Source organism: Arthrobacter terrae (genome assembly GCF_015708085.1).
GTDB classification, from domain to species: domain Bacteria; phylum Actinomycetota; class Actinomycetes; order Actinomycetales; family Micrococcaceae; genus Arthrobacter_M; species Arthrobacter_M terrae.
Window position 1 is genome coordinate 115166 of sequence record NZ_JADNYM010000001.1, and the last position, 115343, is coordinate 230508.

General features: G+C 64.1%; 95 protein-coding genes and 3 pseudogenes (2 of these 98 running past the window's edge). 60 read left to right on the top strand and 38 right to left on the bottom strand.

Going from position 1 to position 115343, the window contains the following annotated elements; translation table 11 throughout:
- From IV500_RS00510 to IV500_RS00620, 23 genes are all read left to right on the top strand, one after another.
- Positions 1 to 77, top strand: the end of a protein-coding gene (locus tag IV500_RS00510; RefSeq protein WP_196394869.1) for a phage tail sheath family protein. 1879 nt of this gene lie to the left of the window's left edge; 77 of the gene's 1956 nt are visible here — the last part of the coding sequence; its start codon lies off the left edge, out of view; its stop codon occupies positions 75 to 77.
- A 13-nt stretch (positions 78 to 90) separates the two neighbouring features.
- On the top strand, positions 91 to 546 hold the full coding sequence (locus IV500_RS00515) for a phage tail protein (protein WP_196394870.1): 456 nt from the start codon (positions 91 to 93) through the stop codon (positions 544 to 546).
- Positions 543 to 2561 (top strand): phage tail sheath C-terminal domain-containing protein, encoded by a 2019-nt coding sequence (locus tag IV500_RS00520; protein WP_196394871.1) that lies wholly within the window; start codon positions 543 to 545, stop codon positions 2559 to 2561. Before IV500_RS00515 ends, IV500_RS00520 begins: the two co-directional genes overlap by 4 nt.
- Positions 2554 to 3039 carry a phage tail protein gene (locus tag IV500_RS00525; RefSeq protein WP_196394872.1) on the top strand — a complete coding sequence of 162 codons (486 nt, stop codon included), beginning with the start codon at positions 2554 to 2556 and terminating at the stop codon, positions 3037 to 3039. Before IV500_RS00520 ends, IV500_RS00525 begins: the two co-directional genes overlap by 8 nt.
- Positions 3036 to 4610: a CIS tube protein gene (locus IV500_RS21830; protein WP_196394873.1), complete on the top strand. Its 1575-nt coding sequence runs from the start codon at positions 3036 to 3038 to the stop codon at positions 4608 to 4610. Before IV500_RS00525 ends, IV500_RS21830 begins: the two co-directional genes overlap by 4 nt.
- Before the next feature lie 26 nt (positions 4611 to 4636).
- Positions 4637 to 4813 carry a hypothetical protein gene (locus IV500_RS00535; RefSeq protein WP_196394874.1) on the top strand — a complete coding sequence of 59 codons (177 nt, stop codon included), beginning with the start codon at positions 4637 to 4639 and terminating at the stop codon, positions 4811 to 4813.
- On the top strand, positions 4806 to 5891 hold the full coding sequence (locus IV500_RS00540) for a phage late control D family protein (protein ID WP_196394875.1): 1086 nt from the start codon (positions 4806 to 4808) through the stop codon (positions 5889 to 5891). The genes IV500_RS00535 and IV500_RS00540 overlap by 8 nt, the downstream gene beginning before the upstream one ends.
- Complete coding sequence (locus IV500_RS00545) at positions 5891 to 6559, top strand: phage baseplate assembly protein V (protein ID WP_230854291.1); 669 nt, start codon at positions 5891 to 5893, stop codon at positions 6557 to 6559. Before IV500_RS00540 ends, IV500_RS00545 begins: the two co-directional genes overlap by 1 nt.
- On the top strand, positions 6556 to 8163 hold the full coding sequence (locus IV500_RS00550; RefSeq protein WP_196394876.1) for a hypothetical protein: 1608 nt from the start codon (positions 6556 to 6558) through the stop codon (positions 8161 to 8163). The genes IV500_RS00545 and IV500_RS00550 overlap by 4 nt, the downstream gene beginning before the upstream one ends.
- A gap of 10 nt (positions 8164 to 8173) precedes the next feature.
- Complete coding sequence (locus tag IV500_RS00555; RefSeq protein WP_196394877.1) at positions 8174 to 11620, top strand: eCIS core domain-containing protein; 3447 nt, start codon at positions 8174 to 8176, stop codon at positions 11618 to 11620.
- A gap of 126 nt (positions 11621 to 11746) precedes the next feature.
- On the top strand, positions 11747 to 14026 hold the full coding sequence (locus IV500_RS00560; RefSeq protein WP_196394878.1) for an eCIS core domain-containing protein: 2280 nt from the start codon (positions 11747 to 11749) through the stop codon (positions 14024 to 14026).
- Entirely contained in the window at positions 14023 to 14391 is a 369-nt protein-coding gene (locus IV500_RS00565; protein WP_196394879.1) for a hypothetical protein, read from the top strand. Before IV500_RS00560 ends, IV500_RS00565 begins: the two co-directional genes overlap by 4 nt.
- A gap of 71 nt (positions 14392 to 14462) precedes the next feature.
- The gene (locus tag IV500_RS00570) at positions 14463 to 14873 is read left to right on the top strand and encodes a GPW/gp25 family protein (protein ID WP_196394880.1); all 411 of its coding nucleotides are present in this window, start codon (positions 14463 to 14465) and stop codon (positions 14871 to 14873) included.
- Positions 14874 to 14880: 7 nt separating this feature from the next.
- Positions 14881 to 17082 (top strand): putative baseplate assembly protein, encoded by a 2202-nt coding sequence (locus tag IV500_RS00575; protein ID WP_196394881.1) that lies wholly within the window; start codon positions 14881 to 14883, stop codon positions 17080 to 17082.
- Entirely contained in the window at positions 17082 to 19379 is a 2298-nt protein-coding gene (locus tag IV500_RS00580; protein ID WP_196394882.1) for a phage tail protein I, read from the top strand. Before IV500_RS00575 ends, IV500_RS00580 begins: the two co-directional genes overlap by 1 nt.
- Entirely contained in the window at positions 19376 to 21505 is a 2130-nt protein-coding gene (locus IV500_RS00585; RefSeq protein WP_196394883.1) for a hypothetical protein, read from the top strand. Before IV500_RS00580 ends, IV500_RS00585 begins: the two co-directional genes overlap by 4 nt.
- Positions 21498 to 23624 (top strand): ATP-binding protein, encoded by a 2127-nt coding sequence (locus IV500_RS00590; protein ID WP_196394884.1) that lies wholly within the window; start codon positions 21498 to 21500, stop codon positions 23622 to 23624. The genes IV500_RS00585 and IV500_RS00590 overlap by 8 nt, the downstream gene beginning before the upstream one ends.
- The gene (locus tag IV500_RS00595; RefSeq protein ID WP_196394885.1) at positions 23617 to 24957 is read left to right on the top strand and encodes a hypothetical protein; all 1341 of its coding nucleotides are present in this window, start codon (positions 23617 to 23619) and stop codon (positions 24955 to 24957) included. Before IV500_RS00590 ends, IV500_RS00595 begins: the two co-directional genes overlap by 8 nt.
- Positions 24954 to 26666 carry a hypothetical protein gene (locus IV500_RS00600; protein ID WP_196394886.1) on the top strand — a complete coding sequence of 571 codons (1713 nt, stop codon included), beginning with the start codon at positions 24954 to 24956 and terminating at the stop codon, positions 26664 to 26666. The genes IV500_RS00595 and IV500_RS00600 overlap by 4 nt, the downstream gene beginning before the upstream one ends.
- A gap of 2 nt (positions 26667 to 26668) precedes the next feature.
- On the top strand, positions 26669 to 26923 hold the full coding sequence (locus IV500_RS00605) for a hypothetical protein (RefSeq protein ID WP_196394887.1): 255 nt from the start codon (positions 26669 to 26671) through the stop codon (positions 26921 to 26923).
- Positions 26924 to 27010: 87 nt separating this feature from the next.
- Entirely contained in the window at positions 27011 to 27508 is a 498-nt protein-coding gene (locus tag IV500_RS00610) for a Gmad2 immunoglobulin-like domain-containing protein (protein WP_196394888.1), read from the top strand.
- 50 nt (positions 27509 to 27558) lie between these two features.
- On the top strand, positions 27559 to 28638 hold the full coding sequence (locus tag IV500_RS00615) for a M4 family metallopeptidase (RefSeq protein ID WP_196394889.1): 1080 nt from the start codon (positions 27559 to 27561) through the stop codon (positions 28636 to 28638).
- Positions 28635 to 28946, top strand: a complete 312-nt coding sequence (locus IV500_RS00620; RefSeq protein WP_196394890.1) for a protealysin inhibitor emfourin — start codon at positions 28635 to 28637, stop codon at positions 28944 to 28946. Before IV500_RS00615 ends, IV500_RS00620 begins: the two co-directional genes overlap by 4 nt.
- A 123-nt stretch (positions 28947 to 29069) precedes the next feature.
- On the opposite strand, the gene IV500_RS00625 is transcribed toward IV500_RS00620, so the two are convergent.
- A complete protein-coding gene (locus IV500_RS00625) occupies positions 29070 to 29321 on the bottom strand; it encodes a hypothetical protein (RefSeq protein WP_196395016.1) in 252 nt (83 codons plus the stop codon).
- Positions 29322 to 29468: 147 nt separating this feature from the next.
- On the opposite strand from IV500_RS00625, the gene IV500_RS22055 reads away from it, so the two are divergent.
- Positions 29469 to 32378, top strand: coding sequence for a helix-turn-helix transcriptional regulator (locus IV500_RS22055; RefSeq protein ID WP_196394891.1), 2910 nt, complete (start codon positions 29469 to 29471; stop codon positions 32376 to 32378).
- Between the two features lie 268 nt (positions 32379 to 32646).
- On the opposite strand, the pseudogene IV500_RS00635 reads toward IV500_RS22055, so the two are convergent.
- Positions 32647 to 33749: pseudogene (locus IV500_RS00635) on the bottom strand (transposase); the annotation flags it as partial.
- Positions 33750 to 34354: 605 nt separating this feature from the next.
- Between IV500_RS00635 and IV500_RS00640 the strand changes: the two are divergent.
- The 7 genes from IV500_RS00640 to IV500_RS00670 all read left to right on the top strand — a co-directional run bounded on the left by IV500_RS00640 (position 34355) and on the right by IV500_RS00670 (position 40801).
- A complete protein-coding gene (locus tag IV500_RS00640; protein WP_230854292.1) occupies positions 34355 to 34822 on the top strand; it encodes a hypothetical protein in 468 nt (155 codons plus the stop codon).
- Complete coding sequence (locus IV500_RS00645; RefSeq protein ID WP_196394892.1) at positions 34819 to 35481, top strand: gluconate 2-dehydrogenase subunit 3 family protein; 663 nt, start codon at positions 34819 to 34821, stop codon at positions 35479 to 35481. The genes IV500_RS00640 and IV500_RS00645 overlap by 4 nt, the downstream gene beginning before the upstream one ends.
- Positions 35478 to 37154 (top strand): GMC family oxidoreductase, encoded by a 1677-nt coding sequence (locus IV500_RS00650; protein WP_196394893.1) that lies wholly within the window; start codon positions 35478 to 35480, stop codon positions 37152 to 37154. Before IV500_RS00645 ends, IV500_RS00650 begins: the two co-directional genes overlap by 4 nt.
- 55 nt (positions 37155 to 37209) lie before the next feature.
- Entirely contained in the window at positions 37210 to 38313 is a 1104-nt protein-coding gene (locus tag IV500_RS00655) for an enolase C-terminal domain-like protein (RefSeq protein WP_196394894.1), read from the top strand.
- A 28-nt stretch (positions 38314 to 38341) separates the two neighbouring features.
- Positions 38342 to 39259, top strand: coding sequence for an aldose 1-epimerase family protein (locus IV500_RS00660; RefSeq protein ID WP_196394895.1), 918 nt, complete (start codon positions 38342 to 38344; stop codon positions 39257 to 39259).
- Between the two features lie 160 nt (positions 39260 to 39419).
- Entirely contained in the window at positions 39420 to 40430 is a 1011-nt protein-coding gene (locus IV500_RS00665; protein ID WP_196394896.1) for an SDR family oxidoreductase, read from the top strand.
- Complete coding sequence (locus IV500_RS00670) at positions 40427 to 40801, top strand: hypothetical protein (RefSeq protein WP_196394897.1); 375 nt, start codon at positions 40427 to 40429, stop codon at positions 40799 to 40801. The genes IV500_RS00665 and IV500_RS00670 overlap by 4 nt, the downstream gene beginning before the upstream one ends.
- Positions 40802 to 40938: 137 nt before the next feature.
- Here IV500_RS00670 and IV500_RS00675 read toward each other — a convergent pair whose 3' ends face one another.
- The 3 genes from IV500_RS00675 to IV500_RS00685 all read right to left on the bottom strand — a co-directional run bounded on the left by IV500_RS00675 (position 40939) and on the right by IV500_RS00685 (position 46218).
- Positions 40939 to 42708, bottom strand: a complete 1770-nt coding sequence (locus tag IV500_RS00675; protein WP_196394898.1) for a glycoside hydrolase family 15 protein — start codon at positions 42706 to 42708, stop codon at positions 40939 to 40941.
- A gap of 64 nt (positions 42709 to 42772) precedes the next feature.
- Positions 42773 to 44263 carry a molybdopterin-dependent oxidoreductase gene (locus IV500_RS00680; protein ID WP_196394899.1) on the bottom strand — a complete coding sequence of 497 codons (1491 nt, stop codon included), beginning with the start codon at positions 44261 to 44263 and terminating at the stop codon, positions 42773 to 42775.
- Positions 44264 to 44364: 101 nt separating this feature from the next.
- Positions 44365 to 46218 carry a thiamine pyrophosphate-requiring protein gene (locus IV500_RS00685; RefSeq protein ID WP_196394900.1) on the bottom strand — a complete coding sequence of 618 codons (1854 nt, stop codon included), beginning with the start codon at positions 46216 to 46218 and terminating at the stop codon, positions 44365 to 44367.
- A 359-nt stretch (positions 46219 to 46577) separates the two neighbouring features.
- On the opposite strand from IV500_RS00685, the gene IV500_RS00690 reads away from it, so the two are divergent.
- Positions 46578 to 47576, top strand: a complete 999-nt coding sequence (locus tag IV500_RS00690) for a malate dehydrogenase (protein WP_196394901.1) — start codon at positions 46578 to 46580, stop codon at positions 47574 to 47576.
- Positions 47577 to 47729: 153 nt separating this feature from the next.
- Here the strand turns inward: IV500_RS00690 and IV500_RS00695 are convergent, their stop codons facing one another.
- From IV500_RS00695 to IV500_RS00715, 5 genes are all read right to left on the bottom strand, one after another.
- Entirely contained in the window at positions 47730 to 48620 is an 891-nt protein-coding gene (locus IV500_RS00695; RefSeq protein WP_196394902.1) for a glycine betaine ABC transporter substrate-binding protein, read from the bottom strand.
- A gap of 223 nt (positions 48621 to 48843) precedes the next feature.
- Positions 48844 to 49914, bottom strand: coding sequence for an ABC transporter permease (locus IV500_RS00700; protein ID WP_376770173.1), 1071 nt, complete (start codon positions 49912 to 49914; stop codon positions 48844 to 48846).
- Entirely contained in the window at positions 49911 to 51218 is a 1308-nt protein-coding gene (locus IV500_RS00705) for a quaternary amine ABC transporter ATP-binding protein (RefSeq protein ID WP_196394903.1), read from the bottom strand. The genes IV500_RS00700 and IV500_RS00705 overlap by 4 nt, the downstream gene beginning before the upstream one ends.
- 529 nt (positions 51219 to 51747) lie before the next feature.
- Positions 51748 to 53751, bottom strand: a complete 2004-nt coding sequence (locus IV500_RS00710) for a vWA domain-containing protein (protein ID WP_196395005.1) — start codon at positions 53749 to 53751, stop codon at positions 51748 to 51750.
- 50 nt (positions 53752 to 53801) lie between these two features.
- Positions 53802 to 55190, bottom strand: a complete 1389-nt coding sequence (locus IV500_RS00715) for an ATP-binding protein (protein ID WP_196394904.1) — start codon at positions 55188 to 55190, stop codon at positions 53802 to 53804.
- A gap of 132 nt (positions 55191 to 55322) precedes the next feature.
- On the opposite strand from IV500_RS00715, the gene IV500_RS00720 reads away from it, so the two are divergent.
- Complete coding sequence (locus IV500_RS00720; protein ID WP_196394905.1) at positions 55323 to 56039, top strand: Rv2135c family putative phosphatase; 717 nt, start codon at positions 55323 to 55325, stop codon at positions 56037 to 56039.
- Entirely contained in the window at positions 56021 to 56722 is a 702-nt protein-coding gene (locus IV500_RS00725) for an Rv2133c family protein (protein WP_196394906.1), read from the top strand. Before IV500_RS00720 ends, IV500_RS00725 begins: the two co-directional genes overlap by 19 nt.
- An 81-nt stretch (positions 56723 to 56803) precedes the next feature.
- Here IV500_RS00725 and IV500_RS00730 read toward each other — a convergent pair whose 3' ends face one another.
- Positions 56804 to 57490 (bottom strand): hypothetical protein, encoded by a 687-nt coding sequence (locus IV500_RS00730; protein WP_196394907.1) that lies wholly within the window; start codon positions 57488 to 57490, stop codon positions 56804 to 56806.
- 317 nt (positions 57491 to 57807) lie between these two features.
- On the opposite strand from IV500_RS00730, the gene IV500_RS21840 reads away from it, so the two are divergent.
- Complete coding sequence (locus tag IV500_RS21840; protein ID WP_281063945.1) at positions 57808 to 57936, top strand: hypothetical protein; 129 nt, start codon at positions 57808 to 57810, stop codon at positions 57934 to 57936.
- Positions 57937 to 57986: 50 nt separating this feature from the next.
- Positions 57987 to 58373 (top strand): RidA family protein, encoded by a 387-nt coding sequence (locus IV500_RS00735; protein WP_196394908.1) that lies wholly within the window; start codon positions 57987 to 57989, stop codon positions 58371 to 58373.
- A gap of 86 nt (positions 58374 to 58459) precedes the next feature.
- Here IV500_RS00735 and IV500_RS00740 read toward each other — a convergent pair whose 3' ends face one another.
- Together IV500_RS00740 and IV500_RS00745 are read right to left on the bottom strand one after the other, a co-directional pair.
- On the bottom strand, positions 58460 to 59041 hold the full coding sequence (locus IV500_RS00740) for a HutD/Ves family protein (protein ID WP_196394909.1): 582 nt from the start codon (positions 59039 to 59041) through the stop codon (positions 58460 to 58462).
- A 20-nt stretch (positions 59042 to 59061) separates the two neighbouring features.
- On the bottom strand, positions 59062 to 60324 hold the full coding sequence (locus IV500_RS00745) for a M20 metallopeptidase family protein (RefSeq protein ID WP_196394910.1): 1263 nt from the start codon (positions 60322 to 60324) through the stop codon (positions 59062 to 59064).
- 323 nt (positions 60325 to 60647) lie between these two features.
- On the opposite strand from IV500_RS00745, the gene IV500_RS00750 reads away from it, so the two are divergent.
- The 5 genes from IV500_RS00750 to IV500_RS00770 are packed head-to-tail and all read left to right on the top strand — an operon-like array spanning position 60648 to position 67894.
- Positions 60648 to 62288 (top strand): HAL/PAL/TAL family ammonia-lyase, encoded by a 1641-nt coding sequence (locus IV500_RS00750; RefSeq protein ID WP_312875771.1) that lies wholly within the window; start codon positions 60648 to 60650, stop codon positions 62286 to 62288.
- A 13-nt stretch (positions 62289 to 62301) separates the two neighbouring features.
- Positions 62302 to 64077 carry a urocanate hydratase gene (hutU, locus tag IV500_RS00755; RefSeq protein ID WP_196394911.1) on the top strand — a complete coding sequence of 592 codons (1776 nt, stop codon included), beginning with the start codon at positions 62302 to 62304 and terminating at the stop codon, positions 64075 to 64077.
- 1 nt (position 64078) lies between these two features.
- Positions 64079 to 65308: an imidazolonepropionase gene (hutI, locus tag IV500_RS00760; protein WP_196394912.1), complete on the top strand. Its 1230-nt coding sequence runs from the start codon at positions 64079 to 64081 to the stop codon at positions 65306 to 65308.
- A complete protein-coding gene (locus IV500_RS00765; protein ID WP_230854293.1) occupies positions 65301 to 66641 on the top strand; it encodes a formimidoylglutamate deiminase in 1341 nt (446 codons plus the stop codon). Before hutI ends, IV500_RS00765 begins: the two co-directional genes overlap by 8 nt.
- A gap of 35 nt (positions 66642 to 66676) precedes the next feature.
- Positions 66677 to 67894, top strand: coding sequence for an allantoate amidohydrolase (locus IV500_RS00770; protein ID WP_196394914.1), 1218 nt, complete (start codon positions 66677 to 66679; stop codon positions 67892 to 67894).
- A gap of 43 nt (positions 67895 to 67937) precedes the next feature.
- Here IV500_RS00770 and IV500_RS00775 read toward each other — a convergent pair whose 3' ends face one another.
- Genes IV500_RS00775 through IV500_RS00800 form a run of 6 tightly spaced genes read right to left on the bottom strand, consistent with a single transcriptional unit; the run spans position 67938 to position 72513 of the window.
- The gene (locus IV500_RS00775; RefSeq protein ID WP_196394915.1) at positions 67938 to 69038 is read right to left on the bottom strand and encodes a histidinol-phosphate transaminase; all 1101 of its coding nucleotides are present in this window, start codon (positions 69036 to 69038) and stop codon (positions 67938 to 67940) included.
- On the bottom strand, positions 69035 to 69442 hold the full coding sequence (locus tag IV500_RS00780; RefSeq protein ID WP_196394916.1) for an FAD-binding oxidoreductase: 408 nt from the start codon (positions 69440 to 69442) through the stop codon (positions 69035 to 69037). Before IV500_RS00780 ends, IV500_RS00775 begins: the two co-directional genes overlap by 4 nt.
- Entirely contained in the window at positions 69439 to 69843 is a 405-nt protein-coding gene (locus IV500_RS00785; RefSeq protein ID WP_196394917.1) for a hypothetical protein, read from the bottom strand. Before IV500_RS00785 ends, IV500_RS00780 begins: the two co-directional genes overlap by 4 nt.
- Positions 69843 to 70607 carry an amino acid ABC transporter ATP-binding protein gene (locus tag IV500_RS00790; protein WP_281063946.1) on the bottom strand — a complete coding sequence of 255 codons (765 nt, stop codon included), beginning with the start codon at positions 70605 to 70607 and terminating at the stop codon, positions 69843 to 69845. The genes IV500_RS00785 and IV500_RS00790 overlap by 1 nt, the downstream gene beginning before the upstream one ends.
- Complete coding sequence (locus tag IV500_RS00795) at positions 70604 to 71614, bottom strand: amino acid ABC transporter permease (protein ID WP_196394918.1); 1011 nt, start codon at positions 71612 to 71614, stop codon at positions 70604 to 70606. The genes IV500_RS00790 and IV500_RS00795 overlap by 4 nt, the downstream gene beginning before the upstream one ends.
- Positions 71611 to 72513: an ABC transporter substrate-binding protein gene (locus IV500_RS00800; RefSeq protein ID WP_196394919.1), complete on the bottom strand. Its 903-nt coding sequence runs from the start codon at positions 72511 to 72513 to the stop codon at positions 71611 to 71613. Before IV500_RS00800 ends, IV500_RS00795 begins: the two co-directional genes overlap by 4 nt.
- A 320-nt stretch (positions 72514 to 72833) precedes the next feature.
- Between IV500_RS00800 and IV500_RS00805 the strand changes: the two genes are divergently transcribed.
- On the top strand, positions 72834 to 73604 hold the full coding sequence (locus IV500_RS00805; protein ID WP_196394920.1) for an IclR family transcriptional regulator: 771 nt from the start codon (positions 72834 to 72836) through the stop codon (positions 73602 to 73604).
- On the opposite strand, the gene IV500_RS00810 is transcribed toward IV500_RS00805, so the two are convergent.
- The 4 genes from IV500_RS00810 to IV500_RS00825 form a co-directional block, all read right to left on the bottom strand.
- Entirely contained in the window at positions 73599 to 75146 is a 1548-nt protein-coding gene (locus tag IV500_RS00810; protein WP_312875772.1) for a family 20 glycosylhydrolase, read from the bottom strand. The genes IV500_RS00805 and IV500_RS00810 overlap by 6 nt on opposite strands.
- 119 nt (positions 75147 to 75265) lie before the next feature.
- A complete protein-coding gene (locus tag IV500_RS00815; RefSeq protein WP_196394922.1) occupies positions 75266 to 75544 on the bottom strand; it encodes a hypothetical protein in 279 nt (92 codons plus the stop codon).
- Positions 75514 to 75951, bottom strand: coding sequence for a hypothetical protein (locus IV500_RS00820; protein ID WP_196394923.1), 438 nt, complete (start codon positions 75949 to 75951; stop codon positions 75514 to 75516). The genes IV500_RS00815 and IV500_RS00820 overlap by 31 nt, the downstream gene beginning before the upstream one ends.
- Positions 75952 to 75954: 3 nt before the next feature.
- Positions 75955 to 77139 carry an endo-beta-N-acetylglucosaminidase gene (locus IV500_RS00825; RefSeq protein ID WP_312875773.1) on the bottom strand — a complete coding sequence of 395 codons (1185 nt, stop codon included), beginning with the start codon at positions 77137 to 77139 and terminating at the stop codon, positions 75955 to 75957.
- 18 nt (positions 77140 to 77157) lie between these two features.
- Between IV500_RS00825 and IV500_RS00830 the strand changes: the two are divergent.
- The 10 genes and pseudogenes from IV500_RS00830 to IV500_RS00870 all read left to right on the top strand — a co-directional run.
- Positions 77158 to 78155 (top strand): annotated as a pseudogene (locus IV500_RS00830) (glycoside hydrolase family 38 N-terminal domain-containing protein); the annotation flags it as partial.
- 240 nt (positions 78156 to 78395) lie between these two features.
- Positions 78396 to 79445 (top strand): annotated as a pseudogene (locus IV500_RS00835) (glycoside hydrolase family 38 C-terminal domain-containing protein); the annotation flags it as partial.
- Positions 79442 to 80719: a glycoside hydrolase 5 family protein gene (locus tag IV500_RS00840; protein WP_196394925.1), complete on the top strand. Its 1278-nt coding sequence runs from the start codon at positions 79442 to 79444 to the stop codon at positions 80717 to 80719. The pseudogene IV500_RS00835 and the gene IV500_RS00840, both read left to right, overlap by 4 nt.
- Positions 80719 to 82485, top strand: a complete 1767-nt coding sequence (locus IV500_RS00845) for a beta-N-acetylhexosaminidase (RefSeq protein WP_196394926.1) — start codon at positions 80719 to 80721, stop codon at positions 82483 to 82485. The genes IV500_RS00840 and IV500_RS00845 overlap by 1 nt, the downstream gene beginning before the upstream one ends.
- 14 nt (positions 82486 to 82499) lie before the next feature.
- Positions 82500 to 83666 carry an acetylornithine deacetylase gene (gene argE, locus IV500_RS00850; RefSeq protein WP_312875774.1) on the top strand — a complete coding sequence of 389 codons (1167 nt, stop codon included), beginning with the start codon at positions 82500 to 82502 and terminating at the stop codon, positions 83664 to 83666.
- Positions 83663 to 84985, top strand: coding sequence for an MFS transporter (locus IV500_RS00855; RefSeq protein WP_196394928.1), 1323 nt, complete (start codon positions 83663 to 83665; stop codon positions 84983 to 84985). Before argE ends, IV500_RS00855 begins: the two co-directional genes overlap by 4 nt.
- Positions 84986 to 85105: 120 nt before the next feature.
- Positions 85106 to 86500: an OFA family MFS transporter gene (locus IV500_RS00860; RefSeq protein WP_196394929.1), complete on the top strand. Its 1395-nt coding sequence runs from the start codon at positions 85106 to 85108 to the stop codon at positions 86498 to 86500.
- A gap of 1 nt (position 86501) precedes the next feature.
- The gene (locus tag IV500_RS22425; protein WP_446680225.1) at positions 86502 to 86603 is read left to right on the top strand and encodes an MFS transporter small subunit; all 102 of its coding nucleotides are present in this window, start codon (positions 86502 to 86504) and stop codon (positions 86601 to 86603) included.
- A gap of 250 nt (positions 86604 to 86853) precedes the next feature.
- Positions 86854 to 87954, top strand: coding sequence for a DUF2332 domain-containing protein (locus IV500_RS00865; protein ID WP_196394930.1), 1101 nt, complete (start codon positions 86854 to 86856; stop codon positions 87952 to 87954).
- Between the two features lie 379 nt (positions 87955 to 88333).
- The gene (locus IV500_RS00870; protein WP_196394931.1) at positions 88334 to 88609 is read left to right on the top strand and encodes a helix-turn-helix domain-containing protein; all 276 of its coding nucleotides are present in this window, start codon (positions 88334 to 88336) and stop codon (positions 88607 to 88609) included.
- Between the two features lie 9 nt (positions 88610 to 88618).
- Here the strand turns inward: IV500_RS00870 and IV500_RS21215 are convergent, their stop codons facing one another.
- From IV500_RS21215 to IV500_RS00910, 9 genes are all read right to left on the bottom strand, one after another.
- Positions 88619 to 88822 (bottom strand): alpha/beta fold hydrolase, encoded by a 204-nt coding sequence (locus IV500_RS21215; RefSeq protein WP_230854295.1) that lies wholly within the window; start codon positions 88820 to 88822, stop codon positions 88619 to 88621.
- A gap of 81 nt (positions 88823 to 88903) precedes the next feature.
- Positions 88904 to 89200, bottom strand: coding sequence for a lipase family protein (locus IV500_RS21220; RefSeq protein WP_230854296.1), 297 nt, complete (start codon positions 89198 to 89200; stop codon positions 88904 to 88906).
- A gap of 407 nt (positions 89201 to 89607) precedes the next feature.
- Complete coding sequence (locus IV500_RS00880) at positions 89608 to 90243, bottom strand: DedA family protein (RefSeq protein WP_196394932.1); 636 nt, start codon at positions 90241 to 90243, stop codon at positions 89608 to 89610.
- A gap of 232 nt (positions 90244 to 90475) precedes the next feature.
- Positions 90476 to 91162, bottom strand: a complete 687-nt coding sequence (locus tag IV500_RS00885; RefSeq protein ID WP_196395008.1) for a response regulator transcription factor — start codon at positions 91160 to 91162, stop codon at positions 90476 to 90478.
- 164 nt (positions 91163 to 91326) lie between these two features.
- The gene (locus tag IV500_RS00890) at positions 91327 to 92010 is read right to left on the bottom strand and encodes a maleylpyruvate isomerase family mycothiol-dependent enzyme (RefSeq protein WP_196394933.1); all 684 of its coding nucleotides are present in this window, start codon (positions 92008 to 92010) and stop codon (positions 91327 to 91329) included.
- 250 nt (positions 92011 to 92260) lie between these two features.
- Positions 92261 to 93505 carry a redoxin domain-containing protein gene (locus tag IV500_RS00895; RefSeq protein WP_196394934.1) on the bottom strand — a complete coding sequence of 415 codons (1245 nt, stop codon included), beginning with the start codon at positions 93503 to 93505 and terminating at the stop codon, positions 92261 to 92263.
- A complete protein-coding gene (locus tag IV500_RS00900; protein ID WP_196394935.1) occupies positions 93502 to 94428 on the bottom strand; it encodes a cytochrome c biogenesis CcdA family protein in 927 nt (308 codons plus the stop codon). The genes IV500_RS00895 and IV500_RS00900 overlap by 4 nt, the downstream gene beginning before the upstream one ends.
- A 1-nt stretch (position 94429) precedes the next feature.
- Complete coding sequence (locus IV500_RS00905) at positions 94430 to 95464, bottom strand: cytochrome c oxidase assembly protein (RefSeq protein ID WP_230854297.1); 1035 nt, start codon at positions 95462 to 95464, stop codon at positions 94430 to 94432.
- A 2-nt stretch (positions 95465 to 95466) separates the two neighbouring features.
- Positions 95467 to 95976, bottom strand: a complete 510-nt coding sequence (locus tag IV500_RS00910; protein ID WP_196394936.1) for a MarR family transcriptional regulator — start codon at positions 95974 to 95976, stop codon at positions 95467 to 95469.
- A 59-nt stretch (positions 95977 to 96035) separates the two neighbouring features.
- Between IV500_RS00910 and IV500_RS00915 the strand changes: the two genes are divergently transcribed.
- Positions 96036 to 98036: a chloride channel protein gene (locus tag IV500_RS00915; protein WP_312875775.1), complete on the top strand. Its 2001-nt coding sequence runs from the start codon at positions 96036 to 96038 to the stop codon at positions 98034 to 98036.
- Positions 98037 to 98196: 160 nt separating this feature from the next.
- Here IV500_RS00915 and IV500_RS00920 read toward each other — a convergent pair whose 3' ends face one another.
- Positions 98197 to 100644, bottom strand: coding sequence for a choice-of-anchor L domain-containing protein (locus tag IV500_RS00920; protein ID WP_196394937.1), 2448 nt, complete (start codon positions 100642 to 100644; stop codon positions 98197 to 98199).
- A gap of 485 nt (positions 100645 to 101129) precedes the next feature.
- Between IV500_RS00920 and IV500_RS00925 the strand changes: the two genes are divergently transcribed.
- The 4 genes from IV500_RS00925 to IV500_RS00940 all read left to right on the top strand — a co-directional run bounded on the left by IV500_RS00925 (position 101130) and on the right by IV500_RS00940 (position 106611).
- Complete coding sequence (locus IV500_RS00925) at positions 101130 to 102116, top strand: acyl-CoA thioesterase (RefSeq protein WP_196394938.1); 987 nt, start codon at positions 101130 to 101132, stop codon at positions 102114 to 102116.
- A 124-nt stretch (positions 102117 to 102240) separates the two neighbouring features.
- Positions 102241 to 104967: a winged helix-turn-helix domain-containing protein gene (locus IV500_RS00930; RefSeq protein WP_196394939.1), complete on the top strand. Its 2727-nt coding sequence runs from the start codon at positions 102241 to 102243 to the stop codon at positions 104965 to 104967.
- A 124-nt stretch (positions 104968 to 105091) separates the two neighbouring features.
- Positions 105092 to 105778, top strand: coding sequence for a hypothetical protein (locus IV500_RS00935; RefSeq protein WP_196394940.1), 687 nt, complete (start codon positions 105092 to 105094; stop codon positions 105776 to 105778).
- Positions 105775 to 106611, top strand: a complete 837-nt coding sequence (locus IV500_RS00940; RefSeq protein WP_312875776.1) for a DUF2306 domain-containing protein — start codon at positions 105775 to 105777, stop codon at positions 106609 to 106611. The genes IV500_RS00935 and IV500_RS00940 overlap by 4 nt, the downstream gene beginning before the upstream one ends.
- A gap of 356 nt (positions 106612 to 106967) precedes the next feature.
- On the opposite strand, the gene IV500_RS21845 is transcribed toward IV500_RS00940, so the two are convergent.
- Positions 106968 to 107420 (bottom strand): PhzF family protein, encoded by a 453-nt coding sequence (locus IV500_RS21845; RefSeq protein WP_312875777.1) that lies wholly within the window; start codon positions 107418 to 107420, stop codon positions 106968 to 106970.
- Positions 107405 to 107719 (bottom strand): PhzF family phenazine biosynthesis protein, encoded by a 315-nt coding sequence (locus IV500_RS22220; RefSeq protein ID WP_376770174.1) that lies wholly within the window; start codon positions 107717 to 107719, stop codon positions 107405 to 107407. Before IV500_RS22220 ends, IV500_RS21845 begins: the two co-directional genes overlap by 16 nt.
- A 180-nt stretch (positions 107720 to 107899) precedes the next feature.
- Between IV500_RS22220 and IV500_RS00950 the strand changes: the two genes are divergently transcribed.
- Together IV500_RS00950 and IV500_RS00955 are read left to right on the top strand one after the other, a co-directional pair.
- Positions 107900 to 109066 carry a low temperature requirement protein A gene (locus IV500_RS00950; RefSeq protein ID WP_196394941.1) on the top strand — a complete coding sequence of 389 codons (1167 nt, stop codon included), beginning with the start codon at positions 107900 to 107902 and terminating at the stop codon, positions 109064 to 109066.
- Positions 109067 to 109356: 290 nt separating this feature from the next.
- Positions 109357 to 109971 carry an SOUL family heme-binding protein gene (locus IV500_RS00955; protein WP_196394942.1) on the top strand — a complete coding sequence of 205 codons (615 nt, stop codon included), beginning with the start codon at positions 109357 to 109359 and terminating at the stop codon, positions 109969 to 109971.
- Between the two features lie 28 nt (positions 109972 to 109999).
- Here the strand turns inward: IV500_RS00955 and IV500_RS00960 are convergent, their stop codons facing one another.
- The 3 genes from IV500_RS00960 to IV500_RS00970 form a co-directional block, all read right to left on the bottom strand.
- Positions 110000 to 110689 (bottom strand): SDR family NAD(P)-dependent oxidoreductase, encoded by a 690-nt coding sequence (locus tag IV500_RS00960; RefSeq protein WP_196394943.1) that lies wholly within the window; start codon positions 110687 to 110689, stop codon positions 110000 to 110002.
- A 61-nt stretch (positions 110690 to 110750) separates the two neighbouring features.
- Positions 110751 to 112055: a nucleotide disphospho-sugar-binding domain-containing protein gene (locus tag IV500_RS00965; protein ID WP_196394944.1), complete on the bottom strand. Its 1305-nt coding sequence runs from the start codon at positions 112053 to 112055 to the stop codon at positions 110751 to 110753.
- The gene (locus tag IV500_RS00970; RefSeq protein ID WP_196394945.1) at positions 112052 to 114262 is read right to left on the bottom strand and encodes a glycosyltransferase; all 2211 of its coding nucleotides are present in this window, start codon (positions 114260 to 114262) and stop codon (positions 112052 to 112054) included. The genes IV500_RS00965 and IV500_RS00970 overlap by 4 nt, the downstream gene beginning before the upstream one ends.
- Before the next feature lie 296 nt (positions 114263 to 114558).
- Between IV500_RS00970 and IV500_RS00975 the strand changes: the two genes are divergently transcribed.
- Positions 114559 to 115343, top strand: partial view of an MFS transporter gene (locus IV500_RS00975; RefSeq protein ID WP_230854323.1) — the 5' portion only. 604 nt of this gene lie beyond the right edge of the window; 785 of the gene's 1389 nt are visible here — the first part of the coding sequence; the start codon lies at positions 114559 to 114561; its stop codon lies beyond the right edge, outside the window.

A 115343-nucleotide genomic window follows, 5' to 3' on the forward strand; every position in this document is an offset into this window, starting at 1 on the left:
GAGTGGCACCGACCTATCCCGCAGAATTCGTGATCTTCCGTATCGGTCAATGGACCGCTGATGCCCAGCAGGCGTGAGGTGAAATGAATCATGGTAATTCGAAATAATCCGTATGGGGCGTTCAACTTCATGGTCAAGCTCGGTGATGCCGGCGGCGAAGAGTTGATTGTTGGCGGCTTCTCCGATGTGACCGGGCTCGGCAACGAAATCAAATACTCCGAATACCGCAACGGCAATGATGCGGACAACCACGTCCGCAAGGTGCCCAACGTCAACAGCGTCGACGATGTGACTCTCAAGCGCGGAGTGATCGGCGACCTGCGCCTGTTCAGCTGGCTCCAGGCCACCAGCAGAGGTGAAATCCAGCATCGGACCGTCACCATCACGCTGCTGGACGAGCGCCGTACCGCAGTCTGCAGCTGGATCCTGCGCGACGCCCAACCGAAGAAATGGGTGGGTCCCAGCCTGACCGGCAAGGGAGGCGGTGAGGTAGCCATGGAAGAGCTGCATCTGGTCGCCGAAAGCATTGACTACCAGTCCACATGACCACCGGCCTGCAGTTGGGCCACCCGGGCATTTACCCGTTGGGCAGCCGCGAAGCACGGCAGGAGCCGGGCTTCGAACCCGTGCGCCTGGATGAAACCGGTTTCGTTGGAGTCGCCCTCCGGGGGCCCGTCGACACGCCCGTCCTGGTGGCGAGCTGGTCCGACTATGTCCGAAACTTCGGCGCATTCGAAAGGGAGGCACAGACGCCGGACCGGTTGCTGCCCTATGCCGTGCAGGCCTTCTTCGCCCAGGGCGGGGAGCGCGCGTGGGTGCTGCGCGTCGCTCCCGCGCCGGATTGGACCGGCGATGACGCCGAAGCGGCCACCGCATCCTTTAGCATCGGCCTCGGGACCCCCAACTCCAGCGGATCGCTGCCAGAGAGCCCCGGGCTGGCGGCCGCCAGCGAAGGAACATGGGGCACCGGGTTGCGGATCCGCCTCGGTTTCGAGGTGTTGCAGTCCTTTGACGCGACCCTGGACGACGACGGCGGGATCAGGCTCCCAGCCGGGGCTGTCCTGGCGCCGTGGTCCCTGCTGCGGCTGCGGCCACTCGATCCGCCGGGGCTCCCCAGCTTAGGCTGGGTGGCGGGCGAGCGCCGGACGGACCCGCACGCGGGCGGACGGTCCGCCGTCCTGGCGGCACCCCTGACGGCACCTGCCGGCGGGTCCCTTCGGGTGGACGTGGTCACCGCCGTGCTGGAGGCCGCCGCAACCGGCGCCGGGCAAAGCGAACGACTCACCGGGTTGGGCCTGGGACCGGACCATCGGCGGTTTTTGCCGGAGGTTCTTGCCAGCGACTCGCTGCTCCTGCGGGCCACCGGTAACTGGGGCTGGAACGACGCCCTACCGAATCTGCAGCTGGACGACATCCCGGTGCTGCCGGTTCACCCCGGCGAGGACCGCAGCTCGGGGATCGATTTCCGCAGCTTCTACGATGACGGGCCGGCGGACCAGGATTCCCTCGATGAGGCCGTTCACCGGGGCGTGGATGCCATGGGTCGCGAATCGCGAATCGGACTGCTGTGCGCGCCTGACCTGTATTGGCGCGCGGCTCCACCCGCCCCCGAGGTGCCCGTGCCCGTCCCGGTCCAGCACGCCGCCTCCTGTTCCTGCGGACGCGAGGACCCCTGCGGTGGCCGGGATACGGCGCAACAGGACCCCGACTACGCCCCCACGGACGACGTGCAGCCGGGGCTTGACGCCCGCGACCCGGGGGACCTGGCCGAGATCATCCGGCGACAACTGCGCCTGGTACAAGTGGCGGAGCTGCGGCACCGCTTTGTCGCGTTGCTGGACGAACCGGCGGGGCTGTCGCTACGGCAGATCCACGACTGGCGCACCGGGTTCGACAGCAGCTACGCCGCCGCCTACTTTCCCTGGCTTGGCGTCCCCCGGGTAGGACCAGGACGGCCCGCCCTGGTCCAGGTGCCGCCGTCGTCCTTCGCCGCGGGCATCATCGCCGCACGCGAGCGCCAGCTCGGTCTCTCCTGGGGACCGGCCAACGCCCTGGCGGCCGGCGCCGTGCTCAGCGCCGACGTCGTCACTGATGCCACGCACGACGCGCTCCATCTGCAGGGAATCAACGTCTACCGCCAGGAACGGGACGGCATCCGGCTCAGCGCCGCCCGAACCCTGTCCACCGATCCTGAATACGTCCAGCTCAGCGTCCGCCGGCTGATGACCATGCTTGTGCTGACCTTGGAACGCCAGGCGCAGTGGCTGGTCTTCGAACCCAACACCCCCCAGCTACGGGCCACGCTGACCCGGATGCTGACCGCATTCCTGCAAGACCAGCATCGGCGCGGGGCCTTTGCCGGCGGCACGGAGGCGGAGTCATTCTTTGTGCAGTGCGACGACGGCCTCAACCCGCCGCAATCTCAGGGCCTGGGGCGGCTGGTCGCGGAAATTGGCGTAGCCCCCGCATTCCCACTGGAATATCTGTTGCTGCGGATTTCGCAGGATGTGGACGGTGCAGTGCTCGTGGCCGGGCCGGAGCAGGAGGGCGGCCATGCCTGAGCTGCTACAGACCTTTAGGTTCCACGTAACCCTCACTCCCAGCGCCCCGGGTACAAAGGTTCCGGCCATCTGCGTGGACGGCGGTTTCGCCGAATGCAGCGGGCTGGTGCTGGAGGCGGACGTGCGCGAATTTCTGGAAGGCGGCCGGAACGACGGCGTGGTCCGCCGGGTCGGGCGCGTCAAGCTTTCGCCGCTGGTCCTCAAGCGGGGCATGCTCGCCGGCGGCAGCGGGGAGGTCAACAACGAGTTCTGGCACTGGCTGACGTCCATGGTCAGTGGTGCCCTGCCGGTGGCCCGCTATGACGGTGAAATCAGGGTCGATGACGCCACGGGGCTGCGGCCGTTGGCGCGGTGGATCTTCGAGCGAGGCCTGCCGCTGAAAGTTGCGGGCCCGACGCTAAACGCCAAGACCGGCGAGATAGCCGTCGAAGAGCTCCACATTGCGCACGAGGGTTTGCGGTTGGGGCTGATCCCATGAGCGCCACTTTGGCCAAAGCCATTTTGGTCCGGCTTGAGAAGACCGAGGGGAAGGGCCCGAACGCTCACTCCACGGTGAGACCGGAGAAAGGAGCATCTTCCTTCGCGGTGCAGTTCAATCCCACCTCGTTGAAGATTTCGCGGCAGAACAATGTTGACAAGGGCGGATCAACTACCCGCACGCAGGCCCGGCAGAACCCCTCCACGCAGTCCGCGATCCTGACGTTCGACCTGGAATATGACACCTCCGAGGGTGACAAGTCCGGTAACGCGGTGGATGTACGCACCAAAACGCTCCAAATCCGGCAATTCGTGGAACCAAATCCGAATACTCCCAAGGAGCCTCCCCCACCCATCCGTTTCGTTTGGGGTACCTTTCATTTCAGCGGCATTGTCAATTCACTCACCGAGGATCTGGACTATTTTTCGCCCGAGGGCCGTCCCCTGCGGGCCAAGATCTCCGTCTCCATCACGGAGCAGGATCCCCGCTGGGAGGCCAGCTTCATCGGTCCGGCAGTCCTGGATGCCAAGGCGGCCACACCCCCGGGCGGCGCCGGTGCCGCCACCGGTCCGGGCGCACCGCCGGCTCCCAATCCCACCAGCGCCGCCGTCGCCCAGGGCGGCGAAAGCCTGCAGCAACTGCTCGCCCGGCAGGGTGCGGACCCGGCCACCTGGCGGGCGGCCATGGAAGGGCTGGACAGTCCGCTGTCATTGGCGGCCGGCGCCCAGGTCCAGCTCAGCGCCGGGCTGTCAGCCGGTGCGGGCATCGGCATGTCCGTTGGATTTGCCGCCGGGGTCCAGCTGGGCGGCACGGCATCGTTAGGTGCGGCGCTGGGCTTGAGCGCAAGAGCGGAGATAGGCGCCGGATTTGGTGTCGGAGCCGGATTCAGCGCCGGTGTCAGCCCCTCGGTGGGATTCGGGGCAGGGGCAGGGGCCAGTGCCGGAGTGGGGTTCAGCGCCGGCGCAGGATCCGGGGCGGGGACGGGAATCGCTGCGGCCGGGCAGACGGCAGCGGGATTTGCCCTTGCCGCCGGTGGCGGCGTCGCCGCATCCTTGAACAGCGTCCTGTCCGCCCGGGCCGCACTGCAGGTCGCATCGGCCAGGGCGGCATTCGACGTCCCTACTGGCACCGCTGCCGCCGGGGCGTTGTCTTCGAGCCCTACGGGCGGTTCCGTTTCGGCCGGAATTTCCACCGCTGTGGGTGGTTCCGCTTCGGTGGGTGGTTCCGCTTCGGTGGGTGGTTCCGCTTCGGTGGGTGGTTCCGCTTCGGTGGGCGGTTCCGCACCGTACGGCGTGCAACCCGTCGATCCCAGGACACAGACCTACGGAATGTCCATCCCGCTGCGAGCACGTGCACGCACGCTCACCCCCACCCCCGCCAGCAGCGGCACGGTGGTTGCCGCCGCGGCAGGCGGGTCGGCCGCCGTCGTCCAAGCCCGCGCCAGCGAGCGCGATCTGGCGTCCGGCAGCACGGCCGGCGCCGCTCCATGGTCGCAGCTGCCCGGGATCTCGGCGGAGCGGTCGTTCGCCGACGGTCAGCAACGCGGCCGTGACGCTGGCCGGGCACCATGAAGTGGAAACCCGGGAGGTGAGCACGAATGGGCGTACATATCGGCGAAGTGCATACGGACGTCGCCGCAGCATCCGGCTCCGGTACCCACGCGGCGGCAGCCCCGCATGCGTCCCCGGCTGCGGGGCAGGAGCGCTGGGACGAGATCCGGCGCACCGCTGAGGTGCTGGGCTGGCGCACGGCGTCCGAGGGCTTCGATGACTGAACCGCTGCTGGGCATCGTCTCCCCCGTGTTTACCGTCAACGGTGAACTGGCGGGAAGCCTCGCCCGCGACTGCGTCAGGCTGGAGGTTGCAGAAGGCTGCGAAGGGCTGCGCACCCTGCAGGCCCATTTCATCGCCGTCGGCCCCGGGGCTACCGGTCCGCCGTCGAAAATGCTGTATCTGGACGGCCAGAGTGTGGATTTCGGAAAATCCATCGAGGTCAGCCTCGGACCGTCGACCGCGCAGCGCACCGTGTTCGACGGCACCATCTCCGGCCTCGAGGCAGTCTATCCGGACAGCGAGCCGCCACGGGTGGTGGTGTACGCGGAGGATGCACTGATGCGGCTGCGCATGACCCGACGAATGCGCACTTATAGGAACGTCACGGACGCAGACATCGCCGAACAAATCGCCACCGAGCACGGGCTGCAGACCGATATCGCCGCCGAAGGACCGCGCTACGACGTGGTCCAGCAGGTCAACCAGAGCGATCTGGCGTTCCTGCGTGAACGGGGCCGCCTGTTGCAGGCTGAAGTCTGGTGCACGGGGCGGAAGCTGCATTTCACCCTCCGGACACGGCGCCAGGGCACGGCGCTGACGCTGGTGCAAGGCAACGAACTCCTTTCCGTCAGGCTGCGCGCGGATCTGGCCCACCAACGCAGCGAGGTGGTGGTGACCGGATACGACGCCTCCACCCGCGCCGTCATCAACGAAAGCGCCGGCGTCGACGTCGTCGAAGGCGAAGCCGCCCGCGGCCTGACCGGACCACGGGTCCTGGAGAAAGCCCTCGGCGCCAGCGTCTCCCTGCGGGTCCGCGAGACGGCCTTGAACGCCGACGAGGCCAGAGCCTGGGCTAAGGCTGAGATGCTGCGCCGCGGTCGCAGTTTTGTCACCGCCGTCGGCACCACCCGGGGATCTCCGGACATGGTGGTGGGCAGCAATCTGTCGCTGCAATCCGTAGGTCCGCCCTTTGACGGGACGGGCTACTACGTGACTTGGGTACATCACATCTTCGAGCACGAGCACGGACTAAGGACCCGGTTCGAGGCCGAACGCGCAACAGTAAACGAGGCCTCCTGATGACGCTACCCAATCCGGTGGACGGCTCCGCGCCCGGCTACTTCGGTGTCTACCCCGCTCTGGTGACGGACATCGTGGATAAGGAAAAACTTGGACGCATCGAGATCAGGTTTCCCACCCTCGGTACGGAGGGCGACCGCGACGTCAGGGCTTGGGCCACGCTTTGCACGCCCTATGCGGACAAGGACCAAGGGCTGGCCATTCTGCCGGAAGTGGGCAGCGAGGTGGTGGCCGCCTTCGAGGCCGGCAACTGGCGCCGGCCCTATATAGTCGGGTCCGCGTGGAATGGCCAGGCCGCGTTGCCACACGCCCCAGAGGCGGCGAACAACATCCGGATGTTACGTTCCCGGGGGGACAGCCGGCTTGAGTTCGACGACACAGCAGGTGCGCTGAAAGTGAGCATCACCATGAGGGCCGGGCACCGGGTGGTCCTGAACGATGCGACCCAGGAGGTCACCATCCAGCACGCGAACGGTTGCGTGCTGCGGATGACGGCGGCGGGGTCGATCGAGATCAAGGCCAATAGCTCGGTGGAAATCACCGCTCCGGCGGTTGATGTGACGACGCCCACCGCAACATTCAGCCAAAACATTGTCTGCCAGAACCTGCTCGCCCAGGTTTGCGTGGTTTCGCCGATGTACACAGTGGGAGTAGGCAACTTGTTATGAGCGGCCATGACGGTTTCGTGTTGCGCGCCCCCTGGTATGTCCGCGAGCGCCAGCCAGCTTTCGGTCTGCGTGACCGGCGGGCGCTCCGGCCACAGATCCAGATGTACAACAATGCGCAATTCGTGAAGAACACGCTGATGCGTGACCCGCGTGACTCACTCAAGGCGAGCCAGGACGACTTCTGGAGCTACCCGGTCCCCAATACTCCATCCCTCTCCGCGAAGGGACGCGAACGGCTGGCGACCAGCCGGCTGCTGCACACCAAGCTGCGCAAGCTCTATCAGCCCACGCACGAGCGGTTCTACGCCGTCGTCGTCGAGGTGTTCTGTGATGCCCCCGGCTTGCCGCGCGCCGGCTCGCACACCGACATTGAGGTCCGGATGGTGATGCGCCGCCAGCACACCTCCGTGACCGGCCAGCGCAAGCCGGTGCGTCGGCTGGCGCGCAACCTGCTGGTGGAGATGGCGAAGTCCGAAGATATCAGCTTCGATGCCGATCAGGAGCCCGACGCCGACATCCGCGACGTATGGTGGGCCGACGCCGCGTGGCACCGTCGCTTTGCGGAAGACAACGCCGACCTGCTGGCTGAGGTCGGCGGCCACACGGATGCGCAGGCCTGGATGGTCGACGGCGCCGGCAGCGGTCAGTGGCGGACTTTGGGCACCCCGCCCGGACCGGACCGGTCGCCGGACGCCGAGGAAGACTTCCCGCTGTGGCGGCTGCCCCCGCGCGAGGAAGACTGTGCACAAGCCCGAACCCGCTCCCTCTGGTTCGGCATCATCCCCACGTTCTCGGGAGCCCATTGGGTGGACGGGGACAAGAAGGTTCAGCCCAAGCTGGACGACCATGGAATCTACGAGCTGCAGTGCTTCGTCCGGCAGCCCGCGCCGCGCGGCCAGGAAGGCTGCCCGCCAAAAATATGGTGGGGCGAGCCCAGCGAGCCGTTCCGGCTGGCCGCGCCCTTTGACCCCGATGGAACCAAGAACCACGTCGTCTCCATCACCCTCCCCGATCTGCGCAGGCTCGCGGCCCACGCCGGGCAACCACAAGGACCGGGAGGGGCGCGCATGATTACTCCGCCGCAGTCCCAGTTCGTGTTCAATCCTTTCAACGGCATCCCGAAGTCCGGAACCGGGAAGATCGGCGGCGGCGGCGGGATCTGCACCTTCGCCTTTGAACTGTTCTTCATGGTTGCTTTCTTCCTCTTCCTGATGTTCCTGCCGATCGTAATTTTTGCCTTCCAGCTGTGGTGGCTGCTCGCCCTGCGGTTCTGCATCCCGCCCTCGATCTCCTTCTCTGTGATGGCGGCCTTCTTCGCCCAGGGCAAGCTGCTCGCCGCAGCTGAAGCGGACGCAGAATTCTCGATGAAGTTCGACGCCGCCTTCGGCACCGAGAGTAAGGTGCTCGCTGACACCGACAGGTCGCCGGGCTGGGCGAAGCAGCTCGATGACGTCAAGGCCCCCCTCAGCGGGGTCAAAGTCTTCAGCAACGATGCGGCACTGACTGGTGCCATGGTCGCCGCCAACGATCCGGCCGATGCCGTCAAGCCGGCACCGCCGCCGGTCGAGACAAAACCGGCCGACCCGCTGTGCGCCTCACCGTGAAGGCAACGCCATGACAAGCTTCGCCGTCAGCGGACCGCAGGACGCTAAGGAGCGGGAAGCGGGGAAGGCGGCCGATCGGTTGATGCATTCATCCCTCGGAGCGGACTCGACGGCGGCCGCACCGCAGAATTCTGAGGTTGACGCTGCCGCCGCGCGATCCCCAACGACGCTTGGGAACTTTCAGCTGTCCGCCGGCCAGTCGCTGGACCGTCGCACGCGCGACCTTATGGAACCGAAGTTCGGCGCGGATTTCCTCGGAGTTCAGGTCCACACCGAAGGGAACGCGATCGGCGCAGCCAATGCGCTGGGAGCAAAGGCCTTCACTGTTGGATCAGACATCGGGTTCGCGGCCGGCCGCTACCGCCCGGACTCCCCCACGGGCCAACGCCTGCTGGCCCACGAACTGGCGCACGTCGTCCAGAATGCCGGGGCAGGCTCCTCCTCCACCGTATACCGGGATCCGGTTGACCCCGACGCTCCCTTCGCCGGCGGTTTTGGCGGCGGACAATTCGGCGGCGGCGGCGCGGGCAGATCGTTCGGCGGCGGCTCGTCGGGGGGCGGGGGTGCGAGCGGATCGTTTGCCCCGCCGGCGCCCACCCCCGTGTCACAGCCCGGACCGGAGGTCATCGAGCTGAAGGGCAAACCGCTGCTGGCCCCGTCGCCCGCGCTGGCGCAGGCAATCAAGGACAAAGCGGGCGACACGCTCCTGGTCCATGTCCGCTTTGGTGAGCTTGCCGAAGGCTTCCTCCCCATCGTGTGGAGCGATACCGGCTTCATGACCCCGCCCCCGGCGAAGAATTTCCCGGCCTGGGGCATTCCCATGACCCATCCGGCGTTTCCCGTCGCCGGACTGGCAAAACCAACCCTGTGGATCGAGGTCCGCGACTCGGTGGTCGGCGGTGCAATGGGCTGGATCACCGCCGCCGCATGGGCTAACGATCCGTCCCAATTCAGGTCCCATGTGCCGTTGGAAATGCTCTTTGGCGGATTGTCCGCATTCACGAACCTGAAGATCGACGGGCCGATTACTGACGTCCTGTGGAACGGCCGATTCAGCTACGAGGCGCCGCATCTCACCTTCGACTCGGGACCGTTTTCGGGGAGCGGCCGGATCCGGGTCAGCGATGAAAATTACGACTTCGACGCCACCATCGATGTACCGCTGACAGGGCTGCCCAAGGGAGCGACCGTTCCGGTCAAGCGTCCTAACGGCCTGGAGAACCTGATATTTGGCAGCAAGACGTGGCGCTACGAGCGCACGCTGGGCGGAAAGAGCGGCTCGAAAATCTCCGGAGAACTGACCGCCACGCTGGGCAACGGATCGTTCGACGTTCGCGGTACCGCCGGCTACAGCCGCTCGAACCCGCGGATCCGCGGGACGGTAACTATCGTCGTCGGCAGCCTTGAGACGGCCCGGCAGGCGGTCACCGACCGGCTCGGACCTGATGCTCCGGCCAGCATTGAACCGGCGGCGCCGGGAGAGGGCATCGCCATCGCGGGTTTCGGCCAACTGGACTTCGAGCTTTCCGAGTGGATGACCGGAAACGCCGAGGTGATCGTGCACCCGGAGGGCTGGGTCACCGCCCGGGGGGAAATCCTGCCCACGAAGATTATCCCGCTCTTCCGGAAGCAGGCGAAGGAGCGCGAAGTCCCGGGGGCCGGCGGGTCCCTCACCGAGGTCGTCGCTGGCCTACCGCTGATTGGAGACGTTCGGATCGAAGCCGAGGCCCAGCTCTATTCGTACGGTTGGTTCGGCCCCGGAACATTGCACGACATCCGCGTTACCGGGCTGATCTCCAACCATCCCGCCATCGTGAACCGTTTCGAACTGGCCGGAACCATTAGTTCACCGGCGGCCGCCGGACTTCGGCTCGAAGCAAACATCGGCCTGTCCGCGTATGCCGTTCACCTGAAGAAGGTCGCCGAGGCGAAACTCACCGGGCAGGGCACGCTGGAGCTGCAAATGTACGCGGAGGCCGCAGCGGCTGCGGGACGCCGCGCCTCCACGGCTCCTCCGGGTGAGGCAGAGTACTACCTCCGGGGGAGTCTGGCCGCCGCCGCGGCACTCATTCTCGATCTGCAGCTCAAGCTTCGCGGTGATGTCCTCGGCTTCTGGCGGCCCAACATCCACCTCATCGACCAGACCTACACGCTGGGACAGGCCGGCGCAAAGCTGAACTTTGAGTACGTTTTCGGGAAGAACAAAGACAGTAGCATCGAGGTCAGCTTCGACAAGGTCAGCTTCGACGCCGGCACTTTCGCCGCCGCCGTCGTTCGCGGCGAAACGGTGACCCAGAAGGGCTACGAAGGCAAGACGCCGGTTGCCGCCGACACCACGAGCGAGGTGGTCAACCCGGACGCGCCGCCGCCCCCTGGCCCGGTGGCCTCCGGTGCGCACACTTCCGCCCAGTTGGAAGAACCCTTCAGCATGTACTGGGCGTCGCATACGCTGCGGTTGTCGCTGCTGGAACCACCGGATCTTCAGATGGAGAGCACCGGACCTGAGCGGCTGTTGAACAGGATTTCACGTGCGCGGAAGAATGTCCGCAAGGATGCCGCCCTTTCCGTGTTGGAGCGGGACACGCGGCTGTCGGATCTGGACAAGATCGCCGCCCAGGCCCGGCAGGTGTTGGACGCGGCCGAGAAGGTCGAGAAGGGATCCAGGTATCTGACCCCCTCCGTGCCCGGGTTCCACAATCTGGCGCAGCTCATTGCGGACTACGGCACCCGCTATCGGACGACCGACCTTGCCGTCGGGCTCGCGGCGGTCAGCGTGGATCCGACGAATCCCAAGACGGTGCTGAACAAGTTCCCGAAACTTGCCGACGACGCCCTCATCGCCGCACGAGTCGGGCGGATCCTGGACATGGGTGTCTCCGCGACGGTGCTGCGCAGAATCGTGGACAACCACCCGCCGAGCGCCGAGGGAGACGTCGTCGACCTGCTGGAATACATCGAGACCATGATCCTTGCCCGGGCCGTCAACTGGGGGGCGGTGCTGACAGACCTGAAGATCGGCGGCAGGAAACTTCAGGGGGCCACCTGGGTGCTGCGCTATATTGCGACCTACGGCGACTGGTCGGACGTGTCCTTTGAAGCCAAAGACGAGGATGCTGGGCAGCCCGACAACCGCCGGTGGGACACCCTGATGTCCGGGACGCTCTATGAATTCAAGGACTGGTACGTCTGGAAGTCGATATCCTCGCGGACGTTCCTCAAACAGATCCTGCAGGACTACCTCAACAACGGGGTGGGCGAGACGATGCCGCTCAAGTGGGTCTTCAGTGACTCTCCGCTGACCCGTAAGTCGATCATTGCCAACATGGAGGCGGCCCTCGACGGGGTTAAGGCGGATCTGCTGGCGGGGAAGCCGCCCCGGGTTCCGGGTTACTACTCGCCGGCCATGTGCGACACGATCAAGAGCCGGCTCAATTCCGTGGTGGTTAAAGTCAACTAGCCTCCGGCCGTTGGTGGTGCTCGAGAGTCCCTGGCCGCCGCCTACCACTTGATCGCCCAACCGCCGGCGAGGGCGCTGGAGTGCTCCGAAGACAGTACGGTGACGGGCCCGCGTTAGGCTCTGGCCATGCTGGCGTATCAGGATGCGGAACAAAAGTCAGAGGGCCGTCCTCTGGATACTGCGACAAAAGAACACTACGAACGTGGTCTGAACTCGGATTTGAGCGGCGTTCGGCTCCATACTGACGGCCCGGCCCAGCTGTCCGCGGCCGGCCTTGGCGCACAGGCTTTCACCTCGGGACTACACATCATCTTTGGTGCTGGGCGCTTTGATCCGGCATCGTTGGCGGGGCGACACCTTCTGGGTCATGAGCTTGCCCATGTTGTACAGCAGCAGGGGGGTTCTGCCGGCAGCACAGCGACGACAGCAGATGCCGAGGCCGAAGCCGAGCGTGCCGCATCAGTGGCCGCGGCGGGATCACCGACCAGTGTTCACGCAGACCGAGCCGGCCGACTGCGTGGATTCGGCGGCGATATCCGCACCATGTCGATCACGCCTCAGTTTGCCCGCAGCCTCACAGATGCGGCGTTGGCAGAACAGCTCCAGATCCTCGGCGCCCATCTGGCCGTGCTGCCCGCTGGCGCCGCTGAATTTGAAGCGGCACGCTCAAATCAGAGCATCCTGCAGGAAGAACAGGTCCACCGCTTAGTGAGCGGCCAGACCATCTTCGGGGTGGGAAGTACTGTCCAACATAGACACCTCCGATTTCAGCAAGGCGTTCTGTTGTCGGCACGCCACCGGCTTCTGCAAAACATCGAAAACCTGGCCCAATGGCGTTCACTTATCGTCGACCGACTGCCCGCGGAAGCGCTGCAAACCCAGGTGCTTGCCCAATCGGCGTCAGATCTTCATGCAACGGCTACCACCACCGGCGGCCTGACCGCGTTCTCAAACTGGAGCGCGGACCCCAATCCATACCGCCGCAATGTCTGGGAGCACCAAGTCCGCGGCCAATGGCGGGCATGCACGGGCTGCCACGAGCTTGTCCGAGCTGATCAAATGGCGGGCGACGAGTCCCATACAGGTCCGGCATGGCTGACACCGGCTGATCGATTGTCAGATGCCGCCGGGCTGAACTCGAGCCCGATCGGCATGTACAGCGGCATAACCGGGGAGAGTTCTGCCCGGACCTTGGCTGCCATCGCGGCCATCCGACCTATCGTGGCACCTCTGGGGGACCAAGGTTACAGGATCATTCCGGACGATGTATTTAGTCTGCGGAGCGGTCTGACACCAGGTCAACTCAAGGAGACCATTCTGGCCAAGTTGGATCATCGGCGCTGGTCATACGCGGAATTAATTCGACGGATCGCCAACGGTGATATCAGTTACCTGCAGCTTGGCCCAGTGTTGCAGGATCTCCTCCCCAGCACCGATGCCGAGGTCCAGCAGGCAGTCAAAGATGACATCGCGTCAGAGCATCGATGGTCCATCCTGAAGATCGCAGGAACAATTATCCTGGCTCTCCTGTCAATTCTCTTTCCACCGCTGGTTTTGGCGCTCGCCGCAATTCAGTTCACACAGGGTTACAACACCTTCAAGACAGGGTCAGCCTACAATCTCGGCATAGGCGCCAACAGTGTTTTCACCCGTGACCAGCAGGATAGCGGCACCGCCATGATGGCGTCGGGCGTGTTCAACATGACCATGGCCGCCGTCACGGTCGCAGGCGCGGCACCGGGCCTGCTCGATACCGCTGCGACGCGCGCCATTACCACCTCCGATCTGGCAGTTGCCGCGCGGCTGGGGCAACGCGCACTGCAAGGTCCGATACCCGAGGCCGAGCTTTTACTCCTCCAGCAGCCGGGCCTGGTCGGACGGGTGGCGCTACGCTGGGCAGACATGAGGCAATTCCAAGTCCTATATCGGGGACAAACCGCGGCGACAGCGGAGATTCTCAGCCCGGTGGCACGCTCCGGTGGAGTCGCCGCCTCCCGGTCCATGTATGACGCCATGAAGGCACAGGGCATGAGCGATCTGGAAATAGCGGGGCTGACGGCCAAATGGAATAACCAGCCGGTCCCGTCGTTCAGCGCGCCGCCAGGCATGGCAGGCCAGCCCTTAGGCGGGGTCGGTATTCCAACCACCCGCCTGCCGAACATCGCTGCTGACTTTGCCCAGCCAACCGGCGTCATCTATGTCCTGCGGATTCCCAAGGGCCTCGCCATTCCGGTCGGAAAGGCCGGCTGGGGGGCCCAGTCGGCCCTCGAGCAGGAATGGGTGATATTCCATCAGTTACCAAATGGAATGGTCGTCCGCCAACTTCCAGGCAATGTTGCGCCTCCACTGCAGTTCGACTATCCGGCAGCGGGTCCGTCTCTGGCAGTCCCTCCGGCAACGCCATGACATCCCCGGCGGAGGAATGGCGGCGGATTATTCGTTCCGGAATGCCCAACGCCCCGCGCGACGACGACGAACTGCACCGATATCTTCTAGCCGCATACACGCGATCGCAGGGTATTGAACGGTTCGTGATGGCCGTTGCGCGGCTGACATTCGGCGATCTGGATGTGGCAGAGGACGTCTTGACCTACCTGCCCGAGCCCGGCCATCCCGCCCGGGTTCTGGCCCGGTCGCTGGACGCTCTGCTGCCGACGGAAGCCACCGTGCTGGAAAATCCTGCGGCTGCCCGCCGGTGGCTCGCCAAGCATCGGGATACGCTGCGCTGGAACCCCGCGTCGGGGCGGTTCGAGTCCTCATACTCTGACTGATCCCTACGCCGGCGAATTCATCTAAAGGCATCCGCAACGCCGTCGTGACGCCTGCGCCGCAGCATAGACCCATGACGAACGGAGCAACTGCGGACATCGCGGACCAGTGGACCGGAGTGGGACTGCGCTTCCCGCTGCGCCCGGCCGTGGTGACGGGAGGCCTCGAGTACCTCGGTGGCATGGAACTGATCCGGGCGTCCATTGCCACCATTTTGGACACGCAACCCGGCGAGCGCATTATGGTCCCCTCCTTCGGCTGCGGGCTGCTGCGCTACCTGATGGAACCGAACACGCTGAGCACACGCACCTCGATGGAACAGGACATTATCTCCTCGCTCTCGCTGTGGGAGCCGCGGGTCCGGCTGGTGAACGTCGCGGTGACGCCCGGGGAGGATCCTTCCCTGGTATGGATAGAAATCTCCTACGTGCGTCTGGCCGATCTCCGGCCGGACAACCTGGTTTACCCGTTCTATTTGAAGTAGCGATCCGATGGCACTGATCAGCCCGATTCTGGACAACCGCTCCTACGAGCAACTGCGCGATGAGCTGATCCGCCGCATCCCGGTCTATGCGCCGGAGTGGACCAACCACAATGAGAGCGATCCGGGTATCGCGCTCGTGGAACTCTTCGCCTACCTCGGCGAGTCACTGCTGTACCGGTTCAACCAGATTCCCGACGCCGCCCGGATCGAGTTTCTGCGCATGCTGGGGGTCAGGCCCCGCCCGGCGCAATCGGCGCTGACGCTGCTGGCGGTATCAACCGAGCGCGCGGAGGGTGTCCAGATCCTGCAGGGTTCCGAGGCCGCTGCCGGGGCGGTGTCCTTCCAGACGCAGGACGAGGTGTACGCGTGGCCGCTGGACCTGGTGGCCGCGGGCAAGACGCCGGAGGATCCGGCGGACACAAAAACCGGTCATGACAGCAGCGAGGACGCGCTGGCACGGGCTAAGGCAAAGAAGGCGACGGCGCAGTTCTACCGCACCACAGTGGTTTCGGCGGATCCCTTGGCGGCGGACGCCGTCTCGGTGGATGTCAGCGCGCAGGCGGACCGGTCGCTGTGGATCGCGCTGCTGCGCAAGGACACCACGGACGTGGAGAAACTCGCCGGCCGGACGCTGTTCATCGGGGTCGCCTTCGATGAAACCATTGCGGAGCCGGTGCAGCTGGAGGCACTGAAAGCCGACGGCGCCGCGGCCTTCCGCTCGGACGGGCTCACCTCCAGCCCTCCCCCGATGCTCTGGCGGCTCTGGAACGGTCCGCCCAAGACGCCCGCGGGCAGCAAGGGCGGCGCAGGTGGCAAGGGGGGCAATGGCAGCCCGGGCGGAGCGGAAACGCCGGCCTTCCAGGAGCTTCAGGTCCTCGGTGATACCACCAAAGGCCTGGTGAGCAGCGGCGTTGTGAAGCTGGCACTGCCCGCCGGCCTGCCGACCGTCACTGCGCCGTCGTCGGGCGGTCAGGACAGCCCGCCGCCGCTGGAGGACACCAAACTCGCCCAGAACGTGATCGCGTGGATCCAGGTCTGCCGTCCGGAGAACGCCGACGCCAATGATTCCATTCATCGGGTCCGCTGGGTGGGCATCAACGCTGTTCAGGCCATCGCGTCGCGGACCGCTGCGGCGGAACTGCTGGGCAACGGGACAGGCGACGGCGACCAGCAGCTGCCGCTGAACCATCACCCGGTGGTGCCCGGCAGCATGGTGCTGGAGGTGGAGGAGCCCGCCGGCTGGACGTCCTGGCTGGAGGTGGAGAACTTCTCCGGCAGCGGTGCCGGAGACAGGCACTACCTGGTGGACTATGACCACGGCTCGGTATCCTTCGGGCGGGCCCGGGTGCCACAGATCGGTGAGCGCATCCGGGTGCTTGCCTACCAGTACGGCGGCGGGTCGGCCGGCAATGTCGCGGCAGGGGCCGTGTCCGCGCTGCCGGGCACGGCCGGGGTGAAGGTGGCCAATCCGCTGCCGGCCGCGGGCGGCGCCGACGGCGTGCGCATCGACGAGGCGATGGATGCGATCCCCGCAGAGGTGCACCGCCACGACCGCGCGGTGATCGGCGCTGACTTCCGGGACCTTGCGCTGCAGGTGTCCGGCGTGCAGCGGGCCGAAACGCTGCCGCTGCTGCACCCGGACAATCCGACCGTACCTGCGGCGGGTGTGGTGAGCGTGATGGTCTTCCCGGAGTTTGACCTGAGGAACCCGGCGGCCCCGATGCCGGATCTTGGCCTGCTGCGCCGGGTGGCCCGCTATCTGGACGCCCGTCGCCTGGTCACCACGGAGCTTTACGTGATTCCGCCGGAGTACGTGCGGATCAGCGTTTCCGTTGGCGTCCAGGTCCGCGCCGGTTACCAGGTGGACGCCGTCCGCCGCTGGGTGGAGCTGATCCTGCGCCAATACCTCGCACCGCTTCCCCCCTACGGGCCCGACGGCGGCGGCTGGCCGCTGGGCCGGACCATCCGCCGGGCGGAGCTTGAGGCTATCGCAGTCCAGGTGGAAGGCGTCGAATACCTGGAGGATCTGCTGCTGGCCTCCCCGGACGCACCGCGGACGGAGCAGCCGCGCATCGATCTGTTGCCGTGGCAGCTGCCGGAGCTGGCGGCCATCACGGTCGTGTCCGGCACACCGCTGCCGGTGGGCACCGAGTACGCTCCCGCCCCGGCACCGAAAGTCCCGGTGCCTCTACCCCCGGAGGTGTGCTGATGTACGGGGACCGTTCGCTTAGTCTGCTGGTCCAGCCGGACCAGTGGGCCCGCTGCGCCCACTCCCATACCGCGCTGCTGCCCGGCGGCGGCGTCGTTCTGGACTGGGCGGAGGACGCCGCGGAACCGGCCACGGATTATTGCCCGGCCACGGCATGCCGGCAAGCCGCAACAGAGCACGCCGAATCCGGCGGCTGCGGATCAGCGCACACCGAACCACCGCACACCGAACCGGCCGGACTCGCCTTTGACCGCTGGTGCCGGGCCTACCGCTCCCGGCCGGCCGAGGGAAGAGTCGACGTCTACGATGCGGACAGCGCATCGGAGAACACACCGGCTGCTTCCCCCTGCGCCGGCGTGCTGGGCCACCCCGCCGGTCTGGCCGTGGACCGGGCGCAGCGTCTGTATGTGGTGGAACCGGCCACCCGCTCGGTGCTGGTGGTGGATCTTTGGGCCCAGCGGCTGCTGCGGCGGGTGCCGATGGGACGCCGCCGGCCGGTGGATGCTGCGCCGGACTGCGGCCGGGTTGCGGTGCTGCTGCACCATCCGGATTCCCTGGTCTTCCTTGAGGGCCGTCGCTCCCCCCGCCCCGGCCCGGCGCTGATTAATCCGGGCTGCCGCACCGGTCTGGTCCCGGACAGGCTGGCCGCCGGCCTGCTGGTGCTGTGGCGCGGCGGCGGCCACGGCGTCATCGCGTCCCCGGACGGCACGGTACAGCTGGAGGTGGACGGCGCCACCGCCATCGCCAGCACTGCGCAGGGACTGCTGGTGGTCGCCCGGGCGCCCGGTCTGTCGTTCCGGCGGTTCCAGCACGACGACGACGGCTGGCTGGAGCTCGAGCCTGCGTCCGCGCCGGCTTTTGACGGCGGTGCCGTGGCCGTCTCGCCGGCGGGTCGCATCGTCTTTACCACCCCGGCGGGCTTCGCCACCACCGCGGGTTCCGCGGCCCGGCACGAACCGGATGGCACGGTGGTGACCTACCGGCTGGACAGCGGCCGTTACCGCACCCGGTGGGGCCGGGTATTTTTGGATGCCTGCATGCCGGCCGGGACCAACACGACCCTGCGCTTCCTGACCAGCGACGACGAGGATGTACTCGATCCACTGGAAGCATCCGCACCGGGCCGCGGCGCCCGCACCGTCCCGCACCCGGAGCTGACTCCGCCGCTGCCATCGCAGAGCCTGCTGGCCGCGGTGGAGCGGAACAGCACTCTTTTCCGGCGGCCGACGGGACGCGAACAGCCGTGGCAGCAGATCTCCCCGGAGGACGGTTTCGAAACCTATGAATCCCAGGTCAATGCGGCACCGGGCAGGTATTTGTGGCTGGAAATGCACCTGGCCGGCACCGTGCAGACCAGCCCGCGGATCCGTGCCGTCCGGATCGAACGGCCCGGTCACCAACTGCTGAGCAGTCTGCCCCGTGCCTGGTCCCGGGACGACGGGGACACGGACTTCATGCACCGTTTCCTGGCACCGCTGGAGGGGACCCTGTATGAGCTGGACTGGCGGGCGGCCGAGCGGGCCATCCTGCTGGACCCGCACACCACTCCCCAGGAGGCACTGCCTTGGCTGGCCGGCTTTGCCGGACTCGTCCTGGACCGCCGCTGGCCCGAACCTGCCCGCCGCTCCCTGATTGCCGAGGCCTACCGCCTATTTGCCCGGCGTGGCACCCGCGCCGCCCTGATCCGGATCCTCGAACTCTATCTGGGCAGGGCCCCGGTGATCATCGAGGCGTGGCAGCTGCGCGGTCTCGGTGGCATGGTGCTGGGGAATCCACCGGCCGGCCCGCCCGCGCCCGCGGTCGGCGGAAACGCCCGGGCCACCGGCATGCTGGGCCGCTTCTCAATCGGCGGGTCCGCTCCCGCGGCATCCACTATGTCCGCTACGTCCGCTGGGTCCGGGACCCCAACCGTCCCCGCCCTGGACAACTCCTCCACCGGCAGCGTGCCGCCTTCGTCGCGCCGTGCCAACGTACAGGATTCCTTCCAGCTCGCCGCGCACCGCTTCACACTGCTGATCCCCGGCGAACTTACCCCGGAGCAGCGCCAGGTAGTGCATGGAATCGCCGAAGTGCACCGCCCCGCCCACACGATGTATGAGCTCTGCGAACTCGGAGCCGGCATGCGGGTGGGGCAGCGGCTGCACGTGAGCCTGACCTCGTTCGTCGGTCCGGACGCCCGTTGGGCGCCCGCTGTGCTGGGCCGGTTCCGCGTTGGCGGCGACGGCGTCGTCGGTACGCACGCCACGGGTTCCCGGCTGGGCGAGACCTCGAGAGCGGGGCAGGTGAGGGTCGGATGACCGAGCTGTTCATCGGCACGCTGAGTGCTACCGCCGCGGCAGGGAACTACGACGACGACGGCTCCGTTGCGGGCGCCGGGAACCTGCCGTCGCGGATGCAGGACATGCTGGCCCATCTTGGGGACCGTCGGCTCGAGGAGATAATGGGGACGGCGGACTTTCCCGACGGTGAATGGTGCCTGCGCCGTTTGGACCTCCGTGTGGGGCTGGATCCAGCGCGGCCAGGACCGGTGCTGGAAACCCAATGGGCGCAGGCCGTGGTGCAGGAACTGAGCCAGCGGATCGGCTCTGGCTCCGACGACGTGCTGCACTTCCCGCGGATCACCGACGCGTTCAATGATCTGGCGGCGTCACTGGCCGCCGGACGGACGGACCATGCCTGGGCTTGGCGGCAGCTCGGGCTGCTGCTGCCCGAGGACCCGGATCCGGCCGGCGCGCCGGGACCGGCGCTGCTGGCCGTGCTGCGGCGCCGGCCGGAACAGGCCCTGTCCGCCATAGTTACGACGGTAGAGACGAACGGTGCCGCACCGCTGCACCGTCTGCTTGCCGGACGAGGCTGGTTTGATCTGGCGGTCATCGTCGCAGCAGCGGCTGGAGCGCCATGGCCAGCCGCCGCGATTGAATCATTGCTCTTCACCGCGACAGGCACCACGGGTAATGGCACCGCGGGAAGGGACACTCCGGGAACTTCAGGCGCCGGCGGGGCCGGCCGCCGTGGTCCTAACGCGGCCCGAGGTACCGAGGTACCGCGCCCCGATCACAGTAGAGGTGCGGCCGGGACAACGTCCGGTTCCGGCCATCCGGTCCCGTTTCCGGTACCCCGATCCGAGCAAGTAGCGGACGCACAGACGGTGGACGCACAGAGCGCTGAGGCGCGGCAGGCCGGCTCACAACTTGAGGAGGCTCAGAGGGCTACCGCAGGGCTGGCGGAGGCACAGGCGCTTGGTCTCGCCCGGTGCTCGCGGTTGGCGGGGGCCATGCTCCGAAGCGGGCTCCGGCCGGACATCCCGACCGCCGCGGCGTGGGCGCTGCTTGCCGCGGCCGAGGCGGACCCCGGATTGCTGCGCCGACCGGACGCAGCTGAAATCCTCCGGTCGCTGGCATCGCGCTTCCTGGCCCCCGCCACTGCTGGCCAGGGTCTCGGCGGCACCTCCCGTGCCGGGCCCGCGGCCGGACCCATCGGCGCGGCCTCTGGAACGGGGCAATACGCCGTCAGCCGCACCGACACCGGGGGTGCCGGCCACAGGGGTGCCGATGTCAGGGCGGCTGAACCCGGGAGCACCGAATCCCCGGGCACGGGTGCCTACGATCTGCGGACGTCCGCCCGCGGCAACACCCCGCTGTCCGATAAGCCCGGGCGCGACGTTCCCGGCGCGGAAGCCGACCTTCGCGGCAGCGCAGCCGACGCCGGTTCGGCCGGCATCAACGGCACTGCCGGCATCAACGGCACGACCGACGGGACAGCAGCCGAGGGCCCAGCAGCCGCCGGTGCGGGTCAGGCCGCGACAGACGAGGACCGCACGGATTCCCCGGCTGAAGCCAGCAGTCCGACGCTCTGGGCGGGGCTGCCGTTTCTGCTCGCCACCGCCGGCGATGCCGGCTTCCCGGACCTGCTGCTTGCCGATTCGGCCCTGGCAGCGCGGCCCCTGCGATGGATCATCCACCGGCTTGGACAGCTGCTGGTCCCGGCGGCGCCGGAGGACCCGGCGGTCATGGCGCTCGCCGGGCTGACGCCCACCGCTGAAGCGCCCGATGGTGACCGGCACGCAACGGCAGAGGCGGCCTCCGCCGCGAGCGTCATGACCTTGGAGCAACACGACTCGATGCGCCATACCTCGGACAGCCACGGCGAGGAGCAGCAGGCCTTGGAGCAGCAGGCCTTGGAGTACTATGCCGCGCGCTGGGCGGAGGCCACCGCAGGCAGGCTTGGGCGTGCGCACCATGACCCCTTCGACGTCATCGCAGAGATCGCGTTTCGCCGCGGCGAGGTCCTGGCGCAGACCGGCTGGATCGAAATGCATCTGAGTCTGCGCGATGTCGACGTGGATGTGCGCCGCGCCGGCCTGGACATCGACCCGGGCTGGATCCCGTGGCTGGGAGTGGTGGTGCGCTTTGTCTATGAGTGAGCTGATTTCGCCGACGGAAACCGCGGCAACGGAAACCGCGGCAACGGAATCCGTACGGGCGTCCAGGGCATCACGGCATGCAGGCCCGGAGGCTGCCGCGGCCCCTTGGACGGTTATCAGCGCGGATCTGACATCGCGCACCGCCCGGATCGCACGCGATGTCGCTGCCGTGCTGGAGCTGCATGGCAGTGCCGGCTCGGGCGCTGCCGAGGCGGCGGACTTCTTCCGTAGTTGGGCCGACAGCACCTCGACGCAGCTGGACCTGGTGGATGCACCGCTTGATGCTCTCGCCGCACGGTTCGCTCTGACGCCGCCGGAGCTCGACCTGCTGCTGCTGGCGGGCCTGCCGGAGGAGCACGAGGGAATTGCAGCGACCTTCCGCGGCCTGCATCCGCAGGGCGAACCCCGTCCCACCGCCGGGCTCGCGGCACTCATCCTGACCAACACCTTACTGTCGGCCGGGGCCGCGGTTCCCGGTGATGCTGCTTGCGATATTGCTGCTCCCGATCATGCAGGCGCTGGTTCCGCTGCTGCGGTGGACGCACGGCCGGCGCTGCGCCGGCTGCTCAGCAGCGGGGAAGCGGTCCGCCATGGGCTGCTCCGGCTGGCCGGAAACGGCACCCTTTTCGAACGGTCGCTCATTGCCGCGGACAGTCTATGGGAGGCCCTGCACGGTCACGACGCGTGGCCCGATGGGCTCCCGCGTGTGGAAACTGGCACCGTCCCGCCCGGATTGGGCTGCTGGCTGACCGGCCCCGGTGTCCGCCGCGCGGTCGCCGCCCTGCAGTCGGACGCCGGCTGCAGCATCCTGGTAACCGGTGCGCATGAAAGCATCATGCTCAGCCGCGCTCTCGCCGTCGCCGATGCTGCCGGCAGATCGATTGTCGCCGGCAGGGTCACGGCCGGGGATACTGCAGGCATTGCACTGCTGGCCGCGCACGCGGCCCTGCGCGGCGCGGTACCGCTGCTGGTTCTCGCCGCCGTCGGGCAATCGGAGCCGGATCTGCTGGCTGTGGGGGACGTTCCCGGGCCGGTGCTGATCTGTTCCGCCAGCACCTCCGTTCGTGCCGCCGGCGGCCGCCCGATGCTGGCGCTCGATGCCGGCCCGGTAGGTGCCCGGGACCAGCAGTCCGCGTGGGCCGCCGCCCTGCCGCACCTGTCCGGGCAGTCCGCAGGCATCGCCGCCCGGCATCCGCTGGACCCGGCCCTGATCGCCGAACTCGCCGTCGACGTCCTCGCCCAGGGCAGCCAACCGGAGCTGGCGGAGATCACCGCCCTGATCCGCGCGCGGGCCGGCCTCACGCTGCCCCCGGGAGTGCAGCTGCTCAGCCCGACGGTGCCGTGGAACCATCTGGTGCTGCCACCAGAAGGGGCCTGGCAGCTGCGCGATGCGGTGTCGCGGCTGGATTACCAGTCGGTGGTGCTCGAGGACTGGGAATTGCGGGGCCGGGCACATGCCACCGGCGGAACCCGGATGCTGTTCACGGGGCCGCCGGGCACCGGCAAGTCCCTCGCCGCCCACGCCGTCGCTACCGCGGCCGCCACCGATCTGCTGCTCGTAGACGTTTCCCGGCTGGTGTCCAAATGGCTCGGCGAAACCGAGAAGCATCTCGCCGCGGCCTTTGACGCAGCCGAACGCACCCAGGCCGTCCTGCTGCTGGATGAGGCGGACGCGCTCTTTGGCACCCGGACCGAAATCTCCGACGCCAACGACCGCTACGCCAATCTGGAGACCGCCTACCTGCTCCAGCGGCTGGACAGTTTCGACGGTCTGGTCATCCTCACCACCAACCTGCGCTCGAACATCGACGCCGCCTTCATCCGCCGGATGGACTTTGTGGTGGAATTCCCGGTCCCGGATGCGGACGGCCGGGCGGAGCTGTGGTCACGGCATCTGCCCCTCGCCGCGGTCGCAGGGGACATAGACCTGGCGGCGCTTGCCCGGCTCTATCCGGTGCCCGGCGGCTGGATCCGCAACGCGGCAATTGCCGCCGCGTACGTGGCGGCCGCCGGGGAAGATTTGATCAGCCAGGCGCATCTGGTGGCTGCCATGAAGCGGGAATATGCGAAGGCCGCGCTTCGCTTTCCCGGCGAACCTCCGAGGAGACGAAATGACTAAGACAGAGTCCATAGCGACCGACGGCCCCGCCTGCGGCTGTGCTTCCTGCGCGGCGGCGGACGTGCCGGCCAATCCCTTCGTCGCCCTGCGGGTCGCGTACGGCATGCTGCTGGGCGAGGACGATTTCGATGCCCTGATGGCCAATCCGCGCGGCAAGCTGATGCTGCACCAGGCTTGGCTGCATGGCGCCGGAGTGGTGCACGGCCTCGACGTCCGCCGGGATGGAACCCGGAATCTGAAGGTCCTTCCCGGTCTTGCGGTGGACGGCGCCGGCCGCGAGCTGTACCAGGACTGCACGGTTACCCTGGACGTACGTCAGCTGCTCGACGCTGCCGGTTTGAAAGACTCCGCGGATTGCTCGACGGAAACCGTTGATGCCTATCTGGTCGCTGCCTTTTCCGCCTGTCCCTCGGCCGCCGTTCCGGTTCTGGCGGACCCGTGTGATGTCACGCGTAAACACGACGAGTTCTCCCGGATCCGGGAACAGGTCACGTACAGTCTGCGCACCAAGCCCGGTCCCGCGGCGGTGTACGGGTACCATCGGGTCCGGGTGCTGCTGGGTCTGGAACCGGTGCTGAACGACGACGGCGCCGGGCGTGAAGCGCTCGCCGCCCGTAAGCGGGCCGCCGGTGTAGCACCGGAGCAGCGCGCCGGGGCACTGCTGGCCGAGTTCCGGCAGCTGGCGGCCAGGGATGAGATCGAGCTGGAGCCAGCGCAACAAGCCGGGGACTGCTATCCCACCCTCTTCCCCGCGGAGGTGGACGAGGCAGGCGTGGTGCTGGCCGCCGTCATCGTCAGCATCCGCGACGCCGACGGCGCGGCAGAGGTCACCGTGGAAGTGCCGGACACCTCGGTACGGAACGTGTTGCTGCCCGCCGGCGTCATCCAGGAACTGGTGTGCGGGCTGGCTCCGGGATTGATCGGCACCGCCGTGACCCTCGACGGCGGCGGCCCGCGCGTCACCGGTGAGGCCGAGCTGAGCGAGCAGGGGCGCCGCCTGAGCTTCGCCGTCACCGCCGATGTTCTTCCGGCGTCCCTGCGCCGGGCCATCGTGATCACCTCCTTGTCCGAACGCGGCTGGGTCGAGGAAGATATCGACACCGTCCGATATGAGCCGAATGAACACCGCGTCATCATTGAACTCGCAGACCGGCCCATCAACGACCTGGTCCGTCTGATCGTCCGCGGCACGGGCCCGACACCCGTCTATGGCGAGGATCCCCGAGTGCCGCTGGCCGGCAGGGTGGGCGGACCGCCCGGCACGGCGGAGAGCGGCCATGACGCCGTACTGACCTTTTCCAATCCTCTTCTCGACAGGAGGGCCGGCTCATGACTGGCATGATTGAGGAGCCCGGCAGCACACCCGGTCCCACCGTACCCGGGGACGTTACCCGGCTGAATCCCAAGGACGGCCTGTTCCTGCGTGGTGAGCACCTCGACGCCATCCAAAGCTACGCCCGCGAGCTGGCTCAGATGATTGGAACCGGCGCGGGCAGCGGCGTCGTCTACGGGTACACCGTCAGCCTGGACGGAGAGAATCTACGGGTTGAACCGGGGTTGGCAATCGACCCGCAGGGCCGGCCGCTGCGCTCAAACGCCGAGGCAGTGCTGCAATTGAAGGACCCCCCTGCCTTGGACAGCAGCGGCAACGGCTTCCTGGTAGTGGAGGTGGGACCGGCCGAGTGGCCCTCCGGGCACGAGAAGGTCTACGGCGAGGTCTGCGGTGACGGCTGTTCCGGTTCCGGCTCCGCGATCCAGCCATGGATTGGCGAGGGCATCACCGTTGAACTGGTGGCGCGCAGCCTTGAAGGGCTCAGCACGGCAAGCTCGGTTCTGCGGCGCAACCGGCTGGCCTCCTTATATTTCGATCAGGAGCGCAGAAACGGCCACCCGTGGCTGCAGCCGGACGGTGGTCAGCCGGTTATCCCGGTCACCGGCTGGAACTGGAATGCCGGAACGCCGGCGGCGCAGCCAGCTCATGTGCCGATCGCGGCCTTACTGGCGGTGGACGGAAAATGGGTGCTGGATGTCTGGACTGCCCGGCGGGACATGGATGGACCACCGGCCAAAAACGTCTGGCAAAACCGGCTGTCGATGCGGCCGTGGAGCATCTTCATGGCCCAGGTCCTGCAGTTCCAGGCGCAGCTGGCCGCCCACGCGGCCGAGCTGGCCCAGTTGGACTTTGATGCCGAAGCCTTTAAGACGTTCGAACCCCTGCGGGAACTGTCCCTGCGCCTGAAGCTGACCCGTACCCAGGAGGCGGCTCTCGGGAAGGACTTCCTGGAAAAGGTGGCCAAGGCCGCCAAGGCCCTCCCGCTGACAGCTGTCAAGACCGGCAAATCCCTGCGTGCCATGGGCTTTGAAGAGCTCCCGCCGGCTGGCTACCTGCCCATTCCCAAGGCCGCTCCCAACGTCGAATCCGCCGTCCGGCTGCTGCTGGGCAATCGGCTGGACTACCGATTCCGCTCCTGCAGCGCCGACTACGTGGCCGTGGCCGTGGACGAGTCCCAGCACCGCGACCGGATCCCGTTGACGGAAGCCAAGCACCAGCCGGAGGTGGACATTCTCGTCCCGCAACCGCCGGCGGATGGACCGGACTACGGGTGGGTGGCATTCGTGCACCGGAGCTGCTGCGAGGTCAAGGAAATACCGCCGGCGGCCGAACCCGTGGACGTCTACTTCAGGAGATTCGAAGGCGGTCCGGGCCAACTACCGACAATTTACGGGAACCAGAAGCTCGAGGGCGACCCGGCCGCGGAACTGTTGTACCCGCCGTCGGACTGGGCCTTCCCCGGCAACAACTACAAAGTAGTTAACCTGTTCACCGACTTCCTGACAAGCCAAGCACTCGAACCGGCGCAATACAACGTCTACATGGTTGGCCTAGCCGCCGAAAGCCGGCTTCCGCTCATCGCCGTGCGGGCTTCCCTGCTGGCGGCGTCCCTCGATTCCGGATTGTTGGCCCCTGTCTTCAGCTTCACCCGGGCTGCGGGCCAGCGGGAGGCAATCGTTATCGCCGTCGAACAGATACGGGGGAATTGACGGTGCTGTATCTACAAGGATCGCGCTCGAAAACCGGGGTCTGCATCGTCCGGGTGGAGACCCAACCAGAGAGCCTCCTGATCGCCGTCTCTGCCCGGCGCGACGTTGACAGCAACCTGCACTCCGCGTTCGAGGAGCGGCCACGGTACTTCACGGAACCGGACGCCGCTCTCGCGGTCATCGTGCAGTTCCTGTATTCCTTTCAAGGGTCCGACCCGGCCGCACATGGGTCAGCCGGCAAGCCGGCCGGGAAATGAAACAACGTTCATCCAACCTCATGCCCGCCCCTTGCCTCTGGAAGCGAACAGGAGCATCCTAAGGTGACCTAGACGAGGAGGGCCACCATGGCGCCACGATTGATTGAGGTCCGTCAACCGCGTCAGGATGACCTGGTCGGAAACGAATTCGTGATCGCCGGCTTCGGCACCGGGTTCGAGGCAGTCGTCCTCTGGCGCGTCCTCGACGGCGACGGTCAACCCATCGGTGAAGGCAATATCCAGGGCGCCGGCTCCATGGGAGTCATCCGGGACTTCGGAAACACGGTGGTGCTGGAAAATACACCGGCCCGTGGCGAACACGTGACGCTGCAGGTCTTCGGCGACGATCCGTCCGGCATCCGCCCACCCGGGCCCGACCTCAATATAGTACGTGTCACGCTATTCACTTCGTTGCAGGGCTTCAAACTCTATGAGGTCAAAAGTGGTGACAACCTCACCAAGATCGCGCAGCAGGAAGGCCAGAACACCACTGCCAACGACATCTTTGAGGCAAATCGGGACCGCATAACGAACCCGAATGTCATCTTCGCCGGACAGGTTTTGCGGATCCCACTGATCGCATAAACACCGGCTTCGAACGCTTCATCGATTCGATAAAACAGAAGGGGATCATCATGTTAGCGAACCTTCAAAACCACTGCTGCGGTATTGCTCCACCGGATCTGCTCGCCCGGCTTGCCATCGAGGGTGATATACACCAGCGGGAGGCGGCAGTCCGGGCCTTGGCCACTTCCGCGGCCATCCGCTCGCAGCGGGCCGTGTTGGGCCACCTCGATCGCCAACTGAATCTGAATATCGGAAAGATGATCGGCTTCTCAGTCACGCCGGACCGCCGGCTGACCGTCTACGACAACCAGAAGAAGGGCAGGCCCTTCCTCCCCGGTGTCCGCATGCGGGGATGGGGAGAACCGCCTGCCGAGGATCAGGCGGTGAACCAGGCCTACGATGGCAGCTCGGCAACCTATGAGTTCTACCGTGATGTCCTGCAGCGCAATTCCCTGGATGGATCGGGGATGGAACTCGTTTCCTCCGTCCACTACGGTGTTGCTTTTGATAATGCCTTCTGGGATGGCGCTCAGATGGTCTACGGTGACGGGAGCGGCCGGATCTTCCAGATCGGTGGTCTGACCCGGGCCGTGGACGTTATTGCCCACGAACTGACGCACGGTGTCACGGAGCAGACGGCCGGGCTCGTTTACAGTAAACAGTCCGGGGCGCTGAATGAGTCGTTTTCGGACGTCTTTGGCTCACTTGTCAAGCAGTACAGCCTGAAACAGACGGCTGCCGAGGCCGACTGGCTGATCGGCGCGGGAATTCTGGTTCCCCAGCTGGGTGCGGCCCTGCGCTCGATGAGCAAACCCGGCACGGCGTACACAGGAGACCGGCAACCCGGACACATGGACGACTACGTGGATCTGCCGGATAACAACGACCCCCGCAACGACAATGGCGGGGTACATATTAACTCGGGAATCCCCAACCACGCTTTCTATCTGGCGGCAACGGCACTCGGCGGTTCGGCCTGGGAGAAGGCCGGAAAAATCTGGTACACGACGCTGACCAAACATCTGCACCCCAACACGCAATTCAGCGAGGCTGCGCTGGCCACCGTCGCCGTGGCCGGCGAGCTGTTCAGTTCCACGGCACAAACAGCCGTCCGGAATGCCTGGCTGGAGGTCGGGGTTCTTTCATGAAGCTGACCGTCCGCCGCGGAGGTGGCATCGCGGGCATCGTCGCCCGGACCGAGCTCGACGCGAATGTGTTGCCGCCCCCTGATGCGGCGGTCTTTACTGCTGAGATCAACCGGGCGCGGATGCGGGAGCTGCCCGATCCTCCCGCCACGAGCGGCCGGCCGGATGCACAGCTCTACGAAATTTCCCTGGAGGAGACCGGACTGCTGTTCAGCCGCCACTACACCGACGACTCGCTGCCCGAGGACGTGCGCACGCTCCTGGCCTGGGTTGATGGGCGCCCGGAGCGCATCGAATCCATCGAACAGTAGACATTTTGACGTCACATTGCCGGGTTCCTGCCGGGCCGTGATTACGGGCCGCCTTTTTGCGATCCGCCCACCACTGGGCTTCCGTGGTGGGCGGAAGGCCCTGCGGTGGGCGTGTCGGCCGGCTCAGCTCTCTGGTATCCAGACCGGTGCTGGGACCCCGGCTCCGGTGTGAATGTCGCAGCGGAACAGCTGGGTGCCGATCCGGGTGAGCGAACAATACGGCGCGTTCATTGCCGGCGCCTGCCCAACCGCTGGTCCGGGGTCCTGTTGGGCGAATGCCGGCGCGGGTACGACGGCGGTAATAAGCAGGGCGGTGACGGCAAGTGCCGTCCACCGCGGCGCGTGCTGTGAAACATACCGATGATGAACATTCATGGTCTTGCCTTTCAATCGCTGTGAACCTGATATCTCCACTCTGCTCCCGGTGCCGGCCCCTATACATCGGGGATTCCCCCTTAGAAATTCACTGATTACCCTGAGATTTCACCGGCACTCCGGCCGCAGGGGTGCGAAACTTAGGATGTGGCCGAACCCTTAGAGGCGATTGGTCCGGACTTCGTTGGGCGGGCGAAGGAACTGGGCGCAATCGGCGCGTTCCTGGACCGCGCCGCTGCCGGCGCGGCGGGCGCACTTGTGGTCTACGGTGATGCGGGCGTGGGGAAAACGGCACTGGTGCAGCGCGCCTGCAATTCCGGTGGATCCGAAGCCTGGATCTTCGCCGGAGCCTGCCTGCCCTTAGCGTCGATGACGGTCCCGTTTCTTGCGCTGCGATCGGCTTTCCGCGGAGCACCCCGGATCGATGGCGTCGCGCACCCGTCGCTGCGGACATCCGGCGGCGCACCCCACGATGTTCCGGTCATGATTGACCGCTGGCTTGAGGAGCTCTGCCTGATCCGTCCGGTGGTGCTGGTAATCGATGACCTGCAGTGGGCGGATCAAAGCACCTTGGATGTGCTGATGTATCTCATCGCGGGACCGGCCGACCGGCGCCTGGCTGTGGTAGCCACCATGCGCAGGGGCGAGGTCGGCGAAGGCCACCCGCTGCAGCGTTGGCTTGCCGACATCCGGCGCCTGCCACGGATCCTGTGGATCATGCTTGGCCCCCTTGACCGATTGGACACGGAGAGCCAGCTCACCAATCTGCTCGGTACTCCCCCACACCGGTCCCTTGTGCATGAAATCTTCACGCACACTGCAGGCAACGCTTACCTCAATGACCTTCTCGTTGCGGGCCTTCAACCGGACACGCGCCACCTGCCGGCGCAACTTCCGTCAGATTTGAAAGCCGCGATCCTTCGGTCATGGCGCGGACTGACCCCCGCAACCCGGGAGCTCACTCAGATCATGGCCGTCGGGGGCAGGCCAATCCGCGCTCAGGACCTTGCCGCCGTCGCCCCGGACGCCGCAATGCCCGGCGGCGTCCTGGCGATGCTCCGCGAGGCAGCGGACACAGGGACTGTGGATGTTTCTCCGGCGGGAACATATTGGTTCCACCATCCACTGATCGCCGAGGCCCTCGAGCAGGGACTGTCCACGGACGAGCGCCAGCGCTGGCATGCAGCGTTTGCAGCGCACTACGAGCACCAGCTGGCAGGCGAGCTAACACCGGATTTCGAGTCAATGGTGGCGGTGGCTGACCATCACCACCACGCCGGCCATACTGATGACGCCTATCGGTGGGCCCTGCGCGCTGCCGCCTCCGCAGGCGCAGTGGGCGGGGTTACCGAAATGCTCCGCTTACTTCGGCGGGCCGTTGAGTTGCGTGGCAGCCTACCGGCCGCGGACGAAAACCGGCAGGACTTGTGGTCCCGACTGCGGATCGCAGCTGAAAAGACGGGATCCCATGAGGAGGAACTGGAGGCAGTTGAGGCGCTATTGGCCGGCATCGACGTAGCCACCGGGCCACTGGATGCATCCGAACTGCTGGTTCGGCGCACACACCTGCTTTTTTCCACGGGGCGTGCGTTCATGGCAACCAAAGACATGCGCGAGGCAGTCCGGCTGGCCGCCACCGAACCCACAAGCTGGCAGTACGCCCTCGCGCTGGCTGAACTGGCCCACGCAGGTCTGTGGCATAAGGATCCCGACGCCCAAAGCCACGCCGACCATGCGCTCGCCGTGGCCCGGGCGGCCGGCAACCCGCGTGCGCTGTCCTATGCCCTGTCGGCAAACGCCATGGCCGCAGTCTTCGCCGGGCGCACCGGAGAGGCGCTGGACTTTGCCACCGAAGCGTTGGCTGCAGCAGTTCAAGCGCGCGATTACTGGGCCTTCGTCCATGCGGCGCTATGGCAGGGAAACGCACAGGAAACCTGGACGAGCGAGCTGTATGCCAACCTGTTGCGGGCCGGCAGGCAGAAACTTGCTGAACTCGGAGCGCCGCACGGGTACATCGCGAAGCTGGCCGCCGACGAAGCCGGCAGTTACCTCGCAATCGGTCGCTGGCGGGAGTGCCAGCAGGCACTTCGGATAGCGCTAGGCTCCGATCCTGGCACGATGGGCGACGTCGGCGCCCGGCTGACCGCCGCCCGTCTTGCCTCATGGCAAGGCCGGCACCCCGAGGCGCAGGCACATCTCGCGCGCGCGGAAGAGCTGTACGCCCAAAAGTCCGAGTTTCTTAACCTTGATTTCGATGCCATCCGCGCCGAGGTGTACGTAGCGGCCGGCAACCCGGAGGTGGCTTACGACGCTGCGATGACGGGGGCCACATCAGCGGGTACACCGCCAACAATGTGCGAATGGCTGGTCCCGCTCGCAGCGCGTGCCCTCGCTGACAGGATCCAACTGGCCAGAGACGCCGGCAAACCCACCGCCGTGCTCATGGCACTCGTAGATCGCTTAGTGCAGCGGTTCCCTGCCGCGATCCCGGACTTTAGCGGCCGCACCGAAGTATATGAGCGGCAGATCACCGCGTTCAACCTGCTGTACGCAGCTGAAGTGGGCCGTGCCAGACTAAGCGCCGGCAACGGCTTGGAGTGGGGCCGGGCGGCCGATGCCTGCCAGACGGCGTCACTGCTTTGGGAGGCGGCATACGCCTGCTGGCGCGCTGCGGAATCATTACTTTTGCGCGGACACACGCAACGTGGGCCGGCCGCAGCGTACCTCCGCCTCGGCGTGGCTCTCGCCGGAGACCTCCAGGCAGGACCAATCCAGGCGCTGCTGATAGAGCTCGCTGGCCGTGCCCGGATCCCGATTACCGAACCAGTCGGTGGAACGCCGCAGGCCGCGCGCCAGGAGCTGCCCGGGCTGACGACGCGCGAGCGGGAAATCCTTGCATATGTCATCGCCGGTCGCACCTACGGTGAAATTGCCCGTGGCCTGGTGATCAGCGAGAAGACAGTCAGCTCGCATATCTCGAACCTGCTGCGTAAGACTGGAGCCGCCAATCGGTTGGATCTTTCCCGTCTCGCGACCCGACGGCCAGCAGATTCATAGATGTCGTTTCAACGAAACTGATGGTGCCCCCGCATAGACAACGAGACCCCGCAGCAACATGTTCGAGTAACGCGTCACGAAGGGCGGCGCTAAGCCTGTATCCACCGATCGGGTTGGGGGTTTGGCTGAAGTCTGATTTTTGTCGAATTTGTGTTTCTGGGCGGGCGGTAGCGGCTGGCCTCGCTGCCGTTGGTGTTCCACGTTTGGGTTCAGGGTTACGCCGGGGTTGGCTGTTTGGGCGCGTTCTATGCTGCCTATGGCGGGGCGGGGTGGCGATGAAGAGTTGCTGCCACGCGGTTTGCCAGGGCCATGACGCGGGCAGGTGGAGCTGAATTCTGCGGGCGCTGGAAGCGATCCGTGCCGGGACGTTGATGAGTTTACGCCGGATGGTCCCGGTCCTTGCCTTCGCGAAGGGCCCTTCAGTAAGAACCCCGGCGGTGCGCGTGAGGTTGTAGGCCATGACCGCCGCGACCAGCCAGGCAGAGTTCGCCGCGAAGTTCCCGGAGGGCAGATGGGCGAGGGCACGGTCCTTCATGTCGGCATTGACCTGCTCGATGATGGCATGTTTCCGGTGGGTTTTATCCGCTGCGACCGTCTTCAGTGTGTGCGCTGAGACCGTGGTGAAGAACGCGTGGAAGCGGTGCGTATCGAACAACGCGGGCTGGCCTTCGGTGGCTTTCGGGTTCAGCTCGGGGACACGGCGCACGACCAGGCGTACGGTCACGCAGACCCTGGCCCCCCGGCCCCGCCGGCCAGGGCGGCTGCCAGGGCGGCGTGGCCGTAGTAGGCCGAATCAAAGGCGACACACCACCTCCCCGGCGGTCCCGGTGCGTTTGAGGGTGGCCAGGGCATCGGTGACGAACCCCTTCGCGCCGCGGGCTGAGTTCGTCCCGCCCTTGCGCAGGCGCTGGGCCAGGATCACCGGCGCGGTGTCTTTGGTGGAGGCCATGGCCAGCAGCGCGTTCAGGCCCCGGACTCCGCAGTACCCGTAGCCTGAGCCCTGCTTGCCGTACCCGTGGACCTCCACGATGGTGTCATCGACATCGACGAACACGAAGTCTTCTCCGATTGGCGCACCGAACAGGGGTACCCGGCGTCCCAGGTTAGTCAGGAAGCGCGAGGCGCCCGCGTCGAGTTGGCGCACAGGCCCGAACGTGAACGTGCGCAGGAACGACCCCGGCGTCGAGGGAGCATAACAGCCCTTGAAGACCTTCTTCATCCCGCCGTGGCGCAACAAGCCCATGTCCTCAATGCTGTCAGCGCCGGCGACCAGGGCCGCGACCTTCAACCCGGCGTTGGCTCCCTTGTCCGTGGGCACCGAGAGCCATTCATCGGCCAGCTCGTGCAGGCCCCGTCCCGGGCCAACCGCATCACTGGCACCAGTCCGGTCGGTGACACGAGGTTCGCCTCACGCCCTGCAGCCCCTTCCACGCGGCAGCACTTCGGGATGCAGGCCTAAAACTTTTGTGTGGCTTGGAACACTAAATTCCGCCGATCCAGCACCACGGCGGGACCGTACCCCCGGCCTCCGCATTGGCCAAGGAAGCCTCCCGCTGTTGGTCAGGCCTGCGATTCCCGACTGCGCTGATTTGGTTATCGCTGACCTGGCGCGGTCCAATGTCCGCAGTTCAGGGAACCGCCGAGGGCAGTTGATTCGGCGGACCGGAACGGCGTAGATTTTTTAGTGGGAGGCTTTTATGCCATCCGCGGAGGGCCTGATTCCGTTGGGTTGCTGTTCCCGACGGCGGGTACCGCCGCTGCAAAAAGACGTCAATTTGTGGCTGTTACTTGTCGGGGAACCACGATTCTGGCGGTGGAAAGGAGTGCATCCGGGTTTTCGACCCTACTGCGTCGGGGTGAAAAGGGGCAGACTGTAGACAGTGGCAGGTTACCCCACAGATTATTGAGCACAAGGGTTAGTGAGTACAGAAGGGTTTATTGAGCACAGAGGGGTTATTAGGCACAGAGGAGTAGCAATGATCACACTTAGACGCAACAAATTGGCCCAGGATGCTGTGTATGGCATCGACCGGATGGTGCGCAACGTCGAGACCGGAAGGTTCGAACGCAGTCTCGCCGGGTTAAGCGCCGTAGGTGCCCTGGTAACGGCTGCAGAGATTTATTTCGAGCACGACAGCGCAAGCTTCGGCAACAAGCTGATGTGGATCCCGGTTGCGCTTGGACCCGTAGGTGCGGCGGCTGGGGTGGCAGGCTTTTTCAGCCACCGGATGGCCAAGACCGCCCTTCCGCTGGCGTCCGCGGTCATCGTAGCGAACGGCCTGCAGGGCACATATCTGCACGCCCGCGGCATTCATCAAAAGCCCGGTGGTTTTAAGAATTTCCGATACAACATGGAAATGGGTCCGCCGCTGATGGCGCCGCTGCTGGTGACCATGGTTGGTGGCATGGGCCTCCTGGCCGCGCTTCTGAGGCGGGAGAAATGAGCGGCCTTCCGTTGGATCCGTCAGCCGGAGGCGGCCGGTTCCCCGGATTCGATGTGATGGCCCAGTCCAAGCATTGGGATGAGGTGACCACCTCCGTTGTGGTTTCGCGGCTGGGCATGCCGCCGGACATCAGGTTCTTTCGCGGAACCGAGGAAGCGACAGCGAGTGCCCTCTGCGACCAGCTGCTCGACCAAAAAAACCCGCCCCGGGTGCCGGTGGTAAACATGGTCGACGCGCGCCTGGCGGATGAGCAGACGGACGGCTGGCACTACGACGGAATGGCCCCCGACGGCCAGTCATGGCGCGATTCCCTCGCCGCTCTGGACGAAGACGCCATGGTCCACAGCGGCTGCCCCTTCGCCGAGGCTCCCTGGGACGCCCAGTCGGCGATTTTGCAGGCGGTGCTGGACCTTGGGTCCAAGCCGTGGCATGGAACCCCCGCCGCACGGATCTGGAGTCTGTGGACCCGGTACGCGTGCACCGCCTTCTACTCACACCCGTGGGCCTGGGACGAGATTGGGTTCCCGGGCCCGGCATATCCGCGCGGCTATAAAAATCTCGGTGTCAACGAACCTGGGGGAAAAAACAACAGACTTGAGCCGTTCGAGGTCGCCGACGCCCGGCCGGCCCAGGATCCGCTCCGGAAGGGAAACTCATGAACTCCGTGCGCGACCGTAACGAATCAGCGTGGCTGCTTCCCGCGGGACCCGGCATCAACCACCGCCTGCGCGCAGATATGCGTCACTTCGATGACGAGGAGGAGGTCGACGTCGTCATTGTCGGTTGCGGTGCGGGCGGGTCGACTATGGCGCAGCGGCTGGCCCGGGCCGGCTGGAGCGTAGTGGCGATGGATGCCGGCCCGTTTTGGGATCCGGAAACGGATTGGGTCTCTGACGAGGCCGGTTCGCACCATTTGTATTGGACGGAACCGCGCGTCATCGGCGGGGCGGATCCGGTGCCCTTGGGATCCAACAATTCCGGCCGCGGCGTCGGTGGTTCGATGGTCCATTACGCCGGCTATGCCCCGCGGTTCCACCCCAGCGACTTCCGCATCCACAGCGCCGACGGAGTCGGCACCGACTGGCCCATCGAGTACACCGATCTCAAACCGTATTACACCGAGATCGAAGAAGAGCTGCCGGTATCCGGCCAGGATTGGCCGTGGGGTGACCCGCACTCCTATTCATACAGTCCTAACCCGGTATCCGGCAACGGCGATATGTTCCTGCGCGGCGCCTTGGCCTGCGGCATCACTGCCAAAGTGGGACCGGTAGCCATCGCCAACGGCCGCTTCGGTAATAGGCCGCACTGCATCTACCGCGGTTTCTGCCTGCAGGGGTGCAAGGTCAATGCAAAGGCCTCGCCGCTGATCACCCACATTCCGGACGCTCTGGCCCATGGGGCCGAGGTCCGCGCGGACTCGATGGTGACCCGGATTGAGGTGGACGAACGCACCGGAAAAGCCACCGGCGTGCACTACAACCGGCGCGGAAGCCAGCGTTTCCAGCGTGCCCGGATGGTCGTCGTCGCCGGTTATTCCATTGAGACGCCCCGGCTGCTGCTCAACTCCGCGTCGGCGCGGTTCCCCGACGGCCTATGCAACGACTTCGATCTGGTGGGCCGCTATCTGATGGTTCAGGGCGCACCGCAGACGGCCGGCCGTTTCGATGCCGAGGTGCGGATGTACAAGGCTCCACCACCGGAAGTCAGCACCGAAGAGTTCTACGAGACGGATCCGACGAAGCCTTACAAGCGCGGTTTTTCCATCCAGACGGTATCTCCGCTGCCGATCACCTGGGCAGAGCATGTGGCCGCGCAGGGTCACTGGGGCGCGGGGTTGCGCCAGTATATGAGCGACTATGTGCACTGGTCCTGTCTGGGCGCACTATGCGAGTTTCTGCCGCTGCCTGAAAACCGCGTGATCTTGTCCAGTGAGAAGGACCGCCATGGTCTGCCGGTGGCGCAGTTCAACTATTCCCAGTGCGACAACGACAAGGCGCTGATGAGGGCAGCCCAATCCGTGATGGAAGATATCCTGCACGGCGCGGGGGCGGACGAGGTGATCACCATTGACCGATACGCCCACCTGGTCGGCGGTGCGCGGATGGGCGCCGACGAACACAGCGGCGTGGTCGACGGCGACTGCCGGAGCTTTGCCGTGCCGAACCTGTACATCACTGATGGAAGCGTGCTGCCCACCGAGGGCAGCGCAAACCCGGCGCTGACGATCATGGCCGTCGCGGCACGCGCCGCAGACCGGCTCACGGCCGGCGGCTCAGGAAGCCCTGCCGACCGGATCCCCGTCCCCGTCCGGCGAGGTGCTACCGGATAACCACCAAGCGCCGCAGCCACGGCGCCCCGACTATCTGTACGGAAGGCTGACGGGAATGATTGATCCACTGGTCGACTCGGTCGACGTTGGCGTGTACACAATTCCCACCGATGCACCGGAGGCGGACGGCACCATCGCCTGGGATTCCACCACCATGATTCTGGTGCGGATTACCTCCGGTGACACCACCGGCATGGGTTGGACCTATGGTGCCGCCGCCTGCGGACAGGTGGTCAGCGGCGTTCTCTCACCGATCATCACTGGCCGCAGTGCGCTTGATATTGGTGGCTGTTGGGAGGCGATGATCAAGGCTGTGCGCAATAGCGGCCGGCAAGGCGCAGTCGGCTACGCCATCTCCGCAGTGGATATTGCGCTGTGGGACCTCAAAGCAAGGCTGCTGGATCTGCCGCTGACCCGGCTGCTGGGGGCCGTCCGTGAGAGTGTTCCGGTCTATGGCAGTGGCGGCTTCACCACTTACACGCCGGAACAGCTGGCGGGTCAGCTCGGCGGCTGGGCCCATGAGCAGCAAATCCCCCGGGTCAAGATCAAAATCGGCGAATCCTGGGGTGCAGATGCTGGTCGGGACCTTTCAAGAATGCAGCAGGCCCGGCGGGTGATCGGCGACGACGTTGAACTCTTCGTCGATGCCAATGGCGCCTACACCCGCAAACAAGCCATCCGGGTGATGAAGGCCGCCGCGGACCTTGACGTGCATTGGTTTGAGGAACCTGTATCCTCGGACGATCTGGCAGGACTGCGGGAAATCCGCGACGCCGTCTGCGCGGACGTGACGGCCGGGGAATACGGCTTCGACATCTACTACTTCCAGCGCATGTGCCAGGCGAAAGCGGTGGACTGCCTGCAGATCGATGCCTCCCGCTGCGGCGGGATCACCGATTGGATCCGCGCGGCCGCCGTCGCTGCCTCCCACGGGCTCGACGTTTCCGGTCATTGTGGCCCGCACCTGCACGCGCATGTCGCCGCGGCGACACCGAACCTGCGGCACCTGGAATGGTTCCACGACCATGTACGGATCGAATCAATGTTTTTCGACGGCACGCTGGACCCGCAGGGCGGCGTGGTCACTCCGGACACGTCAGCCCCCGGCAACGGCTTGACCCTGCGCAGCAGCGACATCGGGGGATTCCGGGTCAAATAACCGTCCACAACGAGTTTGGAGCAGAAAAATGCACAGAGCACCATCGGGAAACCAATACGAGCTCCGCCATGGCGAGCAGGTTGTCGCCATTACCGAGGTAGGTGCCGGACTGCGGTCCTACCTGGCTGGGGATCGTCCGGTCATCGACGGTTACCCCGTGACGCAACGGTGCACGGGGGCACGGGGGCACTCACTGATTCCGTGGCCTAATCGGATCAAAGCCGGAAAATACAGCTGGGACGGCATCGAACGCCAGCTCAATCTCACCGAACCTGCCGTCGACGGCGCTATCCACGGGCTCACCCGCTGGGCGTCGTGGCAATTGCTCGAACGCGATGAAAACCATGCCTCCTTCGGGCACGTTCTCTACGCCTGCCCGGGCTGGCCATGGGTCCTTGAGTGCCGAATCGATTACGAATTATCTGATGCGGGCCTGTCCGTCCGCACCACCGCAACCAACATCGGCGACGGTGCCTGTCCGTACGGTGCGGGAGCCCACCCGTACCTGAGCGTTGGAACGGAGACGATCGACAGCGCTAAGGCATGCGTACCAGGGTCGGTGTATCTTCCCGTGGACGACATCGGCATCCCCACCGGCCGGGAGCCGGTCGAGGGCACGCACTACGATCTGCGCACCGAACAGTTGCTCGGTGCGAGAAAGATCGACGTGACCTACACAGACCTGGACCGCGACGCAGATGGCATGGCCCGGGTCAGGCTTTCGGCCCCTGATGGAGCCGCGGTGTCGCTCTGGGCCGACGACGGCTACCCCTATCTGGAGATCTTTACCGGGGATGCTCTGCCCCAGCCGGATCGGCGGCGCACCGGTCTGGGCGTCGAGCCTATGACCTGCGCCCCCAATGCATTCAATTCCGGCGAGGGACTGATCACCCTGGAGCCGGGGCAGCAGCACAGCGCATGCTGGGGCATCGACCCATACGCGTAGGAGAGTCTTCTACGCCCAAATTCGGCGGAAGTAATGGCGATCGGCACCCGGGTAACGAGCTCCTTGGCTGCCGATACGCGCAGTACATCCAGCTGTCCGGCCACGCCGGACTCCAATATCCCTCATCGCCGGCAAAGTGCCGGCAGAAAGAAGGTATCCAATGAGTACCACGCAGGTAGTTGTGATCACCGGAGCAAGTGCGGGCATCGGCCGGGCGACCGCGCAGGCGTTCGGAAAGAGGGGCGCCAAAATAGGGCTGCTGGCGCGCGGCCAGGCCGGGCTGGACGGCGCGAAGAAAGACGTGGAGGACGCCGGCGGCCAGGCTCTGGCCATCCCCACGGATGTCTCCGACTACGATCAGGTTGAAGCGGCCGCCGCAGCAGTCGAAGAGGCCTTCGGCCCGATAGATGTCTGGATTAACGTTGCGTTCACCTCGGTTTTCGCACCCTTCATTGACATTAAGCCGAAGGAGTTTAAACGCGTTACAGAGGTCGCTTATCTTGGCTTCGTCTACGGGACCCATGTCGCACTCTCGCGGATGATCCCCCGCGGCCGCGGCACGATCGTTCAGGTCGGATCCGCCTTGGGGTCGCGGAGTATTCCACTGCAATCGGCCTACTGCGGAGCGAAACATGCCGTCGATGGATTCACCTCCACGATCCGCACCGAGCTGCTGCATGAAAAGTCCAACGTGCACATCACCATTGCCCAGATGCCGGCAGTGAACACGCCACAGTTCTCCTGGGTGCTCTCGCGGCTTCCGAATCATCCGCAGCCGGTGCCGCCGATCTACCAGCCCGAGGTCGCGGCCCGTGGGGTGGTGTTTGCGGCCGACCACCCCAAGCGCAAGCAGTACTGGGTCGGAGCGTCAACGGTGGGCACCATCTTCGCCAATAAGTTTGCCGCACCGCTGCTGGACCGCTACCTGGCCAAGACCGGTTATCAGTCCCAGCAAACCAACGAAAAAGCTAAAGCCGACGCCCCTTACAACCTGTGGGAACCGGTCGACGGCGGCGACGGCCATGATCATGGCGCACACGGCGTCTTCGACTCGAAGGCACACTCCATTGCGCCGCAGCTGTGGTTCTCGCACCATGTCCGGCTGGCAACCGGCGGGGCTTTCGTCGGATTGGGTCTGGCGGTGCTGGGAGTGCGGCGGTTATTGCGATGATCCCCGCCGGCAATGGATCCCCGGCCGCCGCTGCCGGTGGGACAGCGCCTGGGTTGAGGGGACCGGACCAGTGCGGCCCCAACGCAGATATCGCCCGGATCCGCGCCCGGCTTATGCACGGCTTCGGCCCGGGTGCGGATCCGGAAACCATCAAGGCGTTGACGCGTGACCGACCGGTGCTCGCCGGGCAGCCCACGGTGGTCGGATTGGAGCAGCTGGAGCAGCAGACTCTGCTGGCGCGCGGTCCTGCCGGTGGAAAACTCATCCGGCTGATCCGGATTGGCCGCAGCGGCACGCTGCTGCTGGGTCTTGCAGCCGGTCTTGCTGCGGAGCTGGTCGAAATCGCACGCCAACGGCGCAGAACACCGTAGGCGCGGCTTCACACCGCTTAGCACCCCCGCTGCCGGACGAATTCTCCGTTGAACTGTTGGATACGACGACGGCGGCGCGGGTGCGCCGCCGTCGTCAGCCACTGACGTACCCGACAGACCCGCAAAAACGCCGACCGCTATGCGCCCCACGGTCGGGCGAGGCGGGCGGAGCATTCCAGCATGAGCGCGTGGACGAATGCCTGCGGCAGGTTTCCGCGCAGTTGACGCTCGTTCACGTCAAATTCCTCAGTGAAGAGCCCGGGCGGCCCGCAGGATGCGCGGTTGCGCTCAAACCAGCGGGTTGCTTCCACCTCATTGCCCTGTTGATGCTGGGCCAGCGCCATCGTAAATCCGCAGAGCAGGAAGGCTCCTTCGGCGTCTGCAAGCGGGCCCGGTCCCTGCCGGAACCGGTAGAGATAGCTGTCCACCCCGAGTTCCTCCTCCAGCGCACGCAGCGTCGCCAAGGTGCGGGGGTCATCCGCCGCTACCCCACCCCGGATCGGTGGGAACAAGAGTGCGGAATCGTTTCTCTCGTCGTCCGGCGCGCGCTGCCAGCGCCCGCTCGGATGCGTCGAGCCGGCCGCCGTCTCGGCAAGAATCGCTTCCGCCAGCGCCAGCCAATCGCCCATCCTGGCCCGGGGCGCTCCGACGCTGCTGATGGCGCGAAGCCCCGCCACACAGATCAGCCTGCTCTCGGTCCAGTTCTTATTGTCCAGTTCCCAAATGCCCGCCTCCGGATCGTGCCAGCGGATTGCGATGGCGGCCGCGGCGGCCTCGGCGGCACGCCAGCCATCGGCGTCAAGGTGGTCGTGGCGCCCCGCGGCGGCGAGCAGAAGCAGCGACTCCCCCAACGCGTCCAGCTGGAACTGGGCATTAACATGATTGCCGAGGATGTCCGAGCCGCCGGGATAGCCAGCCAGTTTCAGCGACCTTTGCCCCGGTACGGGTCCGCCAAGGGTCGTGTAGGCCGGTTTCAGGTTGGGGCCATCGGCAAGCAGCCGCTCGGAAACGAATCGGACGGCGTCATCGAGCAGCGGGTGCGCCCCGGCGGCCGCGATGGCCTCGCCGGTGAAACATTGGTCCCGTATCCACACGTAGCGGTAGTCGTAGTTACGGCCCTGTTTGGCGTGCTCGGGCAAACTCATGGTCGCGGCGGCAACCATGCCGCCGCCGGTACTGGTCAAGCCGCGTAATACCGCGTACGCGTGCCGGGCATCCCGCGGTGCGATGGTCTCTGCGAGGTCGGGAACCGTACTACGCCACGCGGACTCGGTGGCTTCCCATGCGGTGTCCGGGACAACGAGCTCGTCCGGCAGCGCCTCCTCCGACAGTTCCAGCACAAAGTCATGGTGCTCACCCGCTTTAAGGGTCAGATCCAGGGACAGTGCTGGCCCGGTGCCGCCGGCGCTGGGGCGGGCGTCATCGGCACCCATCCACCGCATCCGCAGGGACCCCGTGCGGCCCGTCCAGATCCCGTTTTCGCGGGCCAGCGAACGGACACCGTGGTGGCCAAACCCTGCTCGTGGATCCAGGATCACCCGGACCTTGGCGTCACCCTCGACGGCCATGACCCGGCGCAGGATCACCGCACGTCCGGGCTCCGCAGGAAACGCCAACGCTTCGCGGCATTCGATGATGCCGCTCTCGGTCACCCATCTGCTGCGCCAAATGAGCGTACCTTCCTCATAGTAGCCACCCCAGACAAACCGGCCTTGGGGGGTGATCGCATAGCTGCCGTGTCCGCCGATCAGGGAGGAAAATACCGCATCCGAGTCCCAGCGCGGAACACACATCCACACAAAGTCGCCCCGCGGCCCGACGATGATCCCGCGCTCGCCGTCGGCAATCAACGCGTACTCCCGCAGCACATGCGGAGGGAACTGCCAGCTTTCCTTGGTACTCACCATGTCTTTTCAGCTCATTTCTGTTGTGCACTTCGCTATTGCCGAAACCGGCACCTGGTCCGCGGCTCTAAATCCCGGCGGCGTTGGCGTAGTACTGTTGGTCTTCGCGCCAGCCGCCCTGGCCCATCCCGATATCCCTGTAGTCTTCGATAAATTCAATGGCACACACCCACTTGACCATCTTGAAACCAAGCTGGGTTTCAAGGCGAACCCGCACCGGAGCACCGTGCTCGATCGGCAGTGGTTCGCCGTTCATCTCCAAGGCAAGGATCGACTGCGGATTAGTGGCCAGGTGCACCGGGATGCTGCCGTAAAAGAATCCGTAACGGCCCTCGCCCTCGGTCAGGCCCTTGTCATCGAAGGCATAAAACACAATGTGCTTGGCCCGTTCCTGCGGACCAACAAGTTCAATGATGCGGGCCAGGGGAACGCCGCCCCACTGGGCAACAGCAGTCCAGCCTTGGATGCAATTGTGTTTGGTGATCTGTGACTGCCCGCCCAGCCCGCGCAGGTCCGCGAGCGAGAGTGACACCGGATGGTCAACGAGGCCTCCGATCGGCAGCCTGTAGTCCTGAAAACCTTCCTCTGCCAGCTGTTCGTAGTGCTCGCCGGTTGGCGGATAGCCATTGACCCGGAAGTAGGGTGAAATGTCTTTGCTGTGGAAGCGTTCCCGGGAAAGGAAGGACTTAGAGATGACCCGCTCAAAGGGGTTGACCATGACTCCGAGCATCCGTTGGGTCCGGCGCCGGTAGCGCAGCGAAAACCAGGTGATCACCACATGGAGGACCAGGATCAGGAACAATCCGGCACAGCCAATGATGATCGCTTCGATACCGTTAGCGTCCTGGTTGGCCAGCACTATGCTGGCTGCCTCCTTCGGCACGTCGTGGATTAGCACCATGAATACATGGATGACAGTGAACACAGCGAAGGCGACGAGTCCCAGGAAGTGCAGGCTCCGGGCGCCCTGCTTTCCGTGGAAGATTTTGCCGTACCACGGAAAGCGGGCAAGCACGGACGGGGACATCGCGGCACCCGTGAGCACCTGGAACGGAGCAAGCAGGAAAATAATGATGAAGTAGGTCAGCTTCTGCGCCGGTTCAAAAGGCTCCCCGGGAATCTTCGACGGGATCTGGAAATGCAGATAGGTACCGAGGGAGTTGATCGAGTCCGGGATGATCGACCAGTGCGTTGGAATCAGGTAATGCCAATACCCGGTGGCGAAAACCAGCACAATGTAGACCAGACCGGTGAGGATCCAAAACTGGACACTCATAAAATGCCAGTGCCTGCCCAGCCCGATATTCTTCTTTCCGGGCAGGGCAATCAATGGTGTCCACGCCTCCTCCTCGTCCAAGGAGGTCCATGGCTTTCGCGAGTCAGCGCCATACATCTTCTTGGAGAACCGCAGCCACTCCCGGCCCGGCGGGCAGTTGTCGTACCAGTAGAGCTTAGGGAAGGCCGACAGTACCTCCAGTCCGCTCCTGGCCAACAGCAACAAAAAAAACAGGTTCAGAAAGTGGGTGACAGCCACCCACCAGGGGAAGAATTCAGGCATGCTGGTTCCAACCTTCGCAGCTACGTACCTGGGTCTCGGGCGGCATCCGCCGGCCGCGCCTCGAAACCCGTACTACCGGTGCGGCCCCGGGATGAGTGAGGCTAGCCGTCCCCCTTATCGGGGCTCTGCGGCCGATCCTTGTCCTGGCCGATGTGGAGCTTTCCCTTCACCCGCTCGATGCCCTCGGCGACGAGCGCCTCGGCAGAATCACGGATGACGCCGACCTCGAAAGGGTCCTTCTTCAAGAGCGCTTCGCCGGTGTTCTTAGCGAATTCCAGCGTGATATGCGGTGGGAGGGGTGGCACATTCCTGGAAGTGTAGGCGTCAATGAGCGTGATGCCACGATGGGCAAACGCGGCATCCCAAGCCGCGGCGACTTCGTCGTCCTTCTTGACCCGGATACCTTGGAACCCGAGCAGTTCGGCCCACCCCGCGTAGTCGATCGATTCGACATCCTGTGATGTCTCCCATACCGGGTTCGCATCCTCCGTGCGCATCTCCCACGACACCTGGGTCAGGTCATTGTTGTGCAGGACCATAATGATCAGCTGCGGATTATCCCATTCCTGCATGTACTTCTTGATCGTGATGAGTTCGTTCATGCCAAGCATCTGAAATGCTCCGTCACCGATGGTGCAGATGACAGACCGTTCGGGGTGCGCGAACTTCGCGGCGACGGCGTACGGCATGGCCGCCAGCATGGAAGCGAGCCGGCCGGAAAGGTCCCCCATCATGCCGCGTCGCAGACGGATATGGTGGCCATACCAGTCGGCAGTGCTGCCTGCGTCCGCGGTGACAATGGCCTGTGGTGGAAGACGCTTGTTCAGTTCAAGGTAGACGCGCCGCGGGTTGACGCCGTCGGCATAGTTCAGCATCGCCTCCGCTTCCATCTCGTGCTCCCATTCGACCATCTCTTTCGCGACGTTTTCCTGCCATGAAAGATCTGTCTTCGCCTCCAGGTGCGGGATGAGCGCGGTGAGAGTTGCTTTCACATCGCCCCAGATATTCAGTTCGGTCGGGTAGCGCAAACCCATTTGCTCCGGTTTAAGGTCCACCTGGATCGCCCGTGCCTGACCGCTTGGCGGCAGGAACTGGCCGTATGGATAGTTGGTTCCAAGGAGAACCAGGGTGTCGCAGTCGTTCATCTGGTGCATGCTCGGGCGGGTGCCGAGCAGGCCCAGCTGCTGGCTGTGGTGGGGAACGTCAGAGGGAACGACCTGTTTGGCGCGCAGGGCAGTGATAAGACCGGCTCCGGCAAGCCGTGCCGCTTCAAGCACCTCGTCCGTCGCGCCATTTGAGCCGTGGCCGACCAGGAACGTCACCTTGCTGCCCGCATTGATGATGGCCGCGGCCTTCATGATCTCGCTCTCGGGAGGAACAATGGATATCGAGGGCGCGACGGCGCTTGAGCGCGATACCCAGTTCTCCGGCGTGAGCTCTTCCATGTCCATGCCCTGCACATCGTGCGGAAGGATGATGACTGCCGGCCCCAGCCGGACACGGGCCGTACGGAACGCGGTGTCGACCACTGCCTGCGCCTGTTTGGGCGAAACGATCGTCTGCACGTAGACCGCCACGTCCTCCAAAGTGCGCTCCAGATTGCTTTCCTGCTGCGTAAAGGTTCCCAGCGAGGGCAACCCCTGTTGGCCGATGATCGCCACGACGGGCTGGTTGTCCATCTTCGCGTCGTACAGCCCGTTCAGCATATGGAATGCTCCCGGACTGGAGGTCGCGATGCACACCCCGACCTCGCCGGTAAACTTGGCGTACGCGGTGGCCATCAGGGAACAGATTTCCTCATGCGTGGGCCGGATGTACTTCAATCCGTCACCGTCGCGTTCAGCCTTGCCGAGCGCACCATCGAAGGCACCGATCCCGTCCCCGGGGAAACCAAACACCCGGCTGACACCCCACTGCCGAATCCGCTCAATGACGAAATCACTTACCGTTGTCATCTCATACTCCTTGCGCTCCGGGCGGACCTCAGAGGATCCCGCCGCATACTCTGCCGGCTGCGTGCACTGTTGTTCTTTTCGTGATGTTACGTGTGGTCCCCCTCTTAAAACATACTCAGACACAACGAAAAAGCTAGACCGGTGCTTCAGCCCAGGCCAATGAATGCGTCAAATGATCCTGCTGCTGATTGAGCAAATACCCGAGAATTTTTGCCGGTCTGCAGCTCGCGCTTACCGCTCCCGGGCTGTTCCGGTCGTCAACACCCGTCGCGGGGCCCTTGGGAAACCGGTGGGAAAAGGGCCCGACGCGGACACGCTGGGCAGCTGTCTCTGCCCTTGCACAGGCGTAGGCTGGCGCCATGAACGCGCACACTGCAGCGGCTCCCGTGACGGTAACCGTCACCGGAGCCGCAGGACAAATTGGCTACGCTCTGCTGTTCCGGATCGCCTCGGGGGCGATGCTGGGCCCCGAGGTTCCGGTCAAGCTCAACCTCCTGGAAGTTCCGCAGGCAGTACACGCAGCCGAGGGCACAGTGCTGGAATTGCTGGACTGCGCCTTTGAGCTGGTTGCGGGCATAGACGTCTATGACAATCCGGCCCACGCATTCGACGGCGCCAGCCTCGCCCTCCTTGTCGGTGCCAAGCCGCGCGGCCCCGGCATGGAGCGCGCGGACCTTCTCGCCGCGAACGGCGGCATCTTCTCCGTCCAGGGCAGGGCAATTAACGATGGGGCCGCTGACGACATCAAAGTGGTGGTAGTGGGCAACCCTGCCAACACCAACGCGCTCATTACCGCTGCGCACGCTCCGGATATTCCGGCGTCACGCTTCACCGCGCTCACCAGGCTGGACCACGACCGGGCCGTGGCCCAGCTGGCGGCCAGGACGGGCACCGGGGTCAGCGCCGTCCGGAAACTGGCCATCTGGGGCAATCACTCGGCCACGCAATATCCGGACATTTCCCATGCAACGGTGGACGGGCGGCCGGCCACGGAGCTAGTGGAGCAGGACTGGATCCGGGACGAGTTCATCCCGCGCGTAGCCAAGCGCGGCGCGGAGGTCATCGCCGTCCGCGGCGGGTCCTCGGCAGCATCGGCGGCCAACGCCGCCTTGGAGCACATGCGTTTGTGGGTACAAGGTACGCCCGAGGGCGACTGGACATCCATGGCTGTCCCTTCCGACGGCTCCTACGGTGTCCCCGAGGGAGTGGTCAGTTCCTTCCCGGTGACCACGTCCGGCGGTTCCTACAAAATTGTCCCAGGTCTGGAGATCAGCGACTTCTCGCGGAGCCGGATAGATGCTTCCGTTACAGAGCTGCAGGAGGAGCGTGACGGTGTGAGAGCGCTCGGGCTGATTTAGCGGACCGCATGCGCTGATTCCCGCCAGCGGTATCGGTGGGTGTTGTTGAACCTAATGTGCGTGGCCGCTGAAACGACTGTGCCCGGCCTCCCCACGGGAGGCCGGGCACAGCGCGGCATACAATCGGCGCAGCGGCCGGGAAGCTATGAGAAACTAGCTGCTCAGCTCGTCCACATAGTCCTTGTTTTCCGACATCCATTTCTTCACGATCGGCGCATAGTCGTCAACCGTGGTGCCGGTGTTGAACATGACGTTTTCCAGCGAGAACAGCTTATCCGAGTCCATCTTAAAGCCCTTGATCCAGCCCGAAAGCGTAGGGAAGTTCTTCTCGAAGCTCTTGCTGCCGAAGGAATGAATGCCCTCCGAGTCACCGAAAATGTTCTTCGGGTCCTTGAGGTTCTTCACCGGGAACGCGTCATAGGCCCAGTGCGGGCTCCACAGCGTTACCGCGATGTTTTCCTTGGCATTTGTGGCAGCCGTCAGTTCGGACAGCATGGCCGGGGTGGAGGAGGTGACGAAATCCATCTTCTCCAGGCCATACGCCTTGATTGCCTTTTCGGTCAGCTCCGTCAGCCCGGCGCTGGGCTCAATGCCCACAATCTTGTTGCCGAACTTGTCTGCGTTCGCCGCCAGCTCATCCAAGGAGTCAATCGGAGCGTCCTTGTTGACCGCGATAGCGTTCTGCGCGTCCTCGTTCCACACGCCCAGGTCCGTCATATCCGCGCCGTACTGCTCGATGTACGTTTTGTGCGTATTGGGCAGCCACGTATCCAGGACCAAGTCATAATCGTCCGTGGACAGGCCAAGGTACACGGGGGCGGTGTCTGCATACGTGAGCTTGACGTTGTAGCCCTTGTCCTCCAGCACTGCCTTCCACAGCTCCGAAGCGGCCGTATCCTCATCCCAGCCGTTGAAAACGGCGATGTTGAGGTCCTTGTTGTCTCCGTTGTCCAGCTTCGCGGCGTCCGCAGTCCCGGAGCAGGCGGTCAGGCCCAGCATTCCGACGACGACAATCGCGGCCAGTGTCCTAAATCGGTTCTTCATGTCTTCCTATTCTGTCCCGGGCCGGTTAATTCCTTCCGGCTCGGACGGGTTTACGGTAAGGCACAGGCGTTCTGCACCCTCACTCCGGGGCGCGGCAGACCGCCCGGTATGGAAAGTTGAAAATTACAGTGACGCGGGCACGACGGCGGCAAGCACGTCCGCGGGTTGCCTGCGGCACCGCTGCGCAGCCGGCTGACAGACCTGCCGCCACCGGCTGCGTGGCTCAGCGAGCGGCAGCCTCTTGGCCGCGGCGGCCCTCCCCAGCACCGGCATTGGTGCCGGAACCACTCTCGGACGTTCCGCCGTCGAACGCTGCCTTAGCGGGTGACATGGCCGCAGACTTGCCAACGGCTGAAGTGCCCGCCGCTGCGTCCGAGCCGGTGCTTTCAGCTGTGGATGCCCGAGAAGTCTGCGCCACACGCGGACGTTTGCGCCGCTTCTGCCCGAGGGCAGCCGTCATCCGGTCCAGGAACACCGCGATGATCACCACAGAGATCCCGGCCTCCGCACCGAGGCGGATGTCGATCCGGTTCAGGCTGGCCACTACGTCCCCGCCCAAGCCGCCCGCGCCCACCATGCCGGCAATGACCACCATAGACAGCGAGAGCATGATGACCTGATTGACCCCGGCCATAATGGACGGCAGCGCCAACGGGAGCTGGATCTGGCGCAGGATCCGGAACGGGGAGGCACCGAATGCCTGACCTGCCTCCACCACCTCCGAATCCACGCCGCGGATGCCCAACTCGGTAAGCCGCACGCCCGGAGCCAGCGCGAAAATGATGGTAGCCACGATGCCGGGCACCACGCCCACCCGGAAAAGGATCAGCGCGGGAATCAGATACACAAACGCCGGCATGGTCTGCATAAAGTCCAGCACCGGTTTAATGATGGTGGAGGCCAGTTTGGACCGTGCCGCCAGGATACCCAGCGGGACGCTGAGCACCACGGCAATCACGCTCGCCACCAGCACCAGCGCGAGCGTATCCATCGCGTTCTCCCACTGCGCCACCCCGGCAATCAGCAGGAAACCGACCGCCGTGCCCGCGGCCATTCGCCAGCCACGGGCCAGGAACGCCAGCACCACGGCCACCAGAATCACCGCCCAGAACGGCGGTGCAGTAAGGATAAAGTCCAGCAGTTCGTACAGTCCGCCAAAAATCACCCGAATGACGTCAAACAGACCGCCGAACCCATCGGTAATGAAGTCCACTACATCCTTGACCCACACACCCAGCGGAATGCGGAAGGGCACATCGACGGAGGCCGCAGCCATAAGTGTCAACGAGCTCATGAAAGACTCCCATCGTTAGCGGTGTGGACGAGGTCAGGCAGCGACGCCGTTTCGGCAAGCACCTCGGTGATGCTCTGGGCGGAGATTGGTCCGGCAGGTTCAATCAGAGCAATGGTCTGGGTGCTGGGCGGAACATTACCCAGCGCGGCCAGCAGCGTCACGCGCGGAATGGCGCCGATCAACCGCCCCTTTTCGTCCACCACAGCCAGTGGCAGCGGGCTCTCCACCGCCAGTTCAAATAAGTCCACCAGCGGAGCCTCTCCCGTGACCGAGGCCACGTTCGGGTTCACCACAGCGGACAGCGACGTTTCGCCCGCTTTGACCTGGCGCATCACATCCTTATCCCGTACCACTCCGGTGAGCACGCGCCCCGCGCCCACCACGAACGCGGCAGACGACTGCAGATCCCGCATGGACAGCAGCGCGGCACGTGGACCTGCCGCGGACTGCACCACCGCCCGCACCGGTTCCATCACGGAGGCGGCCGTCAGCACCCGGGCGCGGTCTACGTCCTGGACGAATTGAGCCACATAGTCATTGGCCGGATCGGTGAGAATGTCTTCCGGAGTACCCACCTGGACAATCCTGCCGTCACGCATCACCGCTATCCGGTCCCCCAGAAACATCGCTTCATTTAGGTCGTGGGTGATGAAAATGATCGTTTTGCCCAGCTGCGACTGCAGCTCCACCAGCTGTTCCTGCATTTCGCGCCGGATCAGCGGATCCAGCGCCGAAAACGCCTCGTCCATGAGCAAAATATCCGTTTCTGCGCTCAGCGCCCGGGCCAGGCCCACGCGCTGCTGCATGCCGCCGGACAGCTCGCCGGGCAGCTTGTCTTCCCAGCCGCTGAGCCCCACCAACTCCACGACCTTGCCGGCCCGCTGCAGCCGCTGTGCCCGCGGCATACCCTGGATCTCCAGAGCGTATGCCGCGTTCTCCAGCACCGTCCGGTGCGGCAGCAGTGCAAAGTGCTGGAACACCATCGAGATATTGTTCCGCCGCACCTCCCGCAGCGTCTTGGCCGGGACACCGGAAATGACCGAACCATTGACCGTAACGGTTCCCTCTGTAGGTTCGAGCAGACCATTGAGCATGCGGATCAGCGTGGACTTACCGGAGCCGGAGAGCCCCATCACCACGAAAATCTCGCCGGTCTGTACCTCGAAGGAAGCGTCAATCACCGCGGCAGTCCCCTGCTCCACCAGCTCCGCACGATCGGTACCTGCCTTCACCCGCCGGACCAGGTCCGCCGGTCGCCGCCCGAAAGCCTTATATAAATGTTCTGCTTTTACTGCTGTTGTCACATGATCCTTACCGGCTTCGGCTTTTTGCGCATAATGCGTCAAAAACCTGCCGCTTCCTGATTACGGTCGGGTTATTCAACGGCGACGGAATAGATTCCAGTGCCGGTCTCTAAACGCTTAGGCAAGCGCAACCGGGAACATACGTCCGCACGGCGGAGGACCATCTGGGCCACTTCCGCACTTTTGAAAAACCATACGACTCGAAATGACGCGCCCATGCGGGCACCGTTCCGGTCGCGGCCTGAATTCACTGGTCGTTACGACCAGCATTTACCCTAACAAGGGTTCGACGGCGGCAGGCCCGCGGAAGCGGCTCGGCCACCCTCCACCAGCGGACCAGCCAAGCCCTTCGCCCCGCAGGCGCGGCGATCCTGAGCCGATGGACCTTTCGCCGTTCTGTTGTGGAGTTGTTACTTATTAGCCTCTGCGGACGCCGAATTACTGCAGTTTCGCCTGCAGCACCGCTGCCGTGAACTTTGCATTTTGGCCTCGGATTACCGGCAAACCATGTGGCTTTCCAACAACCCTGCTATGAAGCCCAGTCGGCGTTGTTGTAGGTGCCGCGGAAATGGGCGCGCAGGTACTCCCCCACAACGGCGGCCCCGAGATCAGCAGCATCGGGGGCGACAACGCGGCCGCCGACCCGGCGGGCCATCCGCGCCACGAACCGTTCCAGACCCGGGTCATCGCCCAGTCGGAAGAACGTAACCTGCGTGCCGGCCCGCCCGAGGCGGTCGAGTTCGGCGACCGTGACGCGGATTGTCTCGGGCTCGGGTGGCCAGGAGAACCAGGACTCCCCCTCCGCCAACAGGTGCGCGGTCGGTTCGCCGTCGGTGACCACAAGGAGGGTCGGCTGCATGGAGGGGTGCTGACGGAAGAAACGATTGGCCAGCAGCAGGCCGTGATGCAGATTGGTCCCCTGCTCCCGCAGCGGCGGCAGTGCCGTGAGCCCGTCGATGTCCATGGACTGCGCATAGCGGCCGAACGTGATCAGCGCCAGCCGGTCCCCGCGGAATCGGGTGGAGAGGAGGTGGTGCAGGGCGAGCGCGGTGCGTTTCATCGGCACCCACCGTCCCTCGGCGGCCATCGAGAACGACACATCCACGAGCAGGACGACGGCGGCCCGGGTACGTGCTTCGGTCTCCGTGACCTCGATATCGCGCACCCCGAGGTGCAACCCGCGGCCCGGATCATCGCCTTCGGCGATGGTGCGGTGAATGGCATTGGTGATGGTGCGGGTGACATCCCAGGGTTCGGTGTCCCCGAACTGCCATTCACGGCTGGAGCCGGTCTGCTCACCGGCGGCACCGGCGGCACGCGTGTCTCTGTTCCCCTGCCTGCTGGAGAGTTGCTTGGCGGTGTCCCGCAATAGCGTCCTCCCAAGCCGCCGCATGGCCTGCGGGGACAACCGGAGGTCACCGTCGGTTCCGCGCTGGAGATAGCCGCCGTCCTGCATTGCCCGCTCAATCCCGGCCAGCGTCTGCGCACTCACAGCGGCGTCCTGCCCCAGTTGGCGGGCAAGGGCATCCAGGTCCAGATCGTCCAGGCGTGATCCGTTGTAGGACTGGGAGAGCTGTTCGGCCAGCTCGTCAAGTTCGCCGATGTCCTGGAGTACGCCCGTGCCGTCACCGAGCCCGAGCCCCTCCTGGCCCTCAAAGCGCTCTGATCCGGTCCAGTCCTCGCCGGGGCGCAGTGCGCGCAGGCTCGAGTCGAGTTGATCAAGTTGGGCCATCAGTTGCGGCGAGCCGAACGCCTGGGCAGACAAACTCATTAGCTCATCGCGCTGCTCGGCGGACATGGACTGCAGGAGCCGCTGGGCCGCGGCCGCCCGCTGTGCAAGGGCATCGACCAGTTCCTCCACCGATTGTGGATTTTCCGGAAAGAAGCTGCCGTGGCGCGCCATGAACTCCTGGAAGTCCGCGTCGGTGTCCTCGCCGCGCCGGTGTTTGTCGAGCAGTTCGTTCAGGTCGCGCAGCATCCCGCTCACGGCCGCGCGGTCCTCGTCGGTGGCGCTCTCGAGCGCTTGTTTCATGCCTGCAAACCGCTGGTCCAGGACCTCGCGCCCCAGCAGATCCTTAATCCGCTCGTAGGCCTCCCGTGCGCTGCCCGATTGCCAGTCATAGGAGGCGAGCTCGTTGACTGCTGCGGCTGTGGACGTGGGCAGGTTCTGCAGTTGCATTTCACGAAAGACGCGGTCGGTGTTGTCCATCCCGGCGTCGCGGGCCAGCTGCTTGCGTTCGGCCAAGACCGCAGTGTCCAGAAGCTTCTTGACCTCGTTGAGGGTGCCATCGAGCCCGTGGCGGCTGAGCAGATCTTTGCGGCGTTGTTGAACCCGGCCTGCGAGTTCGTCCAGCCCTTCCCGGTTTCGGCCTCCGCGCCGAAGGAACTCCTGCAGGGCGTGCCGGGGCGAGTAGCCCGCCATGACGTCCTCAGCGATCGCGTCGAGTGCCTCGGCCAGGTCCACCGGCGGGGCGAGCGGATCGGGTCCTCCAGTGTAGAGCCCGTATTTGGAGGACCGGTTATGAGCGCCCATCATGCTGCCTCTTCCCATTCCTATTTCTATTTCTATTTCTATTTCTATTTCTAACCGTAGATCGTCTCCCCGCCGTCGGACTCCTTGGAGATCCGCCGGGCAAGGAAGAGACCCTCCAGTGCCAATTCGATGGCGGCCGCGCGCTGCCCGTCGTTTTTCGCGTCCAGCTGCCCGCTGATCTCTTCGTAGAGGCCGGACCCATCGAGGGACGGGAGATTTTCCAGAAATTCCCGGGCGGTGACCTGTTCCCCGGTGGTCACGGTCAAGTGCCCGTCGAGCGCCGCTACGAGCGGGCCGAAGTCGAGACCGCGGTAATGCACCCGCACGGCTTCGGCAGTGGCCATGCGCAGAAGATGGTCGAGGACGGCTTGCTCACGACCCTCCTCGCCGGATTCGAACTCGAGCTTGCCGGTAAGGACTTCGACGGCGGATTCCAGGTCAACAATCCGTGCGACTGCCTCGTCCTCCCCGCGCACGGTGGCGCGGTGCAGCGCTGCAGCAGCGACGGTCTCTGCACCCGCGATCGCGAAGCGCGCCGAAACCCCAGAGCTTTGGTTAATGGCCGGAGACTGCCGCAGTGCACGGGTGTAACGGGCCAGAATCTCGAGCATCACGGGCGGAACGTCGGCGACCAGCCGGCCCTCCTGCGCAATGACGGCAACCTCATCGTCCAGCTCGATCGGGTAATGGGTGCGGATCTCCGCACCAAAGCGGTCCTTGAGCGGGGTGATGATCCGGCCTCGGTTGGTGTAGTCCTCCGGGTTGGCGGATGCGACGACGAGTACGTCAAGGGGCAGCCGCAGCACGTAACCCCGGATCTGGATGTCGCGCTCCTCCATCACGTTGAGCATCGCGACCTGAATCCGCTCGGCAAGGTCGGGCAGTTCATTAATGCCGACGATGCCGCGGTTGGCGCGTGGGATGAGACCGTAGTGAATGGTTTCCGGGTCCCCTAGTCGGCGGCCCTCGGCAACCCGCATCGGGTCCACGTCGCCGATCAGGTCGGCAACGGAGGTGTCCGGGGTGGCGAGCTTCTCGATGTAACGTTCCGAGCGGTGCCGCCACGCCACGCGCATCCGGTCCCCTTCGGCAACCGCACGGGTCCGGGACTGTTCCGTGATCGGTTCATAGGGATGCTCGTTCAATTCTGATCCCTCGATCACCGGCGACCACTCATCCAGCAGCCCGGCCAGCGTGCGCATCAGCCGCGTCTTGCCCTGTCCCCGCTCGCCGAGCAGGACGACGTCGTGACCGGCGATCAAGGCGCGCTCAAGCTGGGGAAGGACAGTCCGGCCGAACCCATAGATCCCGGGCCAAGGGTCCCGGCCAGCGGCGAGCGCGGCGAGCAGGTTGTCGCGGATCTCGTGGCGCAGGTCCTTGTCAATGTGGCCAGCTGCGCGCAGTTCACCAACGGTGAAGATGTCGGGGCGATCACTCATGACCCTACGTTAGTCCTCGAACATGCAGTGCATCCAGAAAGGTGGAGAGCATCGGAAAGGTACAGAGCATCGGGCATTGAACGTTTCATATATGCGGCGCATAAACCCGTGGCAGCGCATAGGCTGTAGGTGATGACCGAAACACCACCGCCGGCCCCCGCAGCGCCACCGGCCCCGCCGAGTACCCTGCTTCTTCTGGTGCGCCACGGGCAGACGCCGACCACCGGCGCGGTGCTGCCCGGACGGGCGGGGGGACTGCACCTCTCCGACCAGGGCCGGGTCCAGGCCGAACGGGTCGCGGAACGGCTTGCCGGTCTTCCGGTCGCTGGCATCTACTCCTCGCCGCTGGAGCGCGCACGCGAGACCGCGGAGCCCACGGCGGCCCGCACCTCACTGGAGGTGAGCGAGAACGCCGGCCTGATCGAGTGTGACTTCGGCGAGTGGACCGGCGCCGCGCTCACCGAGCTCGCGGGCCTGCCTGCATGGCAGACCGTGCAGCATACGCCGTCGGCCTTCCGCTTCCCGGGCGGGGAGAGCTTTGCGCAGATGCAGGCCCGGATGGTGGCAACGCTCGAGGTGCTGTGCACCGCGCACGCCGGTGGCGTCGTCGTCTGCTTCTCCCACGCCGACCCGATCAAGGCCGCCGTCGCCCACGCCCTGGGCACTCATCTGGACCTCTTTCAACGGATCGTCATCAGCCCTGGCTCGGTCTCGGTCATTTCGTATGTGCAGGGCCAGGCGCCCGCCGTGCTCATGGTCAACTCGACCCAGGAACCGTTGAGCGGGCTGAGGACAGCGCAGACCAGGAGCATCGCACAGCGGGACGAACCGTGTCCGCCCGGGAGCTGATGCTGCTCGTCGAGGGCCGGATCAAGCTCCTCGGGAGCATCGTACGCAGCAGCAACGCGACCTTCCTCGTCGAGGTCTCATGTGGAGACGACTCGGCATGGGCGGTCTACAAGCCGGAGGCCGGGGAACGGCCGCTGTCCGATTTTGAGCCCGGGCTGTTCCGTCGCGAACGCGCGGCGTACCTGCTCAGTGCATACCTTCAATGGGACCTGGTGCCTCCGACGGTGATCCGCGAGGACTCCCCCTTAGGCATCGGGTCGCTGCAGTGGTTCGTCGAGGGCGACTTCCGTGAGCACTACTTCACGCTGTTCCAGGACGCACCCGAGACCCACCGCTCGCTGTCGCAGCTCGCCCTGTTTGACTGCATCGCCAATAACGCTGACCGCAAGAGCGGGCACGTCCTGCGCGCCAACGACGGACGGGTGTGGGGTATCGACCACGGCCTCTGCTTCGGGGCAGGGGACAAACTGCGCACCGTGATCTGGGACTTCGCCGGTGTTCCCATTCCAGCTGCCCTGCTGGAGGACATCGCCCCGCTCGCCGAAGCTGTCCCTGACGACGTCGCCGGACTCCTCGACGACGTGGAGGTGATGGCTCTGCAGCGCCGGGTGCAGCGCTTGCTCCGCAATGGGGTGCTGCCCACCGACACCACAGGTATGCGTTACCCGTGGCCGCTGGTGTAAGGGAGTCCGGTAAGCGCCCTGAACCTTGGCTGGCGGGCCGCGTGTGCACGGGCCCTTGCGTCAGGTAGGCTGACGCCGAACTCACTTGCGGGAAATCACGTCGCCGCTGTTGAGGATCACGAACCTGTGCCCGCCGGTCAGCACGTTCACAAATCCCGAGTCGACGCTGAGAACGTATCCTACGATGGTGCCGTTCGTGGTGTTGATCTCTTCCTGGGGTACCCACGGTGTCTGGACGAGGGCGGCGACGAGCAAGACGGACACACCGGCCACCCAGCCAATACTGGCCATGGCCAGGGAAAACAAGCGCCGCAGGCGGCTTTTCTGCGGGAGAATGCGGATCAGTGCGAACGCCCCAAAAACGGCCGCTGTCGCCAGCGGCAACCACCACAGCCGGAAACTGCCCGTCAGGGCGATCAGTGTGACGGTGCCCAAAATGGTGGACAACAACACCACCGCCCGATGCCTGCGGGCGGACCACAGATAGGTGGCGACGAGCAGGGGCAGAACGCCAATCAGCAGAATCGCCACCAGCAGGTGCCCGGCCATGAGCGTTCCGACGAGGAGAGCCAGACCGTCGCTCAGGCTCAGCGTGGTGCTTACCGCGAACGCCGTGTTCCAGTCATACCCGGACACGGCCAGGATCCGCAGAATCAGGAAAACGAATCCCCACGCGGCCGCTGGCGCGACGGCACCGGCGTAACGGCGGGGAACCTCAGCGGAGGCCGCGGATTCGGCGGCGGTCTTCTTGGCATTGGCAGCGGTCATGGGATGAGGCTACTGCTGCACGTTGGCAGCCTCCCAATCCGACGGTCTTTGCACCGTCCGCCGCCGTAAAAATGCGGCACGTTCAGGCCCCAAGAGCCGGTCGCGGAACACCGCACGCCCACCAGTGGACGTGGCCGATCAAAAATGCCGGTGAAAGCCCCAGCGCCACCATCTTCCCGATGTGTTCCGGGCGCAGGACGCTGCAGTGCTCGAACCGGGGGCTGCCCGGTAGGCGTTCGAAACCAGGCTACCGATTCGGCACGCGGCCTCTTTACGTCCATCGTAAGGATCGGAACGCCGGTGATCAGGAGATCCGAGTGACAGGCACTACACATGTGCAGCATCCCCTGAACTCCACTGCCGTCGTCGTCTGTTCAGCCCTCTCCGGACGCCGGATAAGTGGTCTTGACAAAACCCGTGGCCCTGGCGCCTACTGGACCATCTGAACGCGGCGGTCCAAGGACGGCACGCCCAGCCATCACCGAAAGGCATCGGCATGACACGTGAGGCCGTCAACAGCCCTCAGGTGCCTCCTGCGTTGGGGCCTTACAGTCAGGCGATCGTTGCCGGAGGGTTCGTGTTCTGCTCCGGTACGGCCGGAATCGACCCGGCGACAGGGTCGGCACCGGAGGGCGTTCAGGCCCAGACGGAGCAGGCGCTGGTCAACCTTCAGGCCGTCCTCGTAGCGGCTGGCTCGTCAATTTCAGAGGTGGTCAAGACTACGATCTTCTACGCCAACGTCGATGACTTCGCCACGATCAACGAGGTCTACGCCCGGCACATGCCGACGCCGCCGCCGGCCCGCTCGGCGCCTGCAAATGTACGGCTCCCCCACGGGTTGTTGATATCGATCGACGCCATCGCCGTCCTGCCTTCACGATGACGGCTGTGCTTTGACGGGTCTTTCCCACCGGGCACTCGATCGTCTGTTCGGGCGCCGCGGGGCGAAGCGCTCTTATTTATACAGCCTCAGGTTTCCCACAATTCGATAATCGCCCAGCGTCCCTTCGTGGTCCCGTGCAGGACAAGTTCGGTGCTGCCCGCCGCATTGTTGATTTGCAGCAGATCGTTGTCGCCCAGCTCGATTTCCGGGTTTTTCGCGACATTAATGAGGACTGCGGGCCCGATGTTGTACACGAGGATTATTGCCGCGTCAGAAAGGAATGGGCGGGACCGGGTGAGGACCGGCCATTGGATCCGGGCGGTGATTCTCTCAGCGCGGTAGATCAGGTTAAGGGCCCGAACCGGATCTGCCCGCAATTCACACCTGGTCTCCACGGCGCCGTCAAAGCGGTGAACGTCAAACGCATGAAGCTCACGGCTCCCCTGTTCCCCGGTTCTCAGACGCACCCCGCTTCCACCAAAAACCGTGATAATGCGCTGCATACCGGCAAAGGTGGAAAAGGTACTGTCCCTGGCAATAGCGGCGAGGGAGACCCGCCAGGCGTAATCGCCGTGGGACGTATCCTTGGTGATTTCGGAGGTTGTGCCAAGGCCATTGAGCCACGGTGTGCTCGTCCGGGCACCGGCGCGGTGGACGCTGATGGTCATGGACGGGCTGCCGGACTCCATCACGGCTGCGCGTCGTGGAGTACCCCGGCACCGTCGGCGCTTTCCGATTCTGCCATTCCTGCCCGCTGAAATGCCAGCTCGGCCAGGCAAGCCGCCGCTTTGGGCAGAATTGCATCGTCGAAGGCGGCACGCGGCGAGTGGTTCATCGGAGCCAGAGCGGGGTCCTTCGCCGGGGAGGCGCCCAACAACAGGTAGGCGCCGGGAACCTCGCGGAGCACATGGGCAAAGTCCTCGGACCCGGCCACCGGATGCTCCATTTCACGGAAGCTTTCCGCGCCAAAGGTGCCGGTGATAATACGTCTGGCGTATTCAAACTCTGCCGGAGAATTCACCGTTACCGGGTAATCGGGTGCCTGGGATATTTCCGCGTCCAGCCCGTGCGCGGCCGCGATTCCCCGGCATAACCGCTTGACATCGGATACCAGTTTTTCCCGGTGCGCCGGCGAAAACATCCGAAGCGTTACATCGAAGGCCGCCGTCTCCGGGATGATCACACCGAGTGTACCGGCCTGTATGCGCCCTACGGTTGCGACGACGGGGTCGAAGACGTCAAATCCACGGGTGACCAACGTCTGCAGACCCAGGACCATCTCACATGCGACGGGAACGGGATCTTTGGCTTGGTGCGGTGCGGAGCCGTGGCCGCCCTCACCCCGGACGGTCACAAAGAGTTCGTCGCAGCCGGCCATCAGTGTCCCTGGCCTGGAGTAGAACACACCGCTGTCATAAACTCCTGAAAAAACGTGCAGGCCGAAGGCCGCCTCGACTCTGCGCCCGGCCGCCTCCAGCACCCCGTCCTCAACCATAAAGCGCGCGCCGTCGTACGCTTCTTCCCCCGGCTGGAACATAAAGACGACGTCCCCGCAAAGATCCGCCCGCCGGTCATGGAGAATCCGCAGTGCCCCGTAGAGCGCCGCCATATGCAGATCGTGCCCGCACGCATGCATGGACCCGCTGATTTCGGAGGCATAGTCCAAGCCCGTAGCCTCCGTCACCGGAAGGGCATCCATATCACCGCGAAGCAGGACCACCGGTCCGGGGCACCCGTCCGGTGTTAATTTTCCGCCCCGAAGCACACACGTCACCGAGCTTTGCCGGGTTCCGGGGAAGACCTCGAGCCCGTCCAGCCCGGCCAGTTTTTCCAGAATCAGCCGCTGCGTTTGGGGCAGGTCCAGGCCAATCTCGGGAATGCGGTGCAATTGGCGGCGTAAGTCAACTAGTTCCACCCGCAGTTGCTCGGCGGAATCTTCAATAGCGGTCATCTCATCCCTCGTGATTTCAAACGTGGCAACGGTCAGCAGACGGAGACCGGGTTGCACCCGAGCGCCCCTTGCTGGAGTGTATGCCCCGCTTCTGCTTTTAACGATTCCAAATTATCAGGCAGCAGGAATTCCCCCATAAGCATCTGCGTCCGCATTACGAAGCAGATTCCCGGAGTTTTTTCGGTCTACCTGGCGGACCGGGAGATGGATGGTTCCACCAAACGATAAGCCATCAACGGGTGGATTATCGTTCCATGAGAAGCGTTGCTTGCCATCTCCCATAACGTGATTAGCGTTACATAAATCTACTAGGAGGCTAAACGGTGATCGAAATTGGAAATGCACCCCTGACACTGGAGGATTTCATGTCGGTGGTGCGCGGCCGTGAGTTGGTGTCCATCTCCCCTGCTGCCATTGAAGCGATGCAGGCCAGCGAGCAATGGGTGTCGGCCATCATGGATGATATGCGCGACGGGAAAGAAGTTGCGGCCATCTACAGCATCAACACCGGCTTTGGGTCCCTGGCCGGACGTCAGGCGTTCGACACGGTGGAGGATGCCTCGGAGCTCTCCCGCCGGCTCATCATCTCCAACGCCAGTGGTGTGGGGCGTCCGCTGGATGAGGAAGTGGTCCGGGGCTCAATGCTCGTCCGCGCCGTCAGCCTCACCCGAGGGTACTCCGCCGTCCGCCGCGTTGTTCCCGAAACGCTCCTGACGATGCTGGAAAAGGGCGTCTTTCCTGCCGTCCCGGAGTTCGGTTCCCTCGGCGCGAGCGGGGACCTCATCCCGCTGGCACACCTGGCCATTGTCATGACCCGGCCGGCAGGTGAGGACGTGGCCGTGGACAGCGGTGAGGCATACCTGGACGGCCGGCTGGTGGACGGCATCACCGCCATGCAGGCCGCCGGCATCGAACGCATCGTGCTGGGTCCGAAGGAAGGCCTGGCACTGGCTAACGGGACCTCGTTTTCGGCAGCCCAGGCCGCGCTTGCCCTGGCGGATGCCGAGAACCTGCTGGAGACGGCGCAGATTACCGCGGCCATGTCCATTGAGGCATTGACCGGGTTCGGGGATGCCTTTATCCCGCAGATCCACCAGGCCCGCGGCCACGCCGGGCAGATTGAGGTCGCTGCCCGAATCCGTGAGCTGCTGGCCGGCAGTGAGTTTATTGACGGCAGCGAAGAGCAGGACCCCGTCCGCCAGCCGCCGCAGGACGCCTATTCGCTGCGCTGCACGCCACAGGTTTTAGGTGCAGTGAAGGATACGCTGCGCTTTGTCCGCGGGATTGTGGAGACCGAGATCAACGCGGCAACCGACAACCCGCTGATCTTCCCCGATCTTCCGGCATCACGGACGCTAAAAGCCGTCTCGGGCGGAAACTTCCACGCAGAGTATGTCGGCTTTGCCTCGGACTTCCTTTCGATTGCCGTCACGGAAATCGGCAGCATCGCAGAACGGCGGCTGTTCAGGCTCGACGACGGTACGCTGAACCGCGGGTTGCCGGACATGCTGATAGCCAGCGAAAAGGTCGGACTGGACTGCGGCTACATGCTCCCGCAGTATCTGGCGGCCGCGTTGGTCTCGGACTGCAAAACCTTGGCGCATCCGGACAGCGTGGATTCCATCCCTACGTGTGCGAATCAGGAGGACCATGTCTCGATGGCCAACAACGCCGGACGTCATGCCCGGCAAATTGTCTCGAACATCGAAAACGTCATCGGCATCGAGCTCCTGATGTCGGCCCAGGCGCTGGAACTGCGGCTCACGGCCGCCGGCAAGGACGTCTCCGCCCTCTCACCCAGCAGCAGGGCAGTCCTGGAACTGCTCCGGTCCCACCGTTCGGCCGACGGCCGGCTGATTGACCACATAACCCAAGACACCGTCCTCTACCCCCGGGTCCGTGCGGCCGTCGAGCTCGTGCACAGCGGTGCCGTGGCCGACGTCGTCCGTTCCACCCTCAACTAAGGAGCACCCCACCATGTCACTGACCACCGACCAAACAGTCTCGATCACCACCAAGCATCCGGGCGGCAACGCTACCGGAATTGCGTTCGGTGAACTTCCCGCACAAAAGCCGGAGATCCTTTATGAGGTCAAAGCACAGCGCGGTGACGAATTGCGCTGCAAAGGCTGGAAGCAGGAAACCATCCTGCGGATGCTGGAGAACAATATGGAACTCTCCGAGCACGTCGAAAACCTGGTGGTTTACGGCGGCATCGGCAAGGCGGCGCGGAACTGGGAGTCGTATTACGCGATCGTCGACTCGCTGAAGAACCTGGCGGATGACCAGACCCTGGTGGTCCAGTCCGGCATGCCGGTGGCCGTGTTCGACACCCATGAGCTTGCGCCCCGGGTAGTCATGGCGACCACAAACTTTGTCCGGCCGGACTGGAAGACGTTCTACGACCTGCAGGACAAGAACCTGACAATTTTTGCCCAGTACACGGCGTCGCCATGGGAGTACATTGGCACGCAGGGAGTCATCCAGGGCACGTTTGAAACGCTCCGCTCCGTCGCTGACATTCATCTGGACGGCAGCTGGGTCGGGAAGATCCTGTTCTGTGCGGGCATGGGTGGCATGGGCGGCAACCAGCCGCGTGCCATGACAATGCTCGGCGGCGTTGCGATCTGCGCGGACGTCGACGAACGGATCATCAACAACCGGATCAAGGTCGGCTATGCGGATGTGCTCGCCGATTCCATCCCGCACGCGATCGAGCTGGCGCAGGAGGCCGCGGCTGCCAAAAAGCCGCTGGGTATCGCCGTCGTGGCAAATGCCACCGAACTCTTTGAGTACGCTCTGGAGCATGACGTCCGCCCCGACGTCGTCACGGAAATGACCCCGGCCCACGACCCGCTGGCCTATGTGCCGATCGGCTACACCGTCCTGGAGGCGGAAGAATTCCGCAAAAAGGACCGGGACGCCTACTTCGAGATCTCCCGTACTGCCATGGTCCGCCAGCTCACCGCGATGAACCGGTTCTTCGATAACGGCGTTCCCACCTTTGAGTACGGGAACCAGATCCGGCGCGAATGCCAGCTGCATGGTTTCGAGGACGCGCTGAAAATCCCCGGATTCGTCTCCGCCTACCTGCGTCCGCTGTTCCTGGAGGGCCGCGGACCGTTCCGCTGGACCTGCACGTCCGGGGATCCCAAAGACCTGGCGCGGCTGGATGACCTTGTTCTCGAACTGTTTCCCGATGATGAAATTGCCACCCGCTGGATCACCCTGGCGCGGAAGCATATTCCCATTGAGGGACTGCCCGCGCGGGTCTGCTACCTCGGTTTCGGCCAGCGGAAGAAGTTCGGTCTGGCGGTCAATGAACTGATCCAGCGCGGTGAGGTGAAGGGGACGGTGGCGTTCTCCCGGGACAATCTGGACTCCGGTTCGATCATCAATCCGACCTTCGAATCGGAAAATATGCCCGACGGATCCGATCTGATCTCCGACTGGCCGTACCTCAACGGCCTGCTCAATGCCTCGGGCATGTGCGACCTTATCGCCATCCAGGCGAACTACGCGATGGGAGACTCGGTGCACACCGGCGTCACCATGATCGCCGACGGAACCGACACTGCCGCCTACCGGCTCAAGGCCTGCCTGACGGTGGACAGCGGCATCGGAGTCGTCCGGCACGCACAGTCCGGCTATGCCCGGGCCAAGGAAGTCGCCAACACAGTCGGTCCGGCCGAGGGCGTCACCATTCCGCTGTGGTGGACCCCGACAGCCACTTTCGGACCGGAACAGCCCTGATATGCCGCAGCCAACCCACCAGCGCCGCGTTGATCTAGTGATCACCGGAGCCGCGGAGCTGCTCACCTGCGCCGCGGATGCGTCCGATCTGATCGGACGGATCCGCGGCGGCGGGGTAGCGGTCGACGGCGGTACCATCACCGCCGTCGGCGATGTCAGCGGTTTCAGCGGGCGCCGGGAAATCGACGCCGCCGGGAAGGTGGTGCTGCCGGGCTTCGTGGACAGCCACACGCACGTGGTCTTCGGCGGCGACCGCGCCCTCGAATATGCCGCAAGGGTGGCCGGCCAGGTTCCGCCGGCCGGGGCCTCCGTCGGGATTGTGGGCACGATGGCTGACACGCGTGCGCGATCCGTGGACGAACTGGTCGCGTCTGCGGCCGGCAGGATCAAGGAGATGATCTCCTCCGGCACTACGACGCTGGAAAGCAAGACCGGCTACGGCCTTGACACGGCCACCGAGGAGCGACTGCTGGAGGTGAATGCGCACCTTGCGGCCCTGTTGCCGGCCCGGATCATGTCGACATACCTGGGCGCACACGCCATTGACCCGCAACGTGACGGCGCGGAGTGGACCGAGGACATCCTGGCCCAGCTGACGGAGGTAGGGCGTGAGGGCAGCGCCGCGTTCAACGATGTCTACTGCGATACAGGCTATTTCTCCTTAGAACAGTCCCGGAGCATTCTTGAACAGGGACGCCGCCACGGTCTCCGGCCGAAGATCCATTTGGACGCCTACAGCCACACCGGTGCCGCGGAGCTGGCAGCCGCGGTGGGCGCGGTCAGCGCCGACCATTTGAACTACACCACCGACGACGAACTGCGTGTCCTCGCCAAAGCCGGGGTGACCGGCGTCTACATGCCGTGCCTGGAATTCGCGGTGCAGCACCCCGCACCGCTGGATCCCCGGAGACTGTATGCCGCGGGCATGGAGGTGGCTCTTGCCACCGACGTCTGCCCGGGTTCTTGGACCACCAGCATGCACCTGGCCGTGGCCATGGGCTGCCGGATCGGGGGCATGACCGTCGCGCAGGCCTTGCGGGCTGCGACCTACGGTGGCGCATGCGCCCTGGGCCTGTCCGCCACGATAGGATCGTTAGTTCCCGGCATGGCGGCCGACATTCAGGTGCTGGACGTCCCGTTCTACGAGCACATTGCGTACCGACCGGGACTCAATTCCACGCAAACCGTCATCATCAATGGATCCATCGTTACAGGAGCGGGCGTTGAATAACTCATTTTTCTGCGAGTATGCATGGCTCGGCGGTGACGACGTCACCGCGAATGTCCTCATTACCGTCGAGAACGACAGAATCACCGCGGTAACCCCTGACGCGCAATGTCCGCCTGCCGCACGACGGCTTACCGGACTGACCATGCCCGGCTTCGCCAACGCCCATTCGCACGTCTTCCATCGGGCAATCCGGGGACGCGGCCAGCAGGGAGTGGACAGCTTCTGGGCGTGGCGGAACCTGATGTACTCCGTCGCCGGAACCCTGACTCCGGACTCCCTGTACGAGCTGGCGCTGGCAACCTATGCGGAAATGTCCTTGGCGGGCGTAACCAGTGTCGGAGAGTTTTTTTACGTCCACCACGACCCGGCCGGGCGCCGGTACAGCAATCCGAACATTATGGGTGAGACGGTTATCCAGGCCGCCGAAGATGCTGGACTGCGGATCACCCTGCTGGATACGTGCTATCTGCAGGGCGGAGTTGATGGCCGGCAGCTGACGGGGGTGCAGCAACGATTCACCGACGGCTCCTGGGAAAACTGGGCGAAGCGCGTCGGCGAGCTGAAGGAAACGGCAACGGCCCGCGCCGGGGCGGCGATCCATAGCGTGCGCGCCGTGCCGCGGCACGCGTTGGGTCCGGTGGCCGCATTTGCCCGGGCACACAACATGCCCGTGCATGCCCACGTTTCGGAGCAACCTGCCGAAAACCAGGACTGCCTCGACGTCTACGGACTGACTCCCACCCAGCTGCTGGCCGAAGCCGGGGTGCTCGGTGCGGACATGACGTCCGTTCATGCCACCCACCTGACAGAGAAGGACGTCGCGTCCTACGGGGCGACGGGCACGAGTATCTGCATGTGCGCCACCACCGAGAGGGATCTGGCCGACGGCGTCGGACCGGCCGGGCAGCTCTTAGAAGCCGGCGCGCGGCTCTGCGTCGGCAGTGACGCCCACATGATGATCGACCTGCTCGAAGAGGGCCGGGCGATCGAACTGGACCTTCGGCTCACCAGCGGCAGCCGCGGACACGTCAACGCCGCCCAGATCGCCGATGCAATAACTGCCGGCGGGGCTCACTCGCTGGGCTGGGATGCCGGCAGCATTGCGGCCGGTAAGCTTGCCGACTTCACCGTGATCGATCTGCTCTCGCCGCGCACGGCTGGGGCTGCATCGGGTGAGATGCTCCCGCACATTATCTTTGCCGCCGCTGCTGCAGATGTCCGCACGGTGATCCGCGGCGGCAAAATCGTGGTGGACCAGGGCACGAACATCCGCGTCCCTGACACCGGCGCTGAGCTCAATAAGGCAATCTCAAAGGTCATCGGCGCGCTCTAAGCAGCGCCGCGGACAACAGCTAAGAAAGAGGGTCCATGGAACGGCCGATGCAGCTACTCGGGCAGATCTCTGAGGTTGGCAAGGACTCCCGGCGCGGCGGATACAGCCGGCCGGTGTTCTCCACGGCCGAGACGGACCTGCGGGGCTGGTTTGTCGCCGCCGCTCAGCAGCGGGGGCTGCAGGTCGAAACCGACCGGAACTCCATCATCTGGGCCTGGTGGGGGGAACCAGGTCCGGACGCAGTCGTCACCGGAAGCCATCTGGATTCGGTTCCGGGCGGGGGCGAGTACGACGGACCCCTCGGGGTTGCCAGTGCGCTCTCGGCGATTGACCTGATGCGCCAGCGCGGCCAGGAGCCGCGCCGCCCGCTGGCCGTGGCGGTGTTCCCCGAGGAAGAGGGATCCCGCTTTGGCGTCGCCTGCATCGGTTCGAGGCTGCTGTCAGGTGCCATTGATCCGGACAAGGCCCGCAACCTCACCGATGCCGACGGCAACACCCTCGCGGAGGTGTTCCGCACCAATGGAACGGACCCGGAACACCTTGGCATGGACAGCGAACGCCTGGCCGGAATCGGCCGCTTTGTTGAGTTGCACATTGAACAGGGACGCGGCCAGATTGATCTGCAGGCACCCGTTGCCGTGGCCTCCTCGATCCTTGGCCACGGCCGGTGGAAGCTTTCCTTCGGTGGTCAGGGCAACCACGCCGGGACAACCCTGATGAATGACCGCTCCGATCCTATGGTCGCCGCCGCCCAGGCTGTGGTCGATATCCGCCGGATCGCCGCGGCTCATCCAGGGGCGCGCGGAACGGTGGGCCGGATTTCACCGATCCCCGGTGGAACGAACGTCATTGCCTCACGGGTGGACCTTTGGATGGACGTGCGGCATCGGACGGACGAGGTCACGGCCGCCATCGTTGCGGAAATACACGCCGCCGGGCGCCGCATTGCCGCGGCCGAAGGCTGCACGCTCACGCTGTCCGAGGAGTCGCTCAGCCCTACCGTCCAGTTCCACCCGGGGCTGGCGTCGGAGCTGCTCGGGGTATTGGGGGATGTGCCGGTGCTGGAATCCGGAGCGGGACACGACGCTGGCGTGCTGGCCGCCAGCCTGCCGACGGCAATGCTCTTCGTCCGCAATCCCACGGGTGTTTCGCATGCGCCGCAGGAGGAGATCGAGACCGCCGACGCCGACGCCGGCGCGGTGGCGCTGGCCGATGTCCTGGCACATCTTACCGACGCGGAAGCGGCCCCCTGATGACTGAACCGGGGACGAGTTTCCGTCGCCGGGGCACGCCGGTCTAGACGTCGGGAACGCCGGTCCAGAGGTCGAGCACGCCGGCATACTCGTTGAGCACATCGGCGACGGCGGCGTTGGCCTGCGCGGATCCGACGGTGATGCGCACTCCCTCCAGCGGAAAGCAGCGCACCCCTATCGACGCTGCGGCGCAGCGTTCGGTGAAGGCGCCGCTGTCGGTTCCTATGGAGAGCCAGAGGAAATTCGCAGCCGATGCCGACACCGGTAGGCCAAGACCGCGGGCCAGCTGGATGAGGGCATCACGTTCGCGAACGGTCTCCTGCACCTGGGCCTGGATCTGTGTGTGCTGATCCAGCGAGGCGGATGCGGCGGCGATGGCCATCCGGCCCACTGTGAAGGGCAGGGCCACCCGCCCCAGCACATCGATGATCGCCGGGGCCGAAATGGCATAACCAACCCGCATTCCGGCCAGGCCGTGGGCCTTGGAAAAGGTCCGCAGGACCGCGACGTTGGCGTGGCTCCGTAGTAGTTCTGTCCCGTCGAAGGCACTCCGGGCGGGGACGAACTCACGGTAGGCTTCGTCCAGAATCAGCAGGCAATCCGCCGGCAGACCGGCCACAAATGTGCGCAGCAGGCCGGGGCTCAGCGCCGTTCCGGTGGGATTGTTCGGGTTGCAGAGAATGACGACGCGCGTCCTGGGACCCACGCGGCGGGCCATCGCCGCCAGGTCCTGATCGTGGCCGATGAGCGGAACCGGCACCGGCACGGCACCGGCGGCGCCAATGATGATCGGATAGGCCTCATAGGAACGCCAGCCAAAGATCACCTCGTCCCCGGGGCCGGCAAAACCTCTGATCAGCTGTTCCAGGACCGCCACCGACCCTGCGCCGACCCAGACGTTCTCCGGATCCACGCCGCTGTCCGCAGCGAGGCGCCCCGTCAGCGCGTAAGGGACCAGCGGCGGGTACAGATTCGGCGTTGCGGCGGCCGCTGAAATCGCCTCGACGACCGAACGCAGCGGCGGGTAGCTGTTTTCGTTCGAGGACAGGCGGTACCGCAGGGGAACATCCGGCGGTCTGGACGTTCCATATCCGTCGAGGGCAAGAATGTTGGGCATTCCGCCCGGACCTGCGGGGCCCGTCACAGTACTTTTCCGGGATTGAGGATACCCGCCGGGTCCAGGGCCGCCCTGATCTTGTCCATGAGTACCACTCCGTTTCGGTGATCCAGGCGCAGGGAGCCCTTCTTCCACATGCCGATCCCGTGTTCGCCGGTGCAGATCCCGCCCATGGCAACGGCCCGTTGGACCAGACGGTCGTTGACGGCTTCCGCCGTGGCGTGTTCGACGGCGGAAGCCGGGTCGAGGACAAAGGCAAGATGGAAGTTCCCGTCGCGGACGTGTCCTGCAATGGGCGCGAATACTCCCGAGGCTGCAATGTCAGCACGGGTTTCTTCGATGCAGTCGCTGAGCCGGGAGGTCGACACACAGACCAGCAGGGCCTCGCCCTCGGAGGCGATGCCGTTGAAGCGCTCCAGAGCATCCTTCACGGCGAAACCGCGACGACGGCGGAACATACCGTGCGGAACGACACTGCCGCCGTCGCTGTCCTCTCCGGTATGCCGTAAAGCCTGACGGTGGCCTCCGTGATAATGCCAGCGTTCCTTCGGAGCCGACAAAAAGGGCCCGTCGGGTCGTACCCGGCGGACGACTTACGGGCCCGGCCGTTCGGAACCGCCGGAACACCGTGCCGCAAACACACCTTTTGGGTCAGCGCAACGTCCGCGGTGGACGAGCACAGGACAACCGCGTCGGGCAGGGACCACTCGTGCGCAGACACGTCGTGGCCCCGTGCCCGCCTGGTTTTTTCATCCGTGCACTCCTTGGCGCCCAGAGCCGCCTGCAGTTCCTTTACGGCGGCCGCGCTATCCGCGCCTGCCGGCGATGCCATCAGAGGACCTTGGCGAGGAAGCTCTGTGTCCGTGCATGATCCGGATCAGAGAGCACCTTGGACGGCGCTCCACTTTCCACCAGGACCCCTTCGGAGAGAAAGTGCACGGTGTCCGCCACTTCCCGGGCGAAGCCCATTTCATGGGTCACCACGACCATGGTCATCCCCGATTCGGCCAGATCCTTCATGACGTCCAGCACCTCCCCCACCAATTCCGGGTCAAGCGCTGACGTCGGTTCGTCGAAGAGCATAAGTTCCGGTTTCATGGCCAGCGCGCGCGCAATCGCGACACGCTGCTGCTGGCCGCCGCTGAGCTGGCTCGGGTAGTTGTGCATCTTATTTCCCAGACCCACGCGCTCCAGCAAGGCCCGTCCCTCCTCGACAGCCTGCTGGCGGCGGACGCCTTTAACAATGATGGGACCCTCGGTGACGTTTTCAAGGGCTGTCCGGTGCGGAAACAGGTTGAACTGCTGAAACACCATGCCTATCGACGCACGGCGCAGGGCGATTTCCCTTTCCTTCAGCTCATGGAGCTTATTACCGACGAGGCGGTAACCGACCCGGTCGCCGTCGACCCACATCTGGCCGCCGTCGATTTTTTCCAGGTGGTTTATACAGCGCAGGAAAGTACTCTTCCCGGAGCCGGACGGTCCAATCAGGCACGCAACTTCGCCGGCCGCCACCTCGAGCGATATTGCCCGGAGGACCTCGACGGCGCCGAAGGACTTACAGACGGCCGACGCCTTGAGCATGGGCTTGTTCATGACGGGATCTCCGTATTCGCCGAGGGTGCGCTGGTCGTAATTCCGCTGGCCGGTCCGTTCGCTGGAACGGCCGGACCACTCGTGTCCTTGTCCAGCTTGTCCGTGTCCACCGTGTTCTTGTCCTGCTTGTTTTTGTCCACGCGAATGGCACTTAGCGGGCTGAAGCCACGGCCATAGCGCCGTTCCAGAAAGTACTGCGCGACGGACAGCACGGCGGTGATGAACAGATACCAAAGGGCGGCGACAATCAACAGCGGAATGGTCTGATACGTCCGTGAGTAAATCAACGATGCAGAGGTCAGCAGTTCCGAATATCCGATGACCAAAACCAACGACGTCTGCTTGAGCATGCCAATGGTTTCGTTCCCCGTCGGCGGAATGATAATCCGCATTGCCTGCGGAAGAACTACCCGCCGCATGGTCTGCAGCCTCGTCATACCAATGGATTTGGCGGCTTCTGTCTGTCCTGGTGTCACCGATGAAATACCCGAGCGCACAATCTCGGACATGTACGCGGCCTCGTTGAGCCCCAGCCCCAGCATCGCGGCCATAAACGGTGTGATCAGGCTGTTGGTGTCGAAGGAAAACAGTTCCGGGCCCAGCGGCACGCCCAAGGCGATCCGCGGAACGAGTGCCGAGAGAAAGAACCAGAAGAGAAGCTGGACCAACAGCGGAGTACCGCGGAAGAACCAGGCGTAAAACCATGCCGCCTTGGATACGATGAAATTGTCGGACAAACGGCCGACGGCGACCACGATGCCCAAGACGATGCCGATGATCATCGCGAGTACCGTCAAAATCAACGTATTCAGCACCCCCATCAGAATGGGATCAGCGAAAAGGTACTTGCCGACGACGTCCCATTGGAAGCGTTCATTGGTTGCCATTGCGTACAGCAGGAGCGCTACAAGCACCAGCACCACTGTCGCGGTGATCCACCGTCCGGTGTGCCGCGACGGGACGACCTGCGCGGGTTCGGCCTCCTCCATTGTCAGGACGGCACTCATTTTGTCCCGCCGTTAATGGGGAACTCCGTGACGGCGCCCTGTTCCTGGCCGTACTTTTTCAGAATCTCCCCGTAGGTGTTATCCGCAGCTATTTCCTGCATGCCCTTTTGCACGGCCTTCTGCAGCTCGGTGCTGCCCTTCGGGAACACTATGCCGAACGGGCCGGACATATACGGGCTCAGCATTTCAAGCTTTCCGCCCGAATCCTTGGCCACGGAGGAGCCGGACGTTGAGTCAAGCAGGACCACATCGACCCGTCCGGTCGTCAGGGCAAGGATCGTCTGATTCTGACCGGGGAAGATCGTGACATCGACGGCCGGCTTGCCTTCCGCTTCGCACGCCTTCGTTTGGGCGTCCGCATCCTCGGTTTCGGTGGTTCCCTTAACTATGCCGACTTTCAATCCACAGGTATCAGCCAGCGTGGCAACCTTTTTGGGGTTCTCAACGGTCCGCAGGATGCCGGCACCGGCCTTGAAGTAGTCGACGAAATCGACTTCTTTCTGCCGCTCCAAGGTGTCGGACATCGCCGACATCGCCATGTCGTAGCGCGCGGATGCTAGACCGGGGATGATCGCGTCGAACGAAATATTATTGAACTTGATGGAAATTCCGAGCTTCTTCTCCAAGGCATCGGCAATTTCACGGTCGATGCCGATCACGGTCTTGCCGTCGGCATCGAAGGTTTCAAACGGCGGATATTCCACATTGCTCGCTATGTTCAGCGTGCCGCTTGACTGGATCGCAGCGGGCAGCAGGCTGTGCAGCGGTGCGGCGGTGCCGGCATTTCCGCTTTGGGCAGCAGACGAGCCCCCGCCACATCCGGCCAGCGAGAAGGCCAGGGGAAGCGCTACGAGTCCCGCCGTGATGGCGGCTTTTTTACTGCGGATGGACCGTGACATGAGATCTCCATTCATAATGTCAACTGCGTTCACGGGCGGACACCACGTGGCCGGTGCTGCAATGGCCGACGCCCAACACGTTTTGTGCCGAATATCACAGTCGCTGCTCCTGACGAGCATATGAACCTATATCGGCGCCGACAATGAGCGTTTTTCAGCCACTGAGAATGTTAAGGTCGCAGCTGCCCTCCATCCGCGGCCTTGCAGGCAGCTGCAAATACACGGCGAACCCCGCCATTGCAGGCGCGGTTGCTGTCCGCGGCAGCCCGCTGCCCCGGCTGATGCGTCGAATCCTTGACGACGTCCCTTAGTATTTGAGAATGACGAGCATTTTGCCGGAGGGACAGTCCTCGTTCGAACGCGGGCTGGCGGTCATGATGTGCATCGCCGCCCGCGGCGAAGTGAACATCGTCGACATCGCCGAGGAGGTCGGCGTCCCGGCCAGCACCGTTTACCGATACGTCAAAACGCTGCGCGGACTGTCCCTGATCGAAGAACACCGCGGCTCTTACACCCCCGGCTGGCGGCTGCTCGAGCTGTCAGGGCAGCACCTCACACATACCCGGTTGGCCGAACTCGGCGTCAGCGTGCTGGAATCCATAGTGGAAGGCACCGCCGAAACAGCTGTCTTGACCGTCCGCTCCGGGCTGAACGCGATCTGCCTGCGCCAGGTGGTCTCCCCCAACCCGCTGAGGTATGCCTTTGAAATCAATCAACTATTGCCTCTCCATGCCGGTGCAGGCCAACGGGTTCTTCTGGCACATGCTCCCGATTCGGTCATCGCGAAGGTCCTGGCCGACAGACTGGCACGATTTACGGATAAGACGCTGACCCGGCAGGACCTGATTCAACAGCTCACGCACATCCGCCAGTCGGGCCAGGCAGTCTCACATGGAGAACTTAATCCAGGTGCCGTCGCGATTTCGCGACCGGTCTTTTCCGGCGGGGAGATCATCTGCTCGCTGACCGTTGCAGGCCCGCAGACCCGCTGCAGCAGCAACGCCTGGGCTCACCAGGCCTCCCAGGCACTGCGCACGGCCGCAACACAACTGGCCAACGCCGTGGAACTGCCGCGGGGAAAGGCCTCATGACGCCACGGTCGCTGCGGGCTCCCGCAGATTCGTCGCGGCATTCACCAGCGCCGGGGAAGTACCTATAGCGGCGATAATTCCCGTGAACTCTCGATAGCTGCCGACGACCATTGGCGAACCCCACATCTGCTGCGCAAATGAGCTCTGCCAAGGGAGGAACCCGGACGCCACCTGGGCCTGCGTGAGCGCGTTCGGCACGTCCGCCCAGATGGACAGGTGTGCGCCAAGCAACGGCTTTTCGTCGGGCAGATCGTAATTTCCCCCGTCGCCGGCTACACCCATAAAACGGCGCGGATGCCAGCGCTCATAGATGCCCTCGGGACACTTATTGAGGCCGGCGCCTACGCCCTCTCCGGTCAGGATGAAGTAGAGGTAGTCGCCATTGGCATTGACGACAGGGTATCCCGCGTCCGCAAGGACTCCGGCGTTGGGTTTGGACCTGTTCCAACGAACCCAGCCCTCCACCTCTGTGGACTTGTCCAACTCAAGCACGCCTTCCTCCGGGTAGATATCATCGTTCCAGACCTTGGCGGTTTTGTTCCTGCTTTTCAGCAGAACAATCAGTTCATTCAAATAGTGCTTGTACCCGTCGAAGATGGTGGCGCCCCGACCGGCCACGCTTGCCGCATATTCAACCAGGTGAGGTGCCGTGTCAGCGTTCACAACGTCAGCCGAACCGGTCTGCCACGGTGCGGGGAAGAATTCGTCACCGCCCAGATGGAAGTACTTGCCCGGGAAAACGTCAGCCATCTCTTCGACAAGCTCCTTAACGAACCCGCGGACGGCCGGGATGGAATAATCCATATGACTGTCCAGAACCCCGCCGTTCCGAAGCTTTAAACGCCATTCCGGGTGGGTCTTGAGAATGTGATCCAAATGCGCAGGAGTATCAATATCCGGGATTACCTCCACATGGTAGCGCTTGGCAACCTTCAGGATTTTTCTGACTTCATCCAGTGAAAGGTGCTGCTTTGAGACAATTTCGGGATGTTTCCGGGACTCAACGCGAAACCCTTGGCTGTCGCTTAGGTGGAGCTGGAGCACATTGAGCTTACGGTAGGACATGTCACAAATAAGCCGTTCGATCCACCCCGACGTGTAATGTTTCCTGGCAATGTCCAGCATCACGCCACGCTGTTTGTAGGCTGGCCAGTCCAGCACCGTACCGGTAAATTTCCCATGTATCTTCAGGGCCTGCAGCAGCGTCCTCGATGCGTAAAAGGCTCCGGCACCGTCGCTGGCCAGAATTTTAAGACCGTCGGAAACGCCCATTCGATACGCTTCAGCTTTGGCGCTGCTGGACACCACGCCAATGCTGAGATAAATATCGTTCTCACCAACTGGACCGCCCAGCACCGTCGTTGGAATGGTGTCCATATATCCCTCTGAGGGAAGCTCATTGGCAAGCGTCGTTGCCTCGCTTCCCAATTCCGCGGCCCAGACGGGATCCACCACTACTTTGGTGCCTTCCGTCGGTGCCCAACTTACTCCGCACGCCGAAAGAGATTGCACGCTGGGGATCAACATCCTCATTGCGGGCATTTCGCCGGCACTTCTTTCTGCCAATGACCGCCCGGCAGGGACGAGGGCTGCGGATCCATGCTGGCTTTGTCGCAAAAAGGAGTACTCCTGACGGTGATGACTTCAATACCATATGTATTTCAGGAATGCTGGCGCAGCCGAGGAAAGGGCGCAGCGGCAGCCACCGCGGCCGTGCCACGTGAGCCGTCCACGGAGATTGGAACCAGCTCAAACCAGAGCTGGCCGTTGGCCGGCACCGGCACGCCGCCGGCGTAGAACACATCGCGGTGCACCCTTCCCAGCCAGTTCCGCTCGCCCCCGGGCCCTGCGGTGAAAACATCGTGGGTGTATGCGTCGGCAGAAAGCTGCCAGGCGAGATACACGCCGGCTACCTCGCTTGCCCGCTCGACGCGCTGCACAGTGAATCCGCGCGGCTTCCCGGGCTGCTGTCGGCGGTTCGACGCGAGCGCAACTGCCCCAGCCGGAAATCCAGTCCACCGTCCTTCCCCGCGCTGAAGCGGAGGCTGACCCTGGCCAGCTGCCTCTTATTGAACCGACTGACATTGCTTTCGGCGGTGCTCCAGCCGCCATCAGCGGATGGGGGCTGCCCTTTGCCGTGCAGCGGGAGCCAGACCGGCGCATTGGGCGCGTCCTTGAAGGTGAGTCCAAGCTCTGCGGCGGCAGTGTCGGGAAATCCGAGCAACCGCAGCGACGCTCTGGTCCCGGGTGGAACCGGCAGATCCGTCTTGAACAGGTGCACCGTGACCGACTGGCCTTCCGCCGCCTGGCCCGTGACATGCAAACTGTGCCCGCCCTCCCATGCCACGCTCTAGTCAAGGACAAACGCAGAGGTTGCCCCGCCAGCGTGCTCGGTCCAGTACTGCCAGGTTGGCGCCACTTCCGCAATGCCTGCGTTGTTCCACGCTTTCGAGCCGACAGTTTCACCTGCCACTGCTAAGTGCGTGCCGACACCGATATTGAAGTTAGTCACCAGCGGCAGGGCGGATATGGCAGACTTTTCCACGATCGAGTGGGCCACCCCGTCCCACACCTTGTAGTTCAGCACATCCGTCCGGTATGGCGGCTTCCGGGCCTGGGCGCGCCCGCTTTGGGAGGGGTCCCCGGCCGGCCCCGACCAGAATTTCCGCTCCAGGTCCCGGTACTGCGCCCGGCCACCGGCAGTAGCCGTGATTCCCTCCTTCGCGGCATCTGCCCAAATCTGGTTCTCCACGAAAAGCGCCCAGCTGACCGGGGCGGCGTGCCCCGGGCTGGCAACCGAGCCGAAGTCCTCCGCCGGGTTGAAGCCGCCCTGCTGGCATTCGGTGGAGGCGACGGCTGCTTTCCGTGGGTCGAAGCCGCGTCCGGCCACGGTGGCTGCGCTGCCGGATAGATCCTTGTCCGCGTACGGCCAGCCGTAATTGATGAAGATCGAGTCAGCCACGGGATCGGACACTGTACCCAGTGATCCCACGTTGCGTTCGTTGATTTCGTTCTGATAATCAAGCTCTCCGCTGCCGGGCAGATCCGCGTCGTAGTACTGCAGGTACAGGTCCGCGTCCAGGGACTTCATGTAGCGGAACATCGCAAAGAGTGCCTTGATCTGTGCCGGGCTGACGGCGTCTTCCTGGTTGATGAAGTATCCGTCAAAGCCGAAGTACTGTTTGATCCCCACCAGCTTTCTACCCACCGGGAACGATCCGTCCGGGTCACGCTGAACGAAGTTTTCGAACCTGTCCGGCCGTAGCCAGAAACAGCCGCCCAGGGTGCGTGCCCCGTTTTTATGGGCGGCTTCCGTCCAGCCCGGGTTTGGAATATCGACGACGCCGTACGTACGAACCGGGGCGTCCGGATTCCGGACCACGTCAGCGGGGACCGATGCCACGAGCTGGCCGTGCCAGCTGCCGTAGATGTCAATGTACGGCCAGAACCGCTGCGTGTAGACCTGGGCTTCATCCCCGATCGGACGCACCCGTCCCTCGTAAATATCCCCCGCGCAGTCGGGCGCCAGGGACACCAGTTCGGTCCGCGGGTCCAGCAGTATGAATGGCTAAAGGAGCAGCGGCCGGAGGTTTTTGCCCGGGTCAAAGATGCGGTGACCAGTTCATCCCGGTGGGCGGCATGTGGCTTGAATCGGACACCAATATGGTCGGATCGGAGGCCATGGCGCGTCAGTTCCTCTACGGGCAGCGGTTTTTCCGGGAGAACTTCGGGATCCAGTGCCAGGAGGTCTGGCTGCCGGATTCTTTCGGCTATTCAGCCGCCCTGCCGCAGATCGTCAAACCGGCAGGAGCCAAGTGGTTCCTGACCCAGAAAATCTCCTGGAACCAGGTCAATAAGTTTCCGCATCACACGTTCAATTGGGAGGGCATCGACGGCACCCGCGTCTTCACGCACTTCCCCCCGGTAGACACCTACAACTCGGATCTCTCCGGCGCCCAGCTAGCCCACGCCGTGGAGAATTTTCGCGACAAGGGCGCGGCCAATAACTCCCTGGTGCCGTTCGGGTGGGGCGACGGCGGCGGCGGCCCGACGCGCGAAATGATCGCCTGGGCGCAGCGCACGGAAAACCTGGAGGGCTCACCGCAGGTGAGCATCCGCACCCCCAAAGAATTCTTCACCGCGGCCGAGGCCGAATACACGAATCCACCGGTCTGGAAGGGCGAGCTGTACCTTGAGCTGCACCGCGGCACCTTCACCTCGCAGGCACTGACCAAACAAGGCAACCGCCGCAATGAGCACCTGCTGCGCGAAGCCGAGCTGTGGGCGGCGACCGCCGCCGCACGAGGTGCGTTCGACTACCCCTACGATGAGCTGGACAGGTTGTGGAAGATGGTGCTGCTGTTGCAGTTCCATGACATTCTTCCCGGTACATCGATCGCGTGGGTGCACCGCGAAGCGCCCGGGCAGCACGCGGAAATCAGCAACGCACTCAACGGCATTATCGCTGCCGCGCAGGCCGCCCTGGCTGCGCCTGCCCGGGCGTTGGTCGGTGTTGCGGCCGCCGGGCCCGGCATGGGCTCCGCGGATTACCTCGCGGCTGGAAACCTTCGGGGCGCTGGAGGCATTCGCGCCGCTGAAGGCATTCGCGCCGCTGCCCCGGGATCCCGCTACTGGCAGGAGGACGACGCCGTCTCCCCCGTGATCTTCAACGGCTCACCGTTCCCGCGCCGTGGCGTCCCTGCACTCTCTGCAGGCATCCCAACGGCTGCCGTATCCGCCGTCGAAATCAATAAGACCGGCGGCGCCCTGTCAGTACAAAGCTCCCGGCTGCGGGTACTTTTTGGCGCCGACGGAGTCATCTCATCCATCCTGGACCGGCAAGCCAACCGCGAAGGCATCCCCACCGGGCGCAGCGCCAACCTGCTGCAGCTGCATGTTGACTTCCCCAATATGTGGGATGCCTGGGACATTGACGAGTTTTACAAGAACACCGTCACTGACCTGCGTGATGTGGACTCGATCGACGCCGTCACGGATGACGGCGGCTCGGCCATCGTCACCATCCGCCGGTCCTTCGGCGCGTCCAGCGTTTGCCAGACCATCACCATCGCCCCCGATTCGGGCCGTATCCTGGTGCACAATGATATTGACTGGCATGAACAGGAGAAGCTACTGAAAGCGGCCTTCAGCATCGACGTGCATACTGACCACGCCGCGTTTGAGACGCAGTACGGGCACGTGGTGCGGGCCACCCATGAAAACACCTCCTGGGACAGCGCCCGCTTCGAGGTCTGCGCACACCGCTGGGTCCATGTTGGCGAGCCGGGCCACGGTGCCGCGCTGGTGAACGATTCTACATACGGCCACGACGTGTCCAGGCCTTTAAGTGCCGACGGCGGCAGCTACAGCACTGTGCGGCTCTCTCTGCTGCGCGGGCCTAAGTTCCCTGACCCGCACACGGACCAGGGCAGGCACCAGCTCAGCTACGCACTGGTGGTGGGTGCGGATATCGCCGCCGCCGTCGAGGCCGGCTATGACCTGAATTTGCCCGAGCGCGCTTCGACCGGCATTCCGGCGGAGCCGCTGGTGCTGCTGGACTCCGGCGCAGCGCTGATTGAAGCAGTCAAGTTGGCGGACGACCGCAGCTCAGACATCATTGTCCGGATCTATGAACCGCTTGGCGCCCGGGCTCGAGTGACGCTGAAGCCGTCGTTCCTACTGGACTCAGTGACGGAGGTGAACCTGCTGGAGCAGGACGTCCCGGACCGCGGCGCGGTCACCGGCTCCGGCCCGGACGGGGTGCAGCTATCCCTGCGTCCGTTCCAGATCCTGACCCTGCGCCTGCGGCAGGGGCAGGGGCAGGGGCAGGGGCAGGTATGAGCGGCCGGGCGCAGCCGTTGCGCTGGGGCGTTAACTACACGCCCAGCCAGAGCTGGTTCCATTCCTGGCTCGACTTTGACCTTGACGCGGTCCGGGCCGATTTGGATTCCATTGCGGAGTTGGGCCTTGACCACGTTCGGATTTTTCCGCTCTGGCCAATCCTGCAGCCCTCCCGCACGCTGCTGCGCCCACAGGCAATTACGGATGTGGGCAAGGTGGTGGATGCTGCGGCCGAGCGTAACCTGGATGTCGCCGTGGACGGTTTGCAGGGTCACCTGTCCAGCTTCGACTTCCTTCCTTCCTGGCTGACCAGCTGGCATCGGCGCAACATGTTTACCGACCCGGAGGTGGTTGACGCTCAGGCCCGGCTGATCACGGCCCTGGCCACGGAGGTCAGCGCCCGTTCCAATGTGATTGGCCTGACGCTGGGCAATGAAACCAACCAGTTCGCCGTGGAGCGCCACCCCGAACAGCAGCACGTCAGCCCGGCGCGGATGGGCGAATGGATCGGGACGCTGCTGGACGCGGCGCGCTCCGCCTGGCCGGCTGGTATGCACCAGCATTCCTTCGACGACGACGTCTGGTTCGCGGACAGCGCGCCTGTCACCCCACGGCATGCGGCAACTCTGGGCGACTGCAGTACTGTGCACTCCTGGGTTTTTACCTCCGTCGCAAGGAACTTTGGCCCCGGGCACCCCGCGCGGACGTTCTTTGCGGATTATCTGGTGCAGCTGGCGCAGGCCTGGGCAGAGGATCCCGCCCGCCCGGTGTGGCTTCAGGAAATCGGCGCACCGGCACCGTTCATCGCCGCCGACGACGCCCCGGAGTTCATGGAGTCCAGCCTGCGGCCGTTGCTGGACACGCCAAACCTGTGGGGAGTCACCTGGTGGTGTTCCCACGATGTCAGCCGTTCTCTGGCCGACTTCCCGGAGCTGGAATACAGCCTGGGGCTGCTCGACTCCAACCGGGCCGCCAAACCGCTGGGTACGCGGTTTGGTGAACTCGCCGCGCAACAACGAGCATCGCCCGCGCTAACCCGGATCCGCAGCACAGCCGTCGCGTTCGATCCCGGGGATCAGGCCAGCGGTGCCGGCCGGCCCATCACCTCCCCCTCGGGTCCGGTCTTCGCGGCCTGGCTCGAGCGTGCCGCCGCCGGCGAACCGCCCGCCCTGGTGCGCACCAGCAAGCTCGACGACGCCGCCTACCTGTCGGCCCGGGGCATCGACACGGTCGTGCCCGCCGAACCATACCCCCACGCGGGAAAGGACAGCTGATGCCAGCCCTGGTCCCCCGGCCCGGCACCGTCCGGACCCTGACAGGCCAAACGCGGGTACCCGCCGTCGTCGGCTACTCCACGGAGCTGTCGCTGAACCCATGGGCGCTGGACTCGCTGCAGCACTGGCTGGATGCTCACGTCCAACCCGCGGAAGCCGGCGCCCCGGCGTGGCTGCGCGTGGTGCGCGACGCTGCCGTTCCCGCTGAAGGCTACCGGCTGCTGGTCCAAAACGGGGTGCGCATCACCGTCTCCGACGCTTCGGGACTGACCAACGCGCTGCATACGCTGCGCCAGCTGGCCGGCCCGGAAGCCTTCGCCCCTCGGTCAGGGCCCGAAGCGGAGCTGCCCGACGTCCGGCAGCCGGCCCCATCCCGTCCACAGCCCGTGGTGCTGGACAATCTCAGCATCGAGGACCATCCACGCTTCGGCTTCCGCGGCGTCCATCTTGACGTGGCCCGGCACTTCATCCCGCTGGCGGAGGTGCTGCGTTTCATCGACGCCGCCGCTGCGCACAAACTCAATGCCCTGCACCTCCACCTCACCGATGACCAGGGCTGGCGAATCGAGATCCCGGAATTTCCGCAGCTGACCTCCGTGGGCGCGTGGCGGGCGGACAGCACCTTGGCCTACGGCCACGACGGACAGCAGCATCTGAGCGGACGGCCGCACGGCGGCTACTATACGGCCGCCGACTTACGGGAAATGGTGGCTTTTGCCCGTGCCCGCGGCATCACCGTCATCCCGGAGATCGATGTACCTGGCCACTCGGTGGCCGCCATCGCTGCCTACCCGGAGCTGGGCGTCGACGCACCCGAAGTTGACGTCTGGACCGACTGGGGCGTGAACGACTGCATTCTCGACCCCTCTGATTACACCCTGGACTTCTACCGACGCGTCCTTGACGCCGTCATGGACATCTTCGATGCACCCATCATCCACATCGGCGGCGACGAGGTTCCCTACGAGCGCTGGCATGCCTCCGGCACCGTCCGCCAACGCGCCGCCGAGCTCGGACTGGACTCGGTGGAGCTGCTGCACGGCTGGTTCCTGGGGCAGTTGGTGGAGCACATCGAAGCCCGTGGGCGCCGGGCCGGCGTCTGGCACGAAGCCGTCAGTCCAGCGCTGCCGCGGACCGCGGTCGTCAACGCCTGGGGGGATACCGGCACTGTCCGCGACGCCCTGGCCGCCGGCTACGACACCACCATCTCCTGCTGCTCCCACCTATACCTGGATTACCGCGAATGCGACCACCCGGAAGAGCCGAGCGCCTGCGGCCCGCTGCTCTCCACGGAAAAACTCTACGACTTCGATCCCCTGACCGCCGAAGTCCTGGCTGCCGCCGCCAAGACCGGTGCTCAGATTACCGGCATCCAGGCACAGATCTGGACCGAGTACCTGGATACGCCCGACATCCGCGACTACCATGCCTACCCACGGCTCGCCGCGTTCGCCGAGCTGGCGTGGAGCCATTGCCGCAACTACGCAGACTTCATGCAGCGGCTGAAGTCGGGGCATCTGACGCGCCTGGCAGCGGCCGGGATCGGCTTCCGGCCCCTTGCCGGGCCCTCCCCGCACCAGCTCCGGCCCGAACTCGCGGTTCTCTGCGGGCGCCAGGCGGAGCGGATGACCGATGCATCGGCACACCGCTTAGCCCCTGCTGCGGTGCCGCAGCGGGTGGGCCTTGAAGACCTGGCCCCTGGCAAGTGTGACCCTCATGGCGCGGCGAAACTTGGCCGGGGCGGTGGCGCGACGGGTACAGTCTAGGAATGAATTCGTCTGTGGAGTGGATCACCCGCTTAGCTTCCTTCGATACCACCTCGCGCATCTCCAATCTGGAGCTGATCGACTGTGTGGCCGACGAGTTGCGGCGCGTCGGCGTCGAGCCGCTGATTCTGGGCAATGAGGACGCCGCGCAGGTCCGCAAGGCCAATCTCTTCGCCACGTTCCCGGCCTGTGACGGGAGGACCGACGGCGGCATCGTGCTCTCCGGACACACCGACGTGGTGCCGGTGGACGGCCAGGACTGGGACAGCGACCCCTTCACCGCCCAGCAGCGCGGCGGCCGGCTCTACGGTCGCGGGACCGCGGACATGAAGGGCTACCTGGGCGTCATCCTCAGCAGGCTGGAGCGCATCAGTCAGGCCACGCTCACCGAACCGCTGCATCTGGCCTTCTCCTACGACGAAGAGGTCGGCCTGCTGGGCGCGGAGCGGATGATCGGCCAGTTCGCCGGGCACGGCATCAGGCCGGCGTCCTGCATCGTGGGGGAACCCTCGGGTATGCGGGTGGTCCGCGGGCACAAATCCATCAACCTGTTCGTGGCCCGTTTCCGCGGCGTGGCCGCGCACTCTTCGCTCACCCCGCAAGGGGTAAACGCCATCCACTACGCGGGCCGCTTCATCGAGTTCTACCGTCAACTGACCCACCACTGGCGGGAGAACGGACCGTTCGACGACGCGTACCCGGTGCCGTTCACCACCGGCGGCGTGAACCTGATCTCCGGTGGCATTGCCGGCAACACCGTCCCCGATGCGTGCGAGGTCGAATTCGAATTCCGAGCCTTGGGAACCGTGGACACCGCGCCCGTCGTCGCGCAGATCCGCGAGTTCCTCTTCGACGTCCTCGAACCCGAGATGAAGGCCGAACAGGCCGCGGCGGGCGTTGAATTAATCGTCAAGGCCCAGGGCCCCGGTTTGGAGGTCGATGACGACGCCGGGATCGTCCGGCTGGCCCAGGACTGCGGCGGACTCCCCTCGGACGAAAAGGTCACCTACGGCACCGAGGCGGGATTGTTCCACCGGGCCGGCATCGAAACGGTGGTGTGCGGCCCCGGCGAGATCGCCGTGGCGCACGCCGCCAACGAATACGTCGATCTCGAACAGATCGAAGCCTGCGAGTCGTTCGTGGATTCGCTCATTGAACGGCTCGAAAGGGGAACAGCATGAGCAGTCCCGCCAGCGGACCCGTTGTTGCAGCACCGGCACGGGTGATCACCGCAGAAGACCGTACCCGTGCCCGCCGTGCGGTGGTGGCCTCGTCAATCGGCAACGCGCTCGAGTGGTTCGACATAATCGTCTACTCATCATTCGCCGTCGTCATCTCGGCCTTGTTCTTCGAGCCCGCGGGAAGCCGCGGCGGCCAGGCCACGGGTATCTTGCTGACCTTCGGCACCTTTGCGGTGTCCTACCTGATCCGGCCGCTGGGCGCGATGGTGCTGGGATCCTACGCTGACCGGCACGGGCGCAAGGGCGCGCTGACCCTGACCATCATGCTCATGATGGTTGGCACCCTGATCATGGCCTGTGCTCCCACGACGGCCGTCATGGGACCGGCGGCGGCACTGGTAATCCTGGTGGCCCGGCTCATCCAGGGCTTCTCGGCCGGTGGCGAGTTCGGCACCGCCACGGCATTCCTGATCGAAAACGCCCCGGACAAGAAGGCCTATTACGGCAGCTGGCAGGTGGCCACGCAAGGTGTTGCGATGTTCCTGGCCTCGGTCTTCGGCTTCACACTCAATACATTCCTCAGCCACGACGCGCTGTACAGCTGGGGATGGCGGGTGCCCTTCTTCTTCGGCCTGCTGATCGGCCCCATCGGCCTCTACATCCGGCTGAAGATGGAGGAGACCCCGGATTTCCATCAGGCCCGTGGAAACCTCGCGAAGTCACCGCTGCGCGCCACGCTGATCCAGGCGAGCCCGCGCTGGCTGACCTGTGCCGCCGTCGTCGGCCTGGCCAGCGTGTCGGTGTACCTGATCCTATTCATGCCAACCTACGCCGTGCGGAACCTCCACCTCCCGTCCTATGCCGGGTACCTCGGCGGCATCATCTCCGGCATCGTCACGCTCATCGGGGCGCCTCTGGCCGGCAAGCTCGCCGACCGAATCGGTCCGGTGCGGGTCATGATGACCGCTGCGGTCATCGCGGTTGCCGTGGCTTATCCCCTCTTCGCTATCCTCGTGGCTTCACCGAGCGTTGCCATGCTGACCGGGGTGCAGGTGGTCCTGGGTGTGCTGATGGCCCTGTACTTCGCACCGTTGCCGGCGCTGCTCTCGGATATGTTCCCCACGAACATCCGCACCACCGGCATGTCGATCTCCTACAATGTGGGCGTGACCCTCTTTGGCGGATTTGCTCCACTGATCCTGGCGTGGCTAGTCACCTCGACCGGTTCGCTAATGGCGCCCAGTTACTACTACATCGTGATTGCGCTCATTTCGCTGGCAGGCCTGGTGGTGATGCGCAGGACGTTCGGGAAGCGCTGAAGGAATTGAGTCAATAAAGGTCTGCGGCCAACCAGTTTTCCTTTTTAATGTGATTTGTTGCACAATTACGGACAGTGGCTGCTGCCTTCTGGCTTGCCGCACCAAATAGAAGGAGTACAAATGGGTTGGCTTGACAGGGAGCGCACCGTCGCCCCACCCGGTTTTAATCGCTGGTTTATTCCGCCGGCCGCTCTCGCTGTTCACCTGTGCATCGGTCAGGCTTACGCCACCAGCGTTTACAAAACGGCGCTGGTAAAGCACTTTGATGCGAGCCTGACGGAGATCGGCATAATCTTTTCCATCGCAATTGTGATGCTCGGCCTCTCCGCCGCCGTCATGGGAACTTGGGTGGATACCAACGGCCCCCGAAAGGCGATGTTTGTCTCGGCCATCTTTTGGTCCGGCGGCTTCCTGGTCGGATCATTGGGCATCTTTAGCCACCAGCTCTGGCTGGTCTACCTCGGCTACGGGGCCATTGGCGGCATTGGGCTGGGCATCGGGTATATTTCGCCGGTCTCCACCCTGATCAAGTGGTTCCCGGACCGGCCCGGCCTGGCAACCGGCATGGCCATCATGGGTTTCGGCGGAGGCGCTCTGATTGCCAGCCCCCTGTCCTCAGCGCTGCTGAAGGCATACGACCCCAACTCGGGTGCACCTGGCTGGGTTGCCAGCGGCAACGCCGTGGGAATGCTCTTTCTCACTCTCGCCGGTATCTACCTTGTCTACATGCTCTTTGGCGCATTCACCATCAAGGTACCCGCTGCGGACTGGACGCCGGCCGGCTTTGATCCCGCCAAGGTCAAAGCAAAGACGCTGGTCACCTCAAACCACGTCTCGGCTGCCAATGCCATCAAGACCAAACAGTTCTGGCTGGTTTGGATTGCCCTTTTCTGCAACGTGACCGGCGGCATTGGCATCCTGGAGCAGGCCTCACCCATGATCCAGGATTTCTTCCGCCAGTCCAACGGGATGTCTCTGGTGACGGCCGGCGTAGCCAGCGGTTTTGTCGGGCTGCTTTCCATCGCCAATATGGGCGGCCGTTTTGCCTGGTCGGCCACGTCGGATCTCCTTGGACGCAAACCGGTTTACATGATCTACTTGGGCGTCGGCGCCGGGCTTTACGTCCTGCTGGCGCTAGCCGGTTCCAGCACCACGGCGCTCTTTGTAGTCCTGGCGTTCGTCATCATTTCGTTCTATGGCGGCGGCTTCTCCACTGCGCCGGCCTACCTGCGGGACCTCTTCGGCACATATCAGGTGGGCGCGATCCACGGCAGGCTGCTGACGGCATGGTCCGCAGCAGGAATTGCCGGTCCTTTGATCATCAATGCTTTTCTGGACGTCCAGGGTAAACCCGGCGAGCTGACCGCACAGGCATACCAACCGGCACTGCTGACCATGGTGGGCCTGCTGGTGATCGGCTTCATCGCCAACCTGCTGGTCAAGCCGGTTCAGGACAAGTTCCACGAACCAGCCCGAGCCCTCCCTGACACCCGCGAACCAGCATTGGAGTCCTAAGATGACATCTGCAAAACTCACCGTAGTCTGGGCACTGGTCGCATTTCCGCTGCTCTATGGCCTGTTCATCACGCTAACCAAGGTGGCAGCGCTCTTCGGCTGATCCGCGTTTAGCGCGGTCCGCGAAGCCGGGACTGCCGGGTTCGCTTACCCAAGGAAACGAGGTCCGGCCGATCATGGTGCCGCACCATTACGTGGTGCGATGGCGTGATCGGCCGTCTGGGGCCTTTGAAGTCTTCGCTATACCCCGCTTAGGAACACCGAGCACGGTTGCATGTTCCCCTGTCCACCGCTGGGCTTATCCCGGTGCTTGCACTGCTGCGTTCCGGAGCCCGGATGGTAAAATCGCCCGTATGCCAGGGCCGATTGCAGGACGCTGTGTACCCGGGGGCAGGGACCGCACACTTGCTCAGGTCTACCGGCGTTTCGGTGAGGTCGACGCCGCCCAAACGTCGCCGCTGTACGTGAGCGTCGCCGTCGCCCTGAGTGAGTGCGAAGACGCGCTGCGCGCCATCGGAACGGCGCCCCCGCGCAAGCGGCACCCCACGGTGATCCTGGCCGCGCTGCACGACCTTGCCCTTGCCGGACGCGCCCCGGCACTTGCCGCCGCCTATGCCGCTTCGGACGGCGACGCTGCCGCTGGCGCCGCTATCGACACGCTGCTGCGGATGACCGACTCGGTCGTGGACATTGCCTCGCGCCGGCAGATGTCCACCATTGAGGCCGGACGCTGCGCCGTGCTGTACCCGGCTATTGCCGAGGCGGTGCACCGGGTAGGCGCGAATACAGTTGGACTGATCGACGTGTGCTGTTCGGCCGGGCTGAACCTCAATGTCGATCGCGTTGGCATCAGATACAGCAACGGACAAACGCTGGGTGAACCGGCGTCTGCCGTACAGCTGTCGTCTGCAATCGTGGGAGACCGGCCCATTCCGATCCGGGCGATGCCCGAGGTCGTCGCCCGGATCGGCGTGGATCTCGATCCGGTGGACATTACAGATGCGGATGACGCCCGATGGGTACGCGCCTGCCTGTCGCCGGATCAGCCGGAGCGGGTCGCCAGGCTTGAAGCGGAGATGATGTTGACGGCCACGGCCACGGCTCCTGCGCTGCTGCTGCAGGGTGACCCCCTCAAGCTGTTGCCCGCCGCCGTCGCCCATGTGCCCGTGGACGCCCTGCCTGTCATCATGACTACGTGGGCACTGTCGAAATTCCCGCTCGAGAGCCGTCTTCGCTTCCTGCACCGCCTGGACGAAGCGGCGGCAGGCCGGGCAGTGGCGTGGGTGTCTGCGGAGGGGGTCGGAGTCGCGCCGGCGATACCGACACTTGGTGATCGACGCGCGTCCGGCCACAGCATCATTGGCCTGGCCGTGTTCGAAGGGTCTGCTCTGCGCACCGAGGCGATTGGCCGCTGCTGGTCACAGGGCCGCTTGCTGGCCTGGCTGGCACACTGAAGCCGCGTGTGTCCGGGCGGCAGGGCCACCCCGAGGTGCTGCGGGACATGCGGAACCATCTTGAAGAACTCAAGCGGTTTCGTGTCGAGGCCTCAACGACTGAACCAACCAGCAGCGGCGGGGTGTGGATCCGCAGGAAGCACTGCTCCCCCCGTGGACCGGAATGACGGACGACGGGCGACAATCACAGCCGTCGCCAAAGCGGCGCCCCGCGGTGGCGACCGTCGCAGTGCAGGAGGTTCCGCCGTCGAGCCCGCCTGCCGCAGGCCCGCTATGACCAGGCATTCACCGCCTTGCGTCGTACGTTCGTGCCCCAAGACCCGTCCATCACCTTGTTCAGTCCGGGTAGAATCTCGGTGATCTCGCGGATGCACTGGCCATGCGTCCGTGGTGCGAGCGCGCCCGCGCCGAGCTTCGGGCACTCGGTGCAGATTCACCGCCACGGGTCCCGGGCGAGTGGGAGCCGCTGTCACCTCAGGAACTGGAGGTCGCACAGCTGGCGGCCCGCGGTATGTCGAATCGGGAGATCGGCGAGCGGTTGTTTTTGTCGCACCGCACGGTGGGATCGCACCTGTATCACCTCTATCCCAGGCTCGGCGTGACGAACCGGGCGCAATTGTCAGCCATGCTCCGCCCAACCCCATCCAGGGACTGATCGTTGGCCTCAGGCGCTCGGGGAGGGTGCCAGGACCCGCGCTTCCAGCCAGCTCAGGACCGATTCGGCCACCTCGCGCCAGCCGCCGTCGATCGTCAGGGAATGCCGACGGTCGCGGAATTCGACCAGCTCCGTGATGGCTGACGAACCACGGTACTGCTTCAGCGTCGCCTTGGTGATCGCTTCGGGAACGGTATGGTCCCTGCCACCCATGATCAGCAGCAGAGGCCCACGCTCCTGGTTTCCGGTGTCGACCTTGGCTGGCGAACGCGGTGAGAAGTTTGCGCTGGCGGTCTAAAAAAGCGGCTTGCCCGGTGAAGGGATGCTGTACTGCTCCCGGAGCGCATCCGACTCTTCCGGCGGCAGCGCATTGCCGAAGCTGTAGCGGAACTGATCGATGGTCAGCGACACGGCCGGCTTCTCGGTGATCATCGCGCCGAAGGAGTGCCCGATGATCACCGGCGCAGCGGGCAACGCGGGGGCTATCGGTTCAAACCCGCGCTTGGCGCAAAGATCGATCCACGGCTGCCACAAGGAGGCGGCGAACCACAGACCATGGATGAACACCACAGGCACTTTGGATACAGACATTTTCCGGCCAATCAGCTGAAGTAGGTGAAAATCGGGACGTCTGCGGCGTCTGAACCCGACGTTACGGCTTCGGCGGGTCGTCGCCTTCAGTCGGACGACTGAACCTCAAGGATCCACACTCAAAGCATCGCGCCCTCGCTCGAGCCCAGAGTTTCCAGCAGATGAGGTAAAGAAGGGAACAAAACCGGCAAAGACATCAGCATTACTGCCCAGTTGAACTGGCCGTTGGCATCTGTGACCACGAGGTGCGCACCGCACACGCCCGCTGAAGCCCTCAACCGCGGGAGCGCGATACGGCAGCAGCGCTCCTTAGCAGCGGCGGTTTGTGGATTCGGTCCGGAGGATCGCGTTCGGCTTGGGTTTGCCCTCGATGCGCCGTGGGACATCAGAACCGATCCTCGCGGTGCCTACTCGGTGGCGGAGCGAAGGTCCTGTTCCCTGCGGGCTTTGCGGCGCTTGCGGATGCGCCAGGTAATGAATGCGATGACAGCAGCGCCCACAACGGCCAGTATGACGTCGTGGCCGATGCTTTTTGCAATCGTGAGATAGGCGTTGCCGACGAAGTAGCCCAGGAGAACGGTGCCGGCTCCCCAGAGAAGTCCACCTGTTGCATTGAAGAGCACGAAACGTCGGTACGGCATGTGGGAGAGACCGGCGAGGGCCGGCATGACGGCCCTGAAAAAGGCGGTGAAGCGGCCGAGGAAAACGGCTACCCCACCGCGCCGGGCGAGAAACTCGCGTGCACTATCGAGTTTTTGCTGCCGTTTTTTCATTAGTCGCCGGTTCAGTATCCGCGACCCGTAGTGCCGTCCGATCTCGTAGCCGATGGTGTCGCCGATGACGGCGGCCAGGATGACCAGAACCATGACCAGCCATAGCTGCAGATGGTGCTGGCTGGCCAGGACACCGCCGAGGATCGCTGCCGTTTCTCCGGGAAGAATGAAGCCGATGAACAATGCGTCTTCGGCCAGGACCAAGGCGGTAATGAGCAAATACGCCAGGACGGGGGTGACGTGCAGTATGGCGTCAATTACTGCGCCCATGTTCTGCCTTTCCATTGCCCTCTTTTGCCCAGCATTCCATACAGGCGCTGAGAGGTCCCTGAGAACCAGGGACCAATCGGCAAAGCTGCTGGCGGGAAGCCCACCAGGATCCGCGGGACTCCTGGACGACGTGCGTCTGTAGATACGGGCCGGGGACGCCGCGCCGACGCCACGCATGGGCGCCATAAGGAAGGTCACGATGACGGTGCGGATTACGGGGAAAGGCCTGACGCTATGAAACGTCGTCCCGGTCCGCGCTGAGCCGGTAGCCCATGCCGCGGACGGTGTTGAGGCTGGTGACGTTAAAGGGCGCATCGATTTTGCGGCGCAGGTAGCCGATATAGACTTCCACCACGTTGTCGCCCCCTTCGAACGCGGGATCCCAGACGTTGTCGAGAATTTCAGCTTTGGACACCACTTGGTCGTGCCGGCGCAGCAGGTACTGCAGCAACCCGTATTCGCGCGCCGTCAGTGAAATCGTAGTATCGCCGCGGTGTACGCTGCGGTTCAGCGGGTCCATCGTCAATGTTCCCAGCGTCATTATCACGGGTCGTTCCGGGGCACCACGCCTGATCAAAGCCCGCAGCCTCGCCGTGAGCACCAGGAAACTGAACGGTTTGGTCAGGTAGTCATCGGCACCCAGGTCGAAGGCATCGGTCTGGTCGTATTCACCGTCCTTAGCCGTGAGCATCATCACCGGTGTCCAGATCCTGCGTTCGCGCAGCTCCTTCAGGACGTCATACCCGTTTTTCAGCGGCAGCATCAGATCCAGAATAATCACGTCGTAGGGATTCTCTGTGGCCGCCCACAGGCCGCTCACCCCGTCGTGGGTCACGTCCACAATGAAGCCCTCGTTTGAGAGACCGCGCCGGACCGTCTCGGCCAGCAGTTTCTCGTCTTCAACCATTAGAACCCGCACAGATACCCATTCCTCAACAACAGTATGGCCCTCGTGGCATCCGTCGATTAGACCGATCGTGGACAGTGCGGGAGCCGCTTCGCGGTGCAATCAGGCCAGGATGTCCCGGGCATGTCCATGTCAGTCGCCATTCCCGGCTACCGTGACCGGCTCTTGAGAGACGCTTACACATTGTCATCCTGCTGACGGCGAGGCGGTTCAGGTGCAGTACTTTCCAGGCGCAAGCGAAGTGTCGGCACCCCGGGACCCCGAAGGTCCTCAAGGTAAGGAACGCGTCCGGCCATCGTCATCACCAAAGCGAGTGTTGGCCCAGTAATCTGCGGTCCAGTACCGGCTGCGAAGCGCCCGTCATCTGCCCTCAGCCGAAGGCCTGCTGCGTTTGAGCGGCTGGCTACCGTGAAGTTGCGGCGGGCATAGAACTCCGCGACGGGCGTCAACGCATCAATGCCCGGACTCCGGTGAAGCCCCAGCGGGCGGCGGATATCCTGAGCATGCACGACGACTTCTCCCAAGTAGGCCGGAGTATCCGGGGACGGTGCGATGCTGCTGTTGATGACAGCGCAAAAACGGTCCAGGGTCTGCGCCGAGGTGTTACCGCGGTGCTCCTGTAGCCGGCGCTGGTTGTGTAGGTCCGCCCGGAAACGCGCCCCGAGCATGCTGCGCAGCCACTGCCACCGGTTAAGGCTCGCAGCTGCAGTGAGATGCGCGACGACGTGCTCGACATCCCACTGCCCGCACAGGGTCTGATGGTGCCACTGCTCCGGGCTTAGACCCGCTAAGTCCTCCGCCAGCGCGGCGCGCTCAGCATGCACTAAAGCCCAAAGGTCGTCCTCCGGCGGTTTTGCCATAACGGTTGTTTCCTCTATTCCGTTTTCGTGGCTCCAATCCTACGCCGCAAAAAACCCCGGGAAACCCCGACCCGTGAAGCATGGTGGGCGCCGTAAAGATGACAGCGGCGCACGTGACCGCTTGTACCGAAAGGACTGACATGATGGCAAGGATATGATCCCCCGAAGAACTCATACCGCGGTGCCGTCCGGGAGATCCTGACGGCGAGGCAACGACGGATTTCCCCATCGCTGACCGGGGAGGGCGGTCCTAACTGGGAGTTTGCTCGAGGGTAGAGATGATATACGTCAGCTGTTTGTCGGTGACGGCCCCGGCATGTCGCACCAGCAGCTTCCCGCCGGGCCCGATGATGGCAGTGAACGGCAGCCCTGGGATCCGGTATGCCCCTGCAGCGGCGCCCTTTGCGTCGGTGAGCAGTGGATATGTTATTCCGCTCTTGCTGGCCAAGGCCTCACCGGCTTGGTCCGGGTCCGCCACGTCCACGCCGAGGAAGGCGACCCCTGACCCGAGTTGGCGGTGTGCGGATTCCATGGCGGGGAGTTCCTGGACGCAGGCAGAGCAGGTACCGGCCCAGAAGTTGACCACCGTGTACTTTCCCCTCGTGGAGCCCAGAGACAGGGTCGCCGACGCATCGTTGAGCAGTGCGAGCGAAAAGTCGGGGGCCGGAGCGTTCAGTTCAGCGGAGCTGGAGCCCGACGGCGGTCCTGCGTCCAGCTGCGGGCCGCCAACGGCGATGCCGGCCGCCTGCGACAGCAGATCGACTGCCATCTGCGCCATGGCGTGGGCGAAGGGGGCGGTGTTGGCGGATTCCGTACCGAACTGCCCCATTGCCGCTTCTTTGCCGGCCGGATCGATGAAGAACAGTTCCGAGCCGTGGACTACCTCTTGGGTTTTGGGGTCAGCGGAAACGGGGACGCCGTATTTGGCGGCTGTGTCTTTAAGCTGGCCGGGGGTGCCTGTTGCGAACACCCAGTTCGGGTCGTCCGCGAGCCCGTGGCTGTCCGTCCAGTCCTTCACATCAGCAGGCGTCGGGTGGAAGGGGTTGGCGTTGATGGACAGGAAGACCACCTGACTGGCTGCTGCCCCCAGATCGTGGTCTGCTGCGGCGACATCCTGGGCCAGCAGCGTGCACAGGTCCTCGCACCGGTCGTCATTAAAAGACAGGACGACTGCTTTCCCTCGGTACTGGGATAGGCTCACCGGCGTTCCGTTTTGATCCGTCAGCGCAAAGTCCGGGGCATCTTCGTGCGGGCCGGGTAAGGAATCGAGTTGAAGGAGCGCCGCTGAGTTTGAGTTGATGCCGGGCTCCGCGGGGGCGCCGGTCGTCGGTGAAACGCCTGTCACGCGGTGGGTCATTGCCAGCACCAGCAGACCGCCCAGAGCGAGGACAATCGCCAGCCCCGAGGCCCCCCAGAGCAGAACCAGTCCGCGGCGGCCGCGCGCCGCGGCGCCTCTGTCGGTGGCCGTGTCCTTATTCGTTGAAGCTGATTTCACTGGCTGTTGATGCCTTTCTGTGCTGGCTGGTGGGCCTGTGCCGGCTGGTCCGCTGGATCTGCTTCGTCGGTGGACCCGCCGTCCGCCGTAGTCAACGTGCGGCGAACGACGACGGCGATGGATCCCAGAACGATGACCGCCAGCGCCAGGGCTGTCAGGAACGGCTGATCGTCCAAGAGCGCGGCGAGCCCCGCCTGGACGCTGCTGACAGTGGCCGTTACCGGTGACGTGACCGTTGGGGCGAGCACCTCGGCTGCCCAGTAGTAGGCGAGGTAGGCCCCCGCAAGAATCAGGACGATTCCGGACACGGCGGGTAGCCAGACGGCTGCGGAGCGAACGCGTCGCAGCGCACGGGATCCGGCGGTGGCGGCGACGATGGCGGCGGCGGTGACGAACAGGCCCATGCCCAGGGCGTAGGCAAGGTAACTGGCAAATCCCTCCGCCACTGAATGGCCGGCAAAGGCCCCGCCCACCGCGGCCAAAAACAGCGGCAGGGAACAGCTCAGTGAGCCGAGCGCGTAAGCGACACCGTAGAGCGCCATGGCCGCGACCGACCGGCCCGTGCGGACCCGGGGAGACGGAAGCCTTAATCGGGGCCCGCGGCCGGCGATCGTGAAGATGCCGGCGGCGACCATCGCAAGTCCGACCACCACCAGCAGCCAGGGCAGCGCTCCGGTGGCAAGCACGGCGCCGCTTTGCAGGAACAGTCCCAGGGACCCGAACGTGACGACGAACCCCGCGCTCATGCTGGCACCGCACCGTAGTGCGCCGGCCAGTCGCGCCGCCTTGAGTCCGGGGCGGGCACCGACAAAAAGTGCCAGGTATGCGGGAAGCATGGGAAAACCACAGGGGTTCACCGCGGCAACCAGGCCGAGCGTGAAGGCGTAGAGGATCAGCGATGAGCCCGCGGCTACCTGGTTCATCTCAGCGCCTGCTGCCGGTCCGGGGGTTCAGTGCCTGCAGGTACTCGTTGTAGTTCTCCAGCTCCGAGTCTTCCCCGCGTTCGAGCCGACGCTCCGAAGCCCGGGCAGCGCGGCTGTCTGATTTTTGCCACTTAAAGACAAGAGCGCCCAGCACAATAAGTGTTGGCAGTTCTGTAAAGACCCAGGCAATGCCGCCGCCCGTAGCCTGGTCGGCCAGCGGCGAAACGTGCCAGGCTGGCATGCCGCCGGAATAGAAGCGAACCAGCAGTCTGCTGGACATCATGACCACGATCCCGAAAAAGGCGTGGAACGGCGCGGTGGCAGCCAATTCCAGCACCGGCAGCACGGCTCCCGTCAACGCGCGGAGCCCGCGGGCGGATTTCCGTGGTGACGGATCAACGCCGAGCACCCCCCAAAAGTAGAGGTAGCCGATAAGCAGGAAGTGCACCAGCATCAGATTGTGGCCCCACCAGGTACCCATCAGGTAGTCGAAGGCCGGCGTGAAATAGAGTCCGTACAGACTCGTAATGAACAACGCAAAAGTGACGACGGGATGGGTCAGCAACGCCGCTGCCCGGGTGTGCAGGAGCCAGAGGACCCCGCGCCGCAGCAGGCCCTTTGGACCGGAGCCTGCGGGCAACGCCCGCAGCAGGAGCGTGATCGGAGCTCCGAGGACCAGGAAAACCGGGGCGAGCATGTTCAGGACCATATGCTGAACCATATGGATGCTGAACAGCTCCATCCCGTATCCCTCGATTCCAGTGGCCGTCACCAGCAGGATGGTAGCGGCACCAGCGAGCCACCAGAGGCTCCGCCCCAAGGGCCACCGGATGCCGCGGCGGAATAGGATAAGCACACCGCACCCATAGAGCGCCAGCAGTGCCACAACGAGCAGCGGCAGCACTGGGATGGGTTGTGGATGCCACGCCAGTACCCGCTCCAATGTCGGTGGCCGGACCGGCATCCACATGGCCCCGGTCATTCCGGTCAAGGTCAGACCGCCGGCGGGCATCGGTATTGCCGCAGAAAAAAGCATGCCTACATGCCCAGGATCAGGGTCTCGTCCGCGCGCGGTTCGCCGGCTGCGCGGGCAAAGGCTTCAAAGCCTGCAAGGACGGTCTCCTGTTCGGAACCGGACAGTCGGCTGAGCACCTCGGAAATCTCCTGCCGGCGGGCCTCGGTGACCTCGGCATAGATGCGCGAGCCCTCTTTTGTAAGGGAAATGATCACCTCACGGCGATTCTCTGTGCTCGCGGATCTGGCGATCAGGCCCCCGGCCACCATGCGGTCCGCGAAGCGGCTGAAGCTTGATTGGTTGGCGCCCAGTCGCAGTGCAAGCTCGCCCATCCGGAGCGGCCCGAAGTTCCACAGCACCACCAGCACCCTGAACTGCGGAAGCGTGACCGCGTCCATGACCGGCGCCAAGGACCGGGCTATGACACCCAGCAGCGCCCGTGATGCGGTCAATGTCTTGTCGACGACTTCCGAGCCTGGGCCAACAGCCGCATTGGGTTCGGCTGCGGCAGCGCTGGGTGATGATAATGTCATGGTTGCTATAGTACATATATTGCACCACTTCATACATATTCTTATACAAGGAGTCTGCCGTGACTGCGTTGCATTCGACCGGCCGACGCTGGTTCCGTAGCGGAAGGAGCGTCCGGACGTTACCGATGCGCCTCGCTGGAACTTCCTATCAATGGGTTGCGATGGCCGTTCTCGTCGGCGCAGGCGCGGGTCTGGCCGCCGTCGCGTTTCGCTGGCTGATCACTAGCGCCACACTCATTTTTACCGGCACGGCAGATTACTCCGCCAGCCATGGCCACCCGGGCCATCCATGGGCGCCTTGGCTGGGTGGGTTTTTCGTTGTCTTGACGCCGGTTGTCGGCGGCCTGTTATTCGGACCCCTGGTCCAGCGCTTCGCCCCCGAGGCACGTGGCCATGGCGTCCCGGAAGTGATGTACGCCGTCAGCCAGCATGGCGGCAGGATCAAAGGCCGGGTTGCCCTGGTCAAAGCGCTGGCCTCAGCCATCTGCATCGGCTCCGGAGGATCCGTCGGCAGGGAGGGCCCCATCGTCCAGATCGGCTCGGCGCTCGGGTCCTGGCTCGCCCGCATATTCCGAATGCCGGAATCCAGGGTCCGGGCACTGGTTGCCTGTGGGGCGGCCGGGGGAATCGCTGCTACCTTCAACGCTCCGATTGCCGGGGTGTTTTTTGCCTTAGAACTCATCCTCGCCGACTTCGCCGCCGGATCCTTCGGCGCCGTCGTCCTTGCCTCAGTGACGGCCTCCATCATTGGACGCAGCTTCCTGGGCAACGAAGCTTTCCTGAAGTTACCGCCCTTCACGATCACGTCGGCCGCTGAGTACCCACTGTTTATCCTGTTGGGACTGCTCGCAGCGGCCGCCGGCGTCGGCTTCACCAGGATCCTGTACCTGATCGAGGATTTCTGCGACTGGGCGTGGCGCGGGCCGGCATCGCTGCGGCCCGCAGCCGGCGGCGTACTTTTGGGATTGCTGCTGCTGGTCCTGCCGCAGATGTACGGGGTCGGCTACCCGGTCGTGCAGGCCGGAGTCGCCGGTTCCTACGCCGTCGGGTTTCTGGTCCTTTTGCTCGTAGGCAAGATCGTGGCCACCAGTCTCACAATAGGCATCGGAGGCTCGGGCGGCGTTTTCGCGCCGTCACTGTTTATCGGCGCCATGCTCGGAGCCGCCTTTGGAGAGGTCGCCGGTTTTCTGGTACCGGCCCTGCACGGACAGGTTGGAGCCTTCGCCTTGGTGGGCATGGGTGCGGTCTTCGCTGGAGCTGCACGGGCCCCGATCACCGCAGTTATCATCATGTTCGAACTCACGGGCGAGTATTCCATCATCCTGCCCCTGATGCTGGCGATAGTCGTCGCCACCGGCGTATCGAAGCTCATGAGCCCCGACACCATTTACACCCTCAAGCTGCGCCGCCGCGGAATCGATCTGGAGCGGCACCCGGGCACGGAACTCTTGAGCCGGACCCGCGTTGACACCGTGATGGACACCTCGCTTCGGGCCCTTCCTGGACATCTGAGCGTCGCGGAAGGTGCCCGACGGCTGCTGACGGCGCAACACCCGGCCGTACCTGTGATCGATGCAGAGGGAAAGCTGACCGGTATTGTCACCGTTCAACACCTTGCGAGCGTGCTGAACGACGACGACAACAACAGGGACCGCACGCGGCTCTTCGACGTCGCCGAAATGCCAGTAACAATACTGCCCGAGGACACCCTGCTAATGGTTCTCGACGCCGTGCTGGGCTCCGCTTCTAACGCGGGCGTCCCGGTGACGGATGCGGATGGTTCACTGCACGGGTGGCTGAATCAGGAAACGGTTCTGCGCATCCTTTCGAGCACCAATGCATTACCTACCTCGGGTGCAGAACAACGGACCGGCGGCCCCCGCCCATCCGATCAGCCTCGGTCCCGTACCGGCGGGAAACGGAAATTTATGCGCAGAAGATTCCAAAGACCGCCCGATCCACAGCCCAATAATGGCAACCGTTCCGGAACCGAAATGAACAACGGCATATCCCAGGCCGGCAGCGATGGCCCGGGCGATGGAGGATCTCCCGCGCACTGACGATCAATGTTTCCTCGAATTTGAACTCATTCGCGACGGCAACGAGTGAATTGCGTCCATCTGCGTCCGAACGGTTTTGCAGTCACCAGGGGCCCGTCAAGGCCCAATCCGCAGCATGGTGAGGGAACCAAGAACACGAATCCCCCACCATGCTGCAGGGTCAATCGGACCAGATGCCGCCATTGAGAAGCGCAACAGCACTGTCCAGAACGCCGTCGGATGTGTCAGCGACGGCTATTCTCACTGTCAGCGGCGTGCCTGGCGTCACGGGCACCGAGCAGGTGATCGGCACCGTCAGGCCATCCATCGCGGTGCTGTATCCACTCGCACCAGCGGAATTGTCAATGTAATACTTGGAGTTGAAGTGATCATTGACGTTGTTCACCGCTACTGGCAAGGACGTCCCCGGCACCAGCGCGCAATTCGTGCCATTGACGAAGACGCCCATGACGTCGTTGAACGGTGAGTCGACATACTCCGGATATTCCTCACTGGCGAAGAAGAAACGCACGTGCAGGGTGTGACCGGTCGGCACTACTTTGGCCCAATACTCGGCGGCATCGTAAGTAGGGCTGCCACCAATGAACTGGGACAGCGACTCACTGCCCGCACCGCCGAGGGACGTGGACGCCAGGTTGTCAGGGGACCCCACAGAGTCCTGCATCCGACCCGTGGACAGGATCCATGCTGGACCACCAGGGCCATAGTCAGGAACCTGACCCCACTGGGCCGCATCTCCCAGACCGCCGTCGCCCAGCAGAGCGATGCCCGGCCCGAAGACGTCCTTCGAAACGTCGTCCACGGGCGGTTGAACACCGTCGCATGCATCTCCGTGCCATAGGTTCACCGACTTCTTGAACTCCTTCTCCCAGTCGTCCGTTAGCTTGAACCCGAAGACCTCAATACCCGCAACCAGTGCGACTCGCCCATCCAGGCCGACGTCTAGAGCACAGGTGCCTGTGGCAGTGGCATAGTTCGCGTAGACATCGAAGCCTGCGCTGATACCCACCATGCCGTAGAGCTTCGCCGACAGCGTGGGGCCCACGGCTACCGATGAGGAACTTGTCAGGGTCGGTCCTTTCAGCGTTGCCATGCCATCGCCGTCGACCTCCGATATCTTCTTGAACTGACCATCCTTCCAAGCCATACCCACCGACGTGGACGTTGATGCCTTCGCTGTGGCTGAAGCCTCAGCGTTCCACTGACTTGCCACATTCATATCCACTGAGGAGATGAACTGGACGGCAACCGGTACGGGGCCGACCTGAATGTTGGCCCAGGTATTGACCATTCCCAGGCTCCGCTGAGCAGAGCCCTTGAGTTCGCCGGCCGCCGTCACCGTGCTCTCTGCGGTCAATGACGTGTCCAGCGTGAACTTTGCCTCCTTCAGAGACGTCCAGCCCACGTCGACTGTTGCTTTCACCCCGGAATCGATCGCGAACTCGGCCGTCAAGGACAACGTTCCCGTGCCCTGCACATCCACATGCTTCCATGCGGTACCGGAAGTCGACTTTTTGAGTTGCTCAGCATAGGTGAACTTCTTCTTGTACAGCGTTGTCCCGGCATCCGGCCCGGACGGCAGGCCGGAGCGTTTATCCAGACCAGGAGCAATGCCATCCCTATCCTGCGGTATCCCCAACGGTCCCGTACCCGCCCCTGTTACGGGAAGATCAATGACTGCAACGCCATCTGCCGGCACGAATTCCTGCTCAACCACCGTCCCGGACGAGGTCACCGCGCCATCTGTTGCGAAGATCGCGTCAGTCAATGTTGCGGGTTTTGTGGTGAGCACCTGTGTGCCATCAGCCGCCGTGGCCACTATGTCCACCCGAACCAGCAGCCCATCCGGAGTTGCAGGCGAAATTCCTGCAACCAAAACATCCCCTGCATCGACGTCCGGGACCGGGCCCGCTGCCGGGCTCAATGTCACCGTCGCCTTCGCCGGATCAACTTTCTGTACGCCCACGCCGTCCTTTAGGATGATGGCTTCGGGTGCAAGGATCACTCCGGACACCGCATCGGGCAATGAGTACCTGTAGAGATACGCCGCCATCGCATCGCGGTTGATGGGCTGCAGCGGACGGTAGGTGCCGTCTGGCCAACCGGTTGTAATTCCAGACTGCTGGAGCCACACCATTTCGCGGTAGTACTGGGTCGAGGATGTGATGTCCGTAAACGGAGAACCCCCGGGCAGATTAACGTTGGGCGAGCCGGCATACCGGTATAGGAACGCAGCCATGGCGTCGCGGTTAATGGGCTGCAGAGCGCGGTAGGTACGGGAACCATCCGGTTCTGTCCAACCTGTGGAAATGCCCTCCTTATGCAGCCAGGTCATTTCTTTATAGAACTGCTGGGTCGTCGACAGATCCTTGAACGGTGACTTCGCAGGAGGAGCATAGGTTGGCTCACCCGCCAATCGATAGAGGAACGCAGCCATTGCGTCCCGATTGATGGCCTGCAATGGCCGGAAAGTACCATCCGGCCACCCTGTGGAAATGTTTTCATTGGCAAGCCAGGACATTTCACGGTGATACATCATGCCCTCAGGCACGTCGGAGAAAACTATGGCCTTGTCAACGCTTGGCGCTGCAGAAGCAGCCGGGACCATCGCCGGCAATATGGTGAAAGAAGCAACAAGCGCGACTACAAGCCCAAGAGAACCAAAAAACCGGCTTAACCGCCCGGTAACTCTTAGGAGAAGAAAATGACGAAATTTGCTTTGGGAAGGAGCACGCTCATCCATGACCAACTCTTCCTGCTCGTACCGCTAACAGCGGAAAATGGAGTGATAGGCCCGACTGTATCGCCCGGATGAATGCTGGCCCAGAGTACCCAGTACCTGTATTTCGACGATGCGCAAGCAGGTAGCCGGAGCGCCGGGACACGCGGGCACTCCCGCTCTGGTGGACCGAGTTCGCCGGTCCAGGTGCATGGGATGCCCGGCGCCGCTACGAAAGCGTCCTTCTCCGGCGGGCTCCAACCCTGGCACCGGAGATCCACATTCCATCCCGTGGCCTGGCGATTATGACGGGCGGAACAGCGTATGAGACTTCCCGGCGTTTGGAGTGTGTGCCACTTCAATAAACTCGTTCCATGAGTGAGACTGCCGCCAATTCCGTAACCCTTCGTTTCCTTGCAGCCCCCACCGACGTCGGGCACAGCGGTTCGGTGGATGCCGGCACGGTGCTGGAGTGGGTGGATAAAGCGGCCTATGCCGCCGCCGTCGGCTGGTCTAATTCGTACTGTGTCACCGCCTATGTGGGGAACATTCACTTCGCCGACCCCGTCAACAGTGGCGACATGGTGGATGTGGAGGCGACCATCGTCTACACCGGACGGTCATCGATGCACATCCGCACCGTAGTATCCTCGGGCGACCCAAGACGCGGAACGCCCACGATGCGCAGTCAATCCATGGTGATATTCGTGGCCGTCGGCGAGGACGGCAAACCCATCCCGGTAACAATGTTTGAGCCCGCAACGCCGGAGGAGAATGCACACCACGACGACGCTCTGGCCCGGATCAAAGTCCGGGAAGAGATCGTGGCGGCCATGAAGGCGCAGAACTACACCGATGCCGGGACTGCCGAGCGCGTGGTGCTGAGATTCATGGCCGCTCCCACAGACGTTAATTGGGGTGGCAAGGTTCACGGCGGGATGGTGATGAAATGGATCGATGAAGCCGCCTATGTGTGCGCATCACGGTACTGCGGTAATGATACCGTGGCGGTGTTTTCCGGTGGTGTCCGCTTCTACCGGCCGCTGCTGATCGGCCACCTGGTGGAAGTGGAGGCCCGGCTGGTCTATACGGGAACGAAGGGCATGCACATCGCCGTTCACGTCCGGTCGGGGGATCCCAAGAGACGCCAGATGGAGCTGACCACCTACTGCCTGACCGTGATGGTGGCACGAGACGGCACCGGCAATTCGGTGCCGGTTCCCCCTTGGACTCCCGTTTCCGATGAGGACAAGCATTTGCACGCCCATGCCCGGGATCTGCTCGAAATCCGCGGCCGGGCGCCAGGAAACAGGCTTCCAAACCACCTGCTGCGGATTAGCAGTCCGACGACGACAGGCTAGAGAGTTGAGTCCGTCGCGTTCTGGTGGCTGCTGGCAAAACCGCGTTCGCAGCAGGGGTGGCGCTAGACTTGTGTGAGTTGCTGCCTACTGTGGACTCCGGTGGGCACGCAGGAATAGGGTTCCCATGGCACCGCCGTTGATTGCAGGCAAACTGTTCGTTCCGTTGCCGCAGCGCGGCCTGGTGGCCCGACGACGACTTAGTGGACTGTTGCGTCAGGGAACTGAATCGAGATTGACACTGTTGTCTGCCCCGCCGGGCTTCGGTAAGACCACGCTCCTTGCCGAATGGCTGGCCCTGCCCGACGAAAAACGTTGCGTGGCGTGGCTTTCGCTCGAGCAGTCGGACAGTGACCCTGCGGTATTTTGGACCTACGTCGTGACAGCTCTGCAGGCGGCGGTGCCAGGCCTTGACCCGGCGGCCCTGGACCAGCTGACGTCCTCGCCCTTACCCACCGAGCGCGTGCTCACAGCTGTGCTGAATGGACTGGCCGCTACACCCAAAGAGGTGTGGCTGGTGCTCGATGACTACCACTTGGCCGACGGCCGCGGGGTCGGTGAGGGGATGGCTTTCCTGCTGGAGCACGTTCCGCCACGCATGCACGTGGTCATCAGCACCCGTGCGGACCCGGAACTGCCGCTCTCCCGTTGGCGGGTACGCGGGGAACTGCTCGAGATCCGTGCTGCGGAGCTCCGCTTCACGTTCGAGGAGGCCACCGAATACTTCAGGGGTGTACCGGGGGTGGACTTGGCTGCAAGGGAGGTAGCGGCCTTGTCGCAACGAACGGAAGGGTGGATTGCGGCGCTTCAGCTCGCTGGGCTTTCGCTCAAGGGACGCGCGGACATCGCGGGCTTCATCGCCCGGTTTGACGGGGATGACAGGTATATCCTCGACTACCTCCTCGAAGAGGTGCTGGCGCATCAACCGAAGCAGGTCCGTAAATTTCTTCTCTACACAGCCCTGCTCGACCGGCTGACCGGCCCGCTCTGTGACGCTGTGACGTGTCGCTCCGACGGGAGCGACACGCTCCGGAGGTTGGAACGTGCCAACCTATTTGTTGTCCCCCTGGACAACCAACGCGAGTGGTACCGCTACCATCGCCTGTTTGCCCATGTGCTTCGGGCCCGCCTGCTTGGCGAGGAGCCCGGGAAGGCTCCTCTGCTGCATCAGCGCGCCAGCCGCTGGTACGAGGGCCAAGGTATGACCGGTGAAGCCGTTGGGCATGCATTGGCGGCACTGGACTTTGACCGCGCCGCACACCTCATGGAACTGGCTGTTCCACAAATCCGGCGCAACAGGCAGGATGCCTTGTTCCTCGGCTGGCTGAAGGAACTGCCCGACGACGTCATTCGGTGTAGTCCCGTGCTCAGTGTCTTCCAAGCCTTCAGCCTGATGGCCGCCGGAAAGCTCGACGGCGTCGAACCCCGGCTTCAGGATGCCGAGCGCGCGATGGCAGCCGCACCCTCCGGAGCGGCCTGCCCTTGGTCCGCCATCGAAGAGTTCCAGACGCTGCCGGCGACGATCGCCATCTACCGCGCCTCACTGGCGCAGGCGCGGGGAGATGCAATGGGGACGGTGGGTCATGCTCAACACGCCCTGGCGCTTGCCGGCCCCGACGATCACCTGGCCCGTGGCGCAGCCTCCGGTTTTCTGGGGCTCGCCGCATGGGCGCGGGGCGACGTTTCAACGGCACTGCAGACGTTCACCCAGGCCGTGGCAAGCCTGCATGCGGCCGGCAACCTGATTGACGAACTGGACAGCACGGTGGTGCTTGCAGATCTGTGGCTCGCGGCAGGCCGAACCGGAAAAGCCCGCAGGATTATGCAGCGCGCATTGCAAATGGCCCAAGTGCAGGGTCCTTCCACGGAACGGGCGACTGCCGGGTTGCACGTGGGACTGAGCGGGATCGACTGCCAGGGCGGAGACCTTGAAGACGCCAGGCGACACCTTGAGGCCACTGCGGCGCTGCAGGAGCGCCTCCCGCCGGCCGAGAGCCGATACCGGTGGTTGGTGACAAGCGGACTGCTCGCCCGTGCGGAGGGAAACCTGGAGGGGGCTATCGACCTTTTTGAGCAGGCGGAGCCGCTCTACCTGCGCGGATTCTTTCCGGAGGTACGCCCGATCCCGGCCATGAAGGCCCGGATTTGGATCGCACAGGGCAGGCTCCTGGACGCCGAGGACTGGGCACGCGAGCGCGGACTTTCCGTTACGGATGACGCCAGCTATCTGCGCGAATTTGACCACCTCACCTTGGTGCGGCTGCTGATTGCCCAGCACCGGGCGTGTCCCGACGCCGGAGCAGCCGGCCGGGCCGGTGCCCTATTGGAACGATTGCTCGACGCCGCCACGGCTTCCGGACGCGCCGGGAGCCTAGTGGAGATTCAGATGCTTCAGGCCCTGACACTTGATGTGCAAGGACTACGGACACAGGCCCTCGAGGCGCTTGAGCGCGCATTTGTCCAGGCACCCGAACCCGGCGGGTATGTGCGGCTCTTCCTGGACGAAGGAGCGCCGATGACGGGCCTGCTGCGCGGCGCCGCGCACGACGGCCGGCACTACCGCACTGCCGGGGAGCACGCACACCGTTTGCTCCGTCTGGGAACCTCAGCTCAAGCGCAAGCTGCCTGTTCGACGCCGGGACAAGTGCCGTCGTCGTCCGCTGACTTTTTGAGCGAAAGGGAGCTGCAGGTGCTCCGGCTTCTCGGCGGCGGTCTGAGCGGGCCGCAGATCGCCGGTGAACTGTTCATCTCGTACAACACCTTGCGCACCCACACGAAGCACATTTTCACCAAACTCGAGGTTTCCGACCGCCGGGCCGCTGTCCGCCGCGCACGCGAACGCGGCCTGTTGTAACAGCCAGCCGCGGATCTCACCTTGTCATTCACATCATTGGGTGACGCCGTCTCACCCTCCCGGTTCCTACATTTGAGGTATCCCACGGCACCCCGCCACGGACACTGCGAACCCAGGAGCCGACATGTCCATCACCACCACCACGCTCGCCCGTACGGCCGGCCTCAGCGCCGTCGCAGCAGGGCTGCTGTTCATCGGCATCCAAATCAACCACCCCCACCTGGATGCCACCTTCGCCGGCACCGCAGAGTACACGGTCCGGCAAAGCTTAAAAATCCTGATGGCCGTGCTCTCGCTCATCGGCATCACCGGGATGTACTTGCCGCATGTGAAGAGGATGGGAGTGCTCGGCCTGCTCGGCTATCTCGTGTTCGGTGCCGGCTACCTGATCATGATGAGCGTGGAAGTTATTGGAGCAGTGGTCATTCCAGCCATTGCAGGCACTGCGCCCGATTACGTCAATGGCGTTTTTGCCGTTGCCACCGGTGGACACGCGGCCGGTAACATCGGTCTGCTGCTGCCCCTCAATTCGGCCGCAGGTCTCACCTACATCATCGGCGGCGTCCTCTTCGGGACCGCGCTCTTCCGTGCCAACGTTCTGGCCCGGTGGGCCGCGGCCGTCCTCGCCGCCGGGACTGGCGCAACCGTTGCGATCCCACTGCTGCCGATGGTCAACGAGCGGCTCTTCGCCCTCCCGACCGGCCTGGCCCTGATCGGGCTCGGCTACTCGTTGTGGCGCCGGACGCGCCCCTCAACTGCATCCGTGCCCATTCCAGCAGATGCAGCGCTTTACCCGGCCGGCGCCAAGTGAGCACGGGGGCGCTTTCGCACACGGACAGGGCCCGCCGGTGGGTGCCGTTCGCACTCATCGCCCTCATCCTGGTACCCGCCGTGGCAGGCTCCCTGCGACTGATCGAGCTGTCCGGAGGCCCGCACCTCATGCCCGCAAATCAGCGCCTAACCGCCTCGCCCGTGCCCGTCGTCGTACACATCACCAGCGCCATCAGCTACGCCGTCCTTGGCGCCCTGCAGTTCTCCCCCGGCTTTCGCCGGCGCCACCTGAAATGGCACCGGCAGTCCGGGCGGGTGGTGGTGATTTTGGGCCTGACCGTGGCATTCTCGGCACTGTGCCTGACGCTGTTCTACCCCGGTCAGCCCGGCACAGGGATGTTACTCTACCTGTTCAGGCTCGCGTTCGGGGCGGGCATGGCCGCCTGCATACTGCGCGGTTTCGCCGTGATCCGGCACGGCGACGTGGCCCGGCACCGGGCGTGGATGACACGGGCCTACGCGCTGGCTCTTGGCGCCGGCACCCAGGTGTTCACGCAAGGCCTTGGAAATGCCGTCTTTGGCACCAGTGGCCTGACCACCACGCTCATGCTGGGGGCAGGTTGGGCCATCAATCTGGCTGTGGTGGAGTACTGCATCCGCCGCCGCGGCCGGACCCTGCACCGACGGCCGGAACCTGGCCGGAATGGAGACAGCCGGACAGGCAGGACGACGGCGGACAGGCAGGAGCCGGACAGGCAGGACGACGGCGGAAGGGTGGCCCTCATGACCCGCTCCCCCAACGGGCGGACGTCGCCAACTGCCGGCTTCGGTTCAGCGGCCACCTCGACGACCAAACCAAGCTCCCGACGTTAGTCGTGGGGGACTCCGAGAGGACATGCAACGCGTTTGGGGCGGAAGGAGCCCTACTGCTCCGCGTCCTCCAGCAGACGCAGATTCCCGAGGAAGTCAATATCCCACCGACTTGCCTTCTGCCCCGTGACTTTCAAGGCATAGACCACACGGTCGGCACTTTCGCAGACGCCGCGCTGCGTATTAGGCGGCGTATTCGGCTGCGTATTCGGGTCGGCACAGTCCTCGATTTCCCACTCGGCGACATGTCCGCCCAGCGACGGCGCGCCGAATGCCCTCGGGGCTTCCGCACGCTCCTGCGGGCGGACCGGCGCACGGTTGACGACCGCTTACGGATTTACGTCCCGCCCCGGACGTCGTTATTGAATGATGGAAGCGGTCCCAGACACGACGATTCCGCCTGTCCGGGGGATATCGACAGCAAGGATGCTTGGCCGCCCGAAATGTCGGCCCTGGTAAATGGTAATTCGGACCGGCGCCTCCACCAGACGGAGCGCACGAAGGTATCCACCAACGGACGCCGCTGCGGATCCGGTGGCAGGATCCTCGCTCATGGTTCCAACAGGGAAAAGATTGCGCGCCTCGAATTCCACGGGGCTGAGTGTATACAGCGTGGTCACTGTGCCCGCCCATCCCTGCTCATCCATCAGGGCACGCATTGCATCCGGGTCAAAGGTAAAGCCGTCGAAGGCAGAACGCTCAGCGAAGACGATCACGGGGTGAATGTTGCCGACGAACGAGAGCCGCGGCGGGTAGTGCGGGAGCAAATCTGCGGCAACGATACCCAAGAGTTCCATCAGGCGCTGAAGCACTGACTCCTCCATCGACCGACGCGCGGCTCGACGCTGGTGAAGGAAGCCATAGTGCCGGCAGCAGTTCGCTGAGTCTCGATCTTCACCTCACCGATGGGTGTCTCGAAGAGAAATGTCTTTGCTTCACCACGATCAGCTAGCGCGACGGCGGTCGCTATTGTGGCATGGCCACAAAACGGCACTTCGGCCGTCGGTGAGAAGTAACGGATTCCAACGCTCGATGGGGCGAACGACGTGGGCGGCCGCCCGGAGTCAGCACAGCGAAACGCTGCTGTATCTGTGCCCGGAAGCTCTCCCATCGCAAGTCGTTGATCTGGGCTCTATTTCCCGGCGGAGTGCCTGCATCTGGAATGCGAGCGTCACCACAGCTGCTTCGATGAACTTGCAGAAATCCCCCAACCATTGAGGCCGCAGTGGCTGCGGTACAGGCCGCTGATGGAGCCGCTCACTCTCTTAACACGGAGCACTAACATAAGCCCATGAACCATAAACTCCCCGCGGCGCAGCGGCGCGGACACGAGGCTGCCCGCGAACCAGGCCGGGTCCACTGGATGGAATTATTCTTCGATCTGGTCTTTGTCGTTTTTGTGGGCCAGTTGGCCCACGGCATCCATGGGGACCCGGGCTGGCCTGAGTTCGGCACGTTCATCCTGCTGTTCTTTCCCGCGTGGTGGGCCTGGGTGAACATTGTGTCGGTGGTGAACCTCCTGCCGGGACTGTCGGCACGGGCTCTCGGCCTGGCCATGCTGGCGGCCATGGCCGCGGCGGGCATCATGGCCGCAGCCGCACCGGGCGTCTTTGGGGACCGGGCCTGGGCCTTTTCACTCGGCAACGCCGCCATGCGCGCCATCCTGCTTGTCCTGTGGCTCTACCAGCACCGCCAACAGTCACCCGAAACACCCTGGCGCATCTGGATCTACAACGGCAGCACCGCCGTCCTATGGCTAATCGCCTCACTCCTGCCGCTTCACACTGCAGTCATCTTCTGGGCCGTTTCCATCGCCGTCGAGGTCAGTATGGTCACCGTTGGGGGGCACCTGTGGGCGGGCCGCGCAGCCGCCAACGTCAATGTTGAACATGCCTCGGAACGGCTCGGACTTTTTGTCATCATCGTCCTTGGCGAGTCGGTATTCACGATCGTCAGTGAGGTCTCAGGCAACTGGGACCCCCGCGCGGGACTGGCCGGGACACTGGGATTCCTCATGGTGGCGCTCCTGGGCTGGGCGTTTTTCCAGTACGGCACAGGCATAGTGACGGCGGGGCTTGAACGCCTGCAATCCCGGGCGGACTTTGCCGGCATCCTGCAAACCACTTTGTTCCTGCCGTTCCTGCTGGTACTGGGCGTTACATCCATTGCGGCGGGGATCGCCACGGCCATCCCGGCTCCTGACGAAAGGCTGCCCCTGGGCGCCGGGATCTCCCTCGGAGGCGGCATGGCTCTGTTCTATGCCACGAACGCACTCGTATCGCTTCGCTATGGCCAACGGCGGCGTTCAGTGGCGCCCTGGGCCGTTCCAGCCGTGATTGTGTCGGTCCTGCTCATTCCGTTGAGCGCCGTGGCTCCCGCCACCGTGGTGCTGGCGTTTGCCGTTGGCCTCCTGCTGGCCCTGACCACCCGGTCGGAGATTCAGCACCGCCGGCGGTAGCCACGTGCGGATTTTGTCTTCCGGCAGTTCAATCCGCGGCGTTTGCGCCGGCACCTTGTGCCCATAACAGGCATTCTGGAACGACACCCTCGTGTGCACACTGGCAGGAAGAAGAAACTGACATCCCTCAGCGTTTCCGCACGGAAGTCACCGTCGGTGAGTAAGACTCTGAACCGATTGCAGTCCGCAACGAGGGCGCGGACCGGATCGGCACGGGAAACACATGCCGCACGGACACCCATGACACGAGTTGCAAGGAACGTTCAGCACCGCAGGAGTAGCGTGGTGAAATGACCGAACAACAGCCGTACCAGATGATTCAACGCCACGATGAGTTTGAAGTGCGCCGATATCCCGGACATCTGCTTGCGGAGGTCATCACCGAGGGTTCCTTTGAAGACGCCGGCAACAAAGCCTTCCGCTACCTCTTTGCCTATATTGCCGGGGAGAACCGCTCGAACCGGAAAGTCGCCATGACCGCTCCAGTGGTCCAGGACTCTGTGGCAGAAAAAATCGAGATGACCGCCCCTGTGGTGCAGCAGGGAATCGAGGTGCAGGCCGGTGACCAGGACATCCCACGGTTCCGGGTTGGTTTTGTTCTGCCGAAAGGATTCACTCTGGAGAACGCACCTCGACCCACCAGCCCCCTCGTCCACTTGCGGGCAGTTCCGGAGTCCGTCGCAGCGGTCATCAGCTTCAGCGGCCGGTGGACGGCTGCGAGCTACCAGCACCATCTCGACACGCTGAAACGAGCCGTGGCAGCGGCCGGACTCACTGCCCTCGGTACACCCCGCTTCGCGCGCTTCGATCCCCCGATCAAGCCATCGTTTATGCGCCGCAACGAGATAATAGTTGATCTCGAAAACCACGGTCAGGCCGCGCAAAACACGGTGGTAGATCCCTAAAGAGCAGCTGGTGCATGGACCAAGGTCCTCAGGCAAACGCAGAGGCAGGCAGGTCGGCCTCATCGGCGGCGATTGCCTCCACTATCCGCCCCGCCACAATGTCAGCATCCAGGCCGCGTCCCAGCTGCGGGGGAACACCGGAGATTGGGCGCGTGTGCAGACCCGTCTGCGTGTGCGGAGGGCGCACATCGAGAACGCGGATCTTTTGCCGGCGCAACTCTGCACCCATGGCGGCGCTAAAGCCCGTCAAGGCCGATTTGCTGGCTGAGTACGCGGCCATTCCTTTCATCGGCTTCTCTGCGACGACGGCGCTAAGGTGCACAACGACCGCCCCGGGTTTGAGCTGCGGCAGCAAACTCCGCAAGAGCCGCACCGGAGCGACAAAGTTCAGCAACAGCAGTTCATCGAAAGTGTCGTCGTCGAGTTCGCCCAACGGCCCAAACGCGACGACGCCTGCCGCATAAATCACCCCATCAATGCCCCCGTCTTCCGCCGCTGCCGCGGCCACGGCGACTGGGCCGGCGGGATTACTCAGGTCGGCAGAAATTGTCGCGACGACTGCCTCGCCCAGCTCTGACGCCAGGGCCGCCAGCTTCGTCTCACTTCGCCCCGCCAGCGTCAGCCGCGACCCTTCATCGACCAACCGACGGCAGATCGCAGACCCAAGCCCACCGGTCGCACCGACAACGAGCAGATGAGCATCACGTAATTGTGTCATGGGCGAAGGCTAGCAATTTAGCCACTACCCGCACAATGGCAAGGTGCCCTGCTGCGTGCAGCTACCCCTGAAGTGCCGAACGAATCCGGGCGTGCCCGTCCCCTTGGCGCAGGGAACGCCCAAGTTCCTGCAGGGCCGCCCGTTTGTCTTCGGGAAGCTGCAGAACGGAGCCCAGCGCAAGTTTGATGTCTGCGACGGTGGCAGTATTTGGTGCCAGGGCTGCACCAAAGCCGGTGGATTCGAGTGCAGCGGCACCGGCGAACTGATCTGTAGAGAACGGCAGAACCACCAACGGCACGCCAAACGTCATGGATTCGGTGACGCTGTTGTTGCCCCCGTGGGTCACGCCCGCGGCGGCTGATTCCAGCAAAGTTACCTGCGGAAGGAATTCACCCACGAGCCAATGGTCTGGAATTTCCCCAAGGGCTGCCAAATCCCCTGAACCGTACGCCACTGCTGCACGGATCCCGCACTCCCGCAGTGCGGTAACGACCTTATTGAGGACGTCGTCGCGTACCGAAAGAAAGCTGCCGAAGCTCACATAGACAAACGGTTCGCTGGTGGATGCAAGCCACCGCTCCACATGCGGCTCGGTGGGCTCGGAGCGCACAGAGGAGCCCAGGAACAGATGCTGTGGCAGCAACTCGGTTCGTTCCGTTGGCACCAGTTCGGCCGGGTAGTTGAAAATGAGCAGGTCACCATGCTCGGCAAATGCGTCTGGCGAGGGTTGGAGCGTGGGAGCCAATTGCGTCAACGCCAGGTTCCACTGCGTGGTGAATGATTCGCTGACCTGCAGGCACAAGTTCTTCAGTTCCTGCAGATCTGCCTCATCGGGGGAGAATGCGGCCGGCCAGGCTGGAGGAAACCCGTACACCTCAGCGGCCAGAGGCAAGGGCAATGCCGTGGGATGGCCCAGGACAACGTCGATGTGATGTATTCCGGCAGCAACCATGGCCAGCCGAGCGCTGAACGCCAGATGATCGACAATGATTGTCTGCGGGTTCAGCTCCTCAATGATTGCCTGGACTGCACGGGCAGTCTTGACCGGCTCCCACATCAGGTCGTTCATGCGGGCCTCTGCCTGGAAGGCAAGCGTCTCAATCATGCCGCTGCGTGTGGCTGAGAAAAATCCGCGCAATGCATCGTCTTCACCTTTGGGCTGTTCTTCGGCGCGGATCACCCCTGGGTTTGAGCCCCGGCTCAGCTGCAGGGGGACATGTTCGAACCCAAAGGATTCGACAATCGAAGCGGTGGCAGGTCCGGTCGCTACCACCACCTGTTCGCCTGCCTCCAGCCAGCTGGTTCCCATGGCAGCAAGGGGGTAAAGATGGGAGGCATAATCAGGGCTGATTATCAGAAGGGTCATGGGGACAAAATCAATTCTCTTCGAAGTTCAACATCGTCATGGTGGACATCGGCATACACCTGGGTCAGCGTGTGAGCCATCGCTTCGATCGTGAAGCGTTCCTGGACAACGTTGCGGGCGTAAACAGTGCGATTGTCTGTGGTTTCTCCAGCTGCACACAGCAGTGCCGCATGGACCGCGTCACGCAATAGCGCGGTGTCCCACGTTGTTGTAAGGAATCCAGTGCGCCCCTGCTCGACATAGGTTGCCGGACCGCCAGTATCGGGACCAACCACCACAAGACCTGACGCCATGGCCTCCAGCAACGCAATGCCAAATTCTTCCTTAAGGCTTCCGCAGACGTAAACACCACGGGGAGCCGCGTAACCGGGCAATCCAGTGCTCGTCGCTGCGACCCAACGGGCCACAGTGTCGTTGGGCCGGTGCCCCGAGAGCACCAAACCCGACCTGAGTTGTTCGTGTGGGCCTACGATTGCGGCTATGCGGTCAAGTTGTTCGCGTTCATCGGCCGACGGGTTTTGGAGGTTTCCGCCAATCAGCAGAAGATTGGTTCGATGACGCAGATCGGACCCGGCCCACGCTTCGACGATGGTGGCCATGCCCTTGACCCGGTGGAATCTTCCAACACTGGTCAGCAAGGGCAGCCCGCGGCGTTCGACCGGAAGCCCGCTAAGAAGGTCCCGGAGTTCCAGCAGTCCCGCGCTGGCTGGTTGTCCGGAAGCAAAGGACTGCGCTTCAAGAACTGCCCGGTCAATCACTGCCAGGTCAATGCCTTCGGGGACAATTGTGTGTCGCTTGGGTTCCTTGGCAATATCAATGCCAACCAGCTCGATGATATCGTGCCGCAGATTGGGTCGTGGGAAAAACACGGTATGGGCTGAATTACTGGCCAGCCGCTGAACGAGCCGGGCGCGGAACCAAAAATGTTCCACCTCGTCAATGTCCCCGAAATTCTCCCGGTTGAGGGTGCCCGCATGATCCATCGAGTTAATGACTGAGTGTGGATCCGGTGCCACGGTGAAAACCACCGGAATGTCCAGGGCGCGGGCGACGTCGAAGGCCGCCAAGCTGCCGACGTCCGCCATCCGCAGGTGAATTACCTGAACGCCTCCGGCTGCCCTGAGTATCCGGCTGATGCCTCGTCGGGCGGCGACCAGAAACCGCCAGGCGTTCGCTGATTGCCTTGGGTCCTGCAGCAAAGGGATACGGCCGTACACGTGGCCGTATTGGGTTTCGCCCAGTACAGCCACGCTCTGAGCCGCCTCGTCCGCTCCGCCTCTTGATAGGGTCAGCACTCGATCAATGGGCAGGCAGCGGTCCGTTCCAACAGGGAAGGCATCCGGGTCGCGGTCTTGGCCGGCAACGAGCGCATCGCCCAGACGTACCAACAAGGTGGCAATACCACCGTTATCTCCACTGCCTGATTGGCTCAGGTCTGCGTCAATATCGGCATGGAGAAAAAGCTGGGCGACCGTCAGACCTGCTTCTTGTTGCGGCATTGCCTCGAGGTTCTCCGAAATGTCCTGCACCGCAAGATCGACCAGGGAAAGCTGGGCCACCTCGGCGAGACGGCCCCCGGTTTCAACCAGTTTTTCCAGGAACTCGACTATTTTCGGCTGCCCCTTGCGTTGTCCCAATGCCGCGATGGCAGCAATGCGGACAGATAAATCCTCACTTTCGTCCTGGGCTATGCGCAGCAACGCAGTCGTGGCGATGGAGTGCTGCACTAAGCCAAGTGTTTCCACCAGCCGATAGCGGCTCTCCGGTTCAGTAACACCAAGCAGCGCGCTTTCCAGACCGATGGTGACGAGTTCAAGGGCTGAAGTTGCCCACACTTCAAGAGTTCGTTGGGACAACATCGCGGCGAACCCGCCGGAGGCTACCAGGCCAATGAGCCGTCCAATGGATTCGGCGCGGGGAACGCGGGACCTGTGGGCCCAAGCTGCGTGCTCCCGAATGAAACCATGTTCACTGGACAGAAGCTCGGACAACACTATGTCGGCTTCCTCATCGACCATTTGCGCCAGCGCATGAGTAGCTGCGATCGCTACGATCTGGTCTTTCGAACCGATGGCGCTGCGGAGGATGCGAATGTTCCTAACGCCGCCGTTGCGGCTCGCTTCAACCGCTAAATCGTCGGCAAGCCGCAGGGCATCGACGAGACGGTCAGCCTTCTTCAGCGCATCGAGACAGTTCTGAACCCTCATGGGTATACCTCTTCAGGGGTAAGTCCTCGTCAGCACAACAAATGAAATACACCTCTGATCCTAATCGCGGCTCACTTAAATCAACCACACGTGCATGGGCCATTTCAAAGCCCGGGCCGAAAGTTCCCGGGCCAGCCGGGACTAATCCGTGCCGGCCCGCCGTTAGGGTTATGGAGCCGGTATCGGTTTCGCGGTTTACGCGCTGTGGGCGCCGACGGAAGTGAGATCATGTGACGACGACTACTAGCGCGGGGATTGGCTTTCGCTCCCAGCGCGGGCCCATCCTGATCGCCTTAATGCTTGCCACCGGTCTGGTCGCCATCGACTCAACGATCGTGGCCACCGCGGTACCGTCAATAGTGCACGACATCGGCGGATTCTCCGCGTTTCCCTGGCTGTTTTCCGCCTACCTGCTCGCGCAGGCCGTCTCCGTTCCCGTGTACGCCAAGCTCTCCGATATGATCGGCCGGAAACCGATCGTTCTCGGCGGCATCGGTCTGTTCCTGCTCGGTTCGATCCTGTGCGGGGTCGCCTGGAGCATGCCGGCGCTGATAGCTTTCCGTGTGCTGCAGGGCCTTGGCGCTGGTGCGGTACAGCCCATGGCGATCACCATCGCGGGCGACATCTACACCATAGCGGAGCGCGCAAAGGTCCAGGGCTACCTCGCCAGCGTATGGGCCATCTCCGCTGTCGTCGGACCAACTCTCGGCGGAGTGTTCTCCTCCTTCGGCTTCTGGCGGGGAATCTTCCTGATCAATATCCCGCTGTGCCTGCTCGCCGGCTGGATGCTCATCCGTACCTTCCACGAGGATGTCCAGCGCACCAAGCACCGCGTGGATTACCCTGGCGCAGTCCTGCTCACGGTGGCGCTCAGCCTGATCATTCTGGGAGCCCTGCAGGGCGGCCAGGCCTGGGCCTGGAATTCATCGATCAGCATCGCGGTGTTCGCCATCGGAGCCGCCGCCTTTGCGGCGTTCCTGCTGGTTGAGCGCCGGGCCGCCGAACCTGTGCTTCCGCCATGGGTCGTATCGCGACGGCTCCTGACGACGACGGCGCTGATCGCCTTCGGAGTCGGCGCCAT

Bases quoted from the DNA above. Each gene is read 5' to 3' on its own strand.
- IV500_RS00880 (WP_196394932.1), bottom strand. From the start codon at position 90,243: ATGGGCGCAGTAATTGACGCCATACTGCACGTCACCCCCGTCCTGGCG.
- IV500_RS00535 (WP_196394874.1), top strand. From the start codon at position 4,637: ATGGGCGTACATATCGGCGAAGTGCATACGGACGTCGCCGCAGCATCC.
- IV500_RS00960 (WP_196394943.1), bottom strand. From the start codon at position 110,689: ATGACACAATTACGTGATGCTCATCTGCTCGTTGTCGGTGCGACCGGT.
- IV500_RS00525 (WP_196394872.1), top strand. From the start codon at position 2,554: ATGCCTGAGCTGCTACAGACCTTTAGGTTCCACGTAACCCTCACTCCC.
- IV500_RS00965 (WP_196394944.1), bottom strand. From the start codon at position 112,055: ATGACCCTTCTGATAATCAGCCCTGATTATGCCTCCCATCTTTACCCC.
- IV500_RS00565 (WP_196394879.1), top strand. From the start codon at position 14,023: ATGACATCCCCGGCGGAGGAATGGCGGCGGATTATTCGTTCCGGAATG.
- IV500_RS00925 (WP_196394938.1), top strand. From the start codon at position 101,130: ATGAGTGAGACTGCCGCCAATTCCGTAACCCTTCGTTTCCTTGCAGCC.
- IV500_RS00610 (WP_196394888.1), top strand. From the start codon at position 27,011: ATGGCGCCACGATTGATTGAGGTCCGTCAACCGCGTCAGGATGACCTG.
- IV500_RS00560 (WP_196394878.1), top strand. From the start codon at position 11,747: ATGCTGGCGTATCAGGATGCGGAACAAAAGTCAGAGGGCCGTCCTCTG.
- IV500_RS00540 (WP_196394875.1), top strand. From the start codon at position 4,806: ATGACTGAACCGCTGCTGGGCATCGTCTCCCCCGTGTTTACCGTCAAC.
- IV500_RS00555 (WP_196394877.1), top strand. From the start codon at position 8,174: ATGACAAGCTTCGCCGTCAGCGGACCGCAGGACGCTAAGGAGCGGGAA.
- IV500_RS22220 (WP_376770174.1), bottom strand. From the start codon at position 107,719: ATGGGAGAGCTTCCGGGCACAGATACAGCAGCGTTTCGCTGTGCTGAC.
- IV500_RS00795 (WP_196394918.1), bottom strand. From the start codon at position 71,614: ATGAGTGCCGTCCTGACAATGGAGGAGGCCGAACCCGCGCAGGTCGTC.
- IV500_RS00655 (WP_196394894.1), top strand. From the start codon at position 37,210: ATGATTGATCCACTGGTCGACTCGGTCGACGTTGGCGTGTACACAATT.
- IV500_RS00920 (WP_196394937.1), bottom strand. From the start codon at position 100,644: ATGGTCCCGGCTGCTTCTGCAGCGCCAAGCGTTGACAAGGCCATAGTT.
- IV500_RS00690 (WP_196394901.1), top strand. From the start codon at position 46,578: ATGAACGCGCACACTGCAGCGGCTCCCGTGACGGTAACCGTCACCGGA.
- IV500_RS00545 (WP_230854291.1), top strand. From the start codon at position 5,891: ATGACGCTACCCAATCCGGTGGACGGCTCCGCGCCCGGCTACTTCGGT.
- IV500_RS00770 (WP_196394914.1), top strand. From the start codon at position 66,677: ATGGAACGGCCGATGCAGCTACTCGGGCAGATCTCTGAGGTTGGCAAG.
- IV500_RS00730 (WP_196394907.1), bottom strand. From the start codon at position 57,490: ATGACCGCTGCCAATGCCAAGAAGACCGCCGCCGAATCCGCGGCCTCC.
- IV500_RS00735 (WP_196394908.1), top strand. From the start codon at position 57,987: ATGACACGTGAGGCCGTCAACAGCCCTCAGGTGCCTCCTGCGTTGGGG.
- IV500_RS00810 (WP_312875772.1), bottom strand. From the start codon at position 75,146: ATGCCCGCAATGAGGATGTTGATCCCCAGCGTGCAATCTCTTTCGGCG.
- IV500_RS00640 (WP_230854292.1), top strand. From the start codon at position 34,355: ATGATCACACTTAGACGCAACAAATTGGCCCAGGATGCTGTGTATGGC.
- IV500_RS00935 (WP_196394940.1), top strand. From the start codon at position 105,092: ATGTCCATCACCACCACCACGCTCGCCCGTACGGCCGGCCTCAGCGCC.
- IV500_RS00675 (WP_196394898.1), bottom strand. From the start codon at position 42,708: ATGGTGAGTACCAAGGAAAGCTGGCAGTTCCCTCCGCATGTGCTGCGG.
- IV500_RS00570 (WP_196394880.1), top strand. From the start codon at position 14,463: ATGACGAACGGAGCAACTGCGGACATCGCGGACCAGTGGACCGGAGTG.
- IV500_RS00590 (WP_196394884.1), top strand. From the start codon at position 21,498: ATGAGTGAGCTGATTTCGCCGACGGAAACCGCGGCAACGGAAACCGCG.
- IV500_RS00805 (WP_196394920.1), top strand. From the start codon at position 72,834: ATGACGAGCATTTTGCCGGAGGGACAGTCCTCGTTCGAACGCGGGCTG.
- IV500_RS00595 (WP_196394885.1), top strand. From the start codon at position 23,617: ATGACTAAGACAGAGTCCATAGCGACCGACGGCCCCGCCTGCGGCTGT.
- IV500_RS00890 (WP_196394933.1), bottom strand. From the start codon at position 92,010: ATGGCAAAACCGCCGGAGGACGACCTTTGGGCTTTAGTGCATGCTGAG.
- IV500_RS00580 (WP_196394882.1), top strand. From the start codon at position 17,082: ATGTACGGGGACCGTTCGCTTAGTCTGCTGGTCCAGCCGGACCAGTGG.
- IV500_RS00710 (WP_196395005.1), bottom strand. From the start codon at position 53,751: ATGGGCGCTCATAACCGGTCCTCCAAATACGGGCTCTACACTGGAGGA.
- IV500_RS00955 (WP_196394942.1), top strand. From the start codon at position 109,357: ATGACCGAACAACAGCCGTACCAGATGATTCAACGCCACGATGAGTTT.
- IV500_RS00625 (WP_196395016.1), bottom strand. From the start codon at position 29,321: ATGAATGTTCATCATCGGTATGTTTCACAGCACGCGCCGCGGTGGACG.
- IV500_RS00860 (WP_196394929.1), top strand. From the start codon at position 85,106: ATGGGTTGGCTTGACAGGGAGCGCACCGTCGCCCCACCCGGTTTTAAT.
- IV500_RS00870 (WP_196394931.1), top strand. From the start codon at position 88,334: ATGCGTCCGTGGTGCGAGCGCGCCCGCGCCGAGCTTCGGGCACTCGGT.
- IV500_RS00665 (WP_196394896.1), top strand. From the start codon at position 39,420: ATGAGTACCACGCAGGTAGTTGTGATCACCGGAGCAAGTGCGGGCATC.
- IV500_RS00700 (WP_376770173.1), bottom strand. From the start codon at position 49,914: ATGAGCTCGTTGACACTTATGGCTGCGGCCTCCGTCGATGTGCCCTTC.
- IV500_RS00930 (WP_196394939.1), top strand. From the start codon at position 102,241: ATGGCACCGCCGTTGATTGCAGGCAAACTGTTCGTTCCGTTGCCGCAG.
- IV500_RS00840 (WP_196394925.1), top strand. From the start codon at position 79,442: ATGAGCGGCCGGGCGCAGCCGTTGCGCTGGGGCGTTAACTACACGCCC.
- IV500_RS00715 (WP_196394904.1), bottom strand. From the start codon at position 55,190: ATGAGTGATCGCCCCGACATCTTCACCGTTGGTGAACTGCGCGCAGCT.
- IV500_RS00670 (WP_196394897.1), top strand. From the start codon at position 40,427: ATGATCCCCGCCGGCAATGGATCCCCGGCCGCCGCTGCCGGTGGGACA.
- IV500_RS00720 (WP_196394905.1), top strand. From the start codon at position 55,323: ATGACCGAAACACCACCGCCGGCCCCCGCAGCGCCACCGGCCCCGCCG.
- IV500_RS00600 (WP_196394886.1), top strand. From the start codon at position 24,954: ATGACTGGCATGATTGAGGAGCCCGGCAGCACACCCGGTCCCACCGTA.
- IV500_RS22425 (WP_446680225.1), top strand. From the start codon at position 86,502: ATGACATCTGCAAAACTCACCGTAGTCTGGGCACTGGTCGCATTTCCG.
- IV500_RS00585 (WP_196394883.1), top strand. From the start codon at position 19,376: ATGACCGAGCTGTTCATCGGCACGCTGAGTGCTACCGCCGCGGCAGGG.
- IV500_RS00745 (WP_196394910.1), bottom strand. From the start codon at position 60,324: ATGACCGCTATTGAAGATTCCGCCGAGCAACTGCGGGTGGAACTAGTT.
- IV500_RS00910 (WP_196394936.1), bottom strand. From the start codon at position 95,976: ATGACATTATCATCACCCAGCGCTGCCGCAGCCGAACCCAATGCGGCT.
- IV500_RS00865 (WP_196394930.1), top strand. From the start codon at position 86,854: ATGCCAGGGCCGATTGCAGGACGCTGTGTACCCGGGGGCAGGGACCGC.
- IV500_RS00645 (WP_196394892.1), top strand. From the start codon at position 34,819: ATGAGCGGCCTTCCGTTGGATCCGTCAGCCGGAGGCGGCCGGTTCCCC.
- IV500_RS00790 (WP_281063946.1), bottom strand. From the start codon at position 70,607: ATGAACAAGCCCATGCTCAAGGCGTCGGCCGTCTGTAAGTCCTTCGGC.
- IV500_RS00855 (WP_196394928.1), top strand. From the start codon at position 83,663: ATGAGCAGTCCCGCCAGCGGACCCGTTGTTGCAGCACCGGCACGGGTG.
- IV500_RS00515 (WP_196394870.1), top strand. From the start codon at position 91: ATGGTAATTCGAAATAATCCGTATGGGGCGTTCAACTTCATGGTCAAG.
- hutI (WP_196394912.1), top strand. From the start codon at position 64,079: ATGCCGCAGCCAACCCACCAGCGCCGCGTTGATCTAGTGATCACCGGA.
- IV500_RS00905 (WP_230854297.1), bottom strand. From the start codon at position 95,464: ATGCTTTTTTCTGCGGCAATACCGATGCCCGCCGGCGGTCTGACCTTG.
- IV500_RS00620 (WP_196394890.1), top strand. From the start codon at position 28,635: ATGAAGCTGACCGTCCGCCGCGGAGGTGGCATCGCGGGCATCGTCGCC.
- IV500_RS00660 (WP_196394895.1), top strand. From the start codon at position 38,342: ATGCACAGAGCACCATCGGGAAACCAATACGAGCTCCGCCATGGCGAG.
- hutU (WP_196394911.1), top strand. From the start codon at position 62,302: ATGTCACTGACCACCGACCAAACAGTCTCGATCACCACCAAGCATCCG.
- IV500_RS00950 (WP_196394941.1), top strand. From the start codon at position 107,900: ATGAACCATAAACTCCCCGCGGCGCAGCGGCGCGGACACGAGGCTGCC.
- IV500_RS00650 (WP_196394893.1), top strand. From the start codon at position 35,478: ATGAACTCCGTGCGCGACCGTAACGAATCAGCGTGGCTGCTTCCCGCG.
- IV500_RS00520 (WP_196394871.1), top strand. From the start codon at position 543: ATGACCACCGGCCTGCAGTTGGGCCACCCGGGCATTTACCCGTTGGGC.
- IV500_RS00900 (WP_196394935.1), bottom strand. From the start codon at position 94,428: ATGAACCAGGTAGCCGCGGGCTCATCGCTGATCCTCTACGCCTTCACG.
- IV500_RS21830 (WP_196394873.1), top strand. From the start codon at position 3,036: ATGAGCGCCACTTTGGCCAAAGCCATTTTGGTCCGGCTTGAGAAGACC.
- IV500_RS00575 (WP_196394881.1), top strand. From the start codon at position 14,881: ATGGCACTGATCAGCCCGATTCTGGACAACCGCTCCTACGAGCAACTG.
- IV500_RS00785 (WP_196394917.1), bottom strand. From the start codon at position 69,843: ATGGCATCGCCGGCAGGCGCGGATAGCGCGGCCGCCGTAAAGGAACTG.
- IV500_RS00970 (WP_196394945.1), bottom strand. From the start codon at position 114,262: ATGAGGGTTCAGAACTGTCTCGATGCGCTGAAGAAGGCTGACCGTCTC.
- IV500_RS00845 (WP_196394926.1), top strand. From the start codon at position 80,719: ATGCCAGCCCTGGTCCCCCGGCCCGGCACCGTCCGGACCCTGACAGGC.
- IV500_RS00550 (WP_196394876.1), top strand. From the start codon at position 6,556: ATGAGCGGCCATGACGGTTTCGTGTTGCGCGCCCCCTGGTATGTCCGC.
- IV500_RS00695 (WP_196394902.1), bottom strand. From the start codon at position 48,620: ATGAAGAACCGATTTAGGACACTGGCCGCGATTGTCGTCGTCGGAATG.
- IV500_RS00740 (WP_196394909.1), bottom strand. From the start codon at position 59,041: ATGACCATCAGCGTCCACCGCGCCGGTGCCCGGACGAGCACACCGTGG.
- IV500_RS21220 (WP_230854296.1), bottom strand. From the start codon at position 89,200: ATGTCTGTATCCAAAGTGCCTGTGGTGTTCATCCATGGTCTGTGGTTC.
- IV500_RS21215 (WP_230854295.1), bottom strand. From the start codon at position 88,822: ATGGGTGGCAGGGACCATACCGTTCCCGAAGCGATCACCAAGGCGACG.
- IV500_RS00685 (WP_196394900.1), bottom strand. From the start codon at position 46,218: ATGACAACGGTAAGTGATTTCGTCATTGAGCGGATTCGGCAGTGGGGT.
- IV500_RS00680 (WP_196394899.1), bottom strand. From the start codon at position 44,263: ATGCCTGAATTCTTCCCCTGGTGGGTGGCTGTCACCCACTTTCTGAAC.
- IV500_RS00800 (WP_196394919.1), bottom strand. From the start codon at position 72,513: ATGTCACGGTCCATCCGCAGTAAAAAAGCCGCCATCACGGCGGGACTC.
- IV500_RS00615 (WP_196394889.1), top strand. From the start codon at position 27,559: ATGTTAGCGAACCTTCAAAACCACTGCTGCGGTATTGCTCCACCGGAT.